The 111427-nt window shown below is 65.3% G+C and carries 111 protein-coding genes, 2 tRNA genes and 1 pseudogene (1 of these 114 cut by a window edge); 33 read left to right on the top strand and 81 right to left on the bottom strand.

What is annotated here, in order from left to right; all coding sequences use genetic code 11:
• On the top strand, nucleotides 1-7 hold the 3' end of the coding sequence (locus FHX47_RS05925; RefSeq protein ID WP_183357995.1) for a sugar transferase. The gene continues 1589 nt to the left of window position 1, outside the view; the window shows 7 of its 1596 coding nt (coding positions 1590-1596); its start codon lies off the left edge, out of view; the stop codon is at nucleotides 5-7.
• 143 nt (nucleotides 8-150) lie between these two features.
• Here FHX47_RS05925 and FHX47_RS05920 read toward each other — a convergent pair whose 3' ends face one another.
• From FHX47_RS05920 to FHX47_RS05900, 5 genes are all read right to left on the bottom strand, one after another.
• Nucleotides 151-1518, bottom strand: a complete 1368-nt coding sequence (locus FHX47_RS05920; RefSeq protein ID WP_183357994.1) for a UDP-glucose dehydrogenase family protein — start codon at nucleotides 1516-1518, stop codon at nucleotides 151-153.
• Between the two features lie 52 nt (nucleotides 1519-1570).
• Nucleotides 1571-2410, bottom strand: coding sequence for a class I SAM-dependent methyltransferase (locus tag FHX47_RS05915; protein ID WP_183357993.1), 840 nt, complete (start codon nucleotides 2408-2410; stop codon nucleotides 1571-1573).
• 64 nt (nucleotides 2411-2474) lie between these two features.
• On the bottom strand, nucleotides 2475-3095 hold the full coding sequence (locus FHX47_RS05910; protein WP_183357992.1) for a trimeric intracellular cation channel family protein: 621 nt from the start codon (nucleotides 3093-3095) through the stop codon (nucleotides 2475-2477).
• A gap of 205 nt (nucleotides 3096-3300) precedes the next feature.
• Nucleotides 3301-3558 (bottom strand): Txe/YoeB family addiction module toxin, encoded by a 258-nt coding sequence (locus FHX47_RS05905; protein ID WP_183357991.1) that lies wholly within the window; start codon nucleotides 3556-3558, stop codon nucleotides 3301-3303.
• Nucleotides 3555-3800 (bottom strand): type II toxin-antitoxin system Phd/YefM family antitoxin, encoded by a 246-nt coding sequence (locus FHX47_RS05900; RefSeq protein ID WP_183357990.1) that lies wholly within the window; start codon nucleotides 3798-3800, stop codon nucleotides 3555-3557. The genes FHX47_RS05905 and FHX47_RS05900 overlap by 4 nt, the downstream gene beginning before the upstream one ends.
• 87 nt (nucleotides 3801-3887) lie before the next feature.
• Here FHX47_RS05900 and FHX47_RS05895 point away from each other — a divergent pair, with 87 nt between their 5' ends.
• The gene (locus tag FHX47_RS05895; RefSeq protein WP_183357989.1) at nucleotides 3888-4193 is read left to right on the top strand and encodes a nucleotidyltransferase family protein; all 306 of its coding nucleotides are present in this window, start codon (nucleotides 3888-3890) and stop codon (nucleotides 4191-4193) included.
• Between the two features lie 86 nt (nucleotides 4194-4279).
• Here the strand turns inward: FHX47_RS05895 and FHX47_RS05890 are convergent, their stop codons facing one another.
• Together FHX47_RS05890 and FHX47_RS05885 are read right to left on the bottom strand one after the other, a co-directional pair.
• Complete coding sequence (locus FHX47_RS05890) at nucleotides 4280-4453, bottom strand: hypothetical protein (RefSeq protein ID WP_183357988.1); 174 nt, start codon at nucleotides 4451-4453, stop codon at nucleotides 4280-4282.
• Between the two features lie 24 nt (nucleotides 4454-4477).
• Nucleotides 4478-4873 carry a PIN domain-containing protein gene (locus FHX47_RS05885; RefSeq protein ID WP_183357987.1) on the bottom strand — a complete coding sequence of 132 codons (396 nt, stop codon included), beginning with the start codon at nucleotides 4871-4873 and terminating at the stop codon, nucleotides 4478-4480.
• On the opposite strand from FHX47_RS05885, the gene FHX47_RS05880 reads away from it, so the two are divergent.
• On the top strand, nucleotides 4866-5201 hold the full coding sequence (locus FHX47_RS05880; protein ID WP_183357986.1) for a hypothetical protein: 336 nt from the start codon (nucleotides 4866-4868) through the stop codon (nucleotides 5199-5201). The two genes, FHX47_RS05885 and FHX47_RS05880, sit on opposite strands and share 8 nt — an antisense overlap.
• Before the next feature lie 92 nt (nucleotides 5202-5293).
• Here FHX47_RS05880 and FHX47_RS05875 read toward each other — a convergent pair whose 3' ends face one another.
• The 6 genes from FHX47_RS05875 to FHX47_RS05850 form a co-directional block, all read right to left on the bottom strand.
• The gene (locus FHX47_RS05875; protein ID WP_343064322.1) at nucleotides 5294-6286 is read right to left on the bottom strand and encodes a hypothetical protein; all 993 of its coding nucleotides are present in this window, start codon (nucleotides 6284-6286) and stop codon (nucleotides 5294-5296) included.
• 44 nt (nucleotides 6287-6330) lie between these two features.
• Complete coding sequence (locus FHX47_RS05870) at nucleotides 6331-7806, bottom strand: APC family permease (protein WP_183357985.1); 1476 nt, start codon at nucleotides 7804-7806, stop codon at nucleotides 6331-6333.
• A gap of 132 nt (nucleotides 7807-7938) precedes the next feature.
• Nucleotides 7939-8217 (bottom strand): metal-sensitive transcriptional regulator, encoded by a 279-nt coding sequence (locus tag FHX47_RS05865; protein WP_183357984.1) that lies wholly within the window; start codon nucleotides 8215-8217, stop codon nucleotides 7939-7941.
• Entirely contained in the window at nucleotides 8214-9113 is a 900-nt protein-coding gene (locus FHX47_RS05860) for a TSUP family transporter (protein WP_183357983.1), read from the bottom strand. The genes FHX47_RS05865 and FHX47_RS05860 overlap by 4 nt, the downstream gene beginning before the upstream one ends.
• Nucleotides 9110-9739, bottom strand: a complete 630-nt coding sequence (locus FHX47_RS05855; RefSeq protein ID WP_183357982.1) for a rhodanese-like domain-containing protein — start codon at nucleotides 9737-9739, stop codon at nucleotides 9110-9112. The genes FHX47_RS05860 and FHX47_RS05855 overlap by 4 nt, the downstream gene beginning before the upstream one ends.
• Before the next feature lie 54 nt (nucleotides 9740-9793).
• Nucleotides 9794-11185: an MBL fold metallo-hydrolase gene (locus FHX47_RS05850; protein WP_183357981.1), complete on the bottom strand. Its 1392-nt coding sequence runs from the start codon at nucleotides 11183-11185 to the stop codon at nucleotides 9794-9796.
• 294 nt (nucleotides 11186-11479) lie between these two features.
• On the opposite strand from FHX47_RS05850, the gene FHX47_RS05845 reads away from it, so the two are divergent.
• The 5 genes from FHX47_RS05845 (at nucleotide 11480) to FHX47_RS05825 (ending at nucleotide 15524) form a co-directional block, all read left to right on the top strand.
• On the top strand, nucleotides 11480-12253 hold the full coding sequence (locus FHX47_RS05845; protein WP_183357980.1) for a CDP-alcohol phosphatidyltransferase family protein: 774 nt from the start codon (nucleotides 11480-11482) through the stop codon (nucleotides 12251-12253).
• A gap of 6 nt (nucleotides 12254-12259) precedes the next feature.
• On the top strand, nucleotides 12260-13360 hold the full coding sequence (locus tag FHX47_RS05840) for a glycosyltransferase family 4 protein (protein WP_183357979.1): 1101 nt from the start codon (nucleotides 12260-12262) through the stop codon (nucleotides 13358-13360).
• Nucleotides 13315-14190 carry an SAM-dependent methyltransferase gene (locus tag FHX47_RS05835; protein ID WP_183357978.1) on the top strand — a complete coding sequence of 292 codons (876 nt, stop codon included), beginning with the start codon at nucleotides 13315-13317 and terminating at the stop codon, nucleotides 14188-14190. Before FHX47_RS05840 ends, FHX47_RS05835 begins: the two co-directional genes overlap by 46 nt.
• A gap of 3 nt (nucleotides 14191-14193) precedes the next feature.
• Nucleotides 14194-15141, top strand: coding sequence for a lysylphosphatidylglycerol synthase transmembrane domain-containing protein (locus tag FHX47_RS05830; RefSeq protein WP_183357977.1), 948 nt, complete (start codon nucleotides 14194-14196; stop codon nucleotides 15139-15141).
• A gap of 83 nt (nucleotides 15142-15224) precedes the next feature.
• Nucleotides 15225-15524 carry a cupin domain-containing protein gene (locus FHX47_RS05825; protein WP_183357976.1) on the top strand — a complete coding sequence of 100 codons (300 nt, stop codon included), beginning with the start codon at nucleotides 15225-15227 and terminating at the stop codon, nucleotides 15522-15524.
• 75 nt (nucleotides 15525-15599) lie between these two features.
• Here the strand turns inward: FHX47_RS05825 and FHX47_RS05820 are convergent, their stop codons facing one another.
• Nucleotides 15600-17126, bottom strand: a complete 1527-nt coding sequence (locus FHX47_RS05820; RefSeq protein WP_183357975.1) for a PucR family transcriptional regulator — start codon at nucleotides 17124-17126, stop codon at nucleotides 15600-15602.
• Between the two features lie 131 nt (nucleotides 17127-17257).
• Between FHX47_RS05820 and FHX47_RS05815 the strand changes: the two genes are divergently transcribed.
• A complete protein-coding gene (locus tag FHX47_RS05815) occupies nucleotides 17258-17554 on the top strand; it encodes a cupin domain-containing protein (protein ID WP_183357974.1) in 297 nt (98 codons plus the stop codon).
• Between the two features lie 2 nt (nucleotides 17555-17556).
• On the opposite strand, the gene FHX47_RS05810 is transcribed toward FHX47_RS05815, so the two are convergent.
• The 3 genes from FHX47_RS05810 to FHX47_RS05800 form a co-directional block, all read right to left on the bottom strand.
• The gene (locus tag FHX47_RS05810) at nucleotides 17557-19605 is read right to left on the bottom strand and encodes an amidase (RefSeq protein WP_183357973.1); all 2049 of its coding nucleotides are present in this window, start codon (nucleotides 19603-19605) and stop codon (nucleotides 17557-17559) included.
• A 32-nt stretch (nucleotides 19606-19637) separates the two neighbouring features.
• The gene (locus FHX47_RS05805; RefSeq protein ID WP_221206120.1) at nucleotides 19638-21065 is read right to left on the bottom strand and encodes a sodium:solute symporter family protein; all 1428 of its coding nucleotides are present in this window, start codon (nucleotides 21063-21065) and stop codon (nucleotides 19638-19640) included.
• Nucleotides 21066-21269: 204 nt separating this feature from the next.
• Nucleotides 21270-22730: an amidohydrolase family protein gene (locus FHX47_RS05800; protein WP_183357972.1), complete on the bottom strand. Its 1461-nt coding sequence runs from the start codon at nucleotides 22728-22730 to the stop codon at nucleotides 21270-21272.
• A gap of 1192 nt (nucleotides 22731-23922) precedes the next feature.
• Here FHX47_RS05800 and FHX47_RS05795 point away from each other — a divergent pair.
• Nucleotides 23923-25311 (top strand): aminotransferase class III-fold pyridoxal phosphate-dependent enzyme, encoded by a 1389-nt coding sequence (locus FHX47_RS05795; RefSeq protein WP_221206118.1) that lies wholly within the window; start codon nucleotides 23923-23925, stop codon nucleotides 25309-25311.
• A gap of 32 nt (nucleotides 25312-25343) precedes the next feature.
• Nucleotides 25344-26831: an aldehyde dehydrogenase family protein gene (locus FHX47_RS05790; protein ID WP_183357970.1), complete on the top strand. Its 1488-nt coding sequence runs from the start codon at nucleotides 25344-25346 to the stop codon at nucleotides 26829-26831.
• Nucleotides 26832-27008: 177 nt separating this feature from the next.
• Here FHX47_RS05790 and FHX47_RS05785 read toward each other — a convergent pair whose 3' ends face one another.
• On the bottom strand, nucleotides 27009-27629 hold the full coding sequence (locus tag FHX47_RS05785; protein WP_183357969.1) for a TIGR03085 family metal-binding protein: 621 nt from the start codon (nucleotides 27627-27629) through the stop codon (nucleotides 27009-27011).
• A 207-nt stretch (nucleotides 27630-27836) separates the two neighbouring features.
• Between FHX47_RS05785 and FHX47_RS05780 the strand changes: the two genes are divergently transcribed.
• Nucleotides 27837-28832, top strand: coding sequence for a VOC family protein (locus tag FHX47_RS05780; protein ID WP_425484900.1), 996 nt, complete (start codon nucleotides 27837-27839; stop codon nucleotides 28830-28832).
• A 76-nt stretch (nucleotides 28833-28908) separates the two neighbouring features.
• Entirely contained in the window at nucleotides 28909-30189 is a 1281-nt protein-coding gene (locus tag FHX47_RS05775; RefSeq protein ID WP_183357968.1) for an MFS transporter, read from the top strand.
• Between the two features lie 23 nt (nucleotides 30190-30212).
• Here the strand turns inward: FHX47_RS05775 and FHX47_RS10960 are convergent, their stop codons facing one another.
• The 5 genes from FHX47_RS10960 to FHX47_RS05755 form a co-directional block, all read right to left on the bottom strand.
• Nucleotides 30213-30344 (bottom strand): hypothetical protein, encoded by a 132-nt coding sequence (locus FHX47_RS10960; protein WP_281376206.1) that lies wholly within the window; start codon nucleotides 30342-30344, stop codon nucleotides 30213-30215.
• A 94-nt stretch (nucleotides 30345-30438) separates the two neighbouring features.
• Complete coding sequence (locus FHX47_RS05770; protein WP_183357967.1) at nucleotides 30439-31986, bottom strand: TIGR01777 family oxidoreductase; 1548 nt, start codon at nucleotides 31984-31986, stop codon at nucleotides 30439-30441.
• Nucleotides 31987-32048: 62 nt separating this feature from the next.
• Nucleotides 32049-32240: a ferredoxin gene (locus FHX47_RS05765; RefSeq protein WP_183357966.1), complete on the bottom strand. Its 192-nt coding sequence runs from the start codon at nucleotides 32238-32240 to the stop codon at nucleotides 32049-32051.
• 79 nt (nucleotides 32241-32319) lie between these two features.
• Entirely contained in the window at nucleotides 32320-34245 is a 1926-nt protein-coding gene (locus tag FHX47_RS05760; protein ID WP_183357965.1) for a serine hydrolase, read from the bottom strand.
• Between the two features lie 13 nt (nucleotides 34246-34258).
• On the bottom strand, nucleotides 34259-34669 hold the full coding sequence (locus tag FHX47_RS05755) for a cupin domain-containing protein (RefSeq protein WP_183357964.1): 411 nt from the start codon (nucleotides 34667-34669) through the stop codon (nucleotides 34259-34261).
• Between the two features lie 45 nt (nucleotides 34670-34714).
• Between FHX47_RS05755 and FHX47_RS05750 the strand changes: the two genes are divergently transcribed.
• Nucleotides 34715-35347: an NUDIX domain-containing protein gene (locus tag FHX47_RS05750; RefSeq protein ID WP_246328054.1), complete on the top strand. Its 633-nt coding sequence runs from the start codon at nucleotides 34715-34717 to the stop codon at nucleotides 35345-35347.
• Between the two features lie 36 nt (nucleotides 35348-35383).
• Here the strand turns inward: FHX47_RS05750 and FHX47_RS05745 are convergent, their stop codons facing one another.
• Entirely contained in the window at nucleotides 35384-36910 is a 1527-nt protein-coding gene (locus tag FHX47_RS05745) for an FMN-binding glutamate synthase family protein (protein WP_246328053.1), read from the bottom strand.
• A gap of 148 nt (nucleotides 36911-37058) precedes the next feature.
• On the opposite strand from FHX47_RS05745, the gene cmtR reads away from it, so the two are divergent.
• Together cmtR and FHX47_RS05735 are read left to right on the top strand one after the other, a co-directional pair.
• Nucleotides 37059-37421, top strand: coding sequence for a Cd(II)/Pb(II)-sensing metalloregulatory transcriptional regulator CmtR (gene cmtR, locus FHX47_RS05740; RefSeq protein ID WP_183357962.1), 363 nt, complete (start codon nucleotides 37059-37061; stop codon nucleotides 37419-37421).
• Nucleotides 37418-39382: a heavy metal translocating P-type ATPase gene (locus FHX47_RS05735; RefSeq protein WP_183357961.1), complete on the top strand. Its 1965-nt coding sequence runs from the start codon at nucleotides 37418-37420 to the stop codon at nucleotides 39380-39382. Before cmtR ends, FHX47_RS05735 begins: the two co-directional genes overlap by 4 nt.
• A 145-nt stretch (nucleotides 39383-39527) precedes the next feature.
• Here FHX47_RS05735 and FHX47_RS11120 read toward each other — a convergent pair whose 3' ends face one another.
• The gene (locus tag FHX47_RS11120) at nucleotides 39528-39674 is read right to left on the bottom strand and encodes a hypothetical protein (protein ID WP_425484899.1); all 147 of its coding nucleotides are present in this window, start codon (nucleotides 39672-39674) and stop codon (nucleotides 39528-39530) included.
• A gap of 63 nt (nucleotides 39675-39737) precedes the next feature.
• Between FHX47_RS11120 and FHX47_RS05730 the strand changes: the two genes are divergently transcribed.
• Nucleotides 39738-41690 carry a heavy metal translocating P-type ATPase gene (locus tag FHX47_RS05730; RefSeq protein ID WP_425484898.1) on the top strand — a complete coding sequence of 651 codons (1953 nt, stop codon included), beginning with the start codon at nucleotides 39738-39740 and terminating at the stop codon, nucleotides 41688-41690.
• Nucleotides 41691-41815: 125 nt separating this feature from the next.
• Here the strand turns inward: FHX47_RS05730 and FHX47_RS05725 are convergent, their stop codons facing one another.
• The 14 genes from FHX47_RS05725 to FHX47_RS05660 form a co-directional block, all read right to left on the bottom strand.
• Nucleotides 41816-44080, bottom strand: coding sequence for a polyribonucleotide nucleotidyltransferase (locus FHX47_RS05725; RefSeq protein WP_183357959.1), 2265 nt, complete (start codon nucleotides 44078-44080; stop codon nucleotides 41816-41818).
• Between the two features lie 261 nt (nucleotides 44081-44341).
• The gene (gene rpsO, locus FHX47_RS05720; RefSeq protein WP_183357958.1) at nucleotides 44342-44611 is read right to left on the bottom strand and encodes a 30S ribosomal protein S15; all 270 of its coding nucleotides are present in this window, start codon (nucleotides 44609-44611) and stop codon (nucleotides 44342-44344) included.
• 173 nt (nucleotides 44612-44784) lie between these two features.
• Nucleotides 44785-46215, bottom strand: coding sequence for a SulP family inorganic anion transporter (locus FHX47_RS05715; RefSeq protein WP_183357957.1), 1431 nt, complete (start codon nucleotides 46213-46215; stop codon nucleotides 44785-44787).
• Between the two features lie 225 nt (nucleotides 46216-46440).
• The gene (locus tag FHX47_RS05710; RefSeq protein WP_246328066.1) at nucleotides 46441-46785 is read right to left on the bottom strand and encodes a MerR family transcriptional regulator; all 345 of its coding nucleotides are present in this window, start codon (nucleotides 46783-46785) and stop codon (nucleotides 46441-46443) included.
• 90 nt (nucleotides 46786-46875) lie between these two features.
• Nucleotides 46876-47976, bottom strand: coding sequence for a class I SAM-dependent methyltransferase (locus FHX47_RS05705; protein WP_183357955.1), 1101 nt, complete (start codon nucleotides 47974-47976; stop codon nucleotides 46876-46878).
• Nucleotides 47954-48952, bottom strand: coding sequence for a bifunctional riboflavin kinase/FAD synthetase (locus FHX47_RS05700; protein ID WP_183357954.1), 999 nt, complete (start codon nucleotides 48950-48952; stop codon nucleotides 47954-47956). Before FHX47_RS05700 ends, FHX47_RS05705 begins: the two co-directional genes overlap by 23 nt.
• A gap of 10 nt (nucleotides 48953-48962) precedes the next feature.
• The gene (locus tag FHX47_RS05695; protein ID WP_183357953.1) at nucleotides 48963-49427 is read right to left on the bottom strand and encodes a hypothetical protein; all 465 of its coding nucleotides are present in this window, start codon (nucleotides 49425-49427) and stop codon (nucleotides 48963-48965) included.
• Between the two features lie 11 nt (nucleotides 49428-49438).
• Nucleotides 49439-49795 (bottom strand): hypothetical protein, encoded by a 357-nt coding sequence (locus FHX47_RS05690; RefSeq protein ID WP_183358079.1) that lies wholly within the window; start codon nucleotides 49793-49795, stop codon nucleotides 49439-49441.
• 5 nt (nucleotides 49796-49800) lie between these two features.
• Entirely contained in the window at nucleotides 49801-50835 is a 1035-nt protein-coding gene (truB, locus tag FHX47_RS05685; protein ID WP_183357952.1) for a tRNA pseudouridine(55) synthase TruB, read from the bottom strand.
• A gap of 21 nt (nucleotides 50836-50856) precedes the next feature.
• Complete coding sequence (rbfA, locus tag FHX47_RS05680; RefSeq protein WP_183357951.1) at nucleotides 50857-51327, bottom strand: 30S ribosome-binding factor RbfA; 471 nt, start codon at nucleotides 51325-51327, stop codon at nucleotides 50857-50859.
• Between the two features lie 161 nt (nucleotides 51328-51488).
• Nucleotides 51489-54245: a translation initiation factor IF-2 gene (gene infB, locus FHX47_RS05675; RefSeq protein WP_183357950.1), complete on the bottom strand. Its 2757-nt coding sequence runs from the start codon at nucleotides 54243-54245 to the stop codon at nucleotides 51489-51491.
• Nucleotides 54246-54388: 143 nt separating this feature from the next.
• Nucleotides 54389-54688, bottom strand: coding sequence for a YlxR family protein (locus FHX47_RS05670; protein WP_183357949.1), 300 nt, complete (start codon nucleotides 54686-54688; stop codon nucleotides 54389-54391).
• Nucleotides 54689-54706: 18 nt separating this feature from the next.
• Entirely contained in the window at nucleotides 54707-55681 is a 975-nt protein-coding gene (nusA, locus tag FHX47_RS05665) for a transcription termination factor NusA (RefSeq protein WP_183357948.1), read from the bottom strand.
• Between the two features lie 46 nt (nucleotides 55682-55727).
• Nucleotides 55728-56300: a ribosome maturation factor RimP gene (locus FHX47_RS05660; protein WP_183357947.1), complete on the bottom strand. Its 573-nt coding sequence runs from the start codon at nucleotides 56298-56300 to the stop codon at nucleotides 55728-55730.
• 49 nt (nucleotides 56301-56349) lie between these two features.
• Here FHX47_RS05660 and FHX47_RS05655 point away from each other — a divergent pair, with 49 nt between their 5' ends.
• Complete coding sequence (locus FHX47_RS05655; protein ID WP_183357946.1) at nucleotides 56350-58185, top strand: proline--tRNA ligase; 1836 nt, start codon at nucleotides 56350-56352, stop codon at nucleotides 58183-58185.
• A 36-nt stretch (nucleotides 58186-58221) separates the two neighbouring features.
• On the opposite strand, the gene FHX47_RS05650 is transcribed toward FHX47_RS05655, so the two are convergent.
• From FHX47_RS05650 to dxr, 10 genes are all read right to left on the bottom strand, one after another.
• Complete coding sequence (locus FHX47_RS05650) at nucleotides 58222-59145, bottom strand: ICP22 family protein (RefSeq protein ID WP_183357945.1); 924 nt, start codon at nucleotides 59143-59145, stop codon at nucleotides 58222-58224.
• 320 nt (nucleotides 59146-59465) lie between these two features.
• Entirely contained in the window at nucleotides 59466-60788 is a 1323-nt protein-coding gene (locus FHX47_RS05645; RefSeq protein ID WP_183357944.1) for an OmpA family protein, read from the bottom strand.
• A gap of 15 nt (nucleotides 60789-60803) precedes the next feature.
• Nucleotides 60804-61385 carry an OmpA family protein gene (locus FHX47_RS05640; RefSeq protein ID WP_183357943.1) on the bottom strand — a complete coding sequence of 194 codons (582 nt, stop codon included), beginning with the start codon at nucleotides 61383-61385 and terminating at the stop codon, nucleotides 60804-60806.
• Between the two features lie 2 nt (nucleotides 61386-61387).
• Nucleotides 61388-62182 carry a hypothetical protein gene (locus FHX47_RS05635; RefSeq protein WP_183357942.1) on the bottom strand — a complete coding sequence of 265 codons (795 nt, stop codon included), beginning with the start codon at nucleotides 62180-62182 and terminating at the stop codon, nucleotides 61388-61390.
• Between the two features lie 109 nt (nucleotides 62183-62291).
• Nucleotides 62292-63548, bottom strand: coding sequence for a serine/threonine-protein kinase (locus FHX47_RS05630; RefSeq protein ID WP_183357941.1), 1257 nt, complete (start codon nucleotides 63546-63548; stop codon nucleotides 62292-62294).
• The gene (locus FHX47_RS05625) at nucleotides 63545-64222 is read right to left on the bottom strand and encodes an RNA polymerase sigma factor (protein WP_183357940.1); all 678 of its coding nucleotides are present in this window, start codon (nucleotides 64220-64222) and stop codon (nucleotides 63545-63547) included. Before FHX47_RS05625 ends, FHX47_RS05630 begins: the two co-directional genes overlap by 4 nt.
• Nucleotides 64223-64391: 169 nt before the next feature.
• A complete protein-coding gene (locus FHX47_RS05620) occupies nucleotides 64392-65297 on the bottom strand; it encodes a GNAT family N-acetyltransferase (RefSeq protein ID WP_183357939.1) in 906 nt (301 codons plus the stop codon).
• Nucleotides 65272-66447: a flavodoxin-dependent (E)-4-hydroxy-3-methylbut-2-enyl-diphosphate synthase gene (gene ispG / locus FHX47_RS05615; protein WP_183357938.1), complete on the bottom strand. Its 1176-nt coding sequence runs from the start codon at nucleotides 66445-66447 to the stop codon at nucleotides 65272-65274. Before ispG ends, FHX47_RS05620 begins: the two co-directional genes overlap by 26 nt.
• 111 nt (nucleotides 66448-66558) lie before the next feature.
• Nucleotides 66559-68085, bottom strand: coding sequence for a M50 family metallopeptidase (locus FHX47_RS05610; protein WP_183357937.1), 1527 nt, complete (start codon nucleotides 68083-68085; stop codon nucleotides 66559-66561).
• Nucleotides 68085-69407 (bottom strand): 1-deoxy-D-xylulose-5-phosphate reductoisomerase, encoded by a 1323-nt coding sequence (dxr, locus tag FHX47_RS05605; protein WP_183357936.1) that lies wholly within the window; start codon nucleotides 69405-69407, stop codon nucleotides 68085-68087. Before dxr ends, FHX47_RS05610 begins: the two co-directional genes overlap by 1 nt.
• 208 nt (nucleotides 69408-69615) lie before the next feature.
• On the opposite strand from dxr, the gene FHX47_RS05600 reads away from it, so the two are divergent.
• Both FHX47_RS05600 and FHX47_RS05595 read left to right on the top strand, forming a co-directional pair.
• Nucleotides 69616-70086, top strand: a complete 471-nt coding sequence (locus tag FHX47_RS05600) for a GNAT family N-acetyltransferase (protein WP_221206116.1) — start codon at nucleotides 69616-69618, stop codon at nucleotides 70084-70086.
• A gap of 34 nt (nucleotides 70087-70120) precedes the next feature.
• On the top strand, nucleotides 70121-71134 hold the full coding sequence (locus FHX47_RS05595; protein ID WP_183357935.1) for a Gfo/Idh/MocA family protein: 1014 nt from the start codon (nucleotides 70121-70123) through the stop codon (nucleotides 71132-71134).
• Here the strand turns inward: FHX47_RS05595 and FHX47_RS05590 are convergent.
• Entirely contained in the window at nucleotides 71095-71643 is a 549-nt protein-coding gene (locus tag FHX47_RS05590; RefSeq protein WP_246328052.1) for a winged helix-turn-helix transcriptional regulator, read from the bottom strand. The genes FHX47_RS05595 and FHX47_RS05590 overlap by 40 nt on opposite strands.
• Nucleotides 71644-71781: 138 nt before the next feature.
• Here FHX47_RS05590 and FHX47_RS05585 point away from each other — a divergent pair, with 138 nt between their 5' ends.
• On the top strand, nucleotides 71782-72123 hold the full coding sequence (locus FHX47_RS05585; protein WP_183357934.1) for a YciI family protein: 342 nt from the start codon (nucleotides 71782-71784) through the stop codon (nucleotides 72121-72123).
• 39 nt (nucleotides 72124-72162) lie between these two features.
• Here FHX47_RS05585 and FHX47_RS05580 read toward each other — a convergent pair whose 3' ends face one another.
• Nucleotides 72163-72753 carry a DUF998 domain-containing protein gene (locus FHX47_RS05580; protein WP_183357933.1) on the bottom strand — a complete coding sequence of 197 codons (591 nt, stop codon included), beginning with the start codon at nucleotides 72751-72753 and terminating at the stop codon, nucleotides 72163-72165.
• Nucleotides 72754-72893: 140 nt separating this feature from the next.
• Here FHX47_RS05580 and FHX47_RS05575 point away from each other — a divergent pair, with 140 nt between their 5' ends.
• Nucleotides 72894-73052 carry a hypothetical protein gene (locus FHX47_RS05575; protein ID WP_183357932.1) on the top strand — a complete coding sequence of 53 codons (159 nt, stop codon included), beginning with the start codon at nucleotides 72894-72896 and terminating at the stop codon, nucleotides 73050-73052.
• Nucleotides 73053-73054: 2 nt separating this feature from the next.
• On the opposite strand, the gene FHX47_RS05570 is transcribed toward FHX47_RS05575, so the two are convergent.
• The 6 genes and pseudogenes from FHX47_RS05570 to rpsB form a co-directional block, all read right to left on the bottom strand.
• Nucleotides 73055-73615, bottom strand: a complete 561-nt coding sequence (locus FHX47_RS05570; RefSeq protein WP_183357931.1) for a DivIVA domain-containing protein — start codon at nucleotides 73613-73615, stop codon at nucleotides 73055-73057.
• 2 nt (nucleotides 73616-73617) lie between these two features.
• Entirely contained in the window at nucleotides 73618-74568 is a 951-nt protein-coding gene (locus FHX47_RS05565; protein ID WP_183357930.1) for a phosphatidate cytidylyltransferase, read from the bottom strand.
• Nucleotides 74569-74582: 14 nt separating this feature from the next.
• The gene (frr, locus tag FHX47_RS05560) at nucleotides 74583-75140 is read right to left on the bottom strand and encodes a ribosome recycling factor (RefSeq protein WP_183357929.1); all 558 of its coding nucleotides are present in this window, start codon (nucleotides 75138-75140) and stop codon (nucleotides 74583-74585) included.
• Between the two features lie 71 nt (nucleotides 75141-75211).
• Nucleotides 75212-75931 carry a UMP kinase gene (gene pyrH / locus FHX47_RS05555; RefSeq protein WP_183357928.1) on the bottom strand — a complete coding sequence of 240 codons (720 nt, stop codon included), beginning with the start codon at nucleotides 75929-75931 and terminating at the stop codon, nucleotides 75212-75214.
• Nucleotides 75932-76046: 115 nt separating this feature from the next.
• Entirely contained in the window at nucleotides 76047-76889 is an 843-nt protein-coding gene (gene tsf, locus FHX47_RS05550; protein WP_183357927.1) for a translation elongation factor Ts, read from the bottom strand.
• A gap of 210 nt (nucleotides 76890-77099) precedes the next feature.
• Nucleotides 77100-77874 (bottom strand): annotated as a pseudogene (rpsB, locus tag FHX47_RS05545) (30S ribosomal protein S2); the annotation flags it as partial.
• A 513-nt stretch (nucleotides 77875-78387) separates the two neighbouring features.
• On the opposite strand from rpsB, the gene FHX47_RS05540 reads away from it, so the two are divergent.
• Entirely contained in the window at nucleotides 78388-78903 is a 516-nt protein-coding gene (locus tag FHX47_RS05540; RefSeq protein WP_183357925.1) for a peptidoglycan DD-metalloendopeptidase family protein, read from the top strand.
• A gap of 179 nt (nucleotides 78904-79082) precedes the next feature.
• Here the strand turns inward: FHX47_RS05540 and FHX47_RS05535 are convergent, their stop codons facing one another.
• Both FHX47_RS05535 and FHX47_RS05530 read right to left on the bottom strand, forming a co-directional pair.
• Complete coding sequence (locus tag FHX47_RS05535) at nucleotides 79083-79358, bottom strand: hypothetical protein (RefSeq protein ID WP_183357924.1); 276 nt, start codon at nucleotides 79356-79358, stop codon at nucleotides 79083-79085.
• A gap of 5 nt (nucleotides 79359-79363) precedes the next feature.
• Nucleotides 79364-80083, bottom strand: coding sequence for a RelA/SpoT domain-containing protein (locus FHX47_RS05530; protein ID WP_183357923.1), 720 nt, complete (start codon nucleotides 80081-80083; stop codon nucleotides 79364-79366).
• A gap of 197 nt (nucleotides 80084-80280) precedes the next feature.
• Here FHX47_RS05530 and FHX47_RS05525 point away from each other — a divergent pair, with 197 nt between their 5' ends.
• Together FHX47_RS05525 and FHX47_RS05520 are read left to right on the top strand one after the other, a co-directional pair.
• Complete coding sequence (locus FHX47_RS05525) at nucleotides 80281-80616, top strand: peptidoglycan DD-metalloendopeptidase family protein (RefSeq protein WP_183358076.1); 336 nt, start codon at nucleotides 80281-80283, stop codon at nucleotides 80614-80616.
• Nucleotides 80617-80932: 316 nt separating this feature from the next.
• Nucleotides 80933-81283 (top strand): DUF488 domain-containing protein, encoded by a 351-nt coding sequence (locus tag FHX47_RS05520; RefSeq protein ID WP_183357922.1) that lies wholly within the window; start codon nucleotides 80933-80935, stop codon nucleotides 81281-81283.
• A 63-nt stretch (nucleotides 81284-81346) separates the two neighbouring features.
• Here the strand turns inward: FHX47_RS05520 and FHX47_RS05515 are convergent.
• The 3 genes from FHX47_RS05515 to FHX47_RS05505 form a co-directional block, all read right to left on the bottom strand.
• Nucleotides 81347-81420: transfer RNA gene (locus tag FHX47_RS05515), tRNA-Ile, on the bottom strand.
• 127 nt (nucleotides 81421-81547) lie between these two features.
• Nucleotides 81548-81949 (bottom strand): 6-pyruvoyl trahydropterin synthase family protein, encoded by a 402-nt coding sequence (locus FHX47_RS05510; protein WP_183357921.1) that lies wholly within the window; start codon nucleotides 81947-81949, stop codon nucleotides 81548-81550.
• Nucleotides 81949-82953: a zinc-dependent alcohol dehydrogenase gene (locus tag FHX47_RS05505; RefSeq protein WP_183357920.1), complete on the bottom strand. Its 1005-nt coding sequence runs from the start codon at nucleotides 82951-82953 to the stop codon at nucleotides 81949-81951. The genes FHX47_RS05510 and FHX47_RS05505 overlap by 1 nt, the downstream gene beginning before the upstream one ends.
• Nucleotides 82954-83010: 57 nt before the next feature.
• Between FHX47_RS05505 and FHX47_RS05500 the strand changes: the two genes are divergently transcribed.
• Complete coding sequence (locus tag FHX47_RS05500) at nucleotides 83011-84090, top strand: glycosyltransferase family 4 protein (protein WP_183357919.1); 1080 nt, start codon at nucleotides 83011-83013, stop codon at nucleotides 84088-84090.
• A gap of 114 nt (nucleotides 84091-84204) precedes the next feature.
• Here the strand turns inward: FHX47_RS05500 and FHX47_RS05495 are convergent, their stop codons facing one another.
• Genes FHX47_RS05495 through FHX47_RS05485 form a run of 3 tightly spaced genes read right to left on the bottom strand, consistent with a single transcriptional unit; the run spans nucleotide 84205 to nucleotide 86857 of the window.
• Nucleotides 84205-85404 carry a glycosyltransferase gene (locus tag FHX47_RS05495; RefSeq protein ID WP_183357918.1) on the bottom strand — a complete coding sequence of 400 codons (1200 nt, stop codon included), beginning with the start codon at nucleotides 85402-85404 and terminating at the stop codon, nucleotides 84205-84207.
• Nucleotides 85401-86054: a CDP-alcohol phosphatidyltransferase family protein gene (locus FHX47_RS05490; RefSeq protein WP_343064321.1), complete on the bottom strand. Its 654-nt coding sequence runs from the start codon at nucleotides 86052-86054 to the stop codon at nucleotides 85401-85403. Before FHX47_RS05490 ends, FHX47_RS05495 begins: the two co-directional genes overlap by 4 nt.
• A gap of 56 nt (nucleotides 86055-86110) precedes the next feature.
• On the bottom strand, nucleotides 86111-86857 hold the full coding sequence (locus FHX47_RS05485) for a phage holin family protein (protein ID WP_183357917.1): 747 nt from the start codon (nucleotides 86855-86857) through the stop codon (nucleotides 86111-86113).
• A 136-nt stretch (nucleotides 86858-86993) separates the two neighbouring features.
• On the opposite strand from FHX47_RS05485, the gene FHX47_RS05480 reads away from it, so the two are divergent.
• Nucleotides 86994-87440 carry an NINE protein gene (locus tag FHX47_RS05480; RefSeq protein WP_183357916.1) on the top strand — a complete coding sequence of 149 codons (447 nt, stop codon included), beginning with the start codon at nucleotides 86994-86996 and terminating at the stop codon, nucleotides 87438-87440.
• A gap of 62 nt (nucleotides 87441-87502) precedes the next feature.
• Here FHX47_RS05480 and FHX47_RS05475 read toward each other — a convergent pair whose 3' ends face one another.
• On the bottom strand, nucleotides 87503-88348 hold the full coding sequence (locus FHX47_RS05475; protein ID WP_343064320.1) for a siderophore-interacting protein: 846 nt from the start codon (nucleotides 88346-88348) through the stop codon (nucleotides 87503-87505).
• A 218-nt stretch (nucleotides 88349-88566) separates the two neighbouring features.
• On the opposite strand from FHX47_RS05475, the gene FHX47_RS05470 reads away from it, so the two are divergent.
• From FHX47_RS05470 to purU, 3 genes are all read left to right on the top strand, one after another.
• Entirely contained in the window at nucleotides 88567-89049 is a 483-nt protein-coding gene (locus FHX47_RS05470) for an Hsp20/alpha crystallin family protein (RefSeq protein WP_183357914.1), read from the top strand.
• Nucleotides 89050-89192: 143 nt separating this feature from the next.
• Nucleotides 89193-89264: transfer RNA gene (locus tag FHX47_RS05465), tRNA-Asn, on the top strand.
• A gap of 142 nt (nucleotides 89265-89406) precedes the next feature.
• Nucleotides 89407-90276 carry a formyltetrahydrofolate deformylase gene (gene purU / locus FHX47_RS05460; protein WP_183357913.1) on the top strand — a complete coding sequence of 290 codons (870 nt, stop codon included), beginning with the start codon at nucleotides 89407-89409 and terminating at the stop codon, nucleotides 90274-90276.
• 142 nt (nucleotides 90277-90418) lie between these two features.
• Here the strand turns inward: purU and FHX47_RS05455 are convergent, their stop codons facing one another.
• The 3 genes from FHX47_RS05455 to FHX47_RS05445 are packed head-to-tail and all read right to left on the bottom strand — an operon-like array spanning nucleotide 90419 to nucleotide 94455.
• Nucleotides 90419-91111 carry an SDR family oxidoreductase gene (locus FHX47_RS05455; RefSeq protein WP_183357912.1) on the bottom strand — a complete coding sequence of 231 codons (693 nt, stop codon included), beginning with the start codon at nucleotides 91109-91111 and terminating at the stop codon, nucleotides 90419-90421.
• A 45-nt stretch (nucleotides 91112-91156) separates the two neighbouring features.
• Complete coding sequence (locus FHX47_RS05450; protein WP_183357911.1) at nucleotides 91157-93376, bottom strand: TRAP transporter fused permease subunit; 2220 nt, start codon at nucleotides 93374-93376, stop codon at nucleotides 91157-91159.
• Nucleotides 93373-94455, bottom strand: a complete 1083-nt coding sequence (locus FHX47_RS05445) for a TAXI family TRAP transporter solute-binding subunit (RefSeq protein ID WP_246328050.1) — start codon at nucleotides 94453-94455, stop codon at nucleotides 93373-93375. Before FHX47_RS05445 ends, FHX47_RS05450 begins: the two co-directional genes overlap by 4 nt.
• Nucleotides 94456-94607: 152 nt before the next feature.
• On the opposite strand from FHX47_RS05445, the gene dapD reads away from it, so the two are divergent.
• The 3 genes from dapD (at nucleotide 94608) to FHX47_RS05430 (ending at nucleotide 97895) form a co-directional block, all read left to right on the top strand.
• A complete protein-coding gene (gene dapD / locus FHX47_RS05440) occupies nucleotides 94608-95558 on the top strand; it encodes a 2,3,4,5-tetrahydropyridine-2,6-dicarboxylate N-succinyltransferase (protein WP_246328049.1) in 951 nt (316 codons plus the stop codon).
• A gap of 15 nt (nucleotides 95559-95573) precedes the next feature.
• The gene (locus FHX47_RS05435; RefSeq protein ID WP_183357909.1) at nucleotides 95574-96641 is read left to right on the top strand and encodes a hypothetical protein; all 1068 of its coding nucleotides are present in this window, start codon (nucleotides 95574-95576) and stop codon (nucleotides 96639-96641) included.
• A 258-nt stretch (nucleotides 96642-96899) separates the two neighbouring features.
• Entirely contained in the window at nucleotides 96900-97895 is a 996-nt protein-coding gene (locus FHX47_RS05430; RefSeq protein WP_183357908.1) for a hypothetical protein, read from the top strand.
• A gap of 71 nt (nucleotides 97896-97966) precedes the next feature.
• Here the strand turns inward: FHX47_RS05430 and FHX47_RS05425 are convergent, their stop codons facing one another.
• The 12 genes from FHX47_RS05425 to FHX47_RS05370 form a co-directional block, all read right to left on the bottom strand.
• A complete protein-coding gene (locus tag FHX47_RS05425) occupies nucleotides 97967-99250 on the bottom strand; it encodes a citrate synthase (protein ID WP_183357907.1) in 1284 nt (427 codons plus the stop codon).
• A 137-nt stretch (nucleotides 99251-99387) separates the two neighbouring features.
• The gene (gene dapC, locus FHX47_RS05420) at nucleotides 99388-100512 is read right to left on the bottom strand and encodes a succinyldiaminopimelate transaminase (protein WP_183357906.1); all 1125 of its coding nucleotides are present in this window, start codon (nucleotides 100510-100512) and stop codon (nucleotides 99388-99390) included.
• Between the two features lie 3 nt (nucleotides 100513-100515).
• Entirely contained in the window at nucleotides 100516-100842 is a 327-nt protein-coding gene (gene fdxA / locus FHX47_RS05415) for a ferredoxin (RefSeq protein ID WP_183357905.1), read from the bottom strand.
• A 70-nt stretch (nucleotides 100843-100912) separates the two neighbouring features.
• The gene (locus FHX47_RS05410; RefSeq protein ID WP_183357904.1) at nucleotides 100913-101353 is read right to left on the bottom strand and encodes a hypothetical protein; all 441 of its coding nucleotides are present in this window, start codon (nucleotides 101351-101353) and stop codon (nucleotides 100913-100915) included.
• Between the two features lie 17 nt (nucleotides 101354-101370).
• Nucleotides 101371-103293, bottom strand: a complete 1923-nt coding sequence (gene typA / locus FHX47_RS05405) for a translational GTPase TypA (RefSeq protein ID WP_183357903.1) — start codon at nucleotides 103291-103293, stop codon at nucleotides 101371-101373.
• Nucleotides 103294-103409: 116 nt separating this feature from the next.
• Complete coding sequence (locus FHX47_RS05400) at nucleotides 103410-104465, bottom strand: ABC transporter ATP-binding protein (protein WP_183357902.1); 1056 nt, start codon at nucleotides 104463-104465, stop codon at nucleotides 103410-103412.
• Nucleotides 104462-105517 carry an ABC transporter ATP-binding protein gene (locus tag FHX47_RS05395; RefSeq protein WP_183357901.1) on the bottom strand — a complete coding sequence of 352 codons (1056 nt, stop codon included), beginning with the start codon at nucleotides 105515-105517 and terminating at the stop codon, nucleotides 104462-104464. Before FHX47_RS05395 ends, FHX47_RS05400 begins: the two co-directional genes overlap by 4 nt.
• Before the next feature lie 5 nt (nucleotides 105518-105522).
• Nucleotides 105523-106449 carry an ABC transporter permease gene (locus tag FHX47_RS05390; RefSeq protein WP_246328048.1) on the bottom strand — a complete coding sequence of 309 codons (927 nt, stop codon included), beginning with the start codon at nucleotides 106447-106449 and terminating at the stop codon, nucleotides 105523-105525.
• Between the two features lie 10 nt (nucleotides 106450-106459).
• Entirely contained in the window at nucleotides 106460-107386 is a 927-nt protein-coding gene (locus FHX47_RS05385) for an ABC transporter permease (RefSeq protein WP_183357899.1), read from the bottom strand.
• A 134-nt stretch (nucleotides 107387-107520) separates the two neighbouring features.
• Entirely contained in the window at nucleotides 107521-109170 is a 1650-nt protein-coding gene (locus FHX47_RS05380) for a peptide ABC transporter substrate-binding protein (protein ID WP_183357898.1), read from the bottom strand.
• A 148-nt stretch (nucleotides 109171-109318) separates the two neighbouring features.
• Nucleotides 109319-110368: a hypothetical protein gene (locus FHX47_RS05375; protein ID WP_183357897.1), complete on the bottom strand. Its 1050-nt coding sequence runs from the start codon at nucleotides 110366-110368 to the stop codon at nucleotides 109319-109321.
• 35 nt (nucleotides 110369-110403) lie between these two features.
• Nucleotides 110404-111427: ABC transporter ATP-binding protein (locus FHX47_RS05370; protein ID WP_183357896.1), on the bottom strand; the 1024-nt coding region annotated here is incomplete at its 5' end.

Below are 111427 nucleotides of genomic sequence, written 5' to 3'. Positions count from 1 at the left end.
CTACTGAGACCTCAGCGCCCGCTGAGCGACCCACAGGCCCTATGGCTTGTGGCCCGCGAGCTTCAGTGCTCGCCCATAAACGCCCTCCGGCGGCGGGGACCCCCCGCCCGTCGTCGGAGGGTCTATGGCCTGCTGCGCTTCTTCGTCGCGTCAGTCGAACTTCCGGCCCAGCTGGGCTATGGTCCACCCGGCCTGCTCCCACTCCGGGGCCGGCAGCACGTTGCGGGCGTCGATGAACTGCCGTTTGGCCACCACCTCGTTCAGGTCAGCCGGTGCCAGCTGTTTGAACTCGTTCCATTCGGTGGTCAGCACCACCAGATCGGCACCGCGGGCCGCCTCGGTCATCGAATCCACGTAGCCCAGCCGGGGGAACCGTTTGGCGGCGTTGGCGTTGCCCTGCGGATCATAGACCGAGACATCCGCCCCAGCGTTGTAGAGCCGGCCGGCGATATCCAGGCCCGGGGAGTCCCGGACGTCGTCGGAGAGGGGTTTGAAGGTGATCCCCAGTACGGCGATCCTTTTGCCCTCCACCGCCGAGTGGTTCTCGTCGGTGCCGGCATAGTCGCCGCCGAGGATCTCCTCGGCCAGCGAGATCACCCGGTCGCGCCGGCGCAGGTTGATGTGGTCCATCTCGTTCAAGAACCGCATGGTGTGATCCAGGCCCAGTTCGCCCACCCGGGTCTGCAGGGCGCGGATGTCCTTGGGCAGGCACCCGCCGCCGAAGCCGACCCCGGCGTTGAGGAATTTGCGCCCGATCCGCTCGTCGAAGCCGATAGCGTCAGCCAGGGTGGCGATGTCGCCGCCGACGGTCTCGGTGACCTCGGAGAAGGCATTGATGAAGCTGATCTTGGTGGCCAAGAACGCGTTGGCAGCAACCTTGACCAGCTCGGCGGTCTCAAAGTCGGTGGAGACCCAGGGGGTGCTGCGGTCCAGGGCTTCGGCATAGACCTCGCGCAGCAGCTGCTCATCGGCCTCATGCCGGGTGCCGACCACCAGCCGGTCCGGCTCCACCGTGTCCTTCACCGCGAAGCCCTCACGAAGGAACTCCGGGTTCCAGGCCAGCGAGAGGTCGACGTCGTCGTTCTTCTCAGCTTTGACCAGGTCATAGAGCCGGGCTGCGGTGCCCACCGGGACCGTGGATTTGCCCACGATCAGCGCCCGGTCCTTGGTGATGGCCTGCGCCAGGGATGTGGTGGCCGCATCCACGTAGGTCATGTCCGCGCCGGTGCCGCCGGGCAGCTGCGGGGTGCCGACGGCGATGAAGTGCACATCGGCCCAAGCGCCGACCTCACCCATATCGGTGGTGAAACGCAGCCTGCCGGAGTCGACGTGCTTGCGGATCAGCTCCGGCAGACCGGGCTCGTGGAAGGGAAGGTCGCCGCGGGAGAGGGAGTCGATCTTCTCCGGGTCCACGTCGACGCCGATCACGTCGAAGCCCAGCTCTGCCATGCAGGCCGCGTGCGTCGCGCCCAAATAGCCTGTACCGATCACGCTGATATTTAAAGTCACAGATAGCATCCTAAGCTCAATCGGCGGTGCCCGGGAAGTTTACGAATTCACAGCCGACCCTTCACAGCCGCTCGGCGCCGCCTGATGCTTGCGGGCGGAGGACTCCGAGCTTGCTCAGTCCTTGGTCGGTTTCTGCGTAGCCGGCAAGCATGCGCGCCCAGTCCTCGAGGATCGCCCGTTCATCGGGGCGGTTGGTGTCATCGAGGACGACCACGGCACCGGCGCTCAGCTTATCCTGCAGCAGCGGCAGAGCCGGGTAGCGGGCCTTGGCGCCGGTGGACTCGGGCGGGCCGTCCACCACCAGCAGGTCCACATCGGCGAGGTCTGAGAAGGCGCTCAACGAGTACCAGGGGTACTCCTCACCGTCGACGGTGACCGGTTCCAGCGGCGCGAGTCGGCATTCGGTCCGATCTGCGAAGCCATGGCGCTGCACGTAATCCCAGGTGGAGTGCAGATACTGCTCAAGGTGGTCTATGGACACGATGCGTGTGCCCAGCTCTTCGGTGAGGTAGCCCGTCCAGATGGTGGAGGTCCCCCCGCCCAGCTCGAGGATGGTTCTGGGGCGGACCTCTTCGATCACCGAGGACAGGTGCAGCAGTGTCCGGGCCTCCATGGGGAAACCGCCCGAGGGCGGCATCTGCGCCCGGATCCGCGGCACCTTGGGAAAAAGCTGCCACATCGCCTCGACCTGCCGGACGGTGTTATGGCTGGTGCCCGTGGTGTGGCGCTGCAGGCTTCTCTCCAGGGCGGTGAACTGGGTCTGCAGCTCATCCCGCGCCTCACCCAGACCGGCCGCGCGGTCACTGCGCAGCTCCGCGACCTCGCGCCGCAGCTGGGCCAGCTCGGATCGGACAGCGGTCAGTTCGCCGACCACCGTCTCCGGGTCATCGGTGTGATCCATCAGCCGCCCTCCGCCTACAGTCACGATTAGGTGCGTTCAGCGTTTTTACGGTACCATCCGCCGGTCAGCGCCATACTGCCAGGGGCACCCGCCAGCCCCGTTTCAGTGCCACCATCCGAATGGCGATGACCACCAGGGAGATGCCCACCGCCCAGAACCCGTTGAACACGTCCAGCTCCAGGGTCGCGGTGGTCGCTGCGGCTCCCAGGAATGCTGGGGCGGCATAGACGCCGTGGGGCGTGAAGATCTGGGGGATCTCGTTGGCGGCCACATCGCGCATTGCGCCGCCGCCGACCGCGGTGGTGACGCCCAGCAGCATCGTCGCCACCGGGTTCAGTCCCGCAGCATGTGCGATGGAGGCACCCATCACGCAGAACATCGCCAGCCCGACGGCGTCGAAGGCCAGCAGGGTCCAGCGCAGCCGGTCCTGACGGATCAGCCGGAAGAACACAGCAAGCGTCGCCACTGCCACGGGAATCAGGTACATCGGCACCGCGAACGCATTGGGCACGCCCTGGGCGAGGATCACATCGCGCAGCACTCCCCCGCCAAGACCCGCAAGTGAGGCCAACAGCAGGGACCCGACGATGTCGAACCCCTTGCGGGCGGCCAGCAGCGCACCGGAGACCGCGAACGCGAAGGTCCCCACCAGTTCAATAGCCAACAGCACTTGGACCACAGACATAGAGCTCAGTCTTCCACGCGGGCAGACACCGAGTGCTCCCACCGGCGCCCGCGGGGCCGGAGGTCAGGAAGGCCGTAGTGCACCGTAGCGTTCCTGATAGCGGTCTGCCACCCGCTCCCAGGTGAATGACTGCACCTCTGCGGCTCCAGCCCGCTCCCAGGATAGCCGGCGTCGCTCGCAAAGCGCTGACCGGGCCTGAGCCAGTTCAGCTGTAGTGATAGCGCGCCTGCACGATCACTATGTCCTCACCGTGAACAAGATAGACGAGCCGGTGCTCCTCAGTGATGCGCCGGGACCAGCTGCCAGCGAGGGCGTGACGCAGCGCCTCAGGCTTCCCGATGCCGTCAAACGGATCGCGGACGATATCGTCAATGAGCCGGTTGATGCGTTTGAGTACTGCGCGATCCGTAGTCTGCCAATGTCGGTAGTCGCTCCAACCATGTGGCGTGAAGACCAGCCTCATCGGGACAGCGGGTGCTCTTCATGCTCGCCACGATGCGCCTGAGTGATGCTTTCCAACAACCGACGCGCGTTGGCCGGAGACCGCAACAGGTGCGCAGTCTCCTCAAGCGCCTCGTACTCGGCTCGCGAGATCAACACCGCATCGCCCCGGCGTGAGGTGATCTCTAACGGGGCGCGATCGCTGTTGACCTGTTCAATGAGTGGAAACAGATTCCTGCGAGCTTCCGATGCCGTAATTGCCATAATTACCTCCAAGTCGTACAAGTTATAGTACCACTTTAGCGCCCTTGGGCACTCGCCGAGCCGCACCCGATCTGCGAGACTGGAGGCATGGACACCGTCGTTCTCCTCGATATCGACGCAATCCGGCGTGCTTGCGAGCGGTACGGCGTGGAGCGGTTACGCATCTTCGGCTCGGTGCTCACAGACCGGTTTGCTCCGGACACAAGCGATGTCGATTTCCTCGTCGTCTTCCTGCCGGAGCGGGAGAACCTGTTTCATGATTACTTCGATCTGAAGTTCGAGCTGGAGCGGATCGTCGGTAGGGATGTCGACCTTGTCGTGGAGCGCTCAGTAAAGAACCCCTTCTTCAAGGCGTCGGCCTTCGGGGGCGCGCAGGATGTCTATGCGTCCTGAGGCGGGGGCGCATCTCTGGGACGCGGCCGGCGGCTCGACAACGTTGTCGGGATGCGGAACATCATCGCCCAGTCCGGTTGCACCGACTACGAGAGGTACTCGCGCACTTCTCGGGCGGCGTCGGGCACGAAGAGCACACGCCCATCCAGTGATTCTGAGGAAGATAGGAATGTGTCCTCAAGCAGGGCGGTGCCGGGGTAGTCGTCGCGGAAATTGCCGAGGGACGTTCTGCACCAGAGACTCCAGGCAGCGAATCCCAAACGGCGCTGGAGTCTGGTTGGTGTTCAGCGCAGCACACGGATCGGACAGAGGGGGCCAGTCGCGGCGGCGAGCCGGCCATCTGCAGTGACCAGTTCGCACCCCAAACGCTCAGCCAGCGCGACGTAGCAGGCGTCGTAGGAGCTGACGTTGGCGCGCAGCTCGAAGGCGCGCGGCACCAGCCTCAGGGTCGGGACGCGTGCGAAGCTGAGCTGCTGCAGGTGGTTGATGGCGGCGACGAATCGCTGCTCGGTGAGCGTTCCTCTCAGCCACCGCTTGCGCAGTACTGACACGGTCTCGACATCGACCAGATCGGGAGCAGCGAACTCACCCGCAGCACGCAGCACACCGCGAGCGGTCCCCCCGGCCTCCTCGTCATCGGCCAGAGCGTTGGCCAGAATGGAGGCGTCAACGATGATCACGAGATATTCGGCCGAGCACTCACCGCTGAGAGCGACCTTCGTCCAGGTCAGCGGCAGCGGTTGCAAAGCCGACACGGCCGCCCCGCTGGGCGTCGACGTCATCGAGGACATCGCTGATTGGACGCCTTTCGGCAAGGCGCCGAAGCTCGACAGCAAGGTATTGCTGCAACGATTGATGGTGCTGTTCGGCCTTGCGCTGCAGAGCAGCGTGGATTTCTTCGGGCACGTCGCGGATCAGAACATGGGGCATGCTTACATTATGATTGCACACGTCGGGAAGAGCCAGGGTTCAGCGTTCTTGGGTAGGCTCGCTCCGCGAGATCAGTAAGGAGTGTTCCTCCTCGATGTCGCAGGAACGCCATGTCAGTGCTTCATTGAGTGATCCGACGTCCCCTCGGCTGAACACCTGACCGCGGTGTCTTACTGGTAGGAGACGAACCAGGGCTGTGGGTCGATGCCGTAGGTCTGCTGCGGGGTGAAGGTTGGGAAGTCCTCGTCATAGAAGTTCTTCCAACCCATCCAAAAGTCCTCGGAGAGATCCTCGCGCTGGGTCTGCCACGAGTCCATTTTGATCTCTGGCGGGCCGTGGCCGTCCACGTGGAGGACCATCGCCAGCTCCGGGTAGGAGGTGTCGATGTCTTCGCGGTTGGTGATCATCTGGGGTTTGAACTGGTGCAGCATCAGCACCTTCTGCGGAAGGTCCTGCGCCTGGGTGAGCTCGGCGAGCCACTGGGCGACGTCGTTGATCTCAGCGGCGTCGACCGAGCCGATCTGTTCCATGTGGCGCTGGCCTTCAGCGAGCCGCCACTCCGGGTCCAGGGCCAGACCCACATGCGGTTCGCTCAGCAGATCGTCATAGGTCTTGGCCTGGGAGAGGAAATCCTCATGACCCGGCTGCAGATCGAGGATCACATAGATCTCCTCCTCTGCCGCGGCCTCCACCCAGGGCTCGATGACCTCCGGGTCGATCTTATTGGTATAGGTGCCCTCCGGGCCCGGGTCGGCGGCGGCCACCGTGGCAATGATTTCGAAGGCCGGGACGACCGGCTCCTCGGAGAACTGCTGATAGTCCTGCGCGTACTGGTGGACCTGGTCCACCGCGTCGTCGATGGTGCCCTCACCCAGGATCCCCAGCCCCGGGGCGTCGGGCGAGCCGTAGGCCGCCACCAGCCGTCGGTCAGGAAAGACCGTCTCGCCTCCGCCGGGCAGCTCAGGCGCAGGATCCGGGGTCCGCTCGGGGCTGGTGGGCTCAGACTTTGTAGACTCTGGGCTGGTGTGCTCAGGGCTGACAGGCTCAGGGCTGGGACTTTCGGCCTCGGGGCTGCTCTCGCCGGTCCCGCAGGCCACCACCGAGATGAGGAGCACTGAGGCCAGCGCCGCGGTCGCCCTCGGGTGCGTGCGTTGTCCGGTCACTTCAGTGTCTGGTCACTTCAGTGTCTGGTCACTTCTGCGTCTGGTCACTTCCGGGCGACGCCGGGGCCCCGCCCCTGGGAAGCGAGCGCGTTGACCAGGTCGTTTTCGGCGTCGGGCCCGGGTTTGATCCCACCGGGGATGCGCACCAGGAAGATCAGTCCCAGCAGCCACCAGAGTCCGAACATGATGTAGGGCTGGACATCCAGGGCGGCCGGCATCCCAGGCACGTAGAGCAGCAGCAGCGCAATGGTGAGCACCACAGTGAGCACACCGATCACCGTTCCGAAGGTGTTGCTGCGCTGGCCGCCGATGCGCATGGGGCGCTCCATGGTCGGCTCCCGCCGGCGCAGCACCAGGAAGACCACGGCGACCAGAATGTAGGTGATCACGATGGAGGGCGAGCCGGAGTCGACCAGCCACACCATCATGTACTCACCGAAGAACGGTGCGATTGCGGAGAGCCCACCGATGAACAGCAGCGCGTTGACCGGGGTCCGGTGCTTGGGGTGAAGCTTCGCAAACCAAGCGGGCAGCATCCCGGAGTTCGCCATCGCCCAGATCAGCCGGGAGGCTCCGATGAGGAAGGCGTTCCAGGAGGTCAGCAGCCCGGCCAGGCCACCTGCGACCACCACGTTGGACCAGAATTCGTTGCCGGCCAGCGCACCCATCGCATCAGCGGTGGCCAGGTCGAAGTCGCCCATCTCTGCCGCCGGCAGGGCCACTGAGGTGGTCAGCACGATGGCGATGTAGAAGAGGGCCGCCATGGTCACCGAGAACACCACCAGTGCCCCGATCTTGCGCGGCGGGACCTTGACCTCCTCAGCGGACTGCGGGATCACATCGAAGCCCACGAACAGGAACGGCACCATCACCAGCACGGTGATGATTCCGGCACCCCCGCCGGTGAACAGCGGCTCAGCGTGCCCGGCCTCGCCTTCGAAGAGGGCCAGTGCCACCAGCGCCAGAGCCATAACGACGACGTACAGCACCACCGAGGTCTGCAGGAAGCTGGCCTGTTTGATCCCGCGGATGTTCAGTGCGGTGAGCAGCACGGCGGTCACCACCCCGATCAGCGCCCAGACAAGGTGCACCTCGAATCCGGCGATGGTCCACAGGGGGATCGAGTTGACCTGCGGGATGATGTAGGCGACGGTCCTGGGAATGGCTACCGCTTCGAAGGCCACCACCGTGACGTAGCCGCCGATGATGCCCCAGGAGCCGATGAACGCCAGACGGGGGCTGAAGCCGCGCAGCAGATAGTTGTGCTCGCCTCCGGCCAGCGGCATCGCCGAGACCAGTTCGGAATAGACCAGGCCGACCAGGGCCATGATGAGGCCGCCGATGACGAAGGCGAGGACCGTTCCCAGGGTGCCGGCGTCGTTGAGCCAGCCGCTGGTCAGGGTAACCCAGCCGAAGCCGATCATGGCCCCGAAACCGATGAAGAAGATCTCCAGCCACCCCAGGGTGCGCTTGAACCGGCCCCCTTCGACTGGGCTGTGATGCGCCGATGGCTGCGTCATAATCGTTCCTCCAGAATGCTTCGACGGCCTGGATGTGACGGTGAGACCCTACACACATTTCCTTGGTGACCTGGGAACAGATGACATCTCACCGCATAGATTCCCCACCCCGGGGGAATCAGCGGCCCGGCGTCAGGCCAGCGACAGGAACAGCTTCTCCAACTCTTCGACCGTGAGGCCATCCTCAGATTCTTTGGCCGCATCGGGCTGGTCGAGGCAGAACTGCATGGCCGAGGAGACGACGCTGAATCCGGCCCGGTCCAGTGCGGTGGAGACGGCGGCGAGTTGGGTCACCACGTCGCGGCAGCTGTCACCGTCCTCAACTGCTCGGATGACCGAGTCCAGCTGGCCGCGCGCCCGCTTCAACCGATTCGCAATCTTGCGCTGTGTCTCCGGGTTGGCTTCCTTCATAAGTTCCTCCTTGCTGCGGCAGCAATCTTGCTGAGTTGATCCGTTTCATCCCCGTCAGCCGATGAGCTGATCCTACGACGGCGGCGCAGCCGCAGCCCCATCAGCAGCACCACGATGCACGCGGCCGTGCTCACCCCATAGATCATAGGCAGCTCTTGGATAAGCACGACGACGCCCATGCCCAGCACGAAGTAGCCGAAGGCCGTCTTCAGAGCCTGCTCCGGCACGTGCTTGCTCAGCGCCGATCCGGCCACGGCGCCGACGACCGTCACCGCAGTGATCATCAGCACCGGGGTCCAGTCGATGCTCACCGAGGTCAAATAGCCGGCCATGCCGCTGAAAGATTTCAAGGCGATGATCAGCAGCGATGTTCCCACCGCCGCCGGCATCGCCAGTCCGCCCAGCAGCACCAAGGTAGGCACCACCAGGAAGCCGCCGCCTGCGCCGACCATACCGGTGACGAGGCCGACCACCAGACCTTCAGCGGCAATCTTCAGGATGGGCGGCTTCTCCTTCTTGGCCGCAGAGGGAGTTCGGCGGTCGACCACCATGGCCAGCGCCGTGACCAGCATCATGATGCTGAAAGCGACCATCAGCACCACTCCCGGCAGCTGGCTGCCCAGGGCTCCGCCGCCGAAGGCGCCGACCATACTGGCGACTGCGAAGATCAGTCCGGTGCGCCAGTGCACGTTGCCGCGCCGGGCGTGGGCCCCGACGCTGATCAGTGCGGTCACCCCGATGATGAACATCGATGAGGCGATGGCCTCCTGCGGTGACATTCCCGCCACATAGGTGAGCAGGGGCACCGCCAGGATAGTGCCCCCGCCGCCGAGCAGACCCAGAGAGAGTCCGATCCCGACGGCGAGGACCAACGCGACGATGAGTCCGGTGCTCACGGCTGCGGAACCTGCACCTGCAGCGAGACGGGGATCTCATCGATGAGCTTCTGGAGGGTGGGATCAGCGTCCACCTGGTTCCACGGCATCTTCTGCAGGGCGGATGCCATGGCGCAGGAGTTCGTCAGTGCTGAGAACGTCAGTCCGGCGCCGATGGCGCCAGCCAGGTAGCCCAGCTTCGGCGAGATGAGCTTGCTGCCCAAGAATCCCGTGAGCACCAGTGACCCGGCCACCATGCGCACCTGGCGGTCCATAGCCCAACGGCTGCTTCCGCGCCGAGTGTGCTCGGCGCGGGCACTCTCCATGGCGGCCACTCCGCCTTCCAGCACGCGGACTGACTCCACGCCGGCATCCTGCAGGTGCTGCCTGGCCTGGTTCGCCCTGTTGCCGGTCTGGCAGATCAGCACCACTTCGCCGTCCAGCTGTTCGGCGAGCGCCGAGCAGTTCTTCTGCAGCAGATCCAGCGGGACGTTGTGCGAGCCGGGGATCCGCAGAGTGTCGTATTCAACGGCCGTCCGGACGTCCATCAGCAGGGGCGGCGTCTGAGCGTCCAAGCGTTCAGCCAGCTCTGTTGGGCTGATGGGTGTTGCTGAGGTGGTCGGTGCGGTGGTTGTCGCAGTCGGCATCTGGGGTGTTCCTTTCACAGAGGGGTCGTAGGGTTCAGCGCTGATGAGGCAGGCTCAGGCGGCTGCCTGGGCTTCCTGCCAGCCGGCGTAGCTGCCGAGAAGCTCGCGCACGTCGTAGCCTTCCCGGCGCAGGGCGCTGGCGGCGACAGAGTTGCGGCGTCCGGACTGGCAGTAGGTCACGATCGGGCCGCTGTCGGGCAGCTCGTCCAGGTTCCACAGCACGCGTCCGGCACTGAGCTGCGTGGATCCTGGGATGTGGCCGTCGGAGTGCTCGGATTTGTTGCGCACATCCAGTAGCAGAGCCGGGTCGAAGTCTTCCAGCTCCTGCGGGGTGATCGTTGATGGCTGGGTCAGCGGAAGCCCGTCCAGGGAGGTGACGAACCCTGCCACGCTGTCGATGCCGACTCGCATGAAGTGTGCACGCTGGCGCTCTGCGTCCTCGGCATCTTCAGCCAGGACTACCAGCGGACGAGTGTGCCGCTCCGGGTCATAGGCCCAGGCGCCGAAGCTTGCGGTCTTGCCGTCGGCAGGAACGTTGATGGATCCCAGCACCGTGCCCTCGTGGACCTGGGGGTGGCTGCGGGTATCGACGAAGACGATACGGTCCTCTTCGATGGCGGTGCGCACCTGGTGGGCGGTCATCTCCGGAAGCGGCGTGCGTTCGCCGAGCACCTGGGGTCCGTCGCGGTTCTCCCGCTTCATCCGCCCGAAGTAGGCGTGGGCGTCGGGCTGGCCGTGGAGCAGCTCGTCGACGAAGCCCAGCTCGTCGTCGTTCTCCAGGTACTTGCTCCACCAGGCGTTGAGCCGCTCGTAGCCCACTGAGGTGGCCGGCAGCGCCCCGAGGGCCTTGCCGCAGGCGCTGCCAGCGCCGTGTCCCGGGTAGACCAGGATGTGATCCGGCAGGGTGATGAATTCGTTCTTCAGGCTCTTGAAGATCTGCTTGGCACCTTCGAAGCGGGTGTCCTGACCGCCAGCGGCCTCATCCAGCAGATCCGGTCGGCCCAGGTCCCCGGCGAAGACGAAGTCACCGGAGATCATGTAGCCCGGGTCGTCGCTGAAGGCCCCGTCGGTGACCAGGAAGACCAGGTGCTCTGGGGTGTGGCCCGGGGTGTGCCGAGCTTCGATACGAATGTTGCCCAGGGTGATCGCGTCACCGTGGTGCAGGCGGTTGGCTTCGAAGCCGTACTGCCAGTCCTGACCGCCTTCTCCGGAGACGTAGAGCGGCACACCGGCAGCGGCAGCGATCTCACGAGTCCCGGAGAGATAGTCGGCGTGGATGTGGGTCTCGGCCACTTTGGTAATCCGCATGCCGTGGTTTGCTGCGAGGTCGAAGTACTGCCCGGCGTCGCGGCGGCCATCGATCACAATGGCTTCGCCGGTGGACTGGCAGCCGATGAGGTAGCTGGCTTGGGCAAGATCTTCGTCGTAGACACGTTCCAAAAGCATGAGAAGGGTTCCCTTCTATCGAGTTCATTTACATACCCTAGGGGGTATTGATTACTAGTATGCCGTATACCCCCGGGGGTATGCAATCGTCCCTCGGAGCCGCGCGGAAGGGTCCGGGGGCGGTCCGGTCTGCCGACCCCACGGCTGCCACGAGCTGGCGAGCAGGCGAGGAGGCGAGCAGGCGGCCCAGTAGACTGAGCAATCGTCACGGGGCTGTGGCCTGCGGGGTTGCGACCTACGGGATTGTGCCCCACCCGGTTGTTCCCCACGTCGCCCAGGAGGAGTTCGGCACTGATGACCAGCAAGCCTGCGGCATCTGCAGGAGCCCATGGAGGCTCCGCGGGCGGCGCTGAAGCGGTCGGCGTCCTCACAGCTGCCGCCCTGGGCTCCTGGGGGCTCAGTGCACTCTGCGCTGCCGGTGCGGGGGTGACCGCGCTCAGTGTGGCCTCCTCACTGGTCATACCTGCTGTCGCCGTGAAGTCCGTGCTGCGCCGGACGGAACGAATCACCAGTGCGGACCGGGTGACGCTGGTGCGGGTGGCGCTGGTCGGTGTGCTCACCGCGGCGCTGGTGCTGACCAGCATGGACGAGTTGGCCGCGCGCACCTGGACGGTGCTGATCGCAGCCTTGATGGCCACGGTGCTCGACGCCGTCGACGGGTGGGTGGCCAGGCATGTGGGCACCAGCACCGAGGCTGGAGCACGCTTTGATGCTGAGGCTGACGCGGCGGCCCTGTTGGTGCTCTCCGCCCTACTGGCGATGACCGTGGGCTGGTGGGTGCTGCTGATTGGACTGATGCGCTACCTGTTCCTCGCGGTGTCGCTCATCCGGCCCGTGTGGCAGAGACCAAGCACCTTCAGCCGTTTCCGCAAGGCCGTGGCCGGGTTCCAGGCCACCGCGCTGGTCGTTGGACTGGCACCTGTGGTGCCGGTGGTGTTGGCCACTGGCCTGGCCGCTGCCGCGCTGGGTGCCCTGCTTCTGTCCTTCGGCCGAGACGTGTTCGCCTTAGAACGCGAGGCCCGCACCGACGGCCCCGCCCCGGGAGAGACCCAGGGACAGGCCGGGTAGCTGCCGATGAGTCTGCCTGCCGAGGCGCCGCGCACCCGGGCTGGGCGCAGTGGCACTGGCCGCGCCGTCGTCGTGCCGCGAGATCTCCCCGGTCCCAGCGGCGGGCTGACCTACAACCGTGAGGTCCTGAAGGTCTGGAAGGAGGACGGGGTGGATGTGGTCCAGGAGAGGCTCGAGGGCGCGTGGCCTGACCCTGATGACCACGCGCGGCGGGCGCTGAGTGAGCTTCTGCTGCGGTACAGCTCGGTGCTGGTCGATGGGATCATCGCCTCGGCGGCACCACAGCAGATTGCTGGTGCTCGGGCGTCTGGGGTGCAGGTGAGCGTGCTGATGCACCTGCCGCTGCCGGCTGAGACCGGCCTCAGCGCTGCAGAACGGGCCTCGGCACAAGCGATGGAGCGTCACGCGCTGCAGCAGGCGAGCACCGTGGTGTGCACCAGTGAATGGGCGCGAGCGGATCTGCGGGCTCGTTATGGGGCGCTGCCCACGCAGGTGGCCGCACCGGGCACCGATCCTGCCCCGCTGGTTGACGGCAGCTCACCTCCTCGGCTGCTGTTCCTGGGGGCGATCACCCCAAGAAAGAACCCGCTGCTGCTTCTTCAGGCCCTTGAACCGCTGGACTCTGTTGGCTGGCAGCTGACTATCGCCGGACCTGCTGGTCCGGACCAGGACTATGTGCACTCGGTGACCGCAGCCGCCCAACGGTGCCGCGGCCGGGTGCAGCTGACCGGGGCTGTCACCGGTGAGCGACTTCAGCGCCTGTGGAATGCGGCTGACCTGCTGGTTCTGCCCTCGCTGGCGGAGACCTACGGCATGGTCGTCACCGAGGGTCTCGCCCGCGGGGTGCCGGCACTGGTGGGTGCCGGCACCGGGGCTGAGGAAGCGCTGGCAGCGGGGCAGGACCCGGCGTGCTCTGAACATTTCTGGAGCCTGCCTGGCCGGGCGGTGGACCCCTGTGACGCGGCCGCGTGGACTGAAGCGCTGGAGCAGTGGCTTCAGCACCAGGAGCTGCGATCCCGATGGCGTGCCAATGCCGCAGCACATCGGGATAGACTCCGCACATGGAGGCAGACCGCGACCCAGCTTCGCAGAGCACTGCAGTGGTGAGCCGTCCCGTTGCCGCTGATTGGCTGGGGTTCAGGCGCGAAGCAGACCACCGGGCGCGGCAGAGCTCTGCCCACCTGGTTGATCGTGTCAGCTCGTGGCTGCGCGCGGGTCTCGGTCCCCATGATGCTGCGGTGGTGATTGACCTTGGGGCTGGCACCGGGTCGAATCAGGCGTGGTTGGCTCCGCGGCTGCAGGTGCCCCAGCGGTGGATTCTGCTGGACCATGATGCCGACCTTCTGGAATCGAGCACAGCCACAGACGCTGAGCAGGTGGCAGCGACGACTCGTATGGTCGGCTCAGTGGATCAGCTGCCGCAGCTGATGCCTGCGCAGGCTCCGGCGCTGGTCACCTGCGCGGCACTGCTGGACCTACTCTCAGCCCGGCAGACCGCGCTGATCGCTGAGACGATCAGCGCATCCGGGGCGGCGGCCGTGCTGAGCCTGACGGTCACCGGCGAGGTGTCCCTCACCCCTGCCGACCCGGTGGATCAGAGGATCGCTGCGGCCTTCGATGCTCATCAGCGCCGTGGAGACCTGTTGGGACCCGACGCCGCTGAGACTCTCGCCGCGCAGCTGCGGGACCTCGGAGCACACGTGGAGCTTACGCAGACCGACTGGCTGCTCGATGCCTCACGAGCCGAGTTTGTCGAACGGTACCTGAGGGATCGTGCCCAAGCTGCCGCGGAGTTCGACCCCGCGCTGGCCGAAGCGGCTGCGCAGTGGGTGCAGCGGCGTGTGCAGCAGCTGCGGCGCGGCGAGCTGAGCGTGCGTGTGGGACACCACGATGTGGTCAGTGTCCCGGATGCCCCGGCGAGCGCGTCTGCGGGCTGAGCGATGATCGCCCGCGGGCAGACCCACCGAAACCGGGCCGCACGCCCGTCCTGGCGCACGGTGGCAGTCGGTGCCGGCCAGGTGCTTCTGACAGCGGCGATCCTGTGGGTCGTCGTCGCACTGTGGGGTCCGGAGAACTTCACCTCTGCGCTTCGCGGGCTGCCCTGGTGGACTTTCGCTGTGGCAGGGGTGCTCGGCGGCGCCGGGGTGGTGACCCAGGCCGCCCGGTGGCGGATCGTGGCCCGGCACCACGGCATAGACATCGGCGTCGGCGCGGCTGTGGCTCGTTGTTGGCAGGCGGCGTTTCTGAACAGTGTGCTGCCCGGAGGAATCGCCGGCGACGCGCTGCGAGCCGCCGATGACAGCACCGATGCCGAAGCCTCCTCACGCCGTGGTGCATTGGCCAGAGGGTTCGCCGCCATGGCCACGGAACGGCTGGTCGGCAGTGCTGTGGTGTTCACCGCCGGCGGGGCGGTGCTGCTGCCCCTTGCCCCACTGGCCGGGATCGGGTGTCTGACCGCGGCACTGGTGGCTGTGCTGATCGCCACCCGTTGGCTGCGTCGTCTTCCCTGGGCGGCGATCGTGCAGGTGGTGCTGCTCTCCGTGCTGGGGTGGATGTGCTTCGCGTCTCTCTTCATGGTGTCGGTTGCCGTGCTGGCCCCCTCCGCACCGGTGACTGTGCTGCCCAGCTCCGCGGCGGTGGCCTTGGCCGGAATGTCAGTGCCGGTAGGGGTGGGAGGCTGGGGCATCCGAGAGGTCGCAGCGGCGTGGAGCTTCTCCCTCAACGGGCTCGCCTCCGACGCCGGGGTCAGGGTCTCCGTCGGCTATGGGGTGTTGGCGCTGGCCTCCACTGCCCCGGGTGCGGCCATTCTGTCTCTGCGGCTGATGCCGCGGCTGCGCGGGGCTCGACGCTTCGTGCCCCGCTCACGCACCGGCAGTTCTCACCGCTGAGGAGCTGACTGGTCTATCGAGGAACGTCGTTGCCTGCCAGAGCCGTGGTTGAAGACGAGGGTGCCTTGAGTAGAGTTCATCGTATGAGCGAGAGTGCAACGGCGAGGGCAACCGTTCAGATCGACGACGACCAGGTCCGGGTCACCAGGTGGGATTTTCCTCCTGGCACGCAGACAGGAACTCACACCCATGAGTACGACTATGTGGTGGTGCCTGTCTCCCCCGGCACCCTGAAGGTCAAGACTGCTGGTGGCACCGCCGATAATCATCTGGTTCCAGGGTCCAGCTATCAGAGGTCTGCGGGGTCCACACACAATGTGGTCAATGAATCACACACTGAGTGCAGTTTCGTGGAGATCGAACTGAAGCGCAGCTCAGAATGACGACGTCATGACGTCGGCAACGGTCACCTTCGACCGGCGCGCCGCCCTGGGCGGAGCTATGGAGCTGCTTCCACGCTAGCGCAGCGCCAGCCACAGGGGCGCGAACACGTCCGGATCGTTGAGGTCGACGCCCAAGAGGGACTGCGCGATGCCGATGCGGTGGCGCACGGAGTTGCGATGCAGGCTGAGCTCGCGGGCCACGTTCTCCCAGTGCCCGCGGTGCCGCAGATAGGCCGCGACGGTGCTCACCAAATCCGGGCCCCGGTGCTGCGATAAGGTCCTCACCCACCCTTGGGCGCGCGTCTGCCCCGCATCAGCGGTGCCCACCACTGTGCCTGCCGGAGCGTGGCGCAGTGCACGCCGCAGGTTCGCCATCTCACTGGCCGCCTCACTGAGGAGGATGGGTTCACTCAGCGCCGCAGCCAGTCCCCCAACCAGCTCCGCAGACTCTAGATCGACCACCTGATCGGGGCCCGGCGCCGACTCAGAGCTCGCTGCCGTCTGGTGGTCTGTGAGCACCAGGAAGACGACGTCGGGCTCCTGGTGCCGCAGCTGGCAGGTCTCCAGCCTCGGCCCCAATGGCGGCAGACCATCGGCCCTGGGCAAAGCGGCTGCGGTGCGCAGCAGGGCGGCGTCGTCGTACGGGGTGTGGGCGTGCGGGCGCTGCAGCGCTAGGATCCTCACCCGAGGCGGCAGATCCGGCAGGCCGGCATCTTCCGCCACGGTTCGGGCGGCCTCCGGGTGGCCCTGCAACAGCAGCTTCGCCACCGACGCGGCGAAGGTTGCCGCAGTGCTCACCGCAGCGTGGCGCTGCCTGGTTTTGATGGCCAGTAGGGTGCAGACGGTCAGAATGATCTGCCGATTAGCGGCGGTGATCGCTCGCCCGGGCCCCACGGCCAGGAATCCGAGGATCTTCTCGCCGTCGGCGATGGGGTACTCCACCACCGGCCGGCCCTTCAGCTGAAAAGTCGCAGCAGAGTGCACGCCGGTGCGGTTGAGCCGCAGCGTCTCCGCTCGCAGCCGCGGCAGCAGACTCTGCACACTGGCTGGCCAGAATGTGGCCGGCCATGAGGTCTCGGCGCTGGAATCAGCAGGCAGATAGGCGGCCCATCCGTCGAGCTCCTGGGCCAGGCCGCGGATCACTGCGGAAGCAGCGTCTAAGCGCATCGCCGCCCGGGCGAGGGCAGTCTGGGTACCCAGGCTGCCCATCAGGTCGGCTTTGCCGCTGCGGGCCGAGATCCCCCAGAACGCACGGGAGATGCTTTGGAACGGCACCCGGTCCGGAATGATCAGCAGGTCGATGCCCGCTTCGATGCAGGCCTCGCTGAGGTGTTCGGGCACGTGCAACAGCCAGGGACCCAAACCGAGGCCCAGCCCGTGGACGCCTCTGGCGCGCAACCGCAAGACGTAGTCGCGGATGGAGCCGGCCTCCCCCAGCGGCATTCCGGTGGTCAGCAGCAGCTCCCCGCCCTCCAAATAGGGGGTCGGGTCTTCCAGCTCCGAGACGTGGACGCCGCTGAGGTCTCGGGAGGCTGGCTGTCCTCCGTGGACCGGCTGCAGGTCGGAGCCGAGTTCGGTGCTGAGTTCCAGAAGAGTCACCATGGATGTATTATCCACAACTTCGCCTCTGTTTGGCCAGGATGGTTAATGACGGGGCTTCCTCTTAGTGTGTCCCCATGAGTGAGAACCCGGGAAAATCTAGAGTATGCCCTCAAAATGAGTAGACTCACTGCATGGCCAACGAGACGACCGCTATCGCCACAGTTCAGATCGATGACTACCAGATCCGGGTCACTAATTGGGACTTCCCTCCCGGGACTCAGACCGGGTCCCACACCCATGAGTATGACTACGTCGTTGTACCCACCTCCGATGGAACACTGACGGTGGAGACTTCAGAAGGTACCTCAGAGAATCCACTGACTCTAGGCGCCAGCTATCAGCGCTCAGCGGGTACTGCACACAACGTTGTGAATGAGAGTGATCAGCAGTGCAGCTTCGTCGAGGTTGAGTTCAAAGTCACGGGCTAGCGTCACAGCACCGCCTGGAGGGTGTGCTGGCCGATCACCTCGCCAGTGGGCCAGTGACAGGCCCGCACCACGAGGTGAATCCCGGAGTCCAAACGCTTCCTTGAGGCGAACACCGTGCCAAAGAATGTGGGCGCCTGCGCATCGGTTTGTTGCAGAATCATTCCATCAGCCCACACACGGATATCAAACTCCTGGCCAACCTGCTCCGGAGACAACGACGTAGCGTCCCCCATTATGATGCCCTCCACTGCAACGGTAAGCCTCCAACCGGATGCAACCGAGCTTGCCTCCGCTGAGACCTGCAGGCGCTCAAGAACCACCTCACGCTGCGAAAGTGCCGAGTCCTGCTGACGGAGGCGGACCTGTCCACTAGGTAGTGAGGGTGTTCGGTATGGAGCCACTCTGCGGTGAGCTCTCTTTTCATAGGCTGCGGCGAAGCGCAGGAGCTCAACATCTGAATAGGCCCTCGCTGCGAATGTGATGCCCACCGGCATTTTAGTGTCGGACATCCAGCCCATGGGCACGGTGACCGTTGGGACCCCTAGGTGCCGGATCATGCGGTTCCCGTTGGCATACACAACACCATTCTGGTGGGCATGCTCCATGCTTTCGGCACGGTCGAACAGGTCTGCTCGGGCTACGTCACCATGGGCAGGAAAGATGATGCCATCCAGATCCAACTCGGCCATCTGGTCTTCAAATTCGACCTTTCGGGCCTGCTCCAGTCCCTGCAAGGACTGATCTGCCCCGGGGATTTTCTGATATGACTGCGGAAGCCCATCCTTCACCATTTCAGCCAACCGCTGCCAGTCGTAGGCGTGCCTGCCCTTCGTGGTGTATGTGTGGTCCGGAGCGTTTGGAAAGACCAAGGTGCCATCCACCTCGGCCCAGGTATTCAACGCTGGATCGTCGTTATCGTGTAGAAACTCATCTAGCGCCATCGCTGCAAGGACCCCGCTCTCTGCCCTCTGCCATTCCGCAGTGACATATCCCTTAGCCTGCAGGCCGCGAGCTGCTGGTCGGTCCTCTTCATAATCACTTACTATCGACGGGTCTATGGAAACCACCTCGGCACCCAACGCGGTCAAGTCGTCCACCGCCTGCTGCCACAGGACCTTCACCGAGTCCCGAATAACGGGCGGATCGTGGGACCCCGAATCCTGGCCCAGGTACAACCGCGGCACGCCGAACCGGACTCCGGCTAAACGGTCTGACCCCACCTCGAGAAAAGATGAAGGCCGTATGTCCTCCACATCGGGAAGCTTCACCGACTCTTGGCTTCGCCAGAAGTCGCCCCTGACAGCGGGGTCTTTTATCACGATCACATCCAGTACCAGCAGCAGGTCCTCCATGGTGCGGGTATGGGGTACGACGACGTCGCAGGTTGGGCGTAGTGGCCAGTTTCCCCGGATTGAGATCAACCCGCGCGAGGGCGTATACGCCACGAGAGCGTTGTTGGAGGCGGGCGATCGCCCCGATGATAGGGTTTCTTCAGCCATGCCGAACGCCGCAAAGGAAGCAGATGTTGCCGTCCCCGAACCGTAGGAGGATCCAGAGCCATAGGCGGCCGTTAGATACTCGGGACTGTACGGGCTGTGAGTGTAACCGTAGAGGCCGGGCTGGACTCCCCCAGCGGCCATCGGTGGCATGTTGGTTTTGCCAAGCAGGATGGCACCAGCTGCCCTGAGCTGAGCAACGGTGGCCGCATCTTCAGTGGCGATAACCTTGGACAAGGCGGGGCTTCCCGCAGCCACGGGCATACCCTTAACCATGTAACTGTCCTTGACGGTGAAGGGCACACCTTCCAGCTGGCCAATTACCTCACCCGAACGTCGTCTTGCGTCTGAGGCGCGGGCTTCATCCAGCGCCTCAGAGTTGGTCAGTGGCACCGAGTTTAGACAGATACCGCTCCGGTCGTAGTACGCGATCCGATTGAGGTAGGCACAGACCAGGTCGACACTTGTCAGCTGTCCTGAGTCCAGGGCCGTAAGCATCTGCGAAATGCTCAGCTCTGCGACATCCAGTGCAACGATTGTTCCCGTCTGAGACATCAGACCACCTTCCTACTCTCGGCAATCGCTTCCTACGCCCCACCGTCTTGGCCGCGACTCCGCGTATCATCAGGCGGCTGGCCCGCACTCTGCGGGACCAGGGGCGGCTCACCGACGTACTCGCTGAGACGTTCACGGTCCACGTAATGGTAGATAACGTAGACCAGGATGGAGACGGGAAGACCGAGGAATACTGGGTGAGCGAAAGGAGCCCCTGCCAGAGTCCACCCCACCGAGATGAGCAGTCCAACCCACATAGAGGTGATCGCGCCCCGACCAGATACCCTCTTAGCGTAGAGCGCGACCAGCGCGGGGAACAGCAGACCTGATACCAGCATCGCTGTACCAGTGGTCCAGAGCTCGATGAGTTCGGGAACTGCCAGTGCGAGCCCAAGGGCAACGATCCCGGTGATGACCACCGAGACCCTGCTCCAGCGGAGCAACGTCTTTTGCGTCGGTGTTCCTTTCAGCAACGGCCGAATGATGTCGTTAATGATGGACGAAGATCCTGCCATGAAGAAAGAATCTGCTGTGGAAATGACGGTAGCGAGCAGGGCCACCACCATGACCACCACAATTTCAAACGGCATAACCATATTGGCGACTTCGTAGTATATGAGGCTGGAATCCTCACTCTCTATCCCCAGCCCGTAACGAGCCATCACGCCGACCCAGATGACCACACCGGTGGTCAGCGCAGCGAGAAAGATCGAGATCCAGTATCCCCGCATCACCGTCTTTAAGTCTCTGGCCGCCCAAGCTCGCTGCCACAGGTCTTGGCGAACCAACTGGTAAGCACCCAGAGTCAAGGCGTAGACGCCAATCTCTGCAATTCCAATATTCATCAGGCCCAAGTTCTCCAGCTCGCCCATCGCCTCGGCGTTTGATCGTATTGTGCCCCAGTCACCTGCGATCACTACCACGGCGATGAACATTCCAAAGACGGCCAGAGTTTGGACGGTGCCATGAACGGCATCCTGCCAAATGACTGCTTTCAATCCACCAAAAACGGTTTTCAGGGTCAGCATGACTGCCGAGACAATAATCGCGAGGTTTATCGGCACACCGGCCACAAGATTCAGCACCAGGCCTATGGCGACGAACTGCATGCCTGTAATCGCGGCGTAAGCGGTGAGCACCGAGATAGTAGTGGGGACTCGTGCCTTATTGCCGAACCGGTGGGCAGTCACGTCACCAATAGTGATGTAGCGGTACTTCTCTCCCAAGCGCCGTATGCGCTTAACCATAAAGAGCGCCATCACCACGCCGAAAAAGAGAATAGCAATCATGAACCACTGCTCGCGCATGCCGAGATCGTAACCGGAGGCCATGAAACCCAGAAGAGTAGAGCCGCCGATCGCAGTCCCTACATACGTGAGAATGAGGGGATATATGGATACGTTCCTGGACGCGACATTGTAGTCGTCATAGGTACGAATCCGCTTGATGCCGATCCACACTGATACGCCGACCAAAAAGGCGAAATATCCCAGGGTGACATAGAGAAGAAGCGTATTCTGGGCGTCGGTAAAAATGATTGGCTCCTAGGGTGAGAGGTCTGTGGCGGGTGAATCAGCGACGGCGTTGATCGCCGGCATCCGGGCCTTGTGCTTCAGGACTCGTTAGGTAGCGAAGTCTTGTGGTTGGAGGGTAGTGAGTGAGACTCACCCATGTACCCGCTTGCTAGCTGTATACACGGCCGTCGGTGCCAGATTCAGCCACTGCTCGGGTTCTAATTCGTAGGGGTTCGCTTCCAATACCTGTAGGTCTGCGTGTGCGCCCGGTTGCAGGGTCCCCAAAGTGTCCTCCTCAAAAGATGTAAATGCTGCATCACGGGTATAGGAACGGATGGCCTCAGTCAAACCGATTCCCTCTTCAGCTCCCACCACAGCACCAGAGCGTGTTGTTCTGGTGACCGCAGCGTAGATGCCTTCCCAAGGGTTTCCATTGGTGACCGGAGTGTCGGAGTTTCCAGGCGCGCAGATTCCCCACTGGTTGAACGTCCGGTGGGGATAAGCCCGCCCAGCACGCTCTGCACCGAGGGCTTTGAGATAGGAGTCGCCCAAGTGATAGATGAAACCGATGGAGGACGCCGCAATCAGATTCTTCTCCCGGAGCCGTTCCAACTGCGGCTCTGTTGGAAGAGCACAGTGCTCAATTCTATTGCGCTGCGACGTGACGAAATCCTCTTGATCAAGATGATCGAGCGCATTAAGCGCCTGCTCGATGGCCCGGTCACCAATGCCATGAATAGCAAGCCGCAAACCACCCTGGACCGCTCGCGCGAGGTGGGATACGAAGTCGTCGTCTGTGAGGTAAAGCAGCCCACGGTCCTCGAGGTCTTCAAACGAGCAGCAAACTGCGGCGGTCCGGCCTCCCACGCTGCCATCTAGAGTAAACTTCGCGCCCTGGATACGGACCATGTCATTGCCGAACCCAGAGGTAATTCCTGCCCCGAGCGCATGATCGAGGAGCCCCTTCATCGCCGATTGGTTCAGAGCCCAAAGCCAGGGACGCAAGCGGATCCGCAGCTCGTTGTTCTGATCCGCACGAGTATAACCACGCAGACTCGAGGACAATGTGGACATGTCATGGACCGTGGTCACGCCCCAAGAAGTGAAGGCGTCCTGGGCGAGCTTAAAACCGCGTTCTTCCTCCTGCTGCGAGTATGCCGGCACGCAGACATAGTCCATAGCTGCTTCTTGGACAAGGCCCGTCATGACACCTGCACTGTCGCGGACGTAGCGACCACCTGCTGGATCTTCCACATCTTCGGAAATACCCGATACCTTCAAGGCTGCAGAGTTGACCACCAGCATGTGCTGGCAGGTTCGGGTAAGGGCCACCGGATGATGTGGCGAGACCGCATCTAAATCTTCGCGGGTGGGGCCCCGACTCTCTGCGAAGTAGGTCTCATCCCAGCCGCTGCCCCGAAGCCAGGTCCCCGGTTCGGCCTTCTCCGCTGCTTCTGCGACCTTGTTGACCACATCTACAACGCTGGAAACTGACCCGGGTTTCAGGTCCAACTCCAGAAGCGTAGTCCCCAGCTTGCTGGGATGAGCATGGGACTCAATAAACCCAGGCATGACGAATCGCCCATCGAGATCGATGGTCTCTGCCGCCACCTGAGCCTCTGTTGCCACTCTGCCATCAACGAGGGCAAGGGCCCGCGGTTCACTGAACCCTTCACCATCGAATACACGGGCATTGGTAAACAATAGGTCTGACATCTCATCTCCAACATTTCACGCATCTGGTTTTGAGCACTCGCCCATTAATTCGACAGTGACGCTACTCACCTAACCTTGAGGATTCCAGATAGATGACATCGGCTCATGAATCCACGCCGCATCATGGATAGATCAGGGATTTTGGGGGATCGCACGAGGGGCAGATAGGCCGTGACAGTAGTCAACAGATCCCGGGGAGGAGTTAGCCAACGCTTCCACCCACTGGTCGGCTCTAGTCCAGCCCCAATCGGTGGCCGCAACCAGCATGCCGACCGGGGCTGCGTCCAGCGTACGGCGCAGGTTGTGGAATGCCGATGCAACCTCACGCAGCAGCGCCGGTTCACCCAGCACAGACTTCAGATCCGACAACGGACGAACGGGTGGCTGGTCCGAGGATGGACAGCTATCCGGCTATGCGTTCAGCACCACATAGACGACACCGGATTCGTGGTGGCGAGCAGATCCTACCTGAGATTTTCCCCGGTGCGGGCAGGCCCCTGGCGGGAAGGCTGGGCTGCCTGTACGATCAGCTCCCCGACGTCGTCGACGGCCTGCAGAGGCCAACAGCCGCACTCGGGCAGGAATGTTCTCCAGGCCCGCGTCTTCAGCCCACGCAGCCTGCGCCTGCCCTTGGATCCGCAACTTGGTCACTGCGGCGGCCGGCCTGGCTGTGACGGTGACTTCGGCCCGACGTTCCCGGGCTCTGATCGCCAGCAGCGTGCGCAATTGTGAGATTGATTTGGCGGTCCGCACGGCTGAGCATTCGCCCCGGGCACGCGGCGCGAAAAAACCTACGAGCCGCTCGCCATCGCCATTGGGGTACTGCACCACCGGCCGGCCCTGTAGCTGGAAAGTCGCAGCAGAGTGCACGCCGGTGTGGTTGAGCCGCATGCGTCTTCACGCGCAGCCGCGGCAGCAGACTCTGCACACTGGCCGGCCAGAACGTGGCCGGCCACGAGGTAAGTCAGAGCCGAGTTCAGTGCTGAAGTTCCAGAAGAGTCACCATGGACGAATCATCTACACCGTCGCAGCCTTTTGGTCAGAATGGTCAATGACGGCGCGGGTACGCGCTCGTAGCGTATGCCCCATGACTGAGAAGCTCTCCCCCTCCCCCGCCGCCGATGAGGCGCTGCCGCAGTCCCGCTACCTGGCCACCGAGGTGCCCGGACCCCGATCCCAGCAGCTCCACGCTGATCGCGCCTCGCAGGTGACCGCAGGATTCGGCACCGCACTTCCAGTCTTCGTCAGCCGGGCCGACGGCGGCATCATCGAGGACGTGGACGGCAACCGGCTGATCGACTTCGCCTCCGGCATCGCGGTCACCAGCGTGGGAGCGGCCAACCGTCGGGTCCGTGAGCGGGTCACAGCCCAGCTTCAGCGCTTCACCCACACCTGTTTCATGGTCACCGAGTATGAGTCCTTCACCGAAGTGTGCCGCTGGCTCAATGCCAATACTCCCGGCAGCTTCGACAAGCGCACGGCGCTGTTCACCACCGGTGCTGAGGCCGTGGAGAACGCAGTGAAGATTGCGCGTTCGGCCACCGGACGGCCCAATGTGCTGGTCTTCGACGAGGGATACCACGGCCGGACTCTGATGACCATGGCGATGACGGCGAAGGAGAACCCCTACCGGCTGAACTTTGGGCCCATGCCCACCGAATTCGTGCGCGCCGCCTCCGCCAACCCTCTGCGTCTGGAGTCGGGCGAGGGATCGCGTGAGGATTCGGCGGACGAGGTGGCCGCCCGGGCACTGGCCTCCGTGGAGGAGACGCTGGCGGAGCACGGTGCTGATTCCTTTGCGGCCATGGTGATCGAGCCGATTCAGGGCGAGGGCGGGTTCGTGGTCCCGGCACCGGGCTTCATCGCCGGGCTGCGCGAGATCGCCGACCGGTACGGCATCGTCCTGGTCCTCGATGAGATCCAGGCCGGCATGGGCCGCACCGGGGCCCTCTACGCCAGCGAACACGAGGGCGTCGCCGCAGACATTATCCTCTCGGCCAAGGCGCTGGCCGGCGGTCTGCCACTCTCGGCAGTCACTGGGCGCACCGACCTGATGAACACGGTCCACCCCGGCGGCCTGGGCGGCACCTATGCCGGAAACCCGCTGGCCTGTGAGGCAGCGCTCGCGGTGTTCGAGGAATTCGAGGACGGCAGCCTGCTGGCCAACGCGCAAATGATCGAAGACGTCGCCACGCAGGTGCTCGCCGACGTGGTGGAGCAGACCTCCATTGTGGCGCAGTTCCGCGGCCGCGGGGCCATGCTCGCCCTGGAGTTCGCAGACGCCCAGACCCTGAAGCCCCGGCCGGACCTCGCGAAGAAGATCTCCGATCACTGCCACGCTCAGGGCGTGCTGACCCTGACCTGCGGCACCCACGGCAACGTGATCCGGCTGCTGCCGCCGCTGGTGATCGACGAGAGCCTGCTGCGCGAGGGACTGAACGTACTGCGGGCCGCGATCCTCGATGCCGCCGCCTGAGCTGAACCTGACCCGAGCCCAGAAGGACCACGATGACCCAAGACACGCATCCCGCCCCTGCCGCTCTGCGGCTGCTAATCAACGGCACCTGGCAGGAGGGCACGTCCGCTGCCCTGATTTCCGCCAATCCTGCCCACCCCGAGCAGACGGTGGCCGAAGGCCGCCAAGCCACTGAGGACGACGTCGACCGAGCCTTTGCCGCTGCCGCTGCCGCGGGCGGGCAATGGGCGCGGACCCCAGTTCAGCAGCGTGGGGCGATTCTGCTGCGGGCTGCCGAGCTGCTGGAGGCCGGTGCCGCTCAGTTCGGCAAGGAACTCTCCCGCGAGGAAGGTAAGACGGCAGCTGAGGGTGTCGGCGAAGTCCGGCGGGCCGCTCAGATTCTTCGCTACCAGGCAGCCGAAGGCGAGCATCAGGCCGGAGAGGTCTTTCACTCCCCTCGACCCGCGGAGAAGATCCTCGTGACCCGCAAACCGCTGGGCGCGGTAGGGGTCATCACACCGTTCAACTTCCCCATCGCCATTCCCGCCTGGAAGATCGCCCCGGCCTTGGTGCACGGCAACACCGTGGTGTGGAAGCCGGCCAGCACAGTACCGCTGTTGGCGATGCGTCTGGCGGAGGCGCTGCACAAGGCCGGGCTGCCAGATGGGGTGCTGAACCTGGTCTATGGCAGCGGCCCCCTGGGCTCAGCGATCACCCAACACACCAAGCTGGCCGGGCTGACTTTTACCGGTTCCACCGGTGTAGGCCGCCAGTTGGCTGCAGCGGCGGCTGGGCGCGGGGTCCCGATGCAGGCTGAAATGGGCGGAAAGAATGCCGCTCTCGTGCTGGCTGATGCTGATCTGGAGACGGCCGCCGACCAGGTGCTCCTCGGCGCGTTCCGCTCCACCGGGCAGAAATGCACCGCAACTTCTCGGCTGATCGTGGACGGATCGGTGGCCGATGACCTCATCGCACGGCTGAAGGCCCGGCTGGAGTTCTGGGTGGTCGGTGATCCCACCGACCCGGAGGTGCATATGGGGCCGCTGATCCATGCCGAGGCCGCCGCTGAGGTGCGCCGAGGGGTACAGGCTGCGATCGATCAGGGAGCCCACCTCATCTACCGGGGCGCAGCTCCTGAGAGCTCCGGGGGCCAGGATGCGTTCCTGCCGGCTACCATCCTGGAACTGCCGCGCGATGCTGATGCCGCCGAGGCGAACTCCGCCTGGTGGGACGAGTTCTTCGGCCCAGTGTTGACCATGCGCCGGGTCAGCGGCGCTCAGGAGGCATTCGACCTGGCCAACCAGGGCGAATTTGGTCTGACCTCAGCGATCTTCACCGAAGACGTCGGTCACATCCTGGAGGCGATGGAGGAACTCGACGTCGGGATTCTGCACGTGAACTCCGAGTCAGCCGGCGCGGATCCGCACGTTCCTTTCGGCGGGGCCAAGGGCTCCGGCTACGGCCCGAAGGAGCAGGGCCAGGCGGCCAAGGACTTCTTCACCCACACCACCACCGTCTACCTGCGCAGCGGCAGCAGCTGAGCAGCGAACCAGCTCGGGCTGACCCGCTGCACATCACCAGTTAACACCTGCAGCCCCGTCGGCTGCTGGATTCTTGGTGGAATTCGACGCCGTGACGGCTCAGAGCACCCAAAATCCAGCATTCGACGGGGGCGAGCTTCACGTTAGTTGACGGCGCGCGCGGCTGCCCTCGACGGGTCAGGGCTCACGCATGGTGACCTCGGCGGCCTCCTGGCGGCCGAAGGCCCACAGCACCAGCTCCTCAGGTGCGCCTTCCAGAATCAGCATCGGGTCGCCGGTTCGGCCGTGGGTCACCGCACCCACCCCGGGGCTGAGGAAGGTGAGGCGTCGTCGTGCTTTGCGCGCTGCTGGAATGAACAGGGTCCGCGACGCCTGATTCCACAGGGTGGTCCGTACAGAGTCGGCCACACTGCGCCGGGGGCGCTGATCAGCGCCGGGGTCGGCACGCAGCACGTCTTCGGTGTGGACATAGAACTCCACGGTGTTCATCACATTGTCCACCGCCCGCAGCCGGGCCGGCGACCATTGGGGCGGGCCGGTCTTTATTCTCTGCAGCAGCGCTTCGAAGCCCAGCTGCTCCAGCTGCTGGTAAGCACGCGCGGCCTTATCGCCGACCACCGGCAGCCCTTGGCCGAAGATGGTGTCGGGGCGCGAATCACGGGCCACGATGTGAACTGCCAGATCCCGGGTCTTCCACCCTTCACACAGGGTCTCGGCTTCCGGGCCCTTCTCGCGCAGGGCTCGCACGAGGGCTCGGCGTTCCAAGGCGGCCGGGGCTGAACTGTCTTGATGATTCATGGTGTTCCTTCCCTACAGTGATGAATAACCATGGTGATGACGATGGGGCACAACATAACGAAGAAGCCTGCGCTGGGGCTGAACAGCAGACCCACCAACAGTGTCGTCCATCACATGGGAAACATTCTGCACCCGATAATAGTTGTAGGGGAAAGTACATCGCGAAAAAGGCTGCCCGCCGCGCCCTGACCTATCGATAGGTGGTTGATGATGCCGATCTCTGACCCGAACACCGCTCACCCTGCCCAGACCAGCCCTAGCCAGGCCAGCCCCGGCCACCCGTCAGCCGAGGCTGCCGTCACCGATGAGCGCTTTCTGCATCCGGCGACGGCTATGGACGCGGTGACCCTGCACGTGGGCGACTTGGAGAACATGTCCTCCTACTACCAGAACGCGCTGGCGATGGTCCCGCTGGAGGAGCGCTCCCGCGGCGCTGAAGTCCACCGCGTGCTGGGCCGGGGCACCACGCCGATGGTACGCCTGATCCACACTCCCCACCTGCCGCAGGTCAACCCGCGTGATGCCGGACTGTTCCACACCGCGTTCCTGTTCGATGACCAGGCCAGCCTGGCCGCCACGGTCTACCGGGCAGCCCAGGATGAGCGCTCCCGCTTTGTGGGCTCCAGCGACCACCACGTCAGTGAGGCGTTCTACTTCACCGATCCGGAGGGCAACGGGATCGAGCTCTACCGCGACCGACCCCGCGAACAGTGGGAGCAGAAGAACGGTGAGCTGCGGATGGAAACGCTGTACCTGGACCCCAACGCGTTCCTGCAGACCCACCTGAGCCAGGACGTCGTCGACGCCGGACCTGACCGTGCCGGCCTGGTGGGCCACGTGCACCTGCAGGTCGGTGACATTCCCACCGCCAAAGACTTCTACGTCGACACTGTGGGCTTCGAGACCACCGTCTCCGGCTACCCCGGTGCGCTCTTCGCCGCCGCCGGCGGATACCACCACCACGTGGCGATGAACACCTGGAACAGCTCCGGGGCCGGCCCCCGCGCCGCCCGCCTGGGCCTGGGCGATGTGTCGGTGACCGTGCCGGGCCGCGAGGACTTGGATGCCCTGATCGGACGGCTGCGGGGCAAGGGCGTCAGCTTCGAAGATCACGGTCAGCGCGTCTCCACCACCGACCCCTGGGGAACCCAGGTGTCAGTGGCCCTGCCCGGCACCGAGACGGAGGACCTGCTGCGCCGCTGAGACTCAGCCGCATCGCCGCTGTCGGTGACGGCGTCGTCGTGCGTGAGAGACTGCGCCGGGGTACATTGTTGCCTTCATGACTTCTGCACAGACCACACCGGCTGCTGGCCAGCTGGACCCTGCCCAGCCGAACCCTGACCGGCAGTCGCCCAACCTGATGGCCGCGGCGGGGCGCACCTTCTTCCCGGTGGCACTCATCGCCCGCTTCCCCTACGCGATGATGGTGATCGGAGTGCTGACCCTGGTGGTTTCCGCACGCGGATCGCTGAGCCTGGGCGGTCTGACCTCAGCGATGGTGGGCCTGGGTGTGGCCTGCTTCGGTCCGCTGATCGGTGCCGCAGCAGACCGGTGGGGTCAGCGCCCGGTGCTGCTGGCCACCGGTGCGATCAGCAGCTTCTGGCTGCTGGTGATCAGCTGGGCCGCCTACAGCTCGCTGGGCGCCTGGGCGCTGCTGCTGTCGGCCTTTCTGGTCGGTGCCAGCACCCCGCAGGTGCCGCCGATGTCGCGCAGCCGGCTGGTGGGCATCATCACTGACCGGATTGCCCCGCACCGGCGGCAGAAGACCCTGAACAACACCATGGCCTACGAGTCGGCCGCCGATGAGGTCACCTTCGTCTTCGGGCCGATGATCGTCGGCGCCCTGGCCGCCACGATGGGCGCGGCCGCCCCCATGATCGGCGCGGCCGCCCTCACCCTGATCTTCCTGACCACCTTTGCGCTGCACCCCACTGCTGATGCGGTGCCGAAGAGCTCGAAGAATCAGGTCACTGCCGCACCGGCCCGCGAGCTCTTCACCGCCGGGCTGCTGGTGGTGACCATCGGTGTGCTGGGTGTGGGGACGGTGTTCGGCTCCACACTGACCACGCTGACTGCCATCATGGACGAGGCAGGCTCCCCCGAGCTGGCAGGCCTCGCCTATGGGGTGATGGGTGTGGGTTCGGCCATCTTCGCCCTGGGGGCTGCGCTGTTTCCCACCAGCTTCTCCATGCGGGCCCGCTGGCTCAGCTTCGCCCCGCTGATCCTGATCGGCGCTGTGGGCATGCAGCTGGCACCGAACCCTGTGGTCATGGTGCTGGTGCTGGTGCTGATGGGGGTCGGCGTCGGCCCCACCCTGGTCACGGTGTTCAACCTGGTGGCCCAGCGCAGCCCGCGCGGCCGCTCAGCCACGGCGATGTCCATGGCCAGCACCTCGATCATTGTGGGCCAGTCCGCCGCCGCTGCGGTCACCGGTCAGCTGGCCGAGGTGTACGACAGCACCGCTGCCGTGGTCGTGGTGACGGCGGCGGCTGCTCTCATCGTTCTGGCCGCTGCGGCCAATTGGCTGATCAGCGGCCCCCGCGAGCGCTCCCGCCCGTGACCCCGTGATGGACTGTGCAGGCCTCAGGACCCGGGACGTCGGGGCTGCTGCTCCTGTCCAGGGCGACGAGCCTTATCCACGTCCAGGGCGGCGGTGACATCCCCACCCTGATCGAAGGTGGAGTCGAACTGCTCAGCCGTCACAGTTGACTTCATAGGTTCCCACTTCCTCCGTTCGGGCTCGTCGTCGGTGCGTCCGGGCATGTCTCCCCCGATTCTATTCGGCTTGTCACCGTTGCACACGCAGCTCTCACCGGCCGAGCAGGTGGCGCAGTGCTGCGGCCAGGTCCTGGTGCCGGAAGCTGTAACCCAATGATTCGGCCTTCTGCGCGCTGACCCGCTGGTCGGCCAGCACCATCTCTTTGGCCCCCTGGTCGCCCAGCAGCAGCTTCGGGCCCGCCGAGGGCACCGGAATCGCCGCAGGCCGGCGCAGCACCGCCCCCAGAGTCTGGGCGTACTCGCGGGCGGTGACTGGTTCCGGCGCCACCGCATTGATGGGCCCCTGCGCCTGCGGGGTCAGCACCATATGCACGATCAGTGCAGCAACATCGTCCAGACTGATCCAGGACTGGACCTGGTCCCCACCCAGGGGACCGCCGACTCCGAGAGCGAACAGCGGCAGCATCCTCTCCAGCGCGCCTCCGGCCGGCGACTGCACGATTCCGGTGCGGATGCTCACCACCCGCACCCCTGCCGGCGCCGCACGTTGGGCGGCGTCCTCCCACTGCTGACAGACGCTGGCCAGAAAATCAGTGCCTGCGGGGTCGTCCTCGCTGAGCTGCGCCTGGCTGTGGGTGCGATCCGCAGCGGTGGCCCCGTACCAGCCGATGGCCGAGCCGCTGATCAGCGCGCGGTGTGCCGGACGCTGCTGTTCCATTCGGGCCAACGCGTCGGCGATCAGGGAGGTGCCGCGCACCCGCGACTCTTCCACTTTGTGCTTATGCTCCTCGGTGAACCGGTCGGCAAGCGGGTGGCCGGCCAGGTGGATCACCGCATCCACCTCAGCCAGGGCGTCGTCGTCGATGAGTTCGTTCACCGGGTCCCAGGCGATCTGATCCGCACCGGTGTTCTGCCAGGTACCGCGGAGGTCCCGCCTCACCAGCCGGCGCACCTGGATGCCGGCTCCGCCCAGCAGGGCACACACCTGGGTCCCCACCATGCCGGAGGCCCCGGAGACCGCGACGACCTGCGGCTGGTGGGCGTCGTCGGGGGTGCCGCTGTGCTCCTGCTTGTGCTCTTCCTGCTGGGACGCCAGCCGGCCGTGGCTCTGGTGAAACGCCAGGTCCTCCGTCATCTGGCGCTCCCGGTAGGCGAAGATGCGGCGCAGCTGTGGCTCGACCATCCGGTGCAGCCGGTCGGCGGCGGACCGTGGAAGCCGCGCCGTTCCGGGCAGCTCATAGGTCACCGTTTCGCGCAGCAGCGTGCCCGGCCCCTCGTCGAGGAACTGACGCTCGTGGCGCCAGCTGCGCATCGGCCCGGAGACCATGACGTCGGTGAACCCGCGGCCAGTCTCAAAGTCTTGGTGCCGCGATCGCCAGGTGACCCGGCTCGGCGGGTTGACCGGCAGCACGGAGCCGACCAGCCCGGATGCGGCTGTCAGGCTGGTGCCCAGCAGGCCCGGCAGGTTCAGGGTGATCACCGATTCGCTGCCCTCGACCGGGCCACCCTCCGGCTCCTGGAGGACCTCACCGGCGAACGGCGGGTGCAGCCGGGTCAGCGCCCCGGGGCGGGTGTACCAGGAGAAGACGTCCTCCCGGGAGAACGGCACGTAGGTCTCGCTGCTGAACTGATGGCTCATGGACTGAACCTACCCGCCAGCACAGCAGCCCGACAACGGGCCACACACCTCACCGCCGGTGTTTACTCGTCCATCAGGAAAATGGCCTGCACGGGGCAGCCATCCACCGCGTCCTCAACAGAGTCGAGATCGTCGTCGGATACGGCTTCCTCATACTCCATGACACCGTCTTTGTTCATGCTGAAGTTCTCAGGAGCAACGGCGGTGCACTGCCCATGGTTTTCGCAGACGGTGCGGTCGACCCAGACTTTCATGTGTGGTGTCCTTTCGGGTTCGTGCAGCAAAGGTCCACACTACGGCGAGCGCCCAGGTGTGCGAAACCCGCAGGACAGCTCATAGTGGGCCCGCGCCCCGGTAGGCGGCAGACCCCAGGCCTGCGAAGATCCTGCTGACGCGCCGACCAGCACCTGCAGCCCCGCCAGCGTGTGATGGGTGATGAGTCGCCGCCACAACGAGCGCCTTCTGGTCCCGGGCAGCGTAGCTGATCATCACCGAGGACCACCCTCCAGTGGAGAATACCGACGACGGCGAGCGCAGCTCCACTCCGGAGACGCTCCACTGCGGCACCCTCTTCGGCCCATACCCCGGCAGGGCGCTGCTCAGCCCGGCCGGTTCGAACACCTGACTCATCCACCCCAGGACGCGTTCGGCCGCCGCCGGCGCAATACTGCGAGCTTCGGAGGCAGCGGATTCAGGGGCGGCGGCTTCGGGGTCGGCGGAGGCGTCGCTGCACAGCCCACCGGCACAGGCCAGCCCATCGGCGCTGTCCAACCCACCGACACAGGCCAGCTGGACCAGCAGCCGGGCCAGATCCTGTGGTGTCGTCTGCCCCACCAGCAGATCGCCGCAGGCCCCCTCGGCGGGTTCAGCCCCGGTGATGGAGGTCGCCGTCAGCCGATCCGGACCGTGGCCCAACCGTTCAGTGAGCTGCTGCGCCTGGGCCACCAGGTCGACGTCGTGTCCCCGCAGCGCATCAGCCACGGCCAGGGAGGCGGCGGCGTCAGAGGTGGAGATGATCAGCCCCACCGCGTCGCCGAGCGCGAGGCTGAGGTCACCGGTGTGGGTGCGCAGGGGCCCGACGGCGGCTCGGCGGCGGTGCGTGCCGGTGATCGTCACGGAGGCCTGCAGCAGGGTGGGGTCGTGCTCTGCCTGCTCGGCGAGCGCGAGGGCGGCGAACAGTTTGCCGACCCCGGCAAGCCGGTGCTGCCTGTGGGACTGCTGGTGTGACAGCACCGACGGTTCGCCCAGCTGACGGGTGGTGCCGGCCTCCAGCAGGATCCCGGCGGAGTAGGCCTCGCCGGCCAGGTCGCCGGGGTCGCCACTTTGCCCACTGCTGCTGTGCCCACCACTGCTCTGACGCGTCGGCTGCACTTGCCAGTCCTCCACCGCCGCACCGATGTCGGCGAACAGCTGGTGGGCGGCCAACCGGCCGGGGGTGCCGTCGGGCAGCTGGGTGGGGATGTTCTCCGCGTAGACCGCCACCGCGGCCACCGGTGCGCCCTCGGCAGTGGCCAGGCCGACCTGCGAGAGGCTGCGCAGCCCGCGGCCGTTCTTCTCCGCGAAGCGCAGACTGCTGGTGCGGCCTGCCAGCAGCGGGGTGTAGATGCCGTACATCAGCTCCACTGCGAACCGGCACAGCTGCCGGCTTAGGTGCAGCCGCGCTGCTGCGGCGTCGTCGTAGGTTCCCTGCCCCAGCAGCGCCAGCAGGTGTGCCTGGTCCGCAGGAGTGGTCACGGTCATGGCCTCGATGCCGTGGTGCCAGGACAGCTCTGCGCTGCGCGGGAAGATCTCGCGGTGCACGGTGGCCCGCATCCCCACCCAGGCGCAGTAGTCGTTGACCCACTGCAGCGCATCCCCGGTGACCTGGCCGATCGCGTCGAAGACCAGTTGGGTGCAGATGTTGTCTGAGGTGATCATCATCTGCCGCAGGTGATCCTCCAGGCTCAGCTCCACACCCGGGGCCAGGTTCTTCATGATGCCGGCCTGCACCCCGTCCTTCATCGCCGCGGTGACGGTCAGCGGCTGCGCCAGGTTCAGCTCGCCGCGGTGGACCAGCGCCAGGGCCGCCGCCAGCAGGCTCACCTTGCGGGTGCTGAAGGAGGCCAGCTGCGTCTGGGCACCCTCACCGATGACGACGCCGTGATCGTACGGCTCTGCGTTGCAGGCTGTGGGAAGCCGGATCTGCCAGTGCACCGCAAAGGGCTGCTGCTCGGCGAGCTGCGACACCCGGCGGTACAGCACGTCTGGGTCTGCGCTCATGCGGGTCAGCCCCTCACCGTTCCTCCCCCACCGTCTCTCCGGTGAGCATAGTCAGCATCAGCACACTGTCTTCGGTGACGTTGACCGGGCAGACCACGTCGTGGGGGACCCGTGCGGTCAGGTGCAGCACCACACCAGGCTCCATGGGCACCGTCCGGCCCTCAACGGTGAAGTCCAAGTATCCGCTGAGGCACTGCACGATGATCGGGTGGGCGGCCTGATGCTCGGGCATCGACTGGCCGGCGGCAAAGGTGAAGGCGATGATGTTTCCACCATCGGCGCGCACCATACGTTGTGCCACCGGGCTGGAGCGGTTCGGATCGGCCGCAGGGGCATGCTGCGGCAGTCTGATCGTGGTGACCTGGGAGCCGTCGTCGTCGATGTTCTGGTGGTCGTTCTTCCGGGGGCCTGGACTCTCCGTCATAGATCCACGCTACAGGGCTGGCGGATGAATCGGTACGGTGAAGCAATGGACATCTATGACTCCCCCGCGGCGCAGCCGGTCGATGAGTCCCTGACCCAGCACGAGGATCGCATTTTCACGGTGGTGGAGGAGCAGTTCCGCTTCGGTGCCGCCCAGCAGCCGCTGCGCAGAGCGTTCATGAAGCACCTGGGGGCCGTGGCCGTGCTGCCGGTGGATGAGCAGGACCGCATCCTGCTGATCCGCCAGTACCGGCACCCGGTGCGCATGCACCTGTGGGAGGTGCCGGCCGGACTGCTCGACGTCGGCGGCGAGCCGCTGCTGGAGACCGCGCAGCGCGAACTGCGCGAAGAGGCCGATGTGCAGGCCAGCACCTGGCACACTCTGGTGGACTTCTACACCAGCCCCGGCGTCTCCGATGAGGGCATTCGGGTGTATTTGGCGCAGGGCCTCAGTGCGGTGCCGCAGGCTGAGCTGCACGCCCGCGACGCCGAAGAGGCGGAGATCGCACCCACCTGGGTGCCGCTGGCTGAAGCCGTCTCCGCGGTGCTCCGCGGAGAGATCCACAACCCCTCCGCCGTCGTCGGGATTCTGGGCCTGCATGCAGTGCGCACCGGCGCCGGTGAGCTGCGGGATGCCCGCACACCGTGGCCGAACCAGCCGCGCGGCATCACCCCGTAGCGTCGGCGTTCACCGACCCCACGTTTGCGCCCTCCCTCAGGAAGCAGCGAAGGAGTGCGGGTCGGCGTTCGCCCAGTCTGCGGCCCATTCCTCGGGCGGTTGGTTGAGCAGCTCCCCGGGCGCCAACCACTGGTGCAGCTCGGCGTAGGAGCGCGATTCCTGTTTGCTCAGGTTGCGGCGCAGCATTTCCGGCCGCAGCTGACTCGGGTCGGAGACCCCCATCGAGGCCATGAGTCGCAGGGCCTGGTGCACAGTGGATTCGTGATACCGCTGCACGCGCACCGATTTCTCCTCCACCACCAGGGCTTTGGTGCGGCGCGGGTCTTGGGTGGTGACACCCACCGGGCAGGTGTCGGTGTGGCAGCGCTGTGCCTGAATGCAGCCCACCGCCATCATCATGGCCCGCGCCGAACTGGTGAAGTCCGCCCCTTGGATCAGGCGCCGGACGACGTCGTTCCCCGCGGATATTTTGCCACTGGCGCCGAGCCGGATGGTGTCACGCAGGCCCGCCCCCACCAGCGCATTCTGCACGGTGAGCAGGCCCTGAGTCAGCGGCATGCCCACGTGATCCTCGAATTCCAGCGGTGCAGCCCCCGTGCCGCCCTCGGAGCCGTCGACGACGATGAAGTCCGGGGTGGTGCCGACCTCGTGCATGGCCTTGCACAGCGCCAGCACCTGAGTCCGGGAACCGACGCAGAGTTTGAACCCGGTGGGTTTGCCGCCGGAGAGCTCGCGCAACCGAGCGATGAACTCAATCAGCTCCACCGGGGTGCTGAACGCTCTGTGGGCCGCCGGGCTGACACAGGTCTCCCCGGGCGGGACCATCCGCACCGCGGCGATCTCCTCGCTGACCTTCGCCCCGGGCAGCACGCCGCCGAGTCCGGGTTTGGCACCTTGGCTGAGCTTCAGCTCGATCATTTTGACCTGCTCGTGAGCCGCCTGCCGCGCGAACTGATCGGGGTCGAATTCGCCGTTCTCATTGCGAGCTCCGAAGTAGCCGGTTCCGATCTCCCAGACCAGATCACCCCCATGGGCGAGGTGGTGATCGGAGAGCCCGCCCTCCCCGGTGTCTTGGGCGAATCCGCCCAGTGCTGCCCCGTGGTTCATCGCCAGCACCGCATTGGCCGAAAGCGCGCCGAAGCTCATTCCGGACACGTTGAACAGCGACATGTCATAGGGCCGGGTACAGTCCGGTCCGCCGATGCGCACCCTGGGAGGGGCGTCGGGCATCGGCTTCGGCGTCATCGAGTGGACCAGCCATTCATAGTCGATCGAATCGACGTCGCGCTCGGTGCCGAACGGTGTGACATCCGCCACGCCTTTGGCGCGCTGGTAGATCAGCGAACGCGCATTGCGGTCGAAGGGGCGGCCGTCCACGTCTCGTTCGATGAAGTACTGCTGCAGTTCAGGCCGGATCGCTTCCATCAGGTAGCGGCCACGGCCCAGCACCGGATAGTTCCGCAGCACCGAGTGCGATTTCTGCAGCCTGTCGTGGGCCGCCAGCCCACCCAGAGCGGTGAGCGCGGAGGCCCCCAGCCCGATCATCCATCCACGTCTGGCCATGCAGACACCCTAGTGGACAGGCCTGAGCGAGGTCGCCCAGTTCACACGCATGAGCGACTATTCGGCCTCATACATTCCGCCCAGGGACAGTGGATAACTGACAGGTCACCGCTTGCTGTATAGTCAGCGCACGCTGTATGGTCAGCGCATGCTGACTATTGCTTCACGGCTGGAGGTCATGAACCGACTCGGGCGGGCACTGGCTGACCCGACGCGTTCACGCATTCTGCTCTGCCTGCTGGAAAACCCGGGGTACCCGGCCCAGCTTGCCCGGGACTTGGAGCTGACCCGGACCAATGTGTCGAATCACTTAGCCTGCCTGCGCGGGTGCGGCATCGTGGTGGCAGAGCCGGTGGGCCGCCAGACACGATACGAGATCGTTGACCCGCACCTGACCGCGGCTCTGACCGAGTTGGTGGACGTCACCCTCGCCGCGGATGAGAATGTCGCCTGCATCGATCCGCAGTGCGCCGTGCCCGGCTGCTGTGCGGAGCCGCAGAGCTCCCCATGAGTTCGGAATGCTGTGCACCGGCCACGAACTCCGCGTCGGAACACGAGACCAATGAAGCGCGAGTCCCATGGTGGCGCGATCGGGGACTGCTGATTCCGATCCTCTCCGGTGCCGCGTTCCTCACCGGGCTGATCCTGGGCTGGTCAGCTGCCGAGACGGTGGCTCTGGTCCTGTTCTGGATCGGCCTGGTTCTGGGAGCTTCCACCTTCATGCCGGATGCCCTGGTCGGCCTGTTCACCAAGGGCAGGGCCGGCATCGGACTGCTCATGAGCATCAGCGCCGTCGGAGCGGTGCTCCTGGGCCACGTGCAGGAGGCTGCGGCCTTGGCGTTCCTGTACTCAATCGCCGAAGCCTTGGAGGACAAGGCGATGGAACGGGCGCGCGGAAGCCTGCGGGCACTGCTGGAGCTCGTGCCGCAGACCGCAGTGGTGATGCGCAGCCGCACCCCGGTCGAGATTGCAGCGGCAGAACTGACGCTCGGCGAGGTGCTTCTGGTGCGGGCAGGGGAACGGATTGCCACCGATGGTGTGGTGCACAGCGGACGCAGCAGCCTGGACACCTCGGCGATCACCGGCGAATCGATCCCCGTTGAGGTCGAACCCGGCGATGCGGTCTCCGCCGGTGCGATCAACACCTCCGGCGCCCTGGAGATCACGACGACGGCCGGCGGCAGCGACAATTCGCTGACCACGATCGTCGAACTCGTTGAGCAGGCCCAGGCGAGGAAGGGCCAACGGGCACGGCTGGCAGAGCGAATCGCCCGGCCGCTGGTGCCTGGGGTGATGATCCTCGCGCTGCTGGTCGGCGTCGTCGGGTCTCTGATGGGTGATCCGGAAACCTGGATCACCCGAGCCTTGGTGGTGCTGGTGGCGGCCTCGCCGTGCGCGCTGGCGATTGCGGTGCCGGTGACCGTGACCTCGGCGATCGGCGCGGCCAGCAGATTCGGGGTGATCATCAAGAGCGGTGCCGCCTTTGAGCGGGCCGGTGACATCCGTCATCTGGCCATGGACAAGACCGGAACCCTGACCCGCCACGAACCGACTGTCACCGCTGTGGTCACCACCGCCGGTGTGTCTGAGGATCAGGTGCTCGCCTACGCGGCCGCCGTGGAGCAGCGAAGCACACACCCTCTGGCCACTGCCATCACTGCAGCAGCCAGCCATGTGCCCCTCGCCGAAGGGGCAGTCGAACAGGCCGGTCATGGGATCAGCGCAACGGTGGAGGGCCACACCGTCGCTGTCGGCAGCCCGCGCTGGGTGGACCCGGCAGCATTGGCCGCTGCGGTGGAATCGTTGGAGGCGGACGGTCAGACCTGCGTAGTCATCAGCGTCGACGAGCAGGTCATCGGCGTCATCGGTGTGCGCGATGAGCTGCGCGAGGAAGTCCCGGAGGTCGTGCGGACCCTGACCAGACGCGGTATCGGTGTGACCATGCTCACTGGTGACAACCCCCGCACCGCCCACGCCCTCGGCCAGGCCGCAGGCATCGAGGACGTGCGCGCGCAGCTGCGCCCGGCGGACAAGGCCGACGCCGTCGTCGAGCTGGACCGCAGCCGGCCAACGGCGATGATCGGTGACGGGACCAACGACTCCCCCGCCCTGGCGGCCGCGAGCGTGGGAATCGCGATGGGCGCGAAAGGGACCGACGCCGCCATCGACAGCGCTGATATCGCCTTCACCGGCCACGATCTTCGCCTGATCCCTGCTGCGCTGCAGCATGCCCGCCGTGGGCGCCGGCTCATCAATCAGAACATTGTGCTCTCGCTGCTGATCATCACCGTACTGCTGCCTCTGGCAGTCACCGGCGCCCTCGGGCTGGCCGCTGTTGTCCTGGTGCACGAAGTCGCGGAGATCGTGGTGATCGCCAATGGGCTGCGAGCCATCCGGACCCCGCACCTGCCCTCAGACCAGCACAGTCGGCAGCCCGAGAGGTCGTGGAGCCAGTTGCCACATACCCCCTAGGGGTATAGGATGAAGACTGTTACGATCGAACACCAACCGACCGACGGCCAGGTACTGTTCTTTCCAACGCCCCGGACCCCCTTCAATGCCCCGGCACCCCACAGACAGGAGCATGATGACACGCGAGGAGCACCGCCTGCACACATCAGCCGCGCCAGAACAGCACGGTCATGACCATGACGAGCACGCCGACCACCATGACCACCACGGCGAGCACCACGGCGAGCACCACGACCACGATGCCGACCACCACGCCGGCGGTCACGGCGACCATGCGGAGCACGGCGCTCACGCAGGGCACGGTCACGGAGGGCACGGTGACCACGTCGGGCAGTTCAGGCGACTGTTCTGGACCATGCTGGTCCTGGCTGTACCGGTGGTGGCCTTCAACCAGATGTTCGCCGACCTGCTGGGCTACCAGCTTGCCGACGCCGGATGGGTGTGGTGGGTCTCTCCGCTGCTGGGCACCGTCATCTACGTCTGGGGCGGCCAGCCGTTCCTGACCGGTGCAGTCTCGGAGGTCCGCGCCCGCCAACCCGGCATGATGCTGCTCATCGGCCTGGCCATCACCGTCGCGTTCCTCGCATCCTGGGGTGCGAGCCTGCGAATTCTGGACCCTGAGCTGAACTTCTGGTGGGAACTGGCGCTGCTGGTGGTCATCATGCTGCTGGGCCACTGGATAGAGATGCGCTCGTTGGCCCAGACCACCTCCGCATTGGATTCGCTGGCCGCCCTGCTGCCGGACGAGGCCGAAAAGCTCGACGGCGACCAGGTGGTGACCGTTGCCCCGGGCGATTTGGTGGTCGGTGATGTGACGATCGTCCGGCCCGGTTCCTCGGTGCCGGCCGACGGGCAGATCATCGACGGTTCGGCCTCGATGGATGAGTCCATGGTCACCGGTGAGTCCCAGCCGGTGCGCCGGACCGCCGGTGACCACGTGGTCGCCGGGACGGTGGCCACCGACTCCGGGCTGCGGGTGGAGGTCACTGCCACCGGCGCCGACACCGCCCTGGCAGGCATCCAGCAGCTGGTTTCCGATGCTCAGGCCTCCTCCTCGCGCGCCCAGCGGATCGCCGACACTGCTGCCGGATGGCTGTTCTGGTTCGCGTTGGGTGCGGCCCTGATCACCGCGGTCATCTGGCTGCTGGTGGGCACACCCGATGCCGCAGTGGTGCGGACCATCACCGTGCTGGTCATCGCCTGCCCCCACGCCCTGGGGCTGGCGATCCCGCTGGTGGTCTCCATTGCCACCGAGCGCGCCGCCCGCGGCGGTGTGCTGGTCAAGGACCGCCTGGCCCTGGAATCGATGCGCACTGTGGACACTGTGCTGTTCGACAAAACCGGCACCCTCACCAAGGGCGAGCCCACCGTCACCGCCGTGGAGCCGGTCACCGGCTACGAGCAGGACCGGGTGCTCGCCCTGGCTGCCGCCGCCGAATCGGACAGCGAACACCCGCTGGCCCGGGCCATCGTCGGTGCCGCCCAGTCCGCTGACCTGCAGGTTCCCGCCGCCTCAGGCTTCTCCGCCTCCCCCGCCGTAGGTGTCAGAGCCACCGTAGAGGGCGAAACCATCGAAGTGGGCGGACCCTACCTGCTGCAGCACCACGAAGCCCAAGAGCTTCCGATCGCTGACACATGGCGAGAGGAGGGCGCGATCATCCTCCACGTGTTTGCCGCAGGCCAGATCATCGGTGCCCTGCGGCTGGCCGATGAGGTCCGACAAGAGTCCCGGGACGCCGTCGACGCTCTCCATGCGGCAGGTTCGCAGGTGGTGATGATCACCGGTGACGCCCAGGCGGTGGCTGACACTGTGGCTGCCGAACTGGGAATCGACCGCGTCTTCGCCGGTGTGCGGCCGGAAGACAAGGCCGCCAAGGTCGCTGAACTTCAGGAGGAGAGCCGCAGAGTCGCCATGGTCGGTGACGGGGTCAACGATGCCCCCGCCCTGGCTCAGGCAGACGTGGGAATCGCCATCGGCGCCGGGACCGATGTGGCCATCGGCTCCGCCGGAGTCATCCTGGCCAGCTCGGACCCGCGGTCGGTGCTCTCAGTCTTTGAACTCTCTCGGGCCAGCTTCGCGAAGATGAAGCAGAACCTGTGGTGGGCCGCCGGCTACAACATCATCGCCGTGCCGCTGGCAGCCGGCGTGCTCGCCCCCATCGGATTCGTGCTGCCCATGAGCGTCGGCGCCATTCTGATGTCGCTGTCCACCGTTGTGGTGGCACTCAACGCGCAACTGCTGCGGCGGCTGACCATCACCCCGGAAGCCAGCACCCACAGAATCCTGCAGCGCCAGAGCTCGACGTGAGCCCCGCACGCAGCTGACGCTGGTGGTCAGCAAGCACAAAAGGGCCGGCCGGATCATCCCCGCTTCGGGATGATCCGGCCGGCCCTTTTTCAGCTCAGGCGACTACTGCCGCTGAACCGAACAGCTCACTCTGCGTCGTCGTCTTCCACGACCTGGTTGACGCTGTGCTTCTCCTGGTCGGAGTCGTCTTCGTCAACGACAGGGATCAGGCTGAGCTTGCCGCGATCATCGACCTTGGACAGCTCGACCTGGATCTTCTGGCCCACACCCAGGACGTCCTCGACGTCGTTGACGCGCTTGCCCTCATTGAGCTTGCGCAGCTCAGAGATGTGCAGCAGCCCGTCCTTGCCCGGGGTCAGGGAGATGAATGCGCCGAAGCTGGTCAGCTTCACCACGGTGCCCAGGTAGCGCTCCCCGATCTCGGGAACCTGCGGGTTGGCGATGGCGTTGATCGCGCTGCGGGCGGCCTCTGCGGAGTCGCCGTCGGTGGCGCCGATGAGCACTGTGCCGTCGTCCTCGATGGAGATATCGGTGCCGGTGTCCTCCTGGATCTGGTTGATCATCTTGCCCTTGGGGCCGATGACCTCACCGATCTTGTCCACCGGAACGGAGACGCTGATGATCCGTGGGGCGAACTGACTCATCTCGTCGGGGCCCTCGATCGCAGCGTTCATCACGCCCAGGATGTGCAGCCGAGCCTCACGCGCCTGCTTCAGGGCCGCGGAGAGCACGCTGGCTGGGATGCCGTCGAGCTTGGTGTCCAGCTGGATCGCAGTGATGAACTCTTCGGTGCCAGCCACCTTGAAGTCCATATCGCCGAAGGCGTCCTCAGCACCGAGGATGTCGGTCAGCGCCGCATAGCGGGTTTCGCCGTCGACCTCGTCGGAGACCAGGCCCATGGCGATGCCGGCCACCGGGGCGCGCAGCGGCACACCGGAGTTGAGCATGCTCAGCGTGGAGGCACAGACCGAGCCCATCGACGTCGACCCGTTGGAGCCCAGCGCCTCGGAGACCTGACGGATCGCGTAGGGGAACTCTTCCCGCGAGGGCAGCACAGGGATCATGGCGCGCTCAGCCAGCGCACCGTGGCCGATCTCGCGGCGCTTGGGCGAGCCCACCCGGCCGGTCTCACCCACGGAGTAGGGCGGGAAGTTGTAGTTGTGCATGTAGCGCTTCTTGGTCTCCGGCGACAGGCTGTCGATGGTCTGCTCCATCTTCAGCATGTTCAGCGTGGTGACACCCATGATCTGGGTCTCGCCACGCTCGAAGATTGCCGAACCGTGCACCCGCGGCAGCACCTCGACCTCGGCGGTGAGCTGGCGAATGTCGCTGAGCCCACGGCCGTCGATGCGGACCTGGTCGCGCAGGATGCGCTGGCGGATGACCTGCTTGGTCACCTCGCCGAAGGCTTTGCTGACCTCGGAGTCCCGACCCTCGAAGGGCTTGCCCTCGCCGGCCAGCTGCTCGATCACTTCGGCCTTGAACTCGTCGTCGGCGTTCTGGCGCTGCTGCTTGTCAGCAATCTGGTAGATGCTGGAGAGCTTCTCCTCAGCGGCAGCGGTCACCGCCTGCAGAGCGTCGTCCTGGTAGTCGATGAAGGTCGGGACCTCCACCGGCTCCTTGCCGGCGCGGGCGACCAGGTCGGCCTGAGCCTCGCACAGCACTCGGATGAACGGCTTGGCCGCCTCCAGGCCCTCAGCCACAATGTCCTCGGTGGGAGCGGTCTTGCCCTGGTCCTTGATGAGGCGCCAGGAGTTGTCGGTGGCCTCGGCTTCGACCATCAGCACCGCGACGTCGTCACCGACGACGCGCCCGGCAACGACCATGTCGAAGACGGCGTTCTCCAGCTGCGAGTACTTAGGGAAGGCCACCCAGTGGGCGCCCTCGGAGTCGTGGATCAGAGCCATGCGGACTCCGCCGATCGGGCCGGAGAACGGCAGACCGGAGAGCTGGGTGGACAGCGAGGCGCCGTTGATGGCGACCACGTCGTAGGGGTCGTCCGGGTTGATGGACAGCACGGTCTCCACCACCTGGACCTCGTTGCGGATGCCCTTCTTGAAGGCGGGGCGCAGCGGGCGGTCGATCAGCCGGCAGGTCAGCACCGCATCGGTGCTGGGGCGTCCTTCACGGCGGAAGAACGAACCGGGGATGCGGCCGGCGGCGTACATCCGCTCTTCGACGTCGACGGTCAGCGGAAAGAAGTCGAAGCCTTCCCGGGGCGATTTGCCGACCGCTGTGGTCGACAGGATGCTGGTCTCCTCGTCGAGGGTGACCAGTGTGGAGCCGGCGGCCTGCTTGGCCAGGCGTCCGGTCTCGAAAAGGATAGTGGATGTGCCGAAGTGACCATTGTCGATCACGGCTTCGGCGTAGTGAACCTCAGGTCCCTGCATAGGGTGGTTCCTCTCTTCTGTTCGGTGGCATTGCAATGCAGCCCGTCCGGAAGAGGTGAATCTGTGCACGGTCTTCGATCGAAGCCCACGGGTGCTGCGTTCTCACGCGCCCCGGAGGCCACTACCGAGGACCGGTACAGGTCGACTCAGTCTCAACCGGTAAGCTGCTGGACACTAGTGTCCCATACAAGACGGGTGACCCTTAAAGAAAGAGCCACCCGTCTCATCAGCTTGGTTTCGGCGTGTCACCGCCGACGCTTTTTATCGGCGCAGTCCCAGGCGCTTGATCAGCGCACGGTACCGCTCGATGTCCTTGGACTCCAGGTACTTCAACATACGACGACGACGCCCGACCAAAACCATCAGCCCGCGGCGGGTGTGGTGATCCTGCTTGTGGTCCTTGAGGTGCTCAGTGAGGTCGGAGATCCGACGGGTCATCACTGCCACCTGGACCTCAGGGGATCCGGTGTCGCCCTCGTGAGTTGCGTGCTCCTGCATGATCTGCTGCTTGACAGCCTGATCCAAAGCCATAGAAAAGCTCCTTGGTGTTGTACCGCGAACAAAGACCGGTCTTACCCGGTGCCAGCCACCGCGGACTGCAGCATGGCGACGTCGTCATGTTGACAACCACTCCACTTTACCGCAGGATCCCGCTGTCTGCTACTGCTGACCTTGATGCCGCGCCCAGAGCGGCGGACATGGCCTCAGCCCAGGCGGCCGGACATGCGAGCGCGCATGGCGCGACTGGCGATGTTCATCCCAGTGATTTCGACAGTTTTTCCGTAGTGCCGGTACTTCTCTTCGACGGAGTCCAGGGCTGCGATGGTCGAGGCATCCCACAGGTGTGACTGCGTGAAGTCGATACTGATGTGCTGCGGGTCCTCTGCATAGTCGAATCGTGTGTAGAGGTCGTTGGATGAGGCGAAGAACAGCTCTCCGACCATGGTGTACCGAGCAACAGCCTCTTCGCCTGCACCGGTCACTGTGCGGGTGACGTCGGCGAAGCGCGAGACCCGCTGGGCGAAGAGAACCATCGCGGTGAGCACTCCCAGTCCCACCCCGACTGCCAAATTGTGCGTCGCAACTGTTCCTGCGACAGTGACGACCATAACGGTCGTCTCGGACTTTGGCATGAACTTCAGGGTGGAGAAGCGGATGCTGTGCCAGTCGAAGGTGGCGATGGAGACAAAGATCATCACCGCCACCAAGGCTGCCATTGGGATCATCGCCACCACATCACCCAGGGACACGGCCAACACCAAGATCAGCAGTCCCGCCACGAATGTGGAGATTCTGGTGCGGGCTCCGGAGGCCTTGACATTGATCATGGTCTGCCCGACCATCGCGCAGCCGCCCATCCCGCCGAAGAAGCCGGTGATCACGTTGGCCACACCCTGGCCCCAGGATTCTCGGACTTTATCGGAATGGGTATCTGTGACGTCGTCGACCAGTTTAGCCGTCATCAGCGATTCCAGCAGGCCCACCAGAGCCATGCCCAATGCGTAGGGCGCAATGATCTGGAAAGTCTCGACGGTCAGTGGCACCGCGGGAATGAACAGTGTGGGCAGGGACTCTGGCAGTTCACCCTTATCGCCCACTGTGGGCACGCTCCACGCGAAGATCACCGCGAGGGCGGTCAGGACCACAATGGCCACCAGCGGGGCTGGCACCACTGTGGTGATCCGCGGCAGCAGGTAGATGATCACCAGGCCGACTGCAGTCATGGGGTAGACCAGCCACGACACCCCGATCAGGTCCGGCAGCTGGGAGGTGAAGATCAGAATCGCCAGCGCGTTGACGAACCCGATCATCACCGACCGGGGAATGAACCGCATCACTTTGGCCACGCCCAGCACACCGAGCAGCACCTGGAAGATTCCCGCCAGGATCACGGCCGCGATGAAGTAGTCCATCCCATGGGAGGCCATCAGCGGGGCGATCACCAGGGCGGTGGCAGCGGTGGCCGCGGAGATCATCGCCGGCCGTCCACCCAGAAACGCGATGGAGACCGCCATGGTGAATGAGGCGAAGAGCCCCACCCGTGGGTCGACTCCGGCGATCAGGGAGAACGCGATCGCCTCTGGGATCAGCGCCAGGGCGACCACCAGTCCGGCCAACACCTCGGTCTTCAGCATGCGCGGAGACTTCAACGTTCGCCACACGGACTGCCGCTGCTCCGGTGTTATCCCCTCCGGCGGGGCCGAATGAATCGTGGTCGACAACCTGATGCTCCCATCACTTCACACACAATTGTCCAACCCGAAACTCTACCCTAACGTGAGGGTAGAGTTTCTCGATCAGCGCTGATCCGGCAGGATTTCGTGGTGATTCTGCTCACGGTTGCCCCACTGCGGGGTATCTCAGCTCTGCTGGCGCTGCTGCAGCGCGTCGATGAGCTCATCGGCCTGCTGCAGCTTCCGGGCCAGCTTCTGCCGGGCTGTCCGCGCCTGCTCCAGGAACTCACTCAGTCCCTCGCGCGGACCATCATCGGCCTCTAGGATGCTCAAGACCTCGGCAGTCTCCTCCAGACTGAAGCCCAGCGGGGTGATCCTCCGGATATGATTCAACCGTTGCACATCCGCCTCGGTGTAGAGCCGGAATCCTCCCTCGGTACGTGCGGAAGGCGGCGCCAAACCCACCTGATCGTAGTGCCGGATGGTGCGCAGCGACAGGTGTGTTCGTTCAGCGACCTCCCCGATCTGCATCGTGCTCAGACTCTTATCCTGCACCACGTATGTGCCTCTCATTCACGTCTTTCCCCCGGTCTTGGGCCTGGGCATGCGGCACCCCTCACCCTACCGCTGCAGATCTTGATCGCCTGGGGCAGCGTGCCGCAGCCGGGCAGTGTGCAGCACGGTGATCTGCGGAAGCTCAACCGTGTCCGCGGCGGTGAGACCGAGCTCGCGGTGCAGATAGTCCTGCAGATTGGCACGACGTCGAGCGCGCGCGTCGTCCTCGGCGGCCAGCCATGAGCTCAGGGTGGTGGCGTAGCGGAGGATCTCGGCCACACTGAGGGTCCTGCTCCAGCGGTGCTCGACGGTCTGGGGCTGCGTGAAGCATTCGGTGTCCAGGGTGGGGCGCCAGCCGGGCCGGTAGACGTCGCCGGCGCGCATTATGCGGGTGAGTCGGTGGACTGTGGGGTCCGCAGTGTCCAGGTAGTTCCAGATCAGCCCCAGCCCTCCCCCGGGGGCCAGCAGCCGCCGCACTTCAGCCTGCACCGCCTGCGGGTCGAACCAGTGCCACGCCTGGGCGGCCACCACGATGTCCGTCTCGCCGCTGGGCAGGCCGGTGTCTTCGGCCTGCGCGTGACTGATCTGCAGCCGCCCATCCATGCCTCCGGCGGCGCGCGCCAGCACCTCACTCTGGGCGAGCACCTCGGTCATAGCGGCGCTGGGCTCCACCGCGTGCACCGACGCGCCCGCGGCAAGCAGCTGGCGGCTCAGGATCCCGGTGCCGGCCCCCAGGTCGACCACCCGGGGCGCCCCACCACTGATCGATTGCTGGATTTGTGTCGGAATGCTCGGCTCCGCCTCCCGGCCGACCTCCGGCACGCCAGAGTGGGCGTTTCGTGCCGGAATGAAGCGACCAGTCTCGGATATTCCGGCACTTAACGCCCACTTGCTGCGGGAACCGGCCAGGGCCAGGATCTGCGCCACCGCCTGGTGCGGGTAGTGCGGCCGGACGGCGTCGTAGGCTTCGGCTTCGGTCAGCGACTGCTGCCGGGCGAAGGCCCCGCCCAGCCGGCGTCGTCGCTGCTCTGCTGTGATCAGTGGAGCCGCATCCGTGCGGGCCTTCGGCCGGTTCGGCCCAGCTCTGGTGGCCGCAGACTCGGACGCCCCTACCCCAGGCACCCCAGACCCCGTCACCGCAGACTCACGGCGCAGATCGGTTCGCATCGGCCGGGGCTTCGGCGAGCACGCTGCGGGCGTCGTCGACGTCCTGGTGCATCTGCGCCACCAGCTTGTCCACGCCCTCGTAGGCGACCATGCCGCGCAGCCGCTGCACGAACTCCACCCGCATCTGCTGGCCGTAGAGGTCGAAGTCCTCCACCTGCTCATCGGGCCGGTCGATCACGTGGGCCTCCACCACCCGCTGGGCGCCGTAGAACGTGGGATTGGAGCCGACCGAGACGGCGGCCGGCCAGCGCCGGTGATCCGGCCCGGTGACCCAGCCGGCATAGACCCCGTCGGCGGGGACCATACCTTCGGAGTCCTGACCGAGGTTGGCGGTGGGGAACCCCAGCGCACGGCCGCGCGCCTCACCGTGGACCACCTCACCGACCACTGAGTGGGGCCGCCCCAGCATCTCGGCAGCGATGGCTGCGTCTCCGTGCTGAAGCGCACCGCGGATGGCGGTGGAAGAGCAGCGGGTGCCCAATCGGTGCTGGTCGGGCCCCGGAATGCCGTAGTCGTCCACTCCGACGACGTCGAAGCCGTACTGCTGGCCCAGGGCCATCAGCGTGTTGAAGTTTCCTGCGTTGTCCCGACCGAAGCGCACGTCGTAGCCGACCACGACCACTGCCGGATTCAACGCCTGCACGAAGAAGGTCCGGACGAAATCCTCAGCCGTATGGGCGGCCAGCTGTGGAGTGTACTGCAGCACCAGGGCGGCGTCGAGCCCTGCGGCCTGCAGGCGGGCCAGCTTCTCCGAGGTGCCAGTCAGCAGGTCTGGGGTGGCTTCCGGGCGGTGGATGAACGCCGGGTGCGGATCAAAGGTGACCGCCACTGTGCGCGCGCTGCGGCGCTGGGCCTGGTCGATCACCTGCTCCAGCACGTGTTGGTGTCCGAGGTGGACGCCGTCGAAGTTGCCGATGGTCACGGCAGTGGTCCCCAGGTCGGCGGGGACTTCGTCGAGCCCGTGGTAAATCTGCACGCGGTCTATCCTACGCCTGGGACCGGGGCCGATGCTTCAGCAGCCAGAACAGTCCCACCAGCGGAAGCAGCAGCGGAACCCAACCGTAGTCGCGCCCAAACTCACCCCAGACGGTGGCGACTTCGAACATCTCAGGCTGGACCACAGACCAGAGCCCGACGGCGATAACCCCCGTCAGCTCCATCAGCACAGCGGCCAGCGCAACTCTCCACGCCTGGGCCGAACTGCGGGCCAGCGCCACGGTCGCCACGATGTAGACCGCGGCGGCGAACGCGGAGAGGCTCAGCGCCAGTGGCGCGTCGGGAAACTGCACCTTCTCCTCGTCCGGGAACGGCACGATCTGGTAGAAGGCCCGGGCGAAGGAGCTGACGGCGAAGATGCCGTAGGCGGTGATGATCAGCATCCCCACCCCACGGTTGCGCGGGGTCGCCCCGGCTGCGGCGGACTCCTCAGCACCGGTGTCCCCAGCACTCACATTTTCAGCATTCACAGCGCGCTGCCCCACCAAATCTCCTCCAAACGGTAGACCATGACGAACACCACAAGACCCACGAAGCTCATCACCAGGTTCGACCAGCGGGTCTTATCGATCACCGCCCAGATGAACACGCCCACCGGCAGCAGCAGAGCGGTGAGGATGTAGCCCCAGAACTCCCATACCGGACCAGCGACCGGCTCCCCCATCGCTTGGCGGATCCCGGCGTAGACGGCATAGACCACCAGGTAGAGCTCGATGGCGGCCAGGCTGATGATTGCCGAGTCTGCCGGGTGGGTGCGCACTGCGGTCATGGTCCAGCAGATCAGCACCGACAGGGCACAGATGACTGTGCCGACCAGGAACATTGCGCTCACTGGGCGAAGACCAACTCTGGTTTGGCCTGCAGCACCGCTGGTCCGGCGACCGCTGCTTCGGCGGCATCCGGCGACGACGACGCCCCGGGCTTGGCCGGGATGTCGCGCAGCAGGGCAATCAGTTCCCCGTCCGGGGCGAAGGCCGCCGTCAGCTGTTCACGCTGCGGGCTGATCAGGTCAGGCCCGCCGTCGGGGACGGTGACCTCTGCGGTGCCGCTGGCGGTGATCCGCCGACCGTGGCGCAGGTGTTCGGCCTCCTCGGCGGTGAGCCGGCGAGCGGGGAACAGCTGTGCCGCGGCCTCGGCCAGGCCGATGTAGCCGAAGTCGCCATCGTCGTTGACGCTGCCCAGCTCCTCAAGCCGCAGGCACTGGTCCTGGGTGTAGGGGCCCACCGCTGTGCGGCGCAGCGCGGTCAGGTGGGCCCCGGTGCCCAGCAGGTCCCCCAGATCGCGGGCCAGCGCGCGCACGTAGGTGCCGGAGGAGACGCGGACTTCGACGTCGAGGTCGACCAGTTTGCCGCCGTCGACCCGGCGAATCTGATGAACCTCGAAGCGGGAGACGGTGACCGGCCGGGCATCGAGCTCCACGTCCTCACCCTGCCGGACTCGGTCGTAGGCGCGGCGACCATCGACTTTGATCGCGCTGACGCTGCTGGGGATCTGCATGATCTCACCGGTCAGCCGCTGCACCGCCTCGGCGACGGCCTCGGTGGTGACGGCGTTGGCGAAGCGGGTGGCGGTGACTTCGCCCTCGGCGTCGTCGGTGGTGGTGGCCTCACCCAGCCGGATGGTGGCGGTGTAGGTCTTGTCCACCCCCACGATGTGGGTCAGCAGCCGGGTGGCACGGTTGATGCCCACCACCAGCACACCGGTGGCCGCAGGGTCCAGGGTGCCGGCGTGGCCGACTTTTCGGGTTCCGGCCAGCTTACGGATGCGCCCGACGACGTCGTGGCTGGTCCAGCCGGCCGGCTTGTCCACCAGGACGATGCCGGATCCGACTTCGATCTCTTCCGGCCGCTGCCGTTTTCCCATGGGTGCTCTGCTCCGGATGCGCTAACTGTCTTCGGTGCCTGGCCGATCGCCGGCGGCATTGGCTTCGCCAGCCTCGGCGTCAGTCCGGTAGGGCGATTCGACCACCGGTTTGGCACCTTCGCGCTTGGCGGCGACGGCTTCGTCCTGCTCGCGGGCCTTGCGCAGCAGGTCCTCCAAGTGGGCCGCCGACTCCGGGATCTCATCGGCGACGAACTCCAGGGTGGGGGTCAGCCGGATGCTCAGCTGCCGTCCCAGCGCACCGCGCAGCCTGCCCTGGTTGGCGGCCAGCAGCTGCTCGACCCCGGCCTTGGTCTCCTCGTCCGGGGCAAGCACCGTGTAGTAGATCGTGGCGTGCTGCAGATCATTGGTGACGCGGGCATCGGTGACGGTGATCATTTCAGCGCGCTCATCCTTGACGCTGCGGCGCAGCGCCTCGGCGATGATCACCTTTACCCGTGAGGCCAGCCGTGCGGCGCGGGCGGGGTCAGCCATGATGTGTTCCCTTCAAAAGCATCTGTGCTCAGCCTAGCTGAGCCTGCGGATCGGGTTCCGTCCCACCCCCGTTCGGTCACGCAGTCTGACATCGTTTGCGGCCCAAAAGGGCCGCAGATGCAGTCAGCCTGCGTGACCGAACGCAATGGGGGGCGGTGCCATCAGGTGCGCGGGATCTCGCGCATCTCCCAGGTTTCGATGATGTCGCCTTCGCGGATGTTGTTGAAGGAGCCCAGGCCGATGCCGCACTCGAATCCGTCACGGACTTCGGTGGCGTCATCCTTGAAGCGCTTCAGCGACTCGATGGTGAGCTTATCGCTGACCACAGCACCCTCACGCACCAGACGTGCCTTGGTGTTGCGGCGGATGGTGCCTGAGCGGACGATCGAGCCGGCAATGTTGCCGAACTTGGAGGAGCGGAAGACCTCGCGGACCTCCGCGCTGCCCAGTGCGGCCTCTTCGTACTCCGGCTTCAGCATGCCCTTCAGTGCGGCCTCGATGTCATCGATGGCTGCGTAGATGACCGAGTAGAAGCGCATGTCGACGCCCTCGCGCTCGGCCAGGTCGGTCACCCGCTCTGCCGGGCGGACGTTGAAGCCGATGATCACCGCATTGTCCACGGTGGCCAGGTTCACGTCGTTCTGGGTGATCGCGCCCACGCCGCGGTGAATGACCCGCAGCTGAACCTCCTCGCCGACATCGATCTTCAGCAGCGCATCCTCCAGTGCCTCCACGGCACCGGCGACGTCGCCCTTGAGGATCAGGTTCAGCGTATCGATCTTGCCCTCGGCCACCGCCTGGTCGAAGTCCTCCAGGGTGATGCGCTTACGCCGCTTGGCCAGCATGGCGTTGCGCTCCACCGCCTCACGCTTCTCAGCGATCTGGCGGGCGGTCCGCTCATCACCGGTGACCAGGAAGCCGTCGCCGGCGCCGGGCACCGAGGAGAGACCCAGCACCTGGACCGGACGGGAGGGCTCGGCCGCGGTGACGGTCGCACCGTTCTCATCGAACATGGCACGCACACGGCCGTGGGCTGTACCGGCAACAATATTGTCGCCCACGTGCAGGGTGCCGCTCTGGACCAGCACGGTGGCCACCGGGCCGCGTCCCTTGTCGAGGTTGGCCTCGATGGCTACGCCGCGGGCCTTCTTCTCAGGGTTGGCCCGCAGCTCCAGGGCGGCGTCGGAGGTCAGCAGCACTGCCTCCAGCAGCTCATCGATGTTCAGGTTCTGCCGCGCCGAGACGTCGACGAACATCGTGTCGCCGCCGTACTCCTCGGGGATCAGCTCGTACTCGGTGAGCTGGCCGCGGATCTTGTCCGGGGCGGCGGTGTCCTTATCGACCTTGTTGACGGCGACGACGACGGGCACGTTGGCCGCTTTGGCGTGGTTGAGCGCCTCCACGGTCTGCGGCATGACGCCGTCGTCGGCAGCCACCACCAGCACGGCGATGTCGGTGACCTTCGCGCCACGAGCACGCATGGCGGTGAACGCCTCGTGACCGGGGGTGTCGATGAAGGTCAGCGCCCGGTCAGTACCCTCGTGCGGGACTCTGACCTGGTAGGCGCCGATGTGCTGGGTGATGCCTCCGGCCTCACCCTCGGTGACCTCGGAGGAGCGCACGGCGTCCAGCAGTCGGGTCTTACCGTGATCGACATGGCCCATGACGGTGACCACCGGAGCACGGGGGTGAAGGTCCTCGTCGGCCTCGGCAGCCTCCTCGTCCTCCAGGTTGATGTCGAAGGATTCCAGCAGCTCGCGGTCCTCGTCCTCCGGCGACACGATCTGGATCTTGTATCCGAGCTCTTCGCCCAGCAGCTGGAATGTTTCCTCATCCAGTGACTGGTTGGCCGTGGCCATCTCACCGAGCTTCATCATCACGCTGATCAGCGCGGCCGGTTCGGCGTTGATCTTCTCGGCAAAGTCGCCCAGGGAGGAGCCGCGGCGCAGCTGAATGACAGTGCTGCCATCACCCTTGGGTACGCGCACTCCGCCGATCTCACGGGTGTGCTTCTGCTCCAGCTCCTGACGCTTTGCGCGCTTGGACTTGCGGGTCTTGGACCTGGAGCCGCCACGGCCGAAAGCACCGGCGGCTCCACCGCGTCCACGTCCGCCGCGTCCCCGCGGTGGGCCGCCGCTGGGTGGACCCCCACGTCCGGGAGCCGATGGCGGCGGTGCCTGGCCGGGCATCATGGAGGGCTTGGGAGCGCCCGGACGCGGTCCGGGACGTCCTTCTGACCCTCCGGGACGCGCGCCGCCGGGACGCTGGCCCGGCCGTGGTGCGCCGCCGCGGTCGGCGGGCCGCATGCCCTGCTTTGCGGCATAGGGGTTGTTGCCCGGACGCGGGGCACCTGGCCGCGGAGCTCCGGGGCGCGGGCCGCCGGGTCGGGGCGCGGGCCGCTCCTGGGAGATGCCGAAGGGGTTGTTGCCGATGGAGGTCCTCTGCGCCGGTTTCGGAGCGGGCTTCGGCCCCGGCTTCGGACCTGGGCGCGGCGCGGAGCCCGAAGTCTTGGGCGCCTCGTCCGCGGCGGCATCCTGCGGCGCCTCTGACTGCGGCGCCTGGTCGGCCTGCGCGGCAGGCTTCTGTTGTGGCTGCTGCGTCTCGGGCTTCTGTGTCTGGGCTGCCGAGGTCTCAGATGCCGAGGCATCGGCGGCAGGCGCCTCGTCCTTGGTCTGCTTGGGCGCAGGTTTGGGTGCCGGCTTGGGCGAAGCCGATGCGGCGGGGGCGGTCTTCTCCTCCGCCTTCTCCTCGGTCTTCTCCGGCTGCGGCACGGAGGCGCGCAGCTTCTTCGCTACCGGTGGTTCAATGGTTGATGAGGGGGACTTGACGAACTCCCCCAGTTCCTGAAGTTTGCCGAGCGCCTCCTTGGAGGTGATGCCCAGCTCTTTGGCAATCTCGTGTACGCGGGCCTTGGCCACTGTTCTCCTTTGTCTGGCCCACGCGATCCCCGCTGAGCTCAGCGGGGCCGAGGTCAGCGGATCATCGGGACAGGGCCGTTGTGCCTGTTCTGTTCCGAGACGGAATGAAAAGTGCTCATCACTGGGCGCTCATCCGTCGGTGCTCATCGGGTGTTCATCTCTTCCAACCCGCTTTCGTCTGATCCGGACATGTGTGCGACGTCGTGAAACGTCAGGTGCGATGTGTCGACCTGCTGGCGGAAGGCCCGGTGAAAGGCCCTACGCTTCAGCGCGGTCTGGAAGCATTCGCTCCTGCAGTGCAGCCAGGCTCCGCGGCCGGGCTTCCGGCGGTCTGCGTCCACTAGGACGCGCGGAGGGTTGTGGCTGCGGTCCAGGGCGAACCTCACAACGCTGTTCTGTTCGGCCCGCCGGCGGCAGCCGATGCAGGTCCTTACGGCAACCATACGATTCTAGCAGTCAGGTCAAGCTGGCCGGTTCGCATCGGAGATGATGTCGATGCGCCATCCGGTCAGCTTTGCGGCCAGTCGTGCGTTCTGCCCCTCTTTGCCGATCGCCAGTGACAGCTGGTTCTCCGGGACCACCGCGCGGGCGGAGCGGGTGGCCTCGTCCAGGACCTCCACGGAGCTGACTTTGGAGGGTGAGAGCGCGTTGGCGATGAACTCCGCCGGGTCATCAGAGTGGTTGATGATGTCGATCTTCTCATCGTTCAGCTCCGTCATCACGGCCCGCACGCGCGCCCCCATCGCACCGATGCAGGCACCCTTGGCGTTGATCCCCGGCTCGTGGGCCTTCACTGCGATCTTGGTGCGGTGCCCGGCCTCCCTGGCCACCGAGGTGATCTCCACCGTGCCGTCGGCAATCTCGGGGACCTCATGGACGAAGAGCTTCTTCACCAGCGACGGGTGGGAGCGTGAGAGCGTGATGGAGGGGCCGCGGAAGCCGCGGTGGACGTCGATCACGAAGGCGCGCAGGCGAGAACCGTGGGTGTAGACCTCACCGGGGACGTGCTCCTGCGCCGGCAGGTCAGCTTCGACCCCGCCGATGTCCACGTTGACCGTGTGTGGGTGGCGCCCCTGCTGGACGATGCCGGAGATCAGTTCACCCTCTTTGGACTTGAACTCTCCGATGACGGCGTCGTCCTCAGCGTCGCGGATGCGCTGCATGATCACCTGCCGGGCCGTTGAGGCGGCCACCCGCCCGAAGTCCTTCGGCGTGTCGTCGAACTCGCCGATGACCGCACCGGTCTCATCCAGCTCCTTGGCCATGATGCTGACCCGGCCGGTCTTCTCATCGATCTCAGCCCGAGCCTGCTGCAGGGCGCCAGGGCTCTTGCGGTAGGCCAGGATGAGCGCCTGCTCAATAGCAGGCATCAGTCTTTCGAGGGGTATGTCGCGCTCTTGGACGAGCATGCGCAGCGCGCTCATGTCGATATCCACTTGTGCCTCCGGTCCGTCTGCTGCCCTTGATGGTCCAGGGCGCACGTCACTGTTCTGTGTGTGACTGTTCTGTGTGGGAAAACTCTACCTGCACGCGGGCACGGGTGATGGACACGAACTCCAGGTGTGTGTCTGGGCCGATCTTGGGCGTCATCCCCTTCTTCGGCGCAGGCTTAACCTCTGCGACCGTGATGCCGGTGCTGTCCACGTCCTTCAGCCGCGCGGTCATCGTCGGCTCCGCGTGCCGGTCGATCTCCAGCAGTCGGCCGAGGTTGCGGCGGAAATGTCGGGGTTCGGTCAGCGGACGCGTCGCCCCGGGGGTGCTGACCTGAAGCTCGTAGTGCTCCACCTGCGCCAGCGGCCCGGCGTCGTCGTCGGTGTCCAGCACCGCACTGAGCGCTTCGGAGAGCCCGGCGAGTGTGTCGAGGTCCACGTTTTCGGTGCCGGACTCATAGTCGACCACGACCATCAGCGCGGTGTTCGCCGAGCTGCCGGTGAGCGTCAGCTCCTCCAGGTAGAGCCCGTGGGCGGTGACGACCGGCTCGATGAGCGCTGCGATCTGCGCGGCGCGCTCGTCGGCGAACCGGGAGTCAGCTGAGGCGCGGGGTGGAGTTGCCATATCTTCATTCTGCCAAACAAATGCACCCAGGCCCGATTAGACTCGTGACATGACCACACGCTTGTCCCATCTGTTCCTGCGCACGCTGCGCGACAATCCTGTCGACGCCGAAGTTCCCAGCCACCAGCTGCTGGTCCGGGCCGGCTATATCCGCCGTGCCGCACCGGGCATCTACTCCTGGCTGCCGCTGGGGCTGTCGGTGCTGCGCAAGCTGGAGCAGATCGTGCGCGAAGAGATGACCGCCATCGGCGCCCAGGAGGTCCACTTCCCGGCACTGCTGCCCAAGGAACCCTATGAGGCCACCGGCCGGTGGGAGGACTACGGCGATGGGATCTTCCGGGTCGGTGACCGCAAGGCTGAGGAGGTCGAGCCGGGTGTGCGCCGGCCCAACTATCTGCTCGCACCCACCCACGAGGAGGTCTTCACCCTGCTGGTGAAGGACCTCTACAGCTCCTATAAGGACCTGCCGCTGAACATCTATCAGATCCAGAACAAATACCGCGACGAGGCCCGTCCGCGCGCCGGGCTGCTGCGTGGCCGGGAGTTCATCATGAAGGACTCCTACTCCTTCTGCCTCACCGAGGAGGACCAGCAGGCCGCCTATGACGCCCACCGGGCAGCCTATGTGCGGATCTTTGAGCGCCTGGCGCTGGACGCCCTGCCGGTGGATGCGGTCTCCGGGGCCATGGGTGGATCGGCCTCTGAGGAGTTCCTCTACCCCAGCGACGTCGGCGAGGACACGTTCGTGGAGTCCCCCGGCGGCTACCGGGCCAACGTGGAGGCGGTCACCTCGGTGGCCCCCGAACCGCGCGACCACCAGCACCTGCCTGCCGCCGAAGTCCACGACACCCCGGGCACCGACACCATTGAGACGCTGGTGACCGCCGCCAATGCCACCTTCCCCCAGGACGAGCGCGAATGGGGCCCCGCCGACACGCTGAAGAACGTCGTCGTCGCCGTGATCAGCCCCGATGGTGGTCGCCAGGTGGCCGTCATCGGTGTGCCCGGGGACCGGGAGGTGGACTTCAAACGTGCCGAAGCTTCGATCGGCGCCCAGCTGGGAATCGCCGGTGAGGTCTCTGTGGAGGCCGCCGAGCCGAAGGACTTGGCGCAGCAGGCCGGAGGCATCGTGCCCGGCTACATCGGTCCCGGGCTCTCGCTGGAGCAGCCGCAGCTGGGGGCCGAGTCGGCCACCGGCATCCCCTACCTGGTGGACCCGCGCGTGGTGGAGGGAACCAGCTGGATCACCGGCGCCAACCGGGAAGGTCAGCACGTGTTCGGCCTGGTGGCCGGCCGGGACTTCACCTGGGACGCCACGATCGAATCAGTGCTGGTGCGCGACGGCGACCCCGCCCCGGACGGCTCGGGGCCGCTGACCACCCGCCGCGGCATCGAGATGGGCCACATCTTCATGCTCGGCACCAAGTACGCCGATGCGCTGGGTCTGCAGGTCCTGGATGAGAACGGCAAGCTCTCCACCGTCACTATGGGCTCCTACGGCTTCGGCGTGACCCGTGCACTGGCCGCGCTGGTGGAGGCCAATCATGATGACAAGGGCATCATTTGGCCCTCCGCAGTGGCCCCGGCGGATGTGCATCTGGTGGCCACCGGCAAGGGTGAGGAGATCTACCACGCGGCGGAGAAGCTCTCCGCTGAGCTGGAGGATGCTGGCCTGAGCGTGATCTACGATGACCGGCCCAAGGTGTCCCCCGGTGTGAAGTTCGGCGACGCCGAGCTGCTGGGGGTGCCCACCATCGTGGTGGTCGGCCGCGGGCTGGCCGAGGGCAATGTGGAGGTCAAGGACCGGCGAACCGGTGAGGCCGTGCAGGTGCCGGTCGGTGAGGCAGTCGCGCATCTGAGGGAGCGCGCCGCCACCCTGCGCTGAGCGTCTGCGCACCTTGCGGGCAGACGCCCGGCTGCCTCAGCCCTCGGCGGCAGAGCCCTGGTCCTCACCGCTGTCGCCGCCCTGGTCTTCGCCGCTGTCGCCGCCCTCGTCGTCATTGCCGCTGTCCGCACCGTCGTCGCCGTTCTCCGCATCCCCTTCATCATCTTCGGGCTCCGGTTCAGGAGCGGTGACCTCTTCTCCGGTGAGCGTGGAGAGCACCGCAGCAGCTTGAGCCTCCAGGTCCACGGCGAGCTCCTCACGGGGTTCCTCGTCCAGCGGCTCATCCAGGGTCGCCGCATTGACGACCACCGTGGACCCATAGCGCAGCAGGACAGTGAGCCCGCGCTGGGTCTCATCCGCAGCCTCCATGGCATGGCTGACCGCGAGGGCGTCTTCCGCACCGGAGCGGACCTCCACCTCATCCAGGGCGGTCTCGGTCTCGATCTGCTCGTCGTCGAGCTCACGGGTCACGGTGTGCCCATCACACTTCTGGGCCCCTTCAGCCTCCTGGTTCGCGTAGGTCTGAGCCTCGTCGGGATCTTCGAAGCTGTAGACCGCCGTCTGGCGCTGCTCGTGCTGGGCGATGGCGGTCAGCGCACCGGAGGGGACCGGCAGCGCGGAGGAGGTGACGAAGGATTTGCACTGGGCCGGTTCGACCCTCAGCTTCTGCAGCTCACGGTTGAGGTCACGCAGTGAGCCCCACCAGTCATCAGTGTCGGTGATCTCGGCACCGTCGATGCTGTCCTCCAGGGCTTCGCGCATCCGATCGTGAGAATGCTGATCACCGGCCGGCTGCGGCGCGGTCACCTGCACCTGGTCCATGCTGCCCTCAACTGAGCCGCCGCCTGACGATCCGGGATCGTCCTCCTCCACCGTGGTCCCACAGGCGGAGAGGACCAGTGCCAGGGTCATCGCTGAGCTGCTCGCCACCAGAGTGCGTGCGCTGGTTCCAGATTTCATCACCATCATTATGGGCCCGACCCCGCCTGCCGGCGCGGCGCACGCGCCGTGCTGGCAACGAAGCTCCCGGCTGGTGGGCGTTTTGCGCCGCATTAATCGCGGATGGCCCGGATATCGCGGCGCTTAACGCCCACCACAGAATGGGGTGACCGTACACAGGGCTGCCGGCCCGACGCCGCGGCTGCCGTGGACCAGATATCCCCGTCGGTGTTTCACATCGGCACCACAACCCAGCTCATGTGAAACATGCGCAGGGAGAATCGGAGTGCGCCCTCCTGTGAGGCGACTGGGCGCCCTGCTGGCAGCGACCAGGCCGGCTGCTACTCCTCAGCGTCCTCCAACTCGTAGTCGACCTCGGGCTCATAGCCCTGCGGCTGGACGGTGATCACCACTCGCCGGTTCTGCTGGCGGCCCTCATCGGAATTGTTATCAGCGCGCGGATAGTCCTGCCCCAGCCCCTCGGCGGTGATGGAATCCTCGTCGACGCCGGCGTTGTCCACCAACCAGTCGACCACCGATTCTGCCCGCAGCTCGGAGAGCTCATAGTTGTCGTCGTAGACGCTGGTCGGCAGATCATCGGTGTGACCTTCGACCTCGATCGCGTAGTCGTCGTCGCGCTCGCCGATATCTTCAGCAATGGCCTCCAGCTCACCGGCCGCATCGCTGCGCATCTCATACTCGTCGCTGTCGAAGAGCACATCGCCTTCAGTGGTGTAGGAGACCGATTCGTCCTCTTCTGAGCGCTCGGTGTGGTCACTGCCTTCCAGCCGATAGCCGGCCATGAAATCCCCTTCGACGAATACTCCGGGAACGAAGATGCCCGAGGAGAAAACCCCCGAGAGGAAAGTGCCGGAAATAAAGTCGCCCTCGTCGGTCCTGGTGTTTCCGCGTGAGGCATTGGCTTGGGCGGTGTTGGACTGACCGAGGTTTCCGCGGCTGATGTTGCCCCGGGCGACGTTGGAGACTGCCTCGCCTTCCCCGACCTCGTCCTCCTCGACCTGACAGACCTGCTCGTGGTGGTCGCCCTCAATGTGCTGCGCCTCGGCTTCTTCGGCAGGGACGACAACTTCCTCCAGCACTGTGCCGTCAGGCAAGACGACCTCCGGGATCGTACGCTCTGGGATGGTGAAGCCAGGGATATAGGCAGAGCTGATGGCCACTTCGGCCATGCAGTTCGCCGGCGCATCGAATTCAATGATGCAGCCGGCCTGGCCGACCCGCTCAGGAACGACGACGTCGGGGACGCCGGGAATCTCGATCTCTTCTCCGTCTATTTCCACGGTCTCGGCTGCTACGCCCTCGAAGCGCTGTTCCTCGGCGACGACGTCGTCCAGCCAGGTAACAGTGGCCTCGTCAGATTCTTCAGCGTCCTCGCACTCTTCGAAAGTCACCGGGGCGTCCACCTCGGCGATAAGCACGTCCTCGCCGTCGTCGCTGGGGCTGGACTCCGCGGCCGCATCTGCCGTCTCCGGCTCGTTGGTCTCACCCGACTCATCCGAGACCGCCTCGTTGTCGGGCTGCGGAGACGACGCCGAGCCTGCCTCCTGAAACTCGGCCGTCTCCTCCGGCACACAGGCCGTCAGCGCCAGGGCGGTCAGTGCCACCATTCCGGATCCGGCGCGCAGCCAGGTGGTCGTCGTCATAGTTGAACCTCCCTCTCAGTCGTAGCGGATCTCCACCCGGCGGTTCGCGGCAAAGGTCGACGGATCATCCTCGTCCTCCTCGACGGCCGGATCAGACTCGCCGAAACCTTCCACGTTCAGATCCAGGTCGGCGCGCTCCTCCGCCAGAACATCGGCGACAGCCTCCGCCCGGTTCTCCGAGAGCACCTGGTTGTCGAAGTCATAGTCATCCGGCACCGGATTCGAATCCGTATGCCCATGCACATCGACCGCAGCTCCTTCCGGAACCTCCTCAATCAGTTCGGCGATCCGCGGCCCGGCGGCGTCCGGAAGCTCCCACTCCATAGCGGAGAAAAGAATATCGGTCTCCAGGATGATGACGTCCTCCTCCTCGGACTCTTCCGCACCCAGTGAATCGACGCTTCCTTCAGCGCTGAACTGCGTCACGACGGGGCTGTATTGAGTGACCGAATCGGCGAGCATGCCGGTGGTCACCTCAGCAGGCTGCTCGGGCTTCTCCTGCACCTCTGGCTCCGACTCAGCCGCAGCAGGAGCAAGTGGCACAAGCATTGAGCCCAGCAGCCCCACGCCGAGAACGCTCAGGGATCGGAACCCCATGCTCACTCATCCCCTTCGCCGGAATCGGCGCCGTCATCGTCGTCCAGGTTGCTCGGCTCACCGTCACCCCAGTCGATTTCCACATCTTCGAACTCGGGGGCAGCGGGGATCCCCACGCTGATGGTGTCGATATCAGCGTCAGGCACGGCATAGTTGGCCCAGTAGACAATTGTCTCGCCGGAGTTGACTCGCGGACCAACGACATCGGTTGCCCAGGACCGTGAACCGGAAGCGCGCAGCGCGGAGTACCTGGTGAGGTTCTCACGGTCAAAGAGCGCGGGGGTGGCCAGTCCTCCGTTGTTCCCATGCAGGTTGTACAGGTTGTGCGCGCCCCTCGAGGAGAACTCGGGCGTGAAGGTCAGCAGAAGCTCCATAGTGTTGCCCTTGACCTGCAGGTGGTGCAGCCCCAGGGTGATCGAGCCGTCAATATCGGAGTCAGGAATGGTGTACTCGACTGTCTGCACAGCATCCGCAGGGTCGATCGGTCCTTCAGATGTCTGCGCCACCGTGTCACTGGGGCTTTCCGCCGCGCCCTCAGCAGCGTCGGGCTCCGCCCCGCTGTCGGCCTCTTCTGGCTCGTCCAGGGCACCGTCTTCTGAATCTTCTCCTGCACCGGAGTTCCCATCAGCCACCTGAGCTTGTGCTGTGCTGTCCTGCTCTTCAGTCTGGCTTCCCGCTTCCGCATCGTCGAACTCCGCGGCCTCATCGTCCGTGGCGCAGGCAGTCAGCGCCAGGGCCGCCAGCGCGGCAACCCCTGGTGCCGTCCGCCAAAACCTGGTGCGAGTGGTCCTAGCCATTGGTGATCTCCTCAAGTTTTTCGTGTCCGTTCTCTGTCACTACATCTATGAGTCGCAGCACGACGCCGAAAAGTTGCACGGCTGCCGCACGACTTATTTCGGCGTCTGCTCACTCGACCACCCGCAGAGTGTGCCGAGCCTCCAACTGCGTGCCGTCCGGCGCCCGAGTCCGCAGCACCACCTCCGCACTCCCGGCACTGGTGGCAGTGAGCACCGTCTCCTGCTGATCAGCCACGTGCGTGCCGGTCGGCAGCACCCACACCCAGGATCCGACGCCCTCCACATCAGCGGTGAACGTGGCAGGTTCACCGACCTGAACCTCACTGGGACCCTCCACGGAGACCGAGGCCCCCTCAGCGGCGGCAACCGGATCATCAGGTCCGCGCAGCAGATAGCCGGTGAGCAGACCCGCCAAGGCGGTGACCAGGATGATCAGCCCGGCCACCCCAACAGTGCGCCACCGACGACGACGCCGGCCCCCGGGGAGACCGTGCCGGTGGGCGTCGCCAGCCGGTTGACCCTGGGTACGCGGCGGTTCGGTCTCAGGTATCGGTTCGGGCTCCGGCACCGGCGGCGCCAACGCCTCCTCCAACTCGGCCAGCCATGCAGCCACATCAGGCTGGCGGCGGTTCGGCGCGGTGGCCATGCCACGTGTGAGCACCTTATGGAATGCCTTGGGCAGCTCAGCTTCCTTCGTCAGCCACTGCAGCAGGGCCGACATCGCCCAGATATCAGCCCGGGTGTCTACCATCCCGGGGCCAGCCTGCTCCGGCGGCCGGAACCCCGCAGTGCCTCCGGAGACAGTCAGCCCGGAGTTCATCGCCAGGTCCTTGCACATGCCCAGATCAGCGATCAGCAGCCGTTCATCAGCCCGCAGAACCTCCGTGCTCAGGCCAGCTGACTCGTCCTCGATCAGTTCGGAGGGCTTGGTGGCCAGCAGCAGGTTTCCTGGGCTGAGGTCCCGGTGGACCAGCTGCTGCCGGTGCACTGCATCCACTGCGGCGGCCAGCGGCCGGGCAAAAGCCAGCGCGTCCTGACGGCCGGCCCGCCACCCCTGCCGCCACAGCGCGGCAACTCGGCTCTGCACAGTGCCGCGGTCGGCATGCTCAAGGACAAGATGGGGCTGTTGACGCGCCGTTTCACCGATGTCGTGGACCGCCACCACATGAGAGCCCTGGACCTTGCGCAGACTGCGGCCCTCGCTGATGAACCGTTCCCGGATCTCCGGGTTCAGACTGTGGTTCTCGGCCAGAACCTTCAGCACCACCGTGTCATCCAATAGGGCGTCGTGGGCGCGGTGGACCGTGGCAAAGGAACCGACACCGATCACGTCCCCCATCTGGTATCGGTCCAGCCCTTGGGTCATCGGCCCCATCCGTCGTCGTCGCGTCCGTCGTCCTCGCGCAGCTTCGCCGCCACCATCGCCCGCCCTCTGCTGATCTGTGCCTTCACCGTGCCCTCGGCTCTGCCCAGTCGGGCAGCGACCTCAGCATAGGCCAGCCCCTCGATATCCCGCAGAGTCACCGGCTCCCGGTAGCGCTCATCCAGTTCCGCCAGCGCCTGCTGCACCGAGGCCCGGGTGGCGATCATCGAGCTCATTCTCGCTGCAGGGCCGGTCTCATCCTCCGGAACCGGGGCGGATTCCCGCTGGCGCCGCAGGTGGTCCATCACCCGACGACGCACGATGCTGTGCACCCAGGTGGTGACCTTGCTGCGCCCGCTGTAGGAGCTCACGGAGTCGGCGACGGAGATCAGGGCGTCCTGGCTGACGTCGTCTGCGGCCGTGTGGTCCAGCAGTGCGGCTTGGGCGAAGCGGCGCACAGTGCCGGAGGCGTCCAGGGTTTCAACGAGCAGCTCCACCGCAGTCGGATTGTGGGGCGCGTGGTGCGCCAGCACCGCCAGGGCGTCGTCGTACTCCCCCACCTCGACCGCAGATCTGCTGAGTCGCCGCGCAGCAGCTGCGTTCCCCGACTGCAGGGCGTGCTCCAGCTCGGCAGTGTCACCGGCGGCGGCGCACGGCTCCCCCCTCGCCTCACTCATACCAGAAAGTCTATCCATGCAGCCCGCTGCACGCGCGGTCGGCGGCGAGGCTGCCTGCGAGGACTCCGCCATAATGCCCGCTGGTGGGCGTTTAGCGCCGCAATAATGGCGGATGGGCCAGTTCACACGGCACTTAACGCCCACCACAGGATGGGGCGGCCGGGAAGGTTCAGAACAGCACCGTGGTGTAGGTGCCGCAGTGCTGAAAGCCGACGCGTTCGTAGGCGCGGATGGCGGCGGTGTTATAGCTGTTGACGTAGAGGCTGACCTGCGGGGCCAGTCGCAGCCCGTAGTCGATCACCGCAGCCATGCCCGGTGCGGCGATCCCCTGACCCCGCCAGCGCGGATCGACCCACACCCCCTGGACCTGCACGACCTCATTGGTGACAGCGCCGAATTCGGCCTTGAAGACGATCTGCCGACTCTGCGGGTCCACGCTGATCAGGGAGTGGCCGGCTCGGATGAGCCCGCGGATGCGTTCCCGGTACAGCGAGGCGCCCTGCTCGTAGGGGGAGAACCCCAACTCTTCGGTGAACATCGCAGCACAGGCACGTTCGACGGCGTCGAACTCCTCCATCCGTGAGTGGCGCAGCCCGGCCAGCGGCTCCACGTCCCCGGAGGGCGCATCGGTGTGCATCAGCGGCTGCCCCTGCCGGACTTCACGGCAGTGGGACCAGCCGGTGGCCTCAAACATGGCCAGCACCGGCTCGCTGCGGCCGTAGATGGAGGAGACCCGACGGCGCAGCGCGCGCAGCCCAAAGCCGAAGAGCTCGCCCTCGGCGGCGTCGGCGGCGACCGGAATGATGTTGGATCCCACCCAGCAGGCACTGGCCAGTTCCGCCGAACCGGGCCGGTCGGTGCCGAGGACCAGTGCGGCATTGCGGCCGCGCCCCGGTGCTGCGGTGCCGCGCTGGCGCACGGTGGCGGTCACCGACACATGGGCGATGGGGTCAGTGGCCAACAGCGCGTGCAACGCCGCGGTGTCGTCACCGGAGAGCACGCGGACCGCGCCGTCTGTGGCACGGGCGACCTGGTTGTGCGGACTGGCCCTAGCCGACGGAGACCACAGGGGCACCGGAGGACGCTTCCTCTGACTCGCCGTCCAGGTCCATCTCTTCAGCAAGCCGATTGGCCTCCTCGATGAGCGTCTCGACGATCTGGTCCTCGGGCACTGTCTTAATGACCTCGCCCTTGACGAAGATCTGCCCCTTGCCGTTGCCGGAGGCGACCCCGAGGTCGGCGTCGCGCGCCTCTCCGGGGCCGTTGACGACGCAGCCCATCACGGCTACGCGCAGCGGGTGCTCCATGCCCTCCAGACCCTCAGTGACGTCGTCGGCGAGTTTGTACACATCCACCTGGGCGCGGCCGCAGGAGGGGCAGGAGACGATCTCCAGTTTGCGCGGGCGCAGGTTCAGCGACTCCAACAGCTGATTGCCGACTTTGACCTCCTCTGCCGGCGGGGCGGAGAGGCTGACTCGGATCGTGTCGCCGATCCCCTGGGAGAGCAGCGCACCGAAGGCCGTGGCCGACTTGATGGTGCCCTGGAAGGCCGGTCCGGCCTCAGTCACGCCCAGGTGCAGGGGCCAGTCACCGCGCTCAGCCAGCATCTGGTAGGCCTGGACCATGACCACCGGGTCGTGGTGCTTGACCGAAATCTTGAAGTCGTGGAAGTCGTGCTCCTCGAAGAGGGAAGCCTCCCAGACGGCGGACTCCACCAGGGCCTCCGGGGTGGCTTTGCCGTACTTGTCCATCAGCCGCTTGTCCAGCGAACCGGCGTTGACGCCGATACGGAGGCTGACGCCGCTGTCCTTGGCGGCTTTGGCGATGTCTCCGACTTGGTCGTCGAACTTGCGGATGTTGCCGGGGTTCACCCGCACCGCGCCGCAGCCGGCTTCGATAGCGGCGTAGACGTATTTGGGCTGGAAGTGGATGTCGGCGATCACCGGAATCTGGGACTTCTGGGCGATGATCGGCAACGCCTGGGCGTCTTTGTCGGTGGGGCAGGCGACCCGGACAATATCGCAGCCGGAGGCCGTCAACTCAGCGATCTGCTGCAGGGTGGCGTTGATGTCGTGCGTCTTTGTCGTAGTCATCGACTGCACGGAGACGGGGTGGTCGCTGCCGACGCCGACGTCTCCGACGTTGAAGTTGCGCGTGGGCCGGCGCGGACTGAGGACCGGCGGTGGTTCTTTGATGCTGGGCATGCCGAGATTGATCGCGCTCATGGGTCCCATCGTACCGACCGCAGCGCCTGACCCCTATTCGTCCGGCGTCATTTTTCGCTCCAAGCTGGTGCAGCCCGACGACGCCCGCGCAGTGCACACCTCTGGCGACGGTCATTCAAAGAGGGTGATCGGATTGACGATGTCTGCCAGGATCAGCAGCCCGCCCATCGCCAGCAGCATGACCGCCACCACGTAGGTCAACGGAAGCAGCTTGGAGATGTCGAAGGGCCCCGGATCCGGCCTGCCGAACAGCTTGGCCAGCCGCCGGCGCAGCGACTCGTAGAGCGCTCCGGCCACATGCCCGCCGTCCAGCGGAAGCAGCGGGATGAGGTTGAACACCATCAGGGCCAAGTTGACCGAGCCCACGATCGACACCAGGGAGGCGAACCGGGATTCCAGGGGGATCTCTTCCTGGACGGAGAGCTCTCCGGCGATCCGGCCCACCCCGACCACGGACATCGGGCCGTTGGGGTCGCGTTCGGCGTCGGTGAAGGTGGACTCGGCGACGTCGTAGAGGCGCACCGGCAGGGTCGACACCACTTGGCCGATGGCCTTGGTCTGCTCCCACACCATCGGTCCGGCCTCCCAGGGCGGCTGGCGCTGCAGCTGCACCTCAGAGCCCATGCCGATGAACCCGGCCGGTTCGGTGACCAGGTTGCCAGCGGCGTCGCGCTCGACCCGGCCCAGCCCGTCGATCACCGGACGCTGGGTCTCAATCGGGGTCAGGGTGGTGGTGTGCTGCTCACCGTCGCGCAGGTAGACCACCTCGCTGGACTCCCCGGCGGCCTCCCGGATCAGCGGGGTGAGCTCGTCCCACTCCTGAACCGGCTGGCCGCCGAACTCCAGAATCGTGTCGCCGGGGCGCAGGCCGGCCTCAAAGGCTGGGCCGGGCGGGTCGGTCTCAGCGCATTCCTGCTGGGCGGCGGTGGACTCGGCGTCGGCGGCCTCCACGCTGGTGACGCATTCGAACACTTCAGCCACCTGGGTGGTGGGGGTCTCGGTGCCGTGGGTGGAGATCGTTCCGGCGGTCAGCGCCAGTGCCAGCACCCCGTTCATGGCGGGCCCGCCGAGCATGATGATGACCTTCTTCCAGGTGGCCAGCCGGTAGAACATGCGGTTCTCGTCGCCGGGCTTGAGCTCCTCGGAGGCGACCTCGCGGGCCTCGTTGGACATCTGCTGGAAGATGCCGGTGGAGTGCGAAGCCACCGTCTTCTTCCGCTCCTGAGGCACCTGTTCGGCTGCCGCTGAGCGTTCGATGGGGGGTGCGGCGTACTGGGCGCCGACCTGCTGGAGGTAGGGGTCGGTGGGGCCCTCGTCGTGGTCGCCGTCGGCCGAGTCACTGTCGGCCGAGTCACTGTGTCCGGAGGGGTCTGCGGCGTCGTCGTCGGTCTCTTCCAGCGGCGGGTACATCCCGATCATGGCGATATAGCCGCCCAGCGGCACGGCTTTGACCCCGTACTCGGTCTCCCCCTTGGTCTTGGACCACATCGTGGGGCCGAAGCCGATCATGTACTGGGTGACCCGGACTTTGAACAGCTTGGCCGGCAGCAGGTGGCCGACTTCGTGCAGGGCGATGGAGATGATGATCCCCACCACGATGATCAGGATGCCGCCCACGGCAAGCAGTGCGGTGCTCATCATCCCACCCCCCCGGTCTGGACCAGCCGGTCGGCGGTGCTGCGGGCCCACTGTTCGGCGGCGAGCACCGCGTCCAAATCGGCCTGGGCCTCGCTGGTGCCGGTGTGGGCGGCGAGCACCTGTTCGACCACTGCGAGGATTCCGGTGAAGGGCAGCCGTTCGGCGTGGAAGGCCGTGACGGCCTGCTCATTGGCCGCGTTGTAGACCGCCATGTGGGTCGCCGAGGTGGAGGCGGCCTGCTTGGCCAGTGACACGGCGGGAAACGCCTCCTGGTCCAGCGGTTCGAAGTCCCACTGCATCGGGTGGGTCCAGTCGATGGGGGTGTCGATGCTCTTCAGCCGCTGCGGCCAGCTCAGGCCCAGGGCGATGGGCACCAGCATCCGCGGAGGTCCGGCCTGGGCCAGGGTGGAGCCGTCGTGGAACTCCACCAGGGAATGGATGTACTGCTGCGGGTGGATGACGGTCTCAATGTCGGCGAGCGCCACGTCGAAGAGCAGGTGGGCCTCGACGACCTCCAGAGCCTTGTTGACCATGGTGGCGGAGTTGGTGGTGACCATCAGACCCATGGCGAAGTTGGGGTGCTTCAGCGCCTGCGCGGGGGTCGCCGCTGCCAGGGCTTGGCCGTCCCACCCGCGGAAGGGGCCGCCGGAGGCGGTGAGCACCAGGCGGCGGACTTCGCTGGTGCCGTTGGTGGTCAGCGAGCACAGGCCCCGCTCATGCCGGCCGGATGCCAGCGCCTGGGCCACCGCGGAGTGCTCGGAGTCCACCGGCACCACCTGACCCGGCCGCTGCACCGCGTCCTTGACCAGGGCGCCGCCGACTACCAGGGACTCCTTGTTCGCCAGGGCGAGCGTGGCCCCTGCGCGCAGAGCGGCCAGCGTGGGGCGCAGTCCGATGGAGCCGGTCATCGCGTTGAGCACCACATCGGCTTCCGCCTCACCGGCGATCCGTTCGGAGGCTTCTGCGCCGCTGAGCACCTCTGGTGCCCTGCCCTGATCCGATGCCGGGACCGGGGACTCATCCAGGATCCGGCGCAGCTGCTGGGCGGCGTCGTCGTCGTGCATCCCCACCACCGCAGGCGTGAACGTTCTGACCTGCTCGGCCAACAGCGCAGCGTTGGTGCCGGCGCAGAGCGCGACGACGTCGAACTCGTCGGGATGCTCAGCGATGACCTGCAGCGCCTGGGTGCCGATGGAGCCGGTGGAGCCGAGGATCGCGACTCGGCGTCGCCGGCCGGCTGTGGGTGCCGGCTCAGCAGGCCCAGCGTTGACAGACCGAGCGTGGGCCGATCCAGCGTGGACAGACCCGGGGTAAGAGGACATGCGCCCCATTATTGCCGTTGAGCCGATAGGACAAAAACTCGTCGCGCTGATCCCACATGAGGCTGGGCGCATACCGGGCGGGTCACCTGCCAGACTGGCGTCTGCGGGGTTTGTGAGACCGACGACGACGAACAGGTAAGCTGGGACCACCCCAGACTCAGATGTTTCGGCACCAATCCGGCCCCAGGCCGACCCGAAGGAGCTTTCCATGCAGATCACTCTGCGCGAGGTGAAACCGGCGGACATGGACCAGTTCTTTGCCTTCCAGCAGGACGCCGACGCCGCCCATATGGCCGGTTTCGCGCCGACCAATCCCACCGACCGGACGATCTTCGATCACCATTGGGGCGAGCTGCTGCGGGATGAGAACACGATGGTGCGCACCATCGATGTGGACGGTCAGGCGGCAGGCTCCATTGCCGTCTACCGCGACGACGATGTGCATGAGGTGATGTTCTGGACCGATAAGCAGTTCTGGGACCAGGGGATCACCACCACGGCCATGGACCAGTTCCTCACCGAGTTCACTGCGCGGCCCCTGCGTGCCCGGGTGGTGGTCGACAACGTGGGGTCGATGAAGATCCTGCAGTCCCGCGGGTTCACCGAGATCGGCGAGGAGCAGGTGTTCTCCAACGCCCGGGCCCACGTGGTGACTGAGAAGCTGCTCGAGCTGAGCTGACCTGGGGCTTCAGCGCGCCTGATATCTTCTGCCCATGAGCACAGCACCGCCGTTGCGCTGGGGAATTCTTGCCACCGGATGGATCGCCCAGCAGTTCACCGCCGACGCCCAGCTTGCTGGTATTGAGGTGGCCGCCGTCGGCTCCCGGTCCCAGCAGAGCGCCCGCCGCTTCGCCGCCGACTACAGCATTGCGCGGGCCTACGGCTCCTATGCCGAGCTGGCCGGCGACGACGACGTCGACATCCTCTACATCGCCACGCCCCACCCGATGCACTATGAGCACACGATGCTCGCGCTTCAGCACGGCAAGCATGTGCTGGTGGAGAAGCCTTTCATGCTCAACCGCGCCGAGGCCGAACACGTGCGGCAGACGGCCCACGCCAAGGGGCTGCTGGTCAGTGAAGCGATGTGGACCCGGTATCTGCCGCATATGGTGCGCATCCGCGAGATCCTCTCCTCCGGCGCCCTGGGTGAGGTGCGCACGGTCTTCGCCGATCACACCAACCGGTTCACCACTGACCCCACGCACCGGATCAACGCCTTGGACCTCGGCGGGGGCGCACTGTTGGACTTGGGGGTGTACCCGATCTCCTTCATCTTCGACGTTCTGGGTGCCCCGGTCTCGGTGCAGGCCAGTGCTCGGATGGGCGCCACGGGCGCGGACACTGAGGTAGCGACGGTCATGACCCACAGCAGCGGAGCCCTGTCGACGTCGACGGTGTCCTCCCGAGGCGCTGGGCCGAATACTGCCCACATTGTGGGCACTGCGGGCCGGATCGATATAGACCGACTCTGGTTCGCCGCGTCGGGATTCACCCACTACGACGTCGACGGCGCGGTGGTGGAGCAGCACACGCCCAGCGTTGAGGGCCGCGGCATGCAGTTTCAAGCTCTCGCCGCCGAGGAGCACGTAGCCCAGAACACTCTCGACGGTGAGCTGATGACCCCCGACGAGTCAGTGGAGATCATGGGCACTCTGGACGAAATCCGCCGCCAGATCGGCCTCACCTACCCCGGTGAATCAGCCCCGGCGGAACCTGCGCTCTGAGCCACCTCGGCCTGATAGGCCCGCTCCAGGCGGGTGAGCACTGAGGCGCCCGACCCGTGCAGCCCTGATCCTTGTAGTTCTGCACCTAAGTGGATGACTCGCAGCTCATCCATAAAGTCCTGCCACAGCTGTGGGCCGCCGTCCTCAAGAACTTTCGCCCGCACACTCAGTTCGGGGCTGACCGGCAGAAACTTCCGACCCCACGCCCCCAGCTGCACCAGGACCGGGACCAGCTGGATCGCCTGTTCGGTGAGGCTGTAGATCTGGCGCTGCTTATGGGTCGGATCCGGAGTCCTGGTGATGAGCTCATGGTGCCGCAGCCGTTTGAGCCGGTCGCTGAGGATGTTGGAGGCAATACCTTCCTCGGACTCCCCCAGCAGTTGGCGATAGTAGCGGCGATTGCCGAACATGATGTCGCGGATGACAATCAGCGACCAGCTGTCCCCCAGGACCTCCAGGGAAAGGTTGATCGGGCATCCGGAACGATGCCCGGCCGCTTGGTGCGCCAAAGATGCTCTCCTTCATGATCCACCCGTTCACAATTCACCTGTTCGGACTGGTTGCATTCTACACTCAGTCTGTGATGTCATCATTTTACCGATTGCATGGTGCAATTGGATGCCTGTCGGACCGGCGAAGGAGAAATCGTGAGCACCACACCATTTACCGCCACCCATCTGCTGATCCATCGCTACGTACCGGGTACCGGGCCCCAGGAGGGAACTGCAGAGCTTGACGCCGAGATGCAGATCTGGGTGGAGCTGGATCGTGAATACCGCGAGTCAGGAGTGTTGCTGGGCTCCTATGCGCTTCAGAACGCCGCTGTCGCCTTCGGGCAGCGGTTCGGCCAGCACGAGGACATCGTCTTCGCCGTCCACGCCCTCGCCGTCGCATCGCAGAGGGAGGCTGAACGGATCGCTGAACGCATGCCGCACCTGGGCTACGGATCCACTGAAGTCCGCCCACTGATGGACGTGGACCTTGAATAATCCGCTCCCTCCGCTCTGAACTGCCTGCAAGATCACCAGCTATAAGAATGCGACGAAGACTGCGGCGAGCCAGAGCCACCCGGCAGTGATCATCACCTTCTGGATGACCCCGGCCCGCGGGGAATCGCTCTCCCATGCTCTGCCAAACGCCACAAAACCCGCCACCAGTCCGACGGCCACCGCCGCTGAGGCTATTCGCATCATCCCCCACGGTAGGACAACCGCACTGATCGCGGCGGCCGCTGGCAGTGTGCCGAACACCAGCATTCCGGCATAGTCGTGCAGCGTGTGATGTCGGCTGAACGTATCCGGGTCGCCGTGGGGAGCACCTGGCGGGTAGCCGCGCATCGGGTCCATCGGAAAGATTCCAGAGGCAGCCAGGCTCAGACCGAAGACCACCAGTACCCACCCCAGCCAGATGCTCTGGCCTGCGAAGAGCACCCCGGCAGCCCCGAGGCAGGTGGCTGAGCCACAGATGATGAAGTTCGCCGTCTGGAGCCATCCGCGTGACCCCAGAGCCAGGGCGCTGACGGGATGGCGCACCGAAGAATAACCGGGTCGCGTCCAGCCGTCCAAAAGGAAAACCACGACAAAGGCGCCCGCTCCGACCGCGCCGATCCCCAGAAGCATCGTGAGGCCCCCTTCATTCGAAATCCTACGGGCCGGTCATCAGTACACTACGAACGCTCACTGAGAACCAGTGCCGATAGTCACCGGCTGGCACCCATCGGCCCTGCGGAGATCAGAAGGAAGCTGCGCGCTTCACAGACGTGCTGGCCAGCACGATCGTCGACGACGTAGCCGCCGGTGGGGTGCACCACGGCGCCGATGTGATGTGGTCGTCGATGCCGCAGCGGCCCGCCTACACCAGACTCGGCGTCGTCGGGCGCGGATCCACTGTGATGCCTTCCCGCTGCCGGCCGAGGTGAGCTCAGCCGACTGAAGCCATAATCTCAGTCATCCGGTCCAGGAACACATCCACCTGGGCCTCATCGTAGGCGTTGGCCCCGGTGACGGAGGTAAAGGTGATGGTGCGAATCTCATCGACGCTCATGGGGTTCTCCCCGTCGAGGTACTGCTCAAGCTGCCGGCACAGCTGATCGACCTCATCCTTGCGGTATCCCAGTGCGCTGGCGTTGGCCGGCTCCCGGAAGCGCTGCTCCTCGGCGCGCTCCATCCTGCGGCGCAGCGGCTGGGAGCGCTGATGCAGCTGTTCGTACCAGGCGTCTTCGCCGTGCTGAGCGATGAATCGGTCCCGTTCGGCTCCGGCGAAGGCGTCCTCCAGCCGGTCCAGCGCTGCGTCCACCTCCACGGGGCTGTAGCCGCCGGCACCCAGGGTGAAGCTGACCTCACGAATCTCGGACAGCGCCATGCTGCGGCCTGAGTCGTAGGCTTCGCGGGCGCGGGCCATGAAGTGGTCCACTTCGCCGCGGTCGTATCCGTTTTCGTGTTCGTGCAGCAGGGTGAACAGCGGTGCAGGAGTAGAGCTCATACTCATAACCCTAAGGGAAGGCCCGCCGAATCAGCAGTAAGCGCCACAATCACGAAGTAGGCGGTGGGCATCGCGAAGACGATCGAATCCAACCGGTCCATGACTCCGCCGTGACCAGGCAGCACCTGGGACATATCCTTGCGACCGAGCTCACGCTTGACCATCGATTCGCTGAAGTCCCCGGCCGTGCCGGCGATCACCACGGCCACCGCCAGCAGCGCGCCGAGGAAGAGCGGCTCCTCAAAGATCAGCCACGAGGCCAGCATGCCCACCAGCACTGCGCCGATCAATGAACCCGCAAAACCTTCCCACGATTTCTTCGGGCTGACCTTGGGCGCCATGGGGTGTTTGCCGAACAGCACACCCGCGATGTAGCCGAATGTGTCATTGGCGACCACCAGCAGCACCACCACGATCAGCCGCCACTCCCCCTGGGCGGTCTGCAGCACCAGCAGCGCGAAGGAGATCAGGTACGGCACCCAGCATGCGATGAAGATCGAAGCGGTAATACTGTGGCCGGGGTGATGGACCCGAGTGATGGCGGCACCGACCACCACCGCGACCCCGGTGACCATCAGCGCCAGCGTCAGCGCCTCCACACCACCCCAGTAGGCGGCCACCGGCATCGCCGCGGCCCCCAGGTAGAGGGGAACTTTGGGGATCTGCAGTCGGCGTCCGCCCTCAATCTCTACCGACTCCAGGGCGCGAGCGACCTCCCATACGCCCAGGCAGAGCACCACGATCCATACCGCGATCAACAGCGGGGGGACGAAGAAGATGCCCAGGAGGGCCGGCACCAGTAGGACGACGCCGGTGGCGATGGCCGCCGGCAGGTTCCGTCCGGCGCTGACCCGTCGCTTCTTGGTCGCCGGGTCTTCCGCCGTGGGGGGCTCCGCCCTGGGTGTCTCCGGCGTGGACGGGCCCGGCGCGCGTGGGTCCGGCGTGGTGGTCATCGGGGGTCCTCGGTTCAGACCTCGAGGAGCTCGGCTTCCTTACGCTTGACCATCTCGTCGATGCGGTCAACGAACTTCTTCGTCAGCGCCTCGAGGTCCTTCGTCGCGCGATCGCCCTCATCCTCACCGACGTCGCCGTCCTTGACCGCCTTCTCGATGCTGTCCTTCGCTTTGCGGCGAGCGTTGCGGACCGAGACCTTGTGGTCCTCCCCCTTGCCCTTGACGATCTTGACGTACTCTCTGCGACGCTCCTCGGTCAGATCAGGCATGGTGATGCGGATCTGTTTGCCGTCGTTGGAGGGGTTTGCGCCGATCTCGGAGTCAGACAGCGCCTTTTCGATGTCACGCAGGGAGCTGGCGTCATAGGGAGTGATGAGGATGGTGCGTGCATCGGGGGTCGCGAAGGAGGCCAGCTGCTGCAGCGGAGTGGCGGCACCGTAGTAGTCCACCAGCACCTTGGAGTACAGGGCAGGGTTGGCGCGGCCGGTGCGCACGGTGGCGAAGTCCTCACTGGTGGCTTCCACGGCACGCTCCATCAGCTCTTCGGCTTCGAGCAGGGTCTCGTCAGTCACGTGTTTCTCCTTGAGCTGTAGGGTCTCGGGTCACAGTCTACCGACCTGGTCAGCACCTCGGTGCGGCCGGGTCAGGGCGTGACCAGGGTGCCCAGCTCTTCGCCGAGCAGGACCCGGGTGATGTTCCCCGGCTCTTCCATGCCGAAGACTCTCATGTGCAGACCGTTGTCATTGCACATGGTCATCGCCGTCTGGTCCATGACGCGAATGTTCTGGTGCAGCGCCTGGGTGTAGGTCAGCTGCTCCAGGCGCTGGGCACCTGGGTCGGTGCGCGGGTCAGCGGTGTAGATGCCGTCGACGCCGGACTTGGCCATCAGCACCATATCTGCGCCGACCTCCAGCGCCCGCTGGGCACACACGGTGTCGGTGGAGAAGAAGGGCATGCCGGCACCGGCGCCGAAGACGACGACGCGCCCCTTCTCCATGTGCCGCACCGCGCGCAGCGGGATATAGGGTTCGGCCACCTGGGCCATGCCGATGGCTGTCTGCACCCGGGTGGGCTGACCGGACTGTTCCAGAAAGTCCTGCAGGGCCAAGGCGTTCATCACCGTGCCCAGCATGCCGATGTAGTCGGCTCTCGACCGGTCCATCCCAGCCTTTGAGAGCTCGGCTCCGCGGAAGAAGTTGCCGCCGCCGACGACGACGCAGACCTCCACCCGGTCGCCCACCGCAGCGATCTGTTCGGCAATGCCGCGCACAGTGGCCGGGTCCACACCGACGGAGCCTCCGCCGAAGACCTCGCCGGAGAGCTTGAGCAGGACACGTCGACGAGCTGGTGCTTTCTCTGGCATGGGGCTCCTTAGATACTGTTCTCGGCATACAAAAGGGGTGGCCACCGTGGTGCTGGTGGCCACCCCCTTTGAATTTCAGGTCAGACGTTAGGGGTCAGTCTAACCGCTGTGCACATCAGTTGCCGACGCGGAACCGTGCGAAGCCGGTCGCCGCGGTCCCGGCCTCCTCCAACACCTTGGCCACAGAGACCTTGGGGTCCTTGGCGAAGGGCTGATCGACCAGGACGTGCTCCTTGAAGAACGCGTTGGTGCGGCCCTCAACGATCTTGGTCATGGCCTGCTCCGGCTTGTTCTCTGCCCGAGCGGTCTCCTCAGCGATGCGGCGCTCATCAGCCACCAGGTTCTCCGGAACCTCCTCACGGGTGAGGTAGGACGGTGACATCGCAGCCGCATGGACGGCCACATCGTGAGCGGCAGTCTTCGCGCTCTCACTCTCAGCGTCGACGGCGACCAGCACACCCACCTGGGCGGGCAGGTCTTTGGAGGTCTTGTGCAGGTAGGCGTCGACATAGGCGCCGCTGATCTTCTCCAGGCGGCGGACCACGATCTTCTCACCGAGGACTGCACCGCCCTCCTCAGTCACGTAGTCGCTGACTTTCTTACCCTCGACCTCGGCGTCGAGCAGGGCCTCGGCGCTGGCCAGCTGGTTTTCCACAGCCACGTCCAAAACTTTCTCAGCCAGGCTGACGAACTTGTCTGACTTCGCGACGAAGTCGGTCTCAGCGTTGACCTCGAGCAGATAGCCGGTGGTTCCGTCGACGACCTTGGCCAGCGCCAGGCCCTCTGCAGCAGAGCGGCCTTCGCGCTTGGCGGCGCCTTTCAATCCCTTGATGCGGATGGCCTCGATGGCCTGGTCCATGTTGCCGTCGGCCTCGTCGAGCGCCTTCTTCACGTCCATCATGCCGGCGCCGGTGCGCTCACGCAGGGCTTTGATGTCGGCAGCGGTGTAGTTCGCCATGGGTGTCTGGTGTCCTCTCAGTCCAGAGTAGCTGGGTCAGGGTCCGCGATTACTGGGATTCTGCGGCTTCAGATACGTCTGCGGCCTCTGTTGCGTCAGCATCGGTGGGGATGTTGGCTTCGCCGGTCTCGGCCTCAGCCGCGGCGTCGCCGGCGGTGCTGGGGGCGGACTGGTGCGGCTCGTCCTCGCCGCGGGTCTCGGTCTCGCTCGTCTCAGCGGTGTGCTGCTCCAGCAGCTCGCGCTCCCACTCGGCCATAGGCTCTGCCGGGGCTCCTGAGCCGCCGCCGCGCTTTTCATCACGTGCGATCAGGCCGTCAGCCACGGCATCTGCCACCACGCGGGTGAGCAGGTCCACTGAACGGATGGCGTCGTCGTTGCCCGGGATCGGGTAGCTGACTTCGTCCGGGTCACAGTTGGTGTCCAGGATGGCGATAACCGGGATGCCCAGCTTGCGGGCTTCATCGACTGCCAGGTGCTCCTTGTTGGTGTCCACCACCCAGACCGCCGAGGGGGTCCGGTTCAGATTGCGGATACCGCCGAGGTTGGCGTGCAGCTTGTCCAGTTCGCGCCTGAACAGCAGCAGCTCCTTCTTGGTGTACTGGGAGCCAGCGACGTCGTCGAAGTCGATCTCTTCCAGTTCCTTCATGCGCTGAACGCGCTTGGAGACGGTGGCGAAGTTGGTGAGCATCCCGCCGAGCCAACGGTGGTTGACATAGGGCTGGCCGACGCGGGTGGCCTGCTCGGAGATGGTCTCCTGGGCCTGCTTCTTGGTGCCGACGAACAGGATGGTGCCGCCGTGGGCGACAGTCTGCTTCACGAAGTCGTAGGCGCGGTCGATGTAGCTCAGCGACTGCTGGAGGTCGACGATGTAGATGCCGTTGCGCTCGGTGAAGATGTAGCGCTTCATCTTCGGGTTCCAGCGGCGGGTCTGGTGGCCGAAGTGAACTCCGGAGTCGAGCAGCTGGCGCATTGTGACGACAGGCATGGTGTCCTTTCAGATGTCGGGCTTTCAACACAGTGCTCAGCCAACGCCCCTGGGGGCGTCGTCCTGCTGCGCTGTGCAGCGCCGACGTAGTTTTCTCGGTTGCATGACAGCCCGGTTCTCCCGGGCTCCTGGCTGCGGCCCGATCTGGTGATCACAGTTCCCGGACACACAAGAAACTCCTGATGGGAGCTGGTTTGTATGGACCGATGGGAATGTCCCGGCGTACCGGGGATTCGCAGCGCGTAGTCAGCTGTTGCGGCACAGTGAAGCGCACACAGTCCAGCTGCTGCCTCCCAGTTTAGCCTGAATGCGCCCCAATCCCCAACAACGGTCCACAAGCCCTCACCGCGACGAGTTTTCCAGAGGTCCTGGCAACGGACGGGGACACGCCATCCGTCCCCCAGACCTCGGCTGGGCCGCACTGCCCAGGCGCGCGGGGCCTGACTCTTGAATCATGAGCACCGAACAGACGACGATCACCGCCTTTCCACGGACCGGCCGACCGGTCCTGTGGTGGCCCGAGCCCGGGACGTCCTTCTGCTGCTGGCACTGCTGCTGGGGCTCTTCGGCGCCCCTCCGGCCACACCAGTTATGGCTCAGGCTGACTCCGGCACCTGGGTGAGACCCGCAGACGGAGCGGTGACCGACGGATTCTCGGCTCCCCCGGTTCCCTGGGCACGTGGGCACCGCGGCATTGACTTAGCCAGCAGCACCGGCACCCAGATCCGCTCTCCCGCCGATGGGGTGGCCAGCTTCTCCGGCGTCGTGGTCGACCGTGAGGTCCTCTCCGTCAATCACGGCGGCGGATACATCAGCTCCTTCGAACCCGTCGAGTCCGATCTCCAGGTCGGAGACACCCTCACCGGAGGCGAGACTGTCGCTGAACTGAGCACCTACGACGACGGCTCCGCCCACTGCGACTCCCCCTGCCTGCACTGGGGCGTTCGTCTGCACGGCGAATACATCAACCCCCTTCTGCTGACCGGTGAATTGGAACCCTCCGTGCTGTTGCCGCTGCACAATCGTTGAACGGCCCGAAAACGGCCTGACTCCTATGAACCCCAGGACCCCGTCCTCCCGAGCACGTCAAGCCCCTCCGCACGCAGTCTGGCTGCTGCGCATATTAAGCAGACTACGGGGACACAGGAGAAGCTCCGAAGAGCGCAGTCTTCCTCTGTGCCTAAGAAGGAGGCTGCGGCTCAGATACCCTACTGGATTGAGGCGAGCATACGCTCGAGAGCACCTTCGTCCAGCGACGCATTCTGGAAGCCGGTGAAGTACGTGCTGTGAGTAACTTTGACGGTCTCTATCGAGTCTGACCCAACCAGGACGATGTCGATCGCCCTGGAATCCCGGTATTGCTCCTCGAGGTTCTCGTACCGCGAAGTTGCGGCCTGGGGGTCATGGCCAAAATCTTCGACGTCGATAAGTTCGTCGCGAGCATGGTCGAAGGTCAGTAAGAAGTGGCGGATAGAGGAACTCATCAGTCTCACCCACTCCTTTCTGCTCGTTGGACTAGATGGGCGATGCGAGCTCGTTGTCTTCTGAGGGTATCAGCAAGCCCTTCAGGGACAGGTGTGCCCGTCTCGACTGCTTCGTAAAGGCTGGAAAGGTTTTTCATGTACTCCTGGTACTCAGAGCCACCGTCCTGTTTGTAGTTGATGCCCATCCGGGCAGAGACGTTCTCAACATCTTCGGCCCATGCATGCATCAGAGTGGTTCTAAGTTGCACTTCGATTGTAAGGCGTGTGCTGTGGTCCCGCACGAAGCAGTGCACGGCTCGATATCCGGATGCGCGAGGACTCCTCACATAGTCAGCGGTGTCCTCAGTACCGCCCCGCCAATTCGAGACGATGGCGGCATGAACACGATCAAGCTCCTGGAGGTCATCCAACACGATTCGGCAACCACCGATGTCCCTCATCCTGGAAAGGTCCAGTCTTGGCTCGCGCTGCAGCTTGTCCAGCATGGTCGGCATCTTCTTGAGCCGCTGAGTGACTCGAGCCTCGCTTCCAACAGACATAAGTCGCTGTCGCAGACGATTGTTTACGCGGGTTAGCGGACCGCTGAACTGCGCCCGGTAGGCCTCGATGGTTCGAAGCGCTTGGTCTAACCCTTCCAAGTCCACGGAGGAATCACCGCGGAAAAACTTGCGTACCTTACTCCCAGCCTTTTTGACCTGCTTGCTGCTGGGAGCTGTGATCTCCATACACGCCAGACTACGACAGGTCGTGCGCTTATGCCTGGTTGCCTACCGTAGAGGCCAAGTCGGCTGAAACTTCACATGTAGCGCAGGATCGTTCAGGAGTTTCTTGCAGAAATGTTGTGGCGAGCAACAGCAACCGCACAGCACCAGCTCTTCTCACCTCCTAGTGGCGCTCTCCCTGGGCACGTGGGCACCGCGGCATTGACTTAGCCAGCAGCACCGGCACCCAGATCCGCTCTCCCGCCGATGGGGTGGTCAGCTTCTCCGGCGTCGTGGTCGACCGTGAGGTCCTCTCCGTCAATCACGGCGGCGGATACATCAGCTCCTTCGAACCGGTGGATTCCCCGCTGAAGGTCGGCGACTCCGTCAACGCCAGCGAACCCATCGCCGAACTGGGAACCTACGACGACGGAGCCCACTGCGACAAACCGTGCCTGCACTGGGGCGTTCGTCTGCACGGCGAATACATCAACCCCCTTCTGCTGACCGGTGAATTGGAACCCTCGGTGCTATTACCCCTGAAAGCTGGTGATTGAGCGCGGGATACGGGCCTAAGCGCCGAAGCAGATATCACTGTCGAGTGCACGGGCTCCTACGTTGAGGCTTCTGTCCATGCTGCCAGCCTCATCACGAAAGCCTCGGAGGTCGGATGGGGCCCGCTACTCAGGTGAGCAGGTTGTCGACGAGGACGGGCCTTGATCCTTGTTTTTGAGCGGATGCCCTGGCAGCCGCCCCCGCAGCGGCAAACTGTACGAGAGTTGGGGTAGGAGGTTGCTGACCCTTGAGCATGACTCCGCCAGGCGCTTCCACAGAACCCGTGACTCGCTCTCGTAGATGGTGTAGGTGTGGAGCATGAATGTTGTCACCAAACGGATATACGACGAACCCGGACACAACGACGGCACACGTGTTCTTGTGGACCGAGTCTGGCCGCGCGGAGTGCGCAAGGAGGACGCGCAGCTCGATGACTGGGTAAAAGATGTGGCCCCTTCAACAGAGCTGCGCAAATGGTTCGGCCACGATCCGGACAGATTCGACGAATTCGCCGACCGGTACCGACAGGAACTGAACACCAGCGAAGGCCACGAGGCGCTGCAGCGGCTCAAGGAGGCCCTCACCGGCAATCGCCTGACTCTGCTGACGGCGACGAAGGACCTGGAGAACAGCCACGTCACGGTGCTCTCCGACGTGGTGCGCGAGTAGCTGCGCCGATTCGACCTGCCGCGGAACCCCTGGTCATAGTGCTCTGACTAGGCGCTTCTCTAGTCCGGGGTGCGGGACTTGAACCCGCGACCAAAGGATTATGAGTCCTCTGCTCTGACCAACTGAGCTAACCCCGGTGGTGACGCGCTGACCCATCTTATCCGAGCCGCACGACGAGCTGCGCCGCAGCCTGCCAGCACGGCAGTTCATGACGTCGGCGTCGTGCTCGGCAGCGCTCAGACGGCTCCGCTCAGAGGGTTGGGCTCACTGAAGGACCAGGCGCACACTGGCCCGGGCCTGCGGGTTCTCCTCAGCAGCGACCTCCACAGCCTGCAGCCCATGGGCCTGCGGCAGGGCCTCAGCCACCTGCAGTGCAATGTGGTGGCAGATCACCTCAGTGGTGGAGATCTTTTCAGCGAAGTCAGTGTGCTCATCCAAGTTCTGGTGGCGAAGCGGCTCCAGCACTGCTGCCAGCAGCTGATGGGCCAGGCCGATGTCCATCACCACCCCATGCTCGTTGAGCCCCTGACGCTCGAAGGTCGCCGTGAGCGCCAGGGTCGCCCCGTGCAACTGCTGCGCAGCGCCGAAGTACTCCCCGGGCAGGGAGTGGGCGATCATCAGGTGGTCATCCACGCTGAGCCGAAATACCGGTGTCTGCTCAATCATCACTTATCTCCTTCGTAGGTCACCACGTGCAGCAGCTGGTTGCGAGTCCACGCTGCGCCGGAGGCGAAATCATCCATCACCTCGGGCAGCCGCTCCACAGGGGAACGTCCTGTCACCAGGGCATCGAATCGTGCGTCCAGCAGGTTCAGGGCTGCGGCCAAGCGCTGCGTGCGGCTGCGGCGCAGTCGTTTGGGTGCTGCCACCTGACCGACCTGCGTGCCTAGCAGCCGCAGACGGCGGGCGTGAAAGTCGGCCCCCAGCGGCACCTGCGGGGATCGGGTGCCGTACCAGGACAGCTCCACCACGCTGCCGTCGTCGCCGGTGATCTCCAAGGCTCGGCGCAGCCCCTCGGCGCTGGCTGAGGCGTGGAGGACGACGTCGTTGTCCGCCGCCGCCTCCTCAGGCGAGACCGCATGCAGCCCCATATCGGCTGCGAGGCGGGCTCGGTCAGCGTCAACTTCGATCAGCTGCAGCCGCGCGGGCGAAACACCCTGCACCAGCAGCGCAGTCACCAGGCCCACCAGACCCCCGCCAATCACCGCAATCCGGTCCCCCAGGGTCACCGGGGCCTCCCAGAGCGCATTCAGCCCCACTTCGGCCACCCCGGCGAGCAGGGCCCGCTCGGTGGGAACCGCCTCGCCCACCAGGTGGCAGGCACCGGCCGGGACCACCACGTGGCTGCGATGGCCCGCCAGGGTGAACACCCGCCTGCCCCTCAGTTCCGCCGGTCCCTGACGCACGGTGCCGACATTGAGGTACCCGTGGGAAACCGGAAACGGCAAGTCACCCAGCTGCTGGGGCGCGCGCATCAGCTCAGCAACTGAGTCGGGCACGTCACCACGATGAATCAGGGCCTCGGTGCCCGGCGAGATCCCAGAGAGTTCGGTTTCGATGAGCACCTCACCCGGCCCCGGCACCGGCACCGGCACCTCACGGACCCGGCCGTTGAAGGCCGACTGCGTCCAATACTCACGTGCGCGGGCGGCATCCGGGGTCGTGATCATTGTCCCCATCCTGACACGTCTGCCTCCCGGGGGCCTGGAGGTGAAACACTTGGGTCTATGAGGCTCTTCATCGACTGCCGCTACGTGCGCACCCAGGTGCACGACGGCATCTCCCGATACACCGCCTCACTGGTGCAGGCCGCAGCTGCTCGGGCAGAGATCACCATGCTGATCAGCGATCCGGCGCAGCTGAACCTGCTACCGGAGGCGCCGTGGGTGCTGATCTCCTCACCCACCGGCCCGAAGGAGCCGTTCGTGGCGCTGCAGATCAACCGACACCACCCCGACGTCGTCTTCTCTCCGATGCAGACCATGGGCAGCCTGGGCAGGAGGTACCCGCTGATTCTGACCCTGCACGATCTGATCTACTATCAGCACCCCACTCCCCCGAAGAACCTGCCCGCCCCAATTCGCTTGGGGTGGCGGCTGTTCCACCTGAGCTATCTGCCGCAGCGGCTGATGCTCAACCGTGCCGATGCAGTTGCCACCGTCTCCCAGACCACGGCAGGACTCATCGCCGAGCACCGGCTGACCTCCCGCGATGTTCATGTGATTCCCAACGCCGCCCAACAGGTGGACCATCCCCGCTCACCCGAACAGCCGCCGACCAAAGACCTGGTCTACATGGGGTCCTTCATGGAGTACAAGAACGTCCAGACGCTGATCCGGGCGGTGAACCGGCTGCCGGACTATCGGCTGCACCTGTGCTCGCCCGTCGAGCCGGCCCGCCGGGCCCAGCTCAGTGCCCTGGCCCAGCGGCCGGGCCAGCTGGTCTGGCACCGCGGAATCAGCGAAGCGGACTACATCCGGCTGCTGCGCCGAGCCACCGCCCTGCTCACACTCTCCCGGGCGGAGGGGTATGGGCTGCCGGTCATTGAGGCGATGAGCCACGGCACACCGGTGGTGGTCTCGGATCTGCCCATCTTCCAGGAGGTGATCGGCACCTCCTCGGCCGCGGGCGCGGCCCAAGTCGTCACGCCCGACGACGACGCCGCTGCTGCCTCTGCAGTGCGCAGGCTGCAGGACCCGGTGACCTTCCGCCGAGCCAGCGAGGCCGCCGCCCGGCGCAGCCGCGCCTACGACTGGGAGGATTCGGCGCAGCGACTGCTCAGCCTTGCTGAGTCGCTGCGCCGATGAGTCTCCGCCTGCCCGGCCACCACCGTCGTCCGCATAATCCCTGCCTGTGTTTCACAAAGGGCCGTTCTCTCCGGTGAGATGAAACACGGCCGGGGACTGTCTGCTCGGGACGGCTCACCAGTCCTTGAACTGTTCGGTGGTGACCCAGTCGGCTCCGTAGTAGAGCTCCTCGTAGGCGGACATGGTTCTGCCGATGGCGTGCTCGCCGGCCTTCTTCCGGCTGGCCTCCCCCATAGCCTGCCGCTGCTGCGGGGTCCTGCGGAATATGGTGCTCAGCTTTTCGGCAAGGTCCGCACTGTTGTTGGGCTCGAACAGGTAGCCGTTCTGCCCCTCAGTGACCAGATGGGGAAGGGCCAGCGCATCGGCAAGCACCATCGGTTTGGCCGCACTCATCGCCTCCAACGAGACCAGAGACTGCAGCTCAGCGGTTCCGGGTTGGCAGAACACGTCAGCGGCGAGGTAGGCGCTGCGCAGACCGGCCTCATCGACATGACCGCGCATGGTCACCCGGTCCTCCAGGCCCTGCTGGAGGATCTGCTCACGCAGCACATCACGCTGCTCACCATCACCGATGATCTCTGCGCAGAGGCCCAGCTGAGGGTCGGTTCTGGCCAGTGCGTCTATGAGGACACCGACATTCTTCTCCACGGCAAGCCGACCGACGAACAGCACAGTGGGCCGCTCGTGACGGGGCAGCTCTTCATCGGGCTTCGGGCTGTAGAAGTCCACGTCGATACCGTTGGACAGGGGCAGCACATGCTCAAAGCCGCCCTTAGCCTTCATGGTCTGGGCTGCCAGCGGCGTCGGTGTGGTCACCACTGAAGCCCGGCTCATCAGCTGGCCCATATCTGCCCAGGAGTTCCGGGAGACGATGTCTTTGAACCACTGGGGAAAGGGCAGAAACGGGTCCAGATTCTCGGGCATGAAGTGATTGGTGGCGATGAGCCGCACCCGCTGCCTCTCTGCTGCCAGAATCGCAGCCTTACCCACCATGTAGTGGCACTGCACGTGAATCACATCGGGCTGAAGCTGCTGCACCAGCCGGTTCATGGCCGGTTCGACCTGCCAAGGCAGACAGAGCCGGTAGGACTCGTGGGTGGGTGCGCGGAAGGACCGGAAACGGTGGACGGTCGCCTCTTGGCGGTACTCCACACTGTCAGGCCCCGGCGACGGGCGAGCCGCGGCGATGTGGACCTCATGGCCCCGGTCGCTCATGTGCTGAGCCAGTCGGTAGCAGAAGACGGCCGCGCCGTTGACGTCGGGAGGGTAGGTGTCAGCGGCAATCAGCACGCGCAGCGGCCGCGGGGTGTTCACGTGTCCTGGCTCCTCACTGCCACTGGGTCGGCTGCTGCTGCCGACTGTGGAATCCACGACCTCCGCTTCCACGTGTTGATCCCGGCAGCCCGTAGTCGACGGTACTTCACGATGGCCTGGTGGAAATAGTCGATCGATGCGATCACGTGCATCACCGCCCCCGCGACCAGCACCGATTCCACCACCAGCGGGAAGAGGCCACCGAGCCACCCGGTGAACTCGGGCAGATCAACCAGCAGCAGCAGCGGAAGGCTGATGAGCAGACCGGCAGTGCGGACTTTGCCCATCGGCGACACCTGCAGGTGGGGGTTGCCGGCGAACAGCAGCATGGCGTTGAGGAACAGGACCGCATCCGGAATGAGGATCACCACCAGCAGCCACTCCGGAGCGACTTGGAAGTGCACCAGGGTCAGCGTGACGATCAGCATCGCCAGCCGGTCAGCGAGCGGGTCCAACCATTGGCCCACTGTGCTCATCTGGTTGAAGAACCGGGCGATGAACCCGTCGATCCAGTCTGTGGCACCCAGGACGGCCAACGCCCAGAACGCAGCCAGGTAGTTCTGCTCAGCCACCAGGAGCACGAAGATCGGCACCAGCAGGAACCGGAGCACGGTGATCACATTGGGCGCGGTCCAGAACGTGTCTCTCACCGTATATTCGACGTTCTCTCGGGTCCCGGCACCAATGAGTCTCACGGGGGTCACAGCTATTTCTTAGTGAGCTCCCGCAGGAACACGCCTGCGGCGGCGGCTGAGCCTGCCGCGATGCTGACCGGCTTCCAGCGGGCAGCGAAGTACTCTTTGGCTCCGACGCTGTTCGCCTCTGCAGCGGAGCTGGGCGCATCCGCCGGCTTCTGGGTGCCGGTATCCGCCGCGGCACCCTTGGATTTACGCCCCATGATCTGGCTCTGCAGACCAGCGATATGGTCACGGCGCTGCGAGGTTCGGCGCAGCAGCTCCGTGTAGCTGGGCTTCTGCGGTTCTCCGGCCCCGGGGGTTTTGGCGTCGCGCTTCTTCTGCTCGGCCTCCTGGCGCTTGGCCTCTTCCTTCGCTTCGCGCTTCTGCTCATCCGCACGGTCCAGGGACCGTGGGTCGAAGCTTGTCCCTTCACGCATGACCCCAAGGTCCATCCGAAAGCCTCGGATAGCGTCCTCCGGGACCAGCGGCATAGCACCCTTGAGCTTCAGCAGGCCGATCAGACCAACGATCAGCGCAATCAGCAGGAATGCGCCGGCCACGATGAGGGCAGCGGCCCACAGCTGGAAAATCAGGTGCAGCGCGGCGATAGCGGCCACAATAAGGGCCACCACAAGGAAGGTGACGAATACCAGGCCCACCACCATCAGCGCCGCGGCGATGCCCGCTGCTATCCCTTTGGCCTTCATCTGGGCGATGGCCAGGGTGATTTCGTCGTTGATCTGCTTGGGGCCCAGTCGCAGCAGGACTTTGATCACGTCAGCAAATGACGTGCTCTGAGCCTTTTGTGTGGATTGTTGCTGCGCCAAGACAGCGCCTCCATCCTGAAGTCGAACGCATACGATCAGCACCAAACTATCACTGCCCACCGCAGTATCAGCCTATACTGGAGCTATGGCTGGTCACTATGATCTCGATGAGCTGTATTCGAACACCTACACCGACGAGGATCGTCTTGCCTTCGAGAATCAGCCCACCTCGAGGAAGGCGCTTCTGCCGGCTTGGGCGCTGGCTCTCTTTCTCGGTCTCACCGGGGCACACCGCTACTATTTGGGACATGTCCCCACCGCGGCGGTGCAGAGCGTGCTGCTTGGCGGCGTCGTCGTTCTTATGGGGTTTGAGCTGACCAGCGTTGCCCTGGCACTGGTCGGCATCGCGGGCGCCTGGATGATCATCGACCTGTTCCTGCTGCTCTCCGGCACGCTGCGGGACAGGGCCGGCCACCGGCTGCGGGGCTTCACCAAATACGCCGGGATCTGCGCGACCGTCACCGTTCTGGTGCTGGTCCTGCTGCTTTTTGTCGCACTGGTGGTGGGCACCAGCTCTGGGGCGAGCCTCTAGCCACACCGCCTGACCCGCTGTGACCACTGCGGATCTGCACCCTGCCGATCACGGCAGGATCATCATTCCGGGTCGATCTTGCCGATGGGCAGCCGCTTCTCCTCCTGGAACTGATCTTCATACCGCCCCAGCGCCCAGTAGGCGGAGAGGGACAGGCCCCTGCGTTCCATTCCGCGGTCCTGAACCAGCAGACGGCGCACGGCCTTCATCTGTTCGCGCTCGCCGTGGATGAAGACCTGCACGTCGCCGTCGGGAATCTGGAGGTCCTGCAGGTACTCAACCAGGCGGGTGGTCTGCGGACTGAAGTCGCCGCCGCGATGAAGCCAGACGACGCTGACGTTCTCCGGCGCCTTCAGCGGCAGCTGTTCCTGAGCGTCGCGGACCTCGATGAGTGCCGTGCCGCGCGCATCGGCTTCCATGGACTCCAGAGCCGCCGCGATCGCCGGCAGCGCGGCTTCGTCTCCTGCGATCAGGTGAAAGTCCGCATCAGGCCGCGGTGCGTAGCCGGCGCCCGGCCCGAAGAAGCTGATCGTCTCCCCCGGCTGCACGGTGGAGGCCCACGGTCCGGCGATGCCTTGGTCGCCGTGGATGACGAAATCGACCCAGATCTGTTCATTCTGGTGGTCGATGTGACGAATGGTGTAGGTGCGGCTCACCGGCATCTGAGCGATCTCCAGGTGTTCGCGCAGGGATTCGAGGTCGTAGGGGCGCTCCAAGCCCAGGGCGGGATCGGCGAAGAGCAGCTTGATGTACTGATCGGTGCCGTCCTTGAACGCCAGATCCCGGAAACCCTCACCGCCGAGCACCACACGGACCATATGCGGAGTCAGCCGGTGGGTGCCGATGACTTCCATGACGGTCTGCACGCGGGTCCTGCGTGGTTGAGGCGCCCCGGTTTCAGTAGGCATCATCTTAGCCTACAAGAGTCCAATTCTCAGTTCCCACGAGCCCTGACGCGGCCGAGTATCCTCCGCTCGAAAAACTTGAGCGTTATCGGCTCAGGTTTGGAATATTCGCGGCGTCCACGTCGTTGCATGATGTGACAGCACAGACAGCTGTCCCCACAACTCCATCCCGGCGTTGTTGGTGATGAGTTCCCTTACCACTCGATAGGAGCTGATTGCTGATGATCCATACTTCCCTGACCCGGCTTGACCCCTTCTCCCTGATCGACGACGTCTTCCGGCAGGCCCGTGCGCCGCTGGCCGATCAGAGCCAGCGCGCCTCAGGCTTCGTGCCGGCGATCGATGCCCACCGCGACGGTGATGACCTGGTAGCGGCGGTCGACCTGCCCGGGATCGACCCTGAGAACGACGTCGCCGTCGAGCTTTCCAACAGCGGACGCACGCTGACCATATCGGGTGAGCGCCGCACCGAACGTGAGGCTGAGGGACTGCGCGAGGTCCGCTACGGCAGCTTCTCCCGCACGGTGAACCTCCCCGAGGATGTCAGCCAGGACGCCATCTCGGCGACCTACGACGCCGGTGTGCTGACCGTGCGGGTCGCCGGCATCTACGCCGAAGAGCAGCCGCGCCGGATTCACATCACCGCCGGAGCCGGCGCCAAGCAGGTTCCCGCCGCTGATGAGGGCAAAAAGCTCGACGCCTGATCGGCATCACCGCAGCAGCCGAGGCCCCACCGAGTGATCTCCCACCGGGCCTCGGCTGCTGCGCCGGCCGGCACGAAGCAACGTTGTCGAAAGGTGCGGATTTCACGCCCTGGGCCTATGCCTGCTAGGCTTTGGTGTCGCGATCCCCCGTAGCTCAATGGCAGAGCACTCGACTGTTAATCGAGTGGTTACTGGTTCGAGTCCAGTCGGGGGAGCCCCCAATGACTGCGGCCCCTGTCTTCGGTAGGGGCCGCAGTCATATCCACAGAAGTTCGGCAGCACGGCTGCCCCTGCAACCTGTGAGCCGCCCCGCAGGCACCGGCGGCTCCACCCCCACGCGGAGCCCGGGAGAGTCGAGTGAACACTGAGCAGCGTCCCGATATTGCACGTCTGGTCATCGCCTGTCCGGACCAGCACGGCATCGTCGCCGCCGTCTCGGATCTGATCGCTGAACTCGGCGGAAACATCATCACCCTGGACCAGTACTCCACCGGGGTGGAGGGTGGCCAGTTCTTCCAGCGCACCGTCTTTCACCTGCCGGGCCTGGCAGCCCGGCGCACCGAAGTGGAGCACGTCATCGAGTCGCGGCTGGCGAGCCGGTTCTCCATGCAGTGGCAGCTCACCGATGCCTCCCGCCCCAAGCGCGTGGCCCTCTTCGCCTCCAAAACCGATCACTGCCTGCTGGATCTGCTGTGGCGGCACCGGCGCGGCGACCTTCCCATGCAGATCGCCTGCGTCATCTCCAATCACCCCGACCTTGAGGAGGACGTGCGCAGATTCGGGGTCGAGTTCATCCACGTTCCGGTCGACAGGGACAATAAGGCCGCCGCAGAGGCCGAGCACCTTCGCCTGCTCAAAGACAACGTGGACCTTGTGGTGCTGGCCCGCTACATGCAGATCCTCTCCCCCGACTTCTTGGAGCAGGTGCGGGCGCCGGTGATGAACATTCACCACAGCTTCCTGCCGGCGTTCGTCGGTGCCGGTCCCTACCAGAAGGCTAAGGACCGCGGAGTCAAGCTCATCGGCGCCACCGCCCATTACGTCACCGAGGACCTTGACGAGGGTCCCATCATCGAACAGGACGTCATCCGGGTCTCCCACGCCGACGACGTCGCCCAATTGACCCGCTACGGGGCCGATGTGGAGCGGGCGGTGCTCTCCCGCGCCGTCAAGTGGCACTGTGAGGACCGGGTAATCCGTCACGGCAGCACCACGATCGTCTTCTGAGCAGCCCAGCTGCGCAGAATCACCCGCGCAACGGATCATCACCGTCCTCTAGAAGGGTGATGATCCGATTGGACGGTGATAATCGGCCGGGGTGCTGAACGGGTGAACGGCTGAACCGGGGAACGATCCGGCCGCTGCCGCGTCACGGGGTGGTCGGGCGGATGGTCAGCTCCTGAATCACAGAGGCCGCCTCGTTGCTGACCGCCAGTCGGGCGGTCCTGGCCACCGCCTGCGGGGAGACGTAACGCGCGCCGTCGTAGTCCTCATTGCCCTTCTCAGCCTGCAGGGTCCTCTGCATCGGGGTATCCACCCGCCCGGGATGCAGCGAGGTCACCCGCACCCGGGGCGCCTCCTCCTCGCGCAGGGCGTCGGTGAAGGCGCGCAGCGCGAACTTGGTCCCGGAGTACAGGGAGCCGCCGGCGCGTGAGCGGTGGCCGGAACCGGAGTTGATGGCGATCACCTGGCCTGAGGCCGCCCGCAGAGCAGGCAGCGTCAGACGGGTCAGATCGGCCACGGCAAAGACGTTGACCTCGAACATCTGCCGCCACTGCTCCAGCGCAGCATCTGCCACCGGCTGCATCCATGCCAGCCCCGCGGAGTGCACCAGAACATCCAGCTTCTCCAGTCCGGCGCGCTCCCAGGCACCTGCCACGGCCTCGGCGTCGGTCAGATCAGCCAGGAAGGGCTCCGCGCTGGGCAGTGACGCGACGACGTCCTGCACCCGCTGCGGGTCGGTCCCGCCGACCAGCACGTGGTGGTCGGATCCCAGCTCTTCGGCGATCGCCCGGCCGATGCCGCGCGAGGCGCCGGTGATCAGGGCAGCACGTTCACTCATTCCTCCAGCTTAGCCGTGGTCACCCGACCTCTGCGGCGGGCAGGCCTACGATGGCCGATGCGAGCCGACACGGTCGGTGTGGGCAGTGTCGCTGGAGCCCGTGTTGTCACTGTCGCCGGTGCTGTCGCTGCCGCTGGTGTCCGCCCCTCGGCCGCGAGAGCGCAGTACTGCTTGGATGGCCACGCCGACTGCCGCGACGCCCAGACCGGTTCCGGAGACGGCAAGGTCTGGATATATGAGCATCACACCACCGGCGACCAGCAGCAGCCGGTCCAGCACTGTGCCTCGGGCTATGAGGTACCCGGCCAGGCCGGAGGAGACCCCGATCATGCCCAGAATCACGGTGCCCAGCGCTAAGAAGAGTTCGGTAGCCGTGCCTTCCAGCAGCAGCGCCGGCTCCAGTATGAACGCATACGGGATGAGGAAGCCGGCAATGGCAATGCGCGTGGCGCTGACCCCGGCGCGCATGGGGTTCGCGTTGGCGATGCCGGCCCCGGCAAAGGCCGCCAGGCACACCGGTGGTGTCACATCTGCGAGGATGCCGAAGAAGAACACGAACATGTGCGCGGCGATCAGCGGCACGTCGAAGTGGTTGTAGAGGATCGGTGCGGCGACTGTGGCGGTCACCACGTAGTTGGCGGTGGTTGGAAGGCCCATGCCCAGCACGATGCAGGCGATCATCACCATGAAGAGCACCAGCAAAAAGTTGCCGCCGGCCAGGGTCACCAGCCCGGATCCGAGTTGGCCGCCGAGTCCGGTGGTAGTCACCGTCCCGGCGACGATGCCGGCTGCGGCACAGGCGGCGATGACCGGCAGTGCGGTGCGGGCACCGGAGGTGAGCATCGCCAGGAGCACATAGACCACGGCCAGGGCCATCTTGGCGGTCTCCGTCCACGGGTTCTTCCCCTGGTCGGCGGCATTGGCGATCACTGGAATCAGGTGCTCGACTGCGGCCCTGATCAGGGAGACGGCCAAGGCGGTGCCGATTCCGAACAGTGCCGAGCGCATCGGGCTGGTTCCGCCCAGCAGCGCGCCGATGATGACCACCAGCGGCAGCAGCATATCTACCCGGGTCACCACCGACTTCCAGCTGGGCAGCTCCTCCGGGGGCACACCTTTGAGCTCATTGCGCTTAGCCTCGAAGTGCACCGACAGCAGCGCACCGGTGAAATACAGCGCCGCCGGGATGACGGCGATGACGATGAGCTCGTTGTACTCCAGGTCGGGGATGTTCTGGGCCATGATGAAGGCAGCCGCCCCCATAATGGGCGGCATCAGCTGCCCGCCTGTGGAGGCGGTGGCCTCGGTGGCGGCGGCCACATGCGGCTTGAAGCCGGCCCGCTTCATGATGGGAATGGTGAACGAGCCCGACGCCACCGTGTTGGCCACTGAGGATCCGGAGACCATCCCCTGCAGACCCGAGGCAGCTACTGCCGCCTTGGCGGGGCCGCCGGTGAAGCGCCCGGCCGCCCGGAACGCAAGGTCGTTGAAGAACTGGCCGATGTTGGTGCGCAGCAGCACCACCGCGAAGAAGAGGAACAGGAAGATGAAGTCTGCTGATACCTGGATCGGGGTGCCGAACACGCCGCCGCCGGAGGAGAGGAACATATTGGCCGCAAACTCGCTCCAGTCCTGACCCCGGTGGCCCCACTGTCCCGGCATGACGCTGCTGGTGGCGAAGAGTGCATAGGCGATGGCGGTTGCCGCGACGACGACGATGGGCAGCCCGACGCAGCGGCGGGTCGCCTCCAGCACCAGAATCACTCCGAGGCTGGCGACGAGAATATCGGTGTCGCTGTATCCGAGGATCTGGGTCGAGTTGGACACCAGGTGCTGGTAATTGAAGAAGATGTAGAGGTTGCAGGCCATCGCCACCGCAGCCAGCATCGCGTCATACCAGGGGACGCCACGATGGCGCCCCGTGAGCAGATTGACCCACTTGTTCCCGCCCGCGCGGGTGTTCAGCAGCCGGCGGGAGGCCGGGTAGAGCAGGAAGATCAGCGCCAAGGCACCGGCCACATGCAGTGAGCCGTGCATCCACGTGTTGTAGGGGCGGTAGAAGGCCGCGAACAGGTGGTATGCGCTGAACACCACTGAGATGCCTCCCACGAGCCATCCCCACCAGCCCAGCTGTGTGCGGAAGCGGCTGGAGATGTCGTGCTCGCGCAACAGGTCTTCGGCCTGCCCCTCAGCTCCAGCCCCGGAAGCAGCATCGTGGGAGGATGCCGACTCCCGGGGCTGGTCGGCTGTGGCGCTTCGGGTCACGGCAGGTCGATGCCCTGCTCGTCGAAGTAGCGCTCAGCACCTGGGTGCAGCGGGATGTCGCCGATGCCCAGCAGCGCCTCTTCGGTGCTGATGTTCTCGCCCACGTCCAGGGTGATGTCGCCGGCGTTGTCGAACAGCGCCGCCGTGAGGTCATAGGCCAGGTCCTCGCTGACCTGAGTGGTGGAGGCCACCAGCGCGGCGAACACCGAGATGGTGGTGACGTCCTCGTCCAGGAAGTCATAGGCGTCGGCGGAGATGCTGTAGGACTCGTAGAACTCGTCGCTGACCATCTCCTCCACGTCGGAGTCATCCAGGGAGAGCAGCTCCACATCAGTGGTGGCGGAGACCTCGGTCAGCCCTGCCACCGGCACACCGACGACGAACATGGTGGCATCGATCTGGCCGTCGGCCAGCATTTCGGTGGAGGAGCCGAAGTCAGTCTCCTCCGCAGTGTATTCGATGCCGTAGTAGTCGATGATGGCGTCGGAGATGGCGCGGGTGCCGGATCCGACGTCGCCCACTGCGATGGTGGTGCCGTCCAGATCCTCGACGGATTCGATGCCGGAGTCCTCACGCACCACAATGTGCATGGCCTCCGGGTAGAGGTTAGAGATCCAACCGAAGTTGTCGATCTCCTGGCCCTCCAGGTCCTGCAGGTCACCGTTGTAGGCGTTGGCGGCGGTGTCGTTCTGGGTCAGTCCCAGCTGGGACTGCTCCTGGTAGATGCGGCCCAGGTTGTCCGCGGAGCCGCCGGACTCCACATAGTTGACCGAAGCATCCGTGTTTGAGCTGAAGATGTCGGAGAGCTCACCGCCCAGCGGGTAGTAGGTGCCGGCGGTGCCGCCGGTGACGAACTCCAGATCGGTGACGAAGTCACCCTCGCTTCCGGTCTGCACTTCGGAGTCGGCATCGGTGCCGCTGTCAGTGCCGCCGTCGTCGCCGTTGCCGTTGCCGCAGGCGGCCAGCGCTGTCAGGGCCGCTAGGGCGGCCACAGAGGCAGAGGTGCGTCGGATATTCATGTCTTCCTCCTGGTGGAATGATTCGTTGCAGCGCGAGTGCGGCTCGTCTGACCATGCCATGGTCAAGACTGTCCCCAGCCGACTCTGTGTTGTATCACACTATTGCAGAGCGGCGCATTCCCGCTAGCCTGAGACACAACTGTGATCTGCGGCCCCACAGGGATCAGCTGCCCAGTTCACCACCGGCGGCGAGCTTACGTAGGATGGAGCTCATGACGTCTACTCGAATCGCTTCCGGTCATGGTCTTGCCACTGTCGCCGCTGATGGGACGGTGCTGGACACGTGGTTCCCCACCCCGGTGCTGGCGCCGCTGGCAGAGAATGAGAACGCTGCCCTGCAGCAGTCGCTGCAGCAGGCCGCCGGTGAGGACCCCGCCCGCGGGGTCGCGCTGCAGGTGGTCTCAGTCGAAGCGGACTTGGACGCCCAAGCGCAGTCCACTCCTGATGTGTGGCTGCGACTGCACCTGCTCTCCCACCGGATGGCTGAGCCCAACAGCATCAATCTCGAGGGCATCTTCGCCCACCTGACCAACGTGGTGTGGACCAACTTCGGCCCCTGCCCGGTGGACGATTTCGAAGAGACGCGGCTGAGGCTGCGCCAGCACGGTCACGTGACCGTGCACTCCATCGACAAGTTCCCACGCCTGGTCGACTACGTGACCCCCAAGGGCGTGCGCATCGCCGACGCCGACCGGGTCCGCCTGGGCGCCCACCTGGCCGAGGGCACCACGGTGATGCACGAAGGCTTCGTCAATTTCAACGCTGGGACCCTCGGCAGCTCCATGGTTGAAGGCAGGATCTCAGCCGGCGTCGTCGTCGGTGACGGCACCGATGTGGGCGGGGGTGCCTCCATCATGGGGACCCTCTCCGGCGGCGGCAGGGAGAAGATCACCCTGGGGCAGCACGTGCTGCTGGGCGCGAATTCCGGGGTCGGCATTTCGCTGGGTGATGACTGCGTGGTCGAGGCCGGTCTCTACATCACTGCCGGGACCAAGGTGACCGTCCTGGATGAGGAGGGCTCCGAACGCGGCACGGCCAAGGGCTATGAGCTCTCCGGGTCCACCGGGCTGCTGTTCCTGCGCGATTCGACGACCGGGCGGGTGACAGCCCGGCCGCGGAAGGGCCAGAAGGTCGAGCTCAACGCTGCCCTGCACGCCAACTGAGCTGAGGCTGAGGTGATGCATGCTCGACGTCAGCCGCGCAGGGTGATCGCTACCCGACCCATGGCGCGTCGTCGGCGTCGTCGTCGGGCTCTGGTGGCCCTGGGGATCACCTCGGCGGTGGTGGCGGGAACGGCCTACGGGACCTGGCAGTACATTGAGGAGCGCGAGTTCCTGCTCGACGAGCGCTGCGAAGTGACGGTGGGCGAGCAGGCGATGACGCTTTCGCCGGCCCAAACGAACAGTGCCGCTCGCCTTTCGGCGGCTGCGGCTGACCGTGGGCTGCCTCCGCAGGCGGCGGTGCACGCCGTGGCGATGTCGCTGCAGGAGACCGAGCTGACGTCCGATGAAACCGGGGAGGACGAGCCAGCTGAGCTGTTTGCCCGCGGCACCCCGTCCTGGTCCGACGGGCCCTCGGCCGAGGTCTCTGCCAGCAGCGTGGCCGGCTTCTACGACGTACTGGAGGAGTCCTGGCTGGTCGGGCAGTCGGAGGACGGCTCAGCCGATGCCGAGGAGGAGGCGGCCCAGCACTGGGGTCCGCAGTTGGAGCTGGATGAGGCCGCCGAGGTGCTGCAGCGCCCACACAACGCGCAGTTCTACCCGCAGCACCTGTCCATCGCACGCGCCTTCGCCTGGCCGCTGGCCGGTCAGCAGCCGGTGGACATGACGTGTCACATCTCTCAGTTGGAGGTTCCGGGGCCCAATCCCGAGGCCCTGGTGGATGACATCGCAGCCACGATGCCCAACGCGCTGCAGATCCCGTTCACCGAGCCTGACGAGGGCGACGACGGCGAGGGAGACGACGGCGAGGAGTTCGTGGCCGAACCGATTCTCACCGACATCGTCGAATCCAGCGGCGACGGGGAGGACACGGTGCTGACAGTCCAGGTTCCGGAGCGCGATGACACCGCCGATTACCAGTGGATGCTCGCCCACTGGGCGATCGCCGTCGCCCGTGAGTACGGCATCCAGACCGTCAAGGCGGGGGCCTACACCTGGGACCGCGACGCCGGGCGCTGGGACCGCGATGACGAGGAGCCCTCCCCCAGCACCGAAGTGACCATCGGTTTCGCCCGCGACGCCTGATCGCCGCCGCTCAGCTCCTGCCTGGCCCCTACCTCGCCCCTACCTCGCGTTCGGTCACGCACCCTGACCGTGGTTTCTCCCCGAATCGGCCCAAAGCGCAGTCAGTATGCGTGACCGAACGGGGAATGGGGCTGCCCGAGAGGGCGACAGGTCGCTGAGGTCTTCCCCAGGGCGGGGCTGCCGCCGGCGCCACGCCCGGGGCTGCACAGCTTGGGCGCTGAGCACCCGGGCTGAGCCGATTTCTGCCATGACTGGGGTATGAGCACCGTTTCGCCGCCCCCCGACCGACGTCGTCGGCCCCGCGACTATCCGCTGCCTGACCACGGCATCTCCGGAGCTCGGCTGAGACGGCGAGTGAGTGCCAACGATCTGCGCCATGCGGTGAGCAACGGATTCCTTCGGCGGGTCGCCCACGATCTGTATGTGCCTCACCACGGGCCCGCGTCAGCCGAGGAATCTGCTCAGCAGACGCTGCGAGCCCTGACGGCTGACACCTCACGCGTGGTTGGCCACGAGACGGCCGCGGCGCTGTGGGGGTTCCCAGGGTTCGGCTTGGACGCCCCATATCACCTGGTTCATCCTCGGCGGCGGTCCCGAACCCGGCACAGCGGTCTGGTGATCTCCCACAACGCCGACGTTGCCGAAGAGTTCATCAGCCTCTCCCACGGACTGCAGCTGACCAGCCCCGCCTGGACCTGGACGGACCTTGCACTGAAGCGCTCATTGTTGGATGGCCTCATACTTGCCGACCAGGCGCTGCGTCCGCCCCGGCCCGAGTACGAGTCGCGCACATCCGCACTGGCCCACCACGCGGAGCTTGCCCTGGCGGTGAAGGCCCGCGGCCGGGTCAACGGTGTCCGTCGGCTCCGCAGCATCCAGCAGTTGGCTCGAGTAGGGGCGGACTCCCCCATGGAGACCGCCCTGCGCTTCTCCATGCATCAGGCTGGGCTGCCGGAGCCGGCGGTGAACGAATGGCTCTGCGATGAGCGGGGCAACAGGGTCGTACAGCCAGACCTGAGCATCTGGGACTACCGGGTGGCGATCCAGTACGAGGGCTGGGAGTTCCATTCAGCTGCCGGGCAGATGCTCAAGGACGTGCGGCGTCAGGAAGACACTGAGGCGCTGGGCTGGTTGGAGGTGCGGATCACCAAGGAGCATATGCGCAGCCGCGCGGCCGCGGCGGTGGCCAAGATCGCCAGGGCGCTGCGCAGCCAAGGCTGGCGGTGCCCCTCCACGTTCGGTCACGCACTATGACCGCACGTGGCCGCGAATGACGGCGAAACTACCGTCCGGGTGCGTGACCGAACGGAGAGTGCGGCAGCGGCTCAGGCCCCGGGATAGTCTCGCTTCGACTCACCAATGTAGAGCTGGCGGGGCCGGCCGATCTTGGTGGGGCCCTGGGCATTCATCTCCCGCCACTGGGCGATCCAGCCCGGCAGCCGCCCCAGGGCGAAGAGCACAGTGAACATCTTCTCCGGGAACCCCATGGCCTTGTAGAGCAGACCGGTGTAGAAGTCGACGTTGGGGTAGAGCTTGCGCTCCACAAAATAGTCGTCCTCCAGAGCCTTCTGCTCCAGGCGCTGAGCAATGTCGAAGAGTTCGTCATCTCCGCCGAACTTGTGGAGCAGATCGTCGGCGAGGCCCTTGACGATCCGGGCGCGCGGGTCGTAGTTCTTATAGACCCGGTGACCGAAGCCCATCAGGCGAACCCCAGACTCCTTGTTCTTCACCTTCTCCATGAAATCTTCGGGGCTGGTGCCCTCGGCCTGAATCTCTTTGAGCATGTTCAGCACCGCCTCGTTCGCGCCCCCGTGGGCCGGCCCGTAGAGGGCGTTGACGCCGGCGGAGACGGAGGCGAAGAGGTTGGCCTGTGAGGATCCGACCATACGCACTGTGGAGGTTGAACAGTTCTGCTCGTGGTCAGCGTGCAGGATCAGCAGCGTATCCAGAGCCTTCACAATGTCCGGGTCCACCTCATACGGCTCGGCGGGCACGCCGAAGCAGCCGCGCAGGAAGTTGCCCACCAGATCCAGGCTGTTGTCCGGATAGAGCATCGGCTGACCGACCGACTTCTTATACGCATAGGCGGCGATGGTCGGCAGTTTGGCCAGCAGCCGGTAGGTGGAGCGCTCCACCTGATCAGGATCGAAGGGATCCAGCGAATCCGGGTAGTAGGTCGACAGGGCTGAGACCGCTGAGGAGAGCACCGGCATCGGGTGCGCGTCGCGCGGGAAGCCGCCGAAGAAGTTCTTCAGCTCCTCATTCAGCAGCGTGTGCCGACGGGTAAGACTGTCGAAGTCGTCCAGCTGCTGGGCGGTGGGCAGCTCGCCGTAGATGAGCAGGTAGGTGACTTCCTGGAAACTGGAGTTCTCGGCCAGCTGCTCAATGGGATAGCCCCGGTAGCGCAGAATGCCTTCGGCGCCGTCGATGTAGGTGATCGCCGACTCGGTGTTCGCGGTGTTCATGAAACCCGGGTCGTAGGTGACCGCACCGGTGGTGTTCAACAGGTTGGCAATGTCGAGGCCGTCGTTGCCCTCGACGGCGGAGACGGTGGGCAGCTCAAGGTCGTGCTCCTTGTACTGCAGCCGTGCTGGGGTCTGCTCAGTCAACCTTCCCTCACTTCCTTACCGCTTGCCGCGGCTGCGTCGGGCCCCCGGCGCGGCTCTTCGTCTCCGCGCTGTCGGACACACGTGGGTGACAACACTAGATAACTTACCGTGCCGCGCGGCACGGGTGCGAATGCGCATCAGTTCCGCAGCCTCTGCGCGGCCGCTTCGATGCGTTCATCGGGCGCGGTCAGCGCCACCCGGATGAACCCGTCCCCGGCGGTGCCGTAGAAGACCCCGGGGCCGACCAGCACCCCTCGTTCGGCCATGCGCTGCACCAGCACCCAGGTGTCGAAGGGGCCGTCAGCGCCCTCGGCAGAGGGGTCGGCTCGGCACCACAGGTACAGGCCCGCGACCGAATGCTCCACCGTGAGTCCGGCTGCTTCCAACGCAGGTCTGAGGATATGACGACGACGCCGATACCTCTCACGCTGAGCCTGAACGTGCTCGTCGTCCTCCAACGCTGCGCGCAGGGCCTGCTGAACCGGGGACGGCATGATCATCCCGGCATGCTTGCGCGTCTTCAGCAGCCCGGCGATCAGCTGCGGGCAGCCCGCAGTGAAGGCGGCCCTATACCCGGCCAGATTCGACTGCTTGGAGACGGAGTAGACGGCCAGCAGGTTCTCGTGGCTTGCCCCGGCGACGCGAGGATCCAGGATCGAGGGGACCTCGTCGGCCTCCCACGGCAGCTCCGCGTAGCATTCGTCGCTGGCGACCACTGCGCCGATCCTGCGGGCCAGCTCCACCACCTGCCGCATCCAGTCGGCCGAGTCGACCCGACCGGTGGGGTTGGCCGGGGAGTTGAGCCAGATGAGCTTGACCTTCGACAGGGTCTGCTCATCGCACTGCAGCACGTCCTCGACCGCAAGGGCTTCAGCGCCGGCGATCATCGCTCCCATGTCATAGGTGGGGTAGGCAATCGTGGGTCGGATGACGACGTCGCCGGCGCCCAGCCCCAGCAGCGTAGGAAGCCATGCCACCAGTTCCTTCGAACCGATGGTCGGCAGCACATTCTCCGGGTCCAGGTCCGGCACGCCACGGCGCCGTGCGAACCACGCTGCGATGGCGGTTCGCAGGCCTAGGGTGCCGTGTGTGGTGGGATATCCGGGTGCGTCGGCCGCTGCCACCAGCGCTTGCCGTACGACCTGCGGCGTGGGATCCACCGGGGTGCCGATAGAGAGGTTGACTGCACCCCCAGGGTGCTGATCCGCCAGCTCCCGGTAGGGCTCCATGGCGTCCCAGGGATAGTCGGGCAGGCTCAGCATCGCCTAGACGTCGTGCTCCTGCAGCGGCAGCGCCTTGACGATCTCGTGGTCCTTCTCGATCACGCCGACCCCGGCTGCGCCGCCGGGAGACCCGATGTCGTCGAAGAACTCAACGTTGGCGCGGTAGTACTCTTCCCACTCTCCGGGGACGTCATCTTCGTAATAAATGGCTTCCACGGGGCAGACTGGTTCGCAGGCTCCGCAGTCGACACACTCATCAGGGTGGATGTAGAGCATGCGCTCGCCCTCGTAGATGCAGTCGACCGGACACTCATCGATGCATGACCTGTCTTTGAGATCCACACACGGCAACGCGATTACATACGTCATAGAGTCAGCTTTCCTTTCGACCCTTCCGGACCGGTCAAGGGCTACGGTGCTTGGTACTCCAGTCTACCGCTCAGCTGACTTTGGTGGAGGTGAGGTGACGTGCTGCATCTGCGGCCAGAACCCACTTCACCAGGATGAGGCCCACCAGGGTGATGGCCGCTGAGCCCAGCCACCACAGCAGGGAGGCGATCACCGGTCCGGGAAGGGACTGGAATGCCGCCGAGGAGTACGGAACCACCAACTGATCGGGTCCGGGCCAGATATAAGCAATGCTGGCCACGGAGAAGACAGTGGCCCCCAGCAGCAGCGGTTCGGTGAGTGAGCGAGCGGTGGTTCCGGCCCACAGCAGCCCCAGCAGCAGGATCAACAGCGCCAGGGCAGCGCCCCAAGGGAGCACAGCGCCGCTCTGAGCCTCACCGATGACCCAAATATTGCCGTGCAGAGCGGTGCCGATGATGCCGATGATGATCCCTGCGGCGAAGCAGATGCCGAGCAGAACTGGACGAGGCATGATTCAGGGTGAGCCGCTCAGACCGCCGTCGCGGACTTCTTCTGGCGTGCAGCCTTCATCCGCTCAGCGGAGTTGAGGATCACCTTGCGGATACGGATGGCCTCCGGGGTGACCTCCACGCATTCGTCCTCCCCGGCGAACTCCAGGGACTCCTCCAGGGTGAGTTTGTCCGGCGGGGTCAGTCCTTCGAAGGAGTCTGCTGAAGCGGCCCGCATATTGGTGAGCTTCTTCTCCTTGGTGATATTGACCTCCATGTCTTCGTTGCGAGAGTTCTCGCCCACTACCTGACCTGCGTAGACCTCACTGGTCGTCTCGACGAAGAAGGTGCCTTTGTCTTGGAGATTCATCATCGCGAACGGCGTAGCGACCCCTGCACGGTCTGCGATCAGTGAGCCGGAGACCCGGTAGCTGATCTGGCCCTTCCACGGCTCGTAGCCGGCAGCGTAGGAGGAGGCGATGCCGGCACCGCGGGTCTCAGTGAGGAACTTGGTGCGGAAGCCGATGAGTCCGCGGGCGGGCACCATGAACTCCATACGGACCCAGCCGGTGCCGTTGTTGGCCATAGTGGACATGGTGCCCTTGCGCCCCGCCATCAGCTGGGTGATCGCACCCATGTACTCCTCCGGGGCATCAATGGTCATGTTCTCCATCGGTTCGTGCAGCACACCATCGATCTGCTGGGTGACGACCCGGGGCTTGCCTACGGTCAGCTCGAAGCCCTCGCGGCGCATCTGCTCCACCAGGATCGCCAAGGCAAGCTCACCGCGTCCTTGGACCTCCCACATGTCCGGGCGCTCGGTGGGCAGCACACGCAGCGAGACGTTGCCGACCAGCTCGGCCTCCAACCGGTCTTTGACCTGCCGGGCAGTCACCTTGGCACCTTTGACCCGCCCGGCCATAGGTGAGGTGTTGATGCCCACTGTCATGGAGATTGCCGGGTCATCGATCACAATGTCCTGCAGCGGCTTGGGGTTGTTCAGATCAGTGAGCGTCTCACCGATCATGATGTCGGAGATCCCGGCCACGGCCACAATCTCACCGGCGCCGGCAGAGTCGGTCGAGACACGCTCCAGGCCCTTGGTGGCCAGCAGCTCGGTGATCTTCACCGTGCTGATGCTGCCGTCCTTGCGCGCCCAGGCCACCTGCTGATTCTTCTTCAGGGTTCCGTTGAATATCCGCATCAGCGCCAGTCGGCCCAAAAACGGGCTGGCGTCGAGGTTGGTGACGTGGGCCTGCAGGACCTCGTCCTCGTCGAAGGTGGGAGCAGGCACATGGTCCAGGATGGTTTCGAACAGCGGTTCGAGGTCCTCATTGTTCGGCAGGCCGCCGTCGTCCGGCTGCTCCTTGGAGGCTCGTCCTGCTTTGCCCGAGGCGTAGACCACCGGAACGTCCAGAACGGCGTCCAGATCCAGGTCGGGGTCCTCTTCGGCGACGTCGCTGGCCAGGCCCAGCAGCAGATCCATCGCGTCGGAGACCACTCCTTCGATGCGCGCGTCGGGCCGGTCGGTCTTATTGACCACCAGGATCACCGGCAGCGAGGCGTTCAGTGCCTTGCGCAGCACGAACCGGGTCTGCGGCAGCGGTCCCTCGGAGGCGTCCACCAGCAGCACGACGCCGTCGACCATGCTCAGGCCGCGCTCGACCTCACCGCCGAAGTCGGCGTGGCCGGGCGTGTCGATGATGTTCATGGTGACCGTCTCAGCCCCAGCGCGCTCCTCGGCGGCGGGGCCGGAGTAGAACACGGTGGTGTTCTTCGCCAGGATCGTGATGCCCTTCTCCCGCTCCAGATCACCGGAGTCCATTACCCGGTCCTGGAGGTCACCGTGGCCGCCGACCGCTTTGGTCTGGCGCAGCATGGCGTCGACCAGGGTGGTCTTACCGTGGTCGACGTGGGCGACGATCGCGACGTTGCGCAGATCTTTGCGTTCAGTAGAGCTCATGGAGAAGTTTGGGCCTTCCGGGGGTTTGAAGCGAGTGCTCAACTACACCATTGTACGCGCTGCCGGCGAATCCCGATCACCGGCAAAGCGGCCACCCATTACTTTCCAGGTTCAGTTCATGACGAGTCTGTGGGGAATTCGGCCTGGACGCTGGCGTAGTGGCAGGCTGAACGCTGGGTGATTCCGGGGCGCACGATGAGCTCCGGCTCCTGCTCCACACAGATTTCGGTGGCTTTCCAGCACCGGGTGCGGAATCGGCATCCCGAGGGCGGGTTTGCCGGGTTCGGCGGGTCGCCCTTGAGGACGATCTCCTCACGCGACTCGCGCAGCCTCGGATCCGGCACCGGCACGGCCGAGAGCAGCGCCTGGGTGTATGGGTGGGAGGGCATCCGGTAGATCTCGTCGTCGTTGCCCAGCTCGGCGAATTTGCCCAGGTACATCACCGCCACCCGGTCAGCGATGTGTCGGACCACCGAGAGGTCGTGGGCGATGAAGATGTAGCTGAGCCCCAACTCCTGCTGCAGGTCCTCCAGCAGATTCATCACCTGAGCCTGCACGGAGACGTCCAGTGCTGAGACCGGCTCATCGCAGATGATGACGTCAGGATTCAGCGCCAGGCCCCGGGCGATGCCGATGCGCTGGCGCTGGCCCCCGGAGAACTGGTGCGGGTAGCGGTTGATGTGCTCGGGGTCGAGCCCGACCAGGTCCAGCAGCTCCATAACCCGGTTCCGCACGCCCTGTGCGGGTTTGGCCTCCGGGTGCAGTTTGAACGGTTCGGCGATGATGTCGCCCACCGACATGCGTGGGTTGAGCGAGGTGTAGGGGTCCTGGAAGATGATCTGGATCTTCCGGCGCATACGACGCAGGTCCTCGCCCTTGAGTGAGAGGAAGTCCTCTCCGCGGAAGGTCACCGAACCGGAGTCCGGCTCCTCCAGCCGCATCAGCAGTTTGGCCACAGTGGACTTGCCGCAGCCGGACTCACCGACGATACCGATCGTCTCGCCGCGTCGCAGCTGGAAGCTGACCCCGTCGACGGCCTGGACTGCACCGGTGCGGCGTTTGAAGACCGTCCCCTCCTTGATGGGGAAGTGCTTCACCAGGTCCTTCACGTCCAAGACGACTTCAGAGTCGGCGAAGGGGTCCTGCGGCGCGTCGACGGCTGGCTGGCTCATGCCTGAGCCTCCTCTCGGGGCTGCCGAGTCCCATTGTAGATCTCTTCGCGATAGTGGCACGCAGAGGTGTGTTCGGCAACCACCGGCAGCAGTCCGGGGCGCTCAGCGCTGCACAAGTCGGTGGCATAGGGGCAGCGCGGGTGGAACGGGCAGCCCGAGGGCATATCCGTCAGCGACGGCGGCAGTCCGGAGATGGCGTTGAGCCGCTCGTCCTGACCGTCAATGCGCGGCACCGAATTCAGCAGGCCCTCTGTATAGGGATGGGCCGGTTGGGCGTATATCTCGTAGACGTCGGAGACTTCCATCACCTGCCCGGCATACATCACCGCGATCTTATCGGCCACATCGGCGACGACGCCCAAATCGTGGGTGATGAGGATCAGTCCCATGTTGTTCTCGACCTGCAGCTCCTTGAGCAGCCGCATCACCTGGGCCTGGACGGTGACGTCCAGAGCTGTGGTGGGCTCATCGGCGATGAGCACATCCGGGTCCAGGGCGATGGCCATGGCAATCATGATCCGCTGGCGCATCCCACCGGAGAACTGGTGGGGAAAGTCGCCCACCCGTTCCTCTGCCGCGGGGATGCCCACCCGCTGCATCATGGCGATGGACTTCTGCCGGGCCAGCTTGCGGTTCATTCCTTGGTGGACCCGAAACATCTCCGCGATCTGCCAGCCGACCGGCAGCACCGGGTTCAGCGCGGAGAGCGCGTCCTGAAAGATCATGGAGATGCTTACTCCGCGCAGTTTGCGGCGCTTCTCCGGCTTCATCGTCAGCAGGTCCTCACCGCGGTAGCGGATCTCACCGCCGGCGATGTGCCCCGGGGGCATGTCCAGGATTCCCATGATGGTCTGGGCGGTCACAGACTTTCCGGATCCGGATTCACCCAGGATCGCCAGCGTCTCACCAGCATTCAGCGTCACATTCAGTCCATTGATGGCTTGGGCAACCCCGGCTTTGGTGTGAAACTCCACATGAAGGTCCACCACTTCCAGCAGCGGGGACGCCGTGTCGCCAGTGAATGAGGGCTCGGGCGTGCGGGGTGTGGTCATCTGACTCACCTCTTCTTGGACTTCGGGTCAAGGGCGTCGCGCAGCGCCTCGCCCATAGAGGTGAAGGCGAAGACGGTTAGGGCGACGAAGATCAGCGGGAACGTCAGCAGATGCGGCAGCTGCTGCAAGTAGCTTTTTGCCTCGTCGAGCTGCAGCCCCCAGGAGATCGCCGGCAGCTGCAAACCCACCCCGAGGAAGGTCAGAGTCGCCTCTGCGCCGATGACGATTCCTGTGAACACCGCCGCGTAGCCGACCACCGGGCCCAGCGAGTTGGGCAGAATATGACGTCGCATGATGGTCAGCGGCCCAGCGCCCAGCGCCCGTGCTGCGGTGATGTAGTCGTTGTTGATCACCGCCAACACGGAGCCGCGCATCAGCCTGGCGAACGTGGGCCAGGTGAAGACAATCAGGATGAGAGACACATCCCAGACGCTGCGCTCCGACTGAACCGCGAGGAACACCAAGGCTCCCAAGAGGTAGGGGATGGCGAAGACCAGGTCGGTGAGGCGCATGAGAACCGCATCGACCCAACCGCCGAAGAAGGCGGCGACGAGACCCAGCGCCACACCGATGACAAAGACGCTCAACGAGACGATGACCCCTACAGCCATGGAATTTGCGGCTCCATAGATCACCCGGGCGTAGTAGTCGCAGCCCTGGATGTCTGTGCCGAACCAGTGCTCGGCCGAGGGCTCCTGCCGCGAGCGCGAAAGCGGGCAGGCTCGTGGGTCATTGTCGGTGAAAAGCTGGGGGAACAGTGCCATGGTGACCAGGACCACCAGCAGCACCGCCGAGACGACGAACCAGGGGTTTCGGCGCAGCGAACGCCAGGCGTCCATCCAGAGGCTGGCCTCCTCCTGGGCCTTGGCCTTCTTCGGCGCCGGTGGCGGCTCCCCCGCGGCCACAGTGTGTGCTTTGTTCAGCTCAGTCATAGCGGCTCTCCTAGTCGTAGCGGATACGGGGGTCGATGGCGGCATAGAGAAGATCAACCACGAGGTTGAGCACCACGTAGAAGAGGACAAACAGGGTCACGATGCCGACCACCACAGTGTTCTCCTGGGCTTGGATGGAGCGGAAGATCTGACCGCCCAAGCCGGTGAGGTTGAAGATGGTCTCCACCACCACGGTGCCCCCGAGCATGGTCGCCAGATCTGCACCGAGGAATGTCACCACCGGGATCAGCGAATTGCGCAGTCCGTGACGGACCACGACCCTGCTGCGCCTCATGCCCTTGGCGGTGGCTGTGCGCACGTAGTCCGACTGCAGGGCCTCCACCAGTTCACTGCGCAGCATGCGGGCCACGATGCCGGTGGAGACGGCCCCCAGGGTGATTCCCGGCAGGACGTAGCTGACCAGGCCTTCTCTGGTGCCGGCAATGGGGAACCATTCGAGGTTGAGCCCAAAGGTCAGCTGCAGCAGAAAACCGATGGCCAGGGTGGGCACTGCCACCACGATGACCAGCGACACCTGGACCATCCGGTCCAGGAAGCTGTCCTTGTAGACCGCAGCCAGGACGCCGGCGATGACCCCAATGACGATTTGGAAGCTCAGGGCCACCAGCGCCAGGGTCACCGTGATCGGCAGGCCCTGCTGGATGATGTCCAGCACCGGGCGCCCCTGGAATGTGGTGCCGAAGTCACCCGCGGTGAACACTCCCCACATGTACTTGGCGTACTGCACAAGGAAGGGGTCGTTGAGGTTGTACTGCTCACGCAGCGTCTCCAAGACCTGAGGACTCATCGGCCGGTCTCCGGAGAGCGCCCGGATGGGGTCGCCGGGCATCAGGAAGACCATGGCGTAGACGATGAGCGTGGCCGCAATCACTACCGGGATGAACTGCAGCATACGCCGAATGATGTAGCCGGTCATGGGTGTCCTTGCATGGGTTCAGCGGGTACGGTGAGTCGTTTCATCGTGGGGGGTCTCCATCGTCACGCGCAAGCGACCCGCACCAGGATGAAGACCATTGCTGGTGCGGGCCACGTGCTGTGTGTCGAGAAGAGCTACTCCTCGTTGACCACGAGCTGCTCGACCCGCAGGAAGGTGCGGGGGTCCATCTGCACCGAATCGTGCTGAATCCGGTCGCTGTGCACCACGCCCTGGCTCTGGAAGAACATCGGGATCACCGGCATCTCCTCGAGCAGAATGTCCTCGGCCTCCTGGTATATCGAGTCTGCCTCTTCGGGATCGGCCGCGTTGGCCTCAGCGATCAGATTGTCAAACTCCTCATTGGAGAAGTCGGCGTAGTTCGACGATTTGCCTGTGGTGTAGATCGGCTCCATCGCGTACTGCGGGCTCGGGTAGGAGAGCACCCAGCCCAAGCGGAACGGGCCAGTGACTTCCTGGTTGTCATGCAGATCCAGGTACTGGGCGAACTCCAGGGACTCAAAGGAGATGTTCTCAATCCCCAGGTGCTCCTGCCACTGGTTGCTGACCGCTTCGACCCAGTCCTCGTGACCGGCACCGGAGTTGAAGTAGATGGTCAGCTCACTGGGACCGTCAGCCTCCTCGTAGAGCTCAGCTGCCGCCTCCGGATCGAAGTCACAGTAGTCGCAGGCGTCCTCGCGGGCAGAGGGCAGCATGGGGGGAATGATGTTGCCGGCCGGAACCTGGGCACCGTCGAAGATGTTGTCGATGATCAGCTGACGGTCGATGGCCATGGAGAGTGCGTGGCGAACATCCTTGTCCTGGAACTCCTCCTGGTAGAGCGGCAGTCCCATGTAGGTGAATGAGGAGGTGTCGAACATCGTCTGGTTGTCTCCGAAGTCTGCCTCCATGGTTGACAGGCGGTTCGGCGGCACTGAGTCCATGATGTCTAGTGTGCCTGCCTGAACGTCCAGGTAGGCGGTCTCTATGTCGTTGTAGATCTGCCATTCGATGCGCTCCGGAACTCCCGGATCCTCTCCGGGCCAGTCCTCGTACCGGTCGACGGCGATCTGCACATCGTGCTCCCATTCGCCGTCCATCTGGTACCGGCCGTTGCCGACCGGTGCCTGCTCAAACGACTCCGGATCCTCAAATGCTTCTGCGGGCATCGGGTAGAACCCGGTGTAGGACAGCATCATGGGCAGCGGCGAGAAGGGCTCGTTGAGCTCGAACTCCAAGGTGTAGTCGTCCGTTGCGGTGACGCCTGCCAGCTCTTCGGCGTCCCCGTTGACCACATCCTCGTAGCCGACGATGACGTCGTAGAAGCTGGTGTTCTGCTGAGCGTTGTCCGGGTCTACGACCCAGTTAAAGGTCTCGACGAAGGTGTTGGCGTCGATCGGGTCACCATTGTGGAAGGTCCAGTCCTCACCGAGGGTGAATGTCCACTCGGTCTGGTCCTCGTTGGACTCCCAATCGGTGGCGACACCCGGGACAGCCTCGTAGGTCTCGTAGTCCACCTGGGTGAGACCGGTGAACAGCTGCTCCAGCACCCAGGATCCGCAGACCTCGGTGGAGTTCGACGGCATCAGGTTCTGCGGCTCACAGTTATAGGCGGAGACGGTGCCGCCCCCGGCAGCTTCAGCGCCACCGTTGTCAGCGGTGCCGTTGCCGCCATCGCCATTGCCGTCGTCTCCGTTGCCGCAGGCGGCCAACACCAATGCGGCTGCTGCGGTCATGGCGACAGCACTGCGACGGCGCGCCGACCCTTGGGGTTTATGCGTGGTCATGATCAGTCTCCTCATCAATATGGAGCGTTCAAGTGATGTGAGACACACTAGTACACATTTCTGCCGAGCAATATTCTGACGCGGAATCGCACCGAACAATTGTTTCGTTTCATCGGTGCCGGCAATTCTCCGGTCTCAGCTGCTGTGATCAGTGCCGCTCCAGGATGACCGACCCTGCTTCCCAGGTCAGCAGGTAGTGGTTCTCCCCCACCGTCTGCAGAGATTCGAAACCTGCGTCGAACTGCTCCTGGGCCACCGCGGGGATCTCCACCGAATCTGCCGGTGCGTCCACGTCCAGCGGAGGCTCTGCAGGTTCAACACGTTCGGTGACGACGTCGACGGCGCTGAGCTGGTGCTCGGGGGTGTCTTCATCGAGGCCGTGATGGATCTGGAACTCATTCTCGCCGAGCCTGCCGGCGTTGAGATTGAGCACCTGACTCCACGCGGTCGCGTGTCCCTGGTGCTCACCGGTGATCTGCTGCGTCTCGACTCCACCGTCCAACCGCAGGCATTCTGGGTCGTCGTCGGAGCCCAGTGCGGCAGTGACCAGATCAGTGTCGCCGTGGTAGGTGGGGGTCTGCAGCACTACGTGGGAGCCTGCCGTTCCGACGCCGTAGAGCACCCGCTGACGGGAATCGGCCACGCTGTGGTCCCGGACGGGGTGAATCGTCTGCGCGGTCCAGGTGATCGAGGCTGTCTGCGGATCGAACAGCGACACCCGGTCAGTGCCGGTCCAATACTCCTCATGATGACCGATGAGCAGCTGGTCACCCACTGCCGCTGCCGAGTGCTGACGCTGCGTGATGCCGCCTGGGTCGAACTGACCCAGGACCGGCTGCGCATCGAACTCCTGCGCCACGATCTCTACTGCGGAGATGAGCTGCTGCTCATCCACGTCGTCGTCGCCGCTGAGCGCCTGCTGGTGCACATCCCAGTCTGCAAAAGGCGGTTGAACCCCCGAGGGGTCACCGACATGCACATACTCCCCGCAGGTCAGGCCCAGGGCGTCCGTCAGCCCTGACTCCCTGGGGTAGTCGTAGACGATGAACGCGACGACGCCGACTGCTGCAGCAAGTCCGGAGCCTTGGAGCAGCCTGCGCCGGCGCCATCGTCGGTGACTTTCACGCTTCTCAGCCATCCAGTCGCGTTTATGGGCGCGACTGTAGGCTGCGGTGAGGGCATTCGACGGCTCACTCAAGGGCAGGATCCTTCACTGGGGCCCGGCAGCTCGGCTCAGGTGGCGGTGAGCCCCTGGGCCTCCCACAGCTGCTGCCGCGCTGCGCGACGTTCATCCTGCTGGCGCGGGTCGGGCACCGGCGCTGCGGCCAGCAGCCGTTTGGTGTAGCCCATCTGTGGGTCGCGCAGAATCTGCTCCTTGTGCCCCTGTTCCACCACACGGCCCTTCTCCAGCACCATGATCTGGTCCGCCAACTGGTCGACCACGGCCAGATCGTGGCTGACGAACAGACACGCGAAGGCGTACTGCTCCTGCAGCTCGGCGAACATCTCCAGCACACGGGCCTGCACGGAGACGTCCAGCGCAGAGGTCGGCTCATCAGCGATCAGAATAGAGGGGCTCAGTGACAGGGCCCGGGCGATGCTGATGCGCTGACGCTGCCCGCCGGAGAGCTCGTGCGGGAACCGGTTGATGACCCCCGCGGGAAGCTTGACCGCCTCCAGCAGTTCGGCGGCCCGAGCTTTGCGATCCTTGGGCGAACCTACTTTGTGGACCACCATGGGCTCGGTGATGATGTCACCGATCGGAAAACGGGGGTCCAAGGAGGCCGCAGGATCCTGGAAGACCACACCGATCTCTCGCCGTGCAACCTTGCGTTCGGCTCCTTTGAGTGCCGGAAGGTTGCGTCCGCGGATCAGCAGCTCGCCCTCGTCAACGTCCAGCAGCCCCAGCACGGCCTTAGCGATCGTGGATTTGCCGGAACCAGATTCTCCGACCAGCCCCAGGATTTCACCCTTGGGCACGGCGAAGCTCACGTCCTCAACAACCCGCACCGGCTTACCCCGGTTGTTCCGGTAGGCCAGGGCGAGGTTCTTGCCCTCAATGACCGTTTCCTGCTCCGGCGCAGTCGTCGGTTGGGCAGCCTCCCGCCGATCCTTCGCGGAGACACCCTGAACGTCACCTTTCTGGTGCAGGGTGGGCATCGCATCCAGCAGCCGCCTGGTGTAGGGGTGTTCGGGCTGAAGCAGAATCTCCTCAGAGGATCCGGATTCGACCACCTGGCCCTGGAACATCACCACC

The organism is Garicola koreensis (assembly GCF_014195445.1).
Lineage (GTDB): Bacteria > Actinomycetota > Actinomycetes > Actinomycetales > Micrococcaceae > Nesterenkonia > Nesterenkonia koreensis.
This window is presented reverse-complemented; position numbering and strand designations above follow the sequence as displayed.

What these genes read in the sequence shown, in the direction of transcription:
- FHX47_RS05920 (WP_183357994.1), bottom strand. Translation starts at nt 1,518, where the DNA reads ATGCTATCTGTGACTTTAAATATCAGCGTGATCGGTACAGGCTATTTG.
- FHX47_RS05915 (WP_183357993.1), bottom strand. Translation starts at nt 2,410, where the DNA reads ATGGATCACACCGATGACCCGGAGACGGTGGTCGGCGAACTGACCGCT.
- FHX47_RS05910 (WP_183357992.1), bottom strand. Translation starts at nt 3,095, where the DNA reads ATGTCTGTGGTCCAAGTGCTGTTGGCTATTGAACTGGTGGGGACCTTC.
- FHX47_RS05905 (WP_183357991.1), bottom strand. Translation starts at nt 3,558, where the DNA reads ATGAGGCTGGTCTTCACGCCACATGGTTGGAGCGACTACCGACATTGG.
- FHX47_RS05900 (WP_183357990.1), bottom strand. Translation starts at nt 3,800, where the DNA reads ATGGCAATTACGGCATCGGAAGCTCGCAGGAATCTGTTTCCACTCATT.
- FHX47_RS05895 (WP_183357989.1), top strand. Translation starts at nt 3,888, where the DNA reads ATGGACACCGTCGTTCTCCTCGATATCGACGCAATCCGGCGTGCTTGC.
- FHX47_RS05880 (WP_183357986.1), top strand. Translation starts at nt 4,866, where the DNA reads ATGATCACGAGATATTCGGCCGAGCACTCACCGCTGAGAGCGACCTTC.
- FHX47_RS05870 (WP_183357985.1), bottom strand. Translation starts at nt 7,806, where the DNA reads ATGACGCAGCCATCGGCGCATCACAGCCCAGTCGAAGGGGGCCGGTTC.
- FHX47_RS05865 (WP_183357984.1), bottom strand. Translation starts at nt 8,217, where the DNA reads ATGAAGGAAGCCAACCCGGAGACACAGCGCAAGATTGCGAATCGGTTG.
- FHX47_RS05855 (WP_183357982.1), bottom strand. Translation starts at nt 9,739, where the DNA reads ATGCCGACTGCGACAACCACCGCACCGACCACCTCAGCAACACCCATC.
- FHX47_RS05850 (WP_183357981.1), bottom strand. Translation starts at nt 11,185, where the DNA reads ATGCTTTTGGAACGTGTCTACGACGAAGATCTTGCCCAAGCCAGCTAC.
- FHX47_RS05845 (WP_183357980.1), top strand. Translation starts at nt 11,480, where the DNA reads ATGACCAGCAAGCCTGCGGCATCTGCAGGAGCCCATGGAGGCTCCGCG.
- FHX47_RS05840 (WP_183357979.1), top strand. Translation starts at nt 12,260, where the DNA reads ATGAGTCTGCCTGCCGAGGCGCCGCGCACCCGGGCTGGGCGCAGTGGC.
- FHX47_RS05835 (WP_183357978.1), top strand. Translation starts at nt 13,315, where the DNA reads ATGGAGGCAGACCGCGACCCAGCTTCGCAGAGCACTGCAGTGGTGAGC.
- FHX47_RS05830 (WP_183357977.1), top strand. Translation starts at nt 14,194, where the DNA reads ATGATCGCCCGCGGGCAGACCCACCGAAACCGGGCCGCACGCCCGTCC.
- FHX47_RS05825 (WP_183357976.1), top strand. Translation starts at nt 15,225, where the DNA reads ATGAGCGAGAGTGCAACGGCGAGGGCAACCGTTCAGATCGACGACGAC.
- FHX47_RS05820 (WP_183357975.1), bottom strand. Translation starts at nt 17,126, where the DNA reads ATGGTGACTCTTCTGGAACTCAGCACCGAACTCGGCTCCGACCTGCAG.
- FHX47_RS05815 (WP_183357974.1), top strand. Translation starts at nt 17,258, where the DNA reads ATGGCCAACGAGACGACCGCTATCGCCACAGTTCAGATCGATGACTAC.
- FHX47_RS05810 (WP_183357973.1), bottom strand. Translation starts at nt 19,605, where the DNA reads ATGTCTCAGACGGGAACAATCGTTGCACTGGATGTCGCAGAGCTGAGC.
- FHX47_RS05795 (WP_221206118.1), top strand. Translation starts at nt 23,923, where the DNA reads ATGACTGAGAAGCTCTCCCCCTCCCCCGCCGCCGATGAGGCGCTGCCG.
- FHX47_RS05790 (WP_183357970.1), top strand. Translation starts at nt 25,344, where the DNA reads ATGACCCAAGACACGCATCCCGCCCCTGCCGCTCTGCGGCTGCTAATC.
- FHX47_RS05785 (WP_183357969.1), bottom strand. Translation starts at nt 27,629, where the DNA reads ATGAATCATCAAGACAGTTCAGCCCCGGCCGCCTTGGAACGCCGAGCC.
- FHX47_RS05780 (WP_425484900.1), top strand. Translation starts at nt 27,837, where the DNA reads ATGATGCCGATCTCTGACCCGAACACCGCTCACCCTGCCCAGACCAGC.
- FHX47_RS05775 (WP_183357968.1), top strand. Translation starts at nt 28,909, where the DNA reads ATGACTTCTGCACAGACCACACCGGCTGCTGGCCAGCTGGACCCTGCC.
- FHX47_RS10960 (WP_281376206.1), bottom strand. Translation starts at nt 30,344, where the DNA reads ATGAAGTCAACTGTGACGGCTGAGCAGTTCGACTCCACCTTCGATCAG.
- FHX47_RS05770 (WP_183357967.1), bottom strand. Translation starts at nt 31,986, where the DNA reads ATGAGCCATCAGTTCAGCAGCGAGACCTACGTGCCGTTCTCCCGGGAG.
- FHX47_RS05765 (WP_183357966.1), bottom strand. Translation starts at nt 32,240, where the DNA reads ATGAAAGTCTGGGTCGACCGCACCGTCTGCGAAAACCATGGGCAGTGC.
- FHX47_RS05760 (WP_183357965.1), bottom strand. Translation starts at nt 34,245, where the DNA reads ATGAGCGCAGACCCAGACGTGCTGTACCGCCGGGTGTCGCAGCTCGCC.
- FHX47_RS05755 (WP_183357964.1), bottom strand. Translation starts at nt 34,669, where the DNA reads ATGACGGAGAGTCCAGGCCCCCGGAAGAACGACCACCAGAACATCGAC.
- FHX47_RS05750 (WP_246328054.1), top strand. Translation starts at nt 34,715, where the DNA reads ATGGACATCTATGACTCCCCCGCGGCGCAGCCGGTCGATGAGTCCCTG.
- FHX47_RS05745 (WP_246328053.1), bottom strand. Translation starts at nt 36,910, where the DNA reads ATGGCCAGACGTGGATGGATGATCGGGCTGGGGGCCTCCGCGCTCACC.
- cmtR (WP_183357962.1), top strand. Translation starts at nt 37,059, where the DNA reads ATGCTGACTATTGCTTCACGGCTGGAGGTCATGAACCGACTCGGGCGG.
- FHX47_RS05735 (WP_183357961.1), top strand. Translation starts at nt 37,418, where the DNA reads ATGAGTTCGGAATGCTGTGCACCGGCCACGAACTCCGCGTCGGAACAC.
- FHX47_RS05730 (WP_425484898.1), top strand. Translation starts at nt 39,738, where the DNA reads ATGCTGGTCCTGGCTGTACCGGTGGTGGCCTTCAACCAGATGTTCGCC.
- FHX47_RS05725 (WP_183357959.1), bottom strand. Translation starts at nt 44,080, where the DNA reads ATGCAGGGACCTGAGGTTCACTACGCCGAAGCCGTGATCGACAATGGT.
- rpsO (WP_183357958.1), bottom strand. Translation starts at nt 44,611, where the DNA reads ATGGCTTTGGATCAGGCTGTCAAGCAGCAGATCATGCAGGAGCACGCA.
- FHX47_RS05715 (WP_183357957.1), bottom strand. Translation starts at nt 46,215, where the DNA reads ATGCTGAAGACCGAGGTGTTGGCCGGACTGGTGGTCGCCCTGGCGCTG.
- FHX47_RS05710 (WP_246328066.1), bottom strand. Translation starts at nt 46,785, where the DNA reads ATGCAGATCGGGGAGGTCGCTGAACGAACACACCTGTCGCTGCGCACC.
- FHX47_RS05705 (WP_183357955.1), bottom strand. Translation starts at nt 47,976, where the DNA reads ATGCGAACCGATCTGCGCCGTGAGTCTGCGGTGACGGGGTCTGGGGTG.
- FHX47_RS05690 (WP_183358079.1), bottom strand. Translation starts at nt 49,795, where the DNA reads ATGTTCCTGGTCGGCACAGTCATCTGTGCCCTGTCGGTGCTGATCTGC.
- truB (WP_183357952.1), bottom strand. Translation starts at nt 50,835, where the DNA reads ATGGGAAAACGGCAGCGGCCGGAAGAGATCGAAGTCGGATCCGGCATC.
- rbfA (WP_183357951.1), bottom strand. Translation starts at nt 51,327, where the DNA reads ATGGCTGACCCCGCCCGCGCCGCACGGCTGGCCTCACGGGTAAAGGTG.
- FHX47_RS05670 (WP_183357949.1), bottom strand. Translation starts at nt 54,688, where the DNA reads ATGGTTGCCGTAAGGACCTGCATCGGCTGCCGCCGGCGGGCCGAACAG.
- FHX47_RS05660 (WP_183357947.1), bottom strand. Translation starts at nt 56,300, where the DNA reads ATGGCAACTCCACCCCGCGCCTCAGCTGACTCCCGGTTCGCCGACGAG.
- FHX47_RS05655 (WP_183357946.1), top strand. Translation starts at nt 56,350, where the DNA reads ATGACCACACGCTTGTCCCATCTGTTCCTGCGCACGCTGCGCGACAAT.
- FHX47_RS05650 (WP_183357945.1), bottom strand. Translation starts at nt 59,145, where the DNA reads ATGAAATCTGGAACCAGCGCACGCACTCTGGTGGCGAGCAGCTCAGCG.
- FHX47_RS05645 (WP_183357944.1), bottom strand. Translation starts at nt 60,788, where the DNA reads ATGACGACGACCACCTGGCTGCGCGCCGGATCCGGAATGGTGGCACTG.
- FHX47_RS05640 (WP_183357943.1), bottom strand. Translation starts at nt 61,385, where the DNA reads ATGGGGTTCCGATCCCTGAGCGTTCTCGGCGTGGGGCTGCTGGGCTCA.
- FHX47_RS05635 (WP_183357942.1), bottom strand. Translation starts at nt 62,182, where the DNA reads ATGGCTAGGACCACTCGCACCAGGTTTTGGCGGACGGCACCAGGGGTT.
- FHX47_RS05630 (WP_183357941.1), bottom strand. Translation starts at nt 63,548, where the DNA reads ATGACCCAAGGGCTGGACCGATACCAGATGGGGGACGTGATCGGTGTC.
- FHX47_RS05625 (WP_183357940.1), bottom strand. Translation starts at nt 64,222, where the DNA reads ATGAGTGAGGCGAGGGGGGAGCCGTGCGCCGCCGCCGGTGACACTGCC.
- ispG (WP_183357938.1), bottom strand. Translation starts at nt 66,447, where the DNA reads ATGAGCGCGATCAATCTCGGCATGCCCAGCATCAAAGAACCACCGCCG.
- FHX47_RS05610 (WP_183357937.1), bottom strand. Translation starts at nt 68,085, where the DNA reads ATGAGCACCGCACTGCTTGCCGTGGGCGGCATCCTGATCATCGTGGTG.
- dxr (WP_183357936.1), bottom strand. Translation starts at nt 69,407, where the DNA reads ATGTCCTCTTACCCCGGGTCTGTCCACGCTGGATCGGCCCACGCTCGG.
- FHX47_RS05600 (WP_221206116.1), top strand. Translation starts at nt 69,616, where the DNA reads ATGCAGATCACTCTGCGCGAGGTGAAACCGGCGGACATGGACCAGTTC.
- FHX47_RS05595 (WP_183357935.1), top strand. Translation starts at nt 70,121, where the DNA reads ATGAGCACAGCACCGCCGTTGCGCTGGGGAATTCTTGCCACCGGATGG.
- FHX47_RS05580 (WP_183357933.1), bottom strand. Translation starts at nt 72,753, where the DNA reads ATGCTTCTGGGGATCGGCGCGGTCGGAGCGGGCGCCTTTGTCGTGGTT.
- FHX47_RS05570 (WP_183357931.1), bottom strand. Translation starts at nt 73,615, where the DNA reads ATGAGCTCTACTCCTGCACCGCTGTTCACCCTGCTGCACGAACACGAA.
- FHX47_RS05565 (WP_183357930.1), bottom strand. Translation starts at nt 74,568, where the DNA reads ATGACCACCACGCCGGACCCACGCGCGCCGGGCCCGTCCACGCCGGAG.
- pyrH (WP_183357928.1), bottom strand. Translation starts at nt 75,931, where the DNA reads ATGCCAGAGAAAGCACCAGCTCGTCGACGTGTCCTGCTCAAGCTCTCC.
- tsf (WP_183357927.1), bottom strand. Translation starts at nt 76,889, where the DNA reads ATGGCGAACTACACCGCTGCCGACATCAAAGCCCTGCGTGAGCGCACC.
- FHX47_RS05535 (WP_183357924.1), bottom strand. Translation starts at nt 79,358, where the DNA reads ATGAGTTCCTCTATCCGCCACTTCTTACTGACCTTCGACCATGCTCGC.
- FHX47_RS05530 (WP_183357923.1), bottom strand. Translation starts at nt 80,083, where the DNA reads ATGGAGATCACAGCTCCCAGCAGCAAGCAGGTCAAAAAGGCTGGGAGT.
- FHX47_RS05520 (WP_183357922.1), top strand. Translation starts at nt 80,933, where the DNA reads ATGAATGTTGTCACCAAACGGATATACGACGAACCCGGACACAACGAC.
- FHX47_RS05510 (WP_183357921.1), bottom strand. Translation starts at nt 81,949, where the DNA reads ATGATTGAGCAGACACCGGTATTTCGGCTCAGCGTGGATGACCACCTG.
- FHX47_RS05505 (WP_183357920.1), bottom strand. Translation starts at nt 82,953, where the DNA reads ATGATCACGACCCCGGATGCCGCCCGCGCACGTGAGTATTGGACGCAG.
- FHX47_RS05500 (WP_183357919.1), top strand. Translation starts at nt 83,011, where the DNA reads ATGAGGCTCTTCATCGACTGCCGCTACGTGCGCACCCAGGTGCACGAC.
- FHX47_RS05480 (WP_183357916.1), top strand. Translation starts at nt 86,994, where the DNA reads ATGGCTGGTCACTATGATCTCGATGAGCTGTATTCGAACACCTACACC.
- FHX47_RS05475 (WP_343064320.1), bottom strand. Translation starts at nt 88,348, where the DNA reads ATGCCTACTGAAACCGGGGCGCCTCAACCACGCAGGACCCGCGTGCAG.
- FHX47_RS05470 (WP_183357914.1), top strand. Translation starts at nt 88,567, where the DNA reads ATGATCCATACTTCCCTGACCCGGCTTGACCCCTTCTCCCTGATCGAC.
- FHX47_RS05455 (WP_183357912.1), bottom strand. Translation starts at nt 91,111, where the DNA reads ATGAGTGAACGTGCTGCCCTGATCACCGGCGCCTCGCGCGGCATCGGC.
- FHX47_RS05445 (WP_246328050.1), bottom strand. Translation starts at nt 94,455, where the DNA reads ATGGCATGGTCAGACGAGCCGCACTCGCGCTGCAACGAATCATTCCAC.
- dapD (WP_246328049.1), top strand. Translation starts at nt 94,608, where the DNA reads ATGACGTCTACTCGAATCGCTTCCGGTCATGGTCTTGCCACTGTCGCC.
- FHX47_RS05435 (WP_183357909.1), top strand. Translation starts at nt 95,574, where the DNA reads ATGCATGCTCGACGTCAGCCGCGCAGGGTGATCGCTACCCGACCCATG.
- FHX47_RS05430 (WP_183357908.1), top strand. Translation starts at nt 96,900, where the DNA reads ATGAGCACCGTTTCGCCGCCCCCCGACCGACGTCGTCGGCCCCGCGAC.
- dapC (WP_183357906.1), bottom strand. Translation starts at nt 100,512, where the DNA reads ATGCTGAGCCTGCCCGACTATCCCTGGGACGCCATGGAGCCCTACCGG.
- fdxA (WP_183357905.1), bottom strand. Translation starts at nt 100,842, where the DNA reads ATGACGTATGTAATCGCGTTGCCGTGTGTGGATCTCAAAGACAGGTCA.
- FHX47_RS05410 (WP_183357904.1), bottom strand. Translation starts at nt 101,353, where the DNA reads ATGCCTCGTCCAGTTCTGCTCGGCATCTGCTTCGCCGCAGGGATCATC.
- typA (WP_183357903.1), bottom strand. Translation starts at nt 103,293, where the DNA reads ATGAGCTCTACTGAACGCAAAGATCTGCGCAACGTCGCGATCGTCGCC.
- FHX47_RS05400 (WP_183357902.1), bottom strand. Translation starts at nt 104,465, where the DNA reads ATGAGCCAGCCAGCCGTCGACGCGCCGCAGGACCCCTTCGCCGACTCT.
- FHX47_RS05395 (WP_183357901.1), bottom strand. Translation starts at nt 105,517, where the DNA reads ATGACCACACCCCGCACGCCCGAGCCCTCATTCACTGGCGACACGGCG.
- FHX47_RS05390 (WP_246328048.1), bottom strand. Translation starts at nt 106,449, where the DNA reads ATGACTGAGCTGAACAAAGCACACACTGTGGCCGCGGGGGAGCCGCCA.
- FHX47_RS05385 (WP_183357899.1), bottom strand. Translation starts at nt 107,386, where the DNA reads ATGACCGGCTACATCATTCGGCGTATGCTGCAGTTCATCCCGGTAGTG.
- FHX47_RS05380 (WP_183357898.1), bottom strand. Translation starts at nt 109,170, where the DNA reads ATGACCACGCATAAACCCCAAGGGTCGGCGCGCCGTCGCAGTGCTGTC.